A 115,343-nucleotide genomic window follows, 5' to 3' on the forward strand; every position below is an offset into this window, starting at 1 on the left:
ACCGGAGGGGTAGCGAAGTGGCTAAACGCGGCGGACTGTAAATCCGCTCCCTGTGGGTTCGGCGGTTCGAATCCGTCCCCCTCCACCATTTTATAGGGGCATAGTTTAACGGTAGAATAGAGGTCTCCAAAACCTTTGGTGTGGGTTCGATTCCTACTGCCCCTGCCAAATAATACAATAATGGCGGTCGTGGCGAAGTGGTTAACGCATCGGATTGTGGTTCCGACACTCGTGGGTTCGATTCCCATCGGTCGCCCCATTTAAATTGTTGTAACGATTACTCAAGTAAGTATTATAATTTATAGTAAATTGAATATAGTATATAAAGTTCTTAATTAATGGGCTATAGCCAAGCGGTAAGGCAACGGATTTTGATTCCGTCATGCCCTGGTTCGAATCCAGGTAGCCCAGCCATTTATGCGGAAGTAGTTCAGTGGTAGAATACAACCTTGCCAAGGTTGGGGTCGCGGGTTCGAACCCCGTCTTCCGCTCCAAATATGGCGGTATAGCCAAGTGGTAAGGCAGAGGTCTGCAAAACCTTTATCATCGGTTCAAATCCGGTTACCGCCTTTTAATTTACTTCTGCCGGGGTGGTGGAATGGCAGACACACAGGACTTAAAATCCTGCGGGGGTTGACCCCGTGCCGGTTCGAGTCCGGCCCTCGGTATCATTAAACCTCTTACTTTTGTAAGAGGTTTTTAATTACAGATTTGATGGACAATTTGTCTTTCATATATTATAATTATTTTATAACTTTTTGGCGGTGTGGTGGAATGGCAGACACGCCTGACTCAAAATCAGGTATCTTCACGGATGTGCAGGTTCAAGTCCTGTCACCGCTATATTGTAATCAGAGAAGAGGATTTTGCAGAGATGCAGAATCCTTTTTTTGTAGGTTAATTCTTCTTCATTAGGCATTATCTAATTGTCTTCTTATTGTTTTAAGGAACATCATAAAGAAAGGCAGCGACTATAACAATGGTCGCTGCCTTCTTTATGTGACTATGATTCATTTAGAAGTGCGTATTTTACATTTTTACATACTTACGTTTTTGCTTAGACGCAAGCCAATCAAATTGTTTAGGTTTTCTTTTATTTGCTAAAGTAACTACTAAACCAGTTGTTGCTATTAGTAGGCTTGCAGCAGCTACTTTAATCGTAAATTGTTTTGCATCTTTTAATTTCTCATTATTGTATCGATCAAGTTCCTTAATTGTATCCTGTGTGAAATCAATCCTGTCGTTTGTTTCTTCAATCAAACTACATACACCTTCGAAACTTTCGACCAAAGGATTTTTATCTTCATTTACTAAAGGATCTGACATAGTTACTCTCCTCCTATATTTAAACACCTATAAAGAAGAATTCTATGGGAAAATACATTATACCTTCATTCAAATTTCTACAAATCTTTCATATTCTCTGCTAATAGATAATGAATAAAAGTACTGTTGAATATTGATCTTTTACTTACTCACGTCATCCGCTATTTTTTACCTCTATAAAGATTTTCTACTCTCGACGGTTTTATAAATCAAGCTTGAACTCTTTCGACAAAAAATGATTTTATTCTTGAATTTGTGACATATATATGATAAATTTAATAACAAGTTCATTAAAACCTACTAAATACATATTACATTTGTATTAGTAGTTTAGCACTTATAACTTGATAACAACGCAGTGTATTGATTCATTCGAAGAACGATACATTGCGTTTTTTTATATTAAAAAGTCTATTATTAAAGACTTTTGTGACATAATTAGATAAAGAAATAATTTTCTGACTAGAATAGTAATTATAATTTGTAAATTAACAGGCAGTTAGGTGATTCCTTGTGAATATAAAAGAATTTCAAAAAAAATTGATTTCATATAGTAAAGAAATTGGAATAGATAAGATAGGATTTACGACGGTTGATCCATTTTTAACATTAAAAAATCGGTTATATAGGCAGCAGGAATTAAATTATCAATCGGGTTTTGAAACAAAGGATATTGAACGAAGAGTAGATGCAAGAAAAATTATGACAGAAGCTAATTCAATTATTGCAATTGCTTTAGCGTATCCATCTAAATTAAAAAATCCTCCTAAAAGTAAAAAAGGATCTACAAGAGGAATTTTTTGTAGGGCTTCGTGGGGGGAAGATTACCATGTAGTTGTAAAAAAGAAATTACTTCAGCTTGAGTCATTTATATTATTACATTATCCAAATGCAAATGTTCAGTCGATGGTTGATACTGGTGAGCTAGTAGATCGAGCTGTGGCTGAGCGAGCTGGTATAGGTTGGAGTGCTAAAAATTGTTCAATTATTACACCAGAATTCGGTTCATATGTGTATTTAGGGGAAATGATTACATCACTGCCTTTTGAACCAGATTCGCCTATTGAGGAACAGTGTGGAGAGTGTACAAAATGCATTGATGTTTGTCCAACAAGTGCGATTGTTTCTCCAGGTCAATTAAATGCTAAAAATTGTATTGCTTTTTTAACACAATCAAAAGAGATGATTCCTGTTGAATTTCGAAAAGAGCTGGGAAATCGTATATATGGATGCGATACATGTCAGACAGTTTGTCCTAAAAATAAAGGTATTAATTTTACTCATCATACTGAGATGGAACCTGATCCGGAAACTGTAAAACCATTATTACGCTCTGTATTAAAGGTAAGTAACCGAGAGTTTAAAAGTCAGTTTGGCCAAATGTCTGGGTCTTGGAGAGGAAAGAATCCTATTCAGCGAAATGCCATCATTGCTTTAGCACATTTTAAAGATGAATCGGCATTAGATGATTTAAAGGAATTAGCGAAAAAAGATGCAAGGCCAGTAATTAGAGGTACAGCTATTTGGGCTATTTTTGAGATTGAGGGAAAGAATAGTACACCATTTATTGAAAGTTGTTTGCAAAAAGAGCAAGACGAGATTGTATTAAAGGAAATTAATGCTGTTCTGTCAAGGTAATCAATATTGAGTGGTATAATCTCTTATTTTTCAACATCGTATAGAATAAGAATATATGTTGAAAAGGGGGATTATCTTGTTTAATCGTGAACTTTTAGAGTGTTATTTAAAAGAACGATTACAACTTTATTTTGGTGAAGGACATCGAAGTCATCCTATTCAAGAAAAAGAATATCAGGCAATCCGGCGTAAAGTTGAATTATATAATAAGCGTAATATTTCTTTAGTGAAAGTATATGGAAATCTTGATGTAAACAATATTTGGACTGATCAGGACGTAACGTATATAAATTATACATTCCATACGCGATATTTTTTAAAGCAAACTGATTTATATTTTGAAGAGGATCAACATGAAAGACAGATCGCGATTGAAAATAATGAAATCTTATATGACATACCATTCCCAATTGATAATCAAGTTGAAAATTTTGAACTCGAAGAAGACGATTTAAGTGAAAATGAATCATTAGATCGAAATAACAGATATAACCGATTTAATGCTGTTAAATATGCTGAAACCTGGTGGGATGGCCATAATAAAGAATATCCATTGTATGCAAATGATTGTACTAATTTTATATCCCAATGTTTAAGGGCTGGAGGCATTCGAATGGTTGGAATGCCAAAACCAGGGACAGGGTGGTGGTATAAAAATCATTCTAATAGTAGTTATAGCTGGAGAGTTGCTCACGCATTAAGAAGATTTTTACCTTCACCTAAAACTGGAATTAAAGCAGAAGAGGTGCCTTCTCCAAAAGATCTTACATTGGGGGATATTATCGTATATGATTTCGAAGGTGATGGTGTATGGAATCATTGTACAATCGTTGTTGCTAAGGATGAAAATGGTGAACCGTTAGTGAATGCACATACAGTAAATAGCCGTAAAAGATATTGGTCATACTATGATTCTTCTGCTTTTACGGAGAATATTAAGTATAAGTTTTTTCACTTCGTTGATGATTTTTCTAACCCTCCAATGGAATAATACCTTATTAATTACGAATTTGGTATAATATAAAGCATTGAAACAATATAGAGGTGAAAAAGATGGGAATACACGTTGTATTATATCAACCACAAATTCCAGCAAATACAGGAAATATTGCACGTACTTGTGCAGGAACAGATACAAGTTTGCATTTAATCCGTCCGTTAGGTTTTTCAACTGATGATAAAATGTTAAAAAGAGCTGGTCTTGATTATTGGGAGCATGTAGATATCCATTATCATGATTCTTTGGACGATTTATTTGATAAATATAAAGACGGAAAATTTTACTTTATAACTAAATTTGGGGAAAAAACATATTCAAACTTTGATTATACAAATTTAGATGAAGAGATTTTCTTTGTATTTGGTAGAGAAACAACAGGACTTCCGAAAGAGTTAATTGAAAAAAACATGGAAACTTGTTTACGCATACCAATGACAGATCATATTAGATCTCTAAATTTATCAAATACAGCTGCAATTTTAATTTACGAAGCTTTGCGTCAGCAAGATTTCCGTGAATTGTTAAAGGTAAAGGATTATTCTAAGTAATAAAAGTCACCATTTAGGTGATTTTTTTTATTAAATTAAGATCCGATCAAAGAGTACACAAATAAAAAAGATGCTTCCGTTAAAACGGTCTAAATAAAATTAAGATCCGCGTTTAGAAGCATCCTTTAAAAAATATTATCTGTTTTTCAGTCCAGGTTTGTCATTATAGCCGCCTGTGAAAATTGCTGCTAAGAATGATGCTGTTACTAATAAAATTAATACTAGTCTCATCAGTATGTATCCTCCCAATTGAAAAATTCCCAACACCCTAAACCTTATTATACAGAAAAAACATAGAAATATGAAAGTAAATTTATGAGAATTGGATTTCGATAAAATATATTTTCCTACTCAAAGATATAGCATGAGTACGGACATCCTTGCATATCCTTTAATAATCTCTCTTACAGATGAGAAGAAGGAGGTACTTGTCCATGGATATTTTAAAGAAACTTGAGCAGCACCGGGACATGGAACAAAGATTGAAATGGGAAGGCACTTTTGCTGAGTATCTTGAAATGCTAAAAGAGGAGCCCTTGGTTGCACAAACTGCACATTCTAGAATTTATAATATGATTAAAGACGCAGGTATTGAAGAAGTGAATGGTAAAAAAACCTACAGTTTCTTTAATAACAACCTATATGGATTAGAAGAAGCGCTAGAGAGACTCGTGGAAGAATATTTCCATCCTGCTGCCAAGAGATTAGATGTTAAAAAACGTATTTTATTGTTAATGGGCCCTGTAAGTGGTGGTAAATCTACACTAGTAACGATGTTAAAAAGAGGCTTAGAAAATTATTCAAGGTCTGATCAAGGAGCAATCTACGCTATTAAAGGTTGCCCAATGCATGAAGATCCATTGCATTTAATTCCTAACCATTTAAGAGATGATTTTTTCCAAGAATATGGAGTTCGAATTGAAGGAAATCTTTCACCTTTAAATTTAATGAGACTTGAACAAGAGTTTGGTGGAAGAATAGAAGATGTTATGGTAGAAAGAGTATTTTTATCAGAGGATCGTCGAGTTGGTATTGGGACTTTTAGCCCGTCTGATCCAAAATCACAAGATATTGCAGATTTAACAGGAAGTATTGATTTTTCAACAATTGCTCAATTTGGATCAGAGTCAGATCCACGTGCCTACCGGTTTGATGGTGAGTTGAATAAAGCAAACCGTGGAATGATGGAATTCCAAGAGATGTTAAAATGTGATGAAAAGTTTTTATGGCACTTATTATCCCTGACGCAGGAAGGAAACTTTAAGGCAGGGCGTTTTGCATTGATTTCTGCGGATGAGTTAATCATTGCTCATACGAATGAAACAGAGTACAGATCCTTTATTAATAATAAGAAGAATGAAGCACTTCATTCTCGAATAATCGTAATGCCAATTCCTTATAACTTAAGAGTTAGCGAAGAAGAGAGAATTTATCAAAAAATGATCTCTGAAAGTGATGTTTCAAATGTCCATATTGCTCCACATACTTTACGTGTCGCAGCAATGTTTACAATTCTTACTCGTTTAAAAGAACCAAAACGAGGAGATATTGATTTAGTTAAGAAGATGCGTCTATATGATGGTGAAATGGTAGAAGGCTATAACACTGTTGATTTAGAAGAGCTGAAGAAAGAATATTTAGATGAAGGTATGCATGGTATCGATCCACGATATGTCATTAACCGTATTTCATCTACAATTATTCGAAAAGAGATTCCTTCAATTAATGCTCTGGATGTATTACGCTCATTAAAAGATGGTTTAGATCAACATCCATCTATTTCTAATGAAGATCGTGAGCGTTATATGAATTTTATCTCAATCGCAAGAAAAGAATACGATGATATTGCAAAACAAGAAGTTCAAAAAGCTTTTGTATATTCATATGAAGAGTCTGCAAAAACACTTATGGATAATTATCTTGATAATGTAGAAGCATATTGCAATAAGAATAAGCTTCGTGATCCTTTAACAGGTGAAGAGATGAATCCAGATGAGAAGTTGATGCGTTCAATTGAAGAACAAATTGGTATCTCTGAGAATGCAAAGAAAGCATTCCGTGAAGAAATACTAATTAGAATCTCTGCATATGCAAGAAAAGGTAAACGTTTTGATTACAATTCACACGAAAGATTAAAAGAAGCAATCCAAAAGAAACTTTTTTCGGATCTGAAGGATGTTGTGAAGATTACGACGTCCACAAAAACTCCTGACGAGCGTCAATTAAAGAAAATTAATGACGTTGTCAGCAGATTAGTTGATGAATATGGTTATAACTCAACATCAGCAAACGAATTATTACGCTACGTAGGTTCATTACTTAACCGTTAAATTGTTTAAGCGGCTATCGATTAGATAGCCGTTTTCTTTTGCAATTAATAACGTTTATCCTATAATGAGGATAATGATTAAAAAGAAAGGTGAGATAGTGTAAATGAAAAGAATTCAAATAGCTGAAAATCTTGAGTTTTCTCAAATTATTCACGGTTTATGGCGCTTATCTGAATGGAAAATGACATCAGAACAATTAGTCACTTTTATAGAAGAATGTATTGATTTAGGAATTACAACATTTGATCATGCCGATATTTACGGTGGGTATACTTGTGAAGAAATTTTTGGAAAGGCTCTAGCATTAAAACCGGAGCTTCGTGAAAAAATTCAAATCGTTACAAAATGTGGTATAAAGTTAAAGTCATCAAAGTTCCCTGAACTTAAAATGAATCATTATGATACTAGTAAAGAGCATATCCTTATGAGTGTTAATAATTCTCTGGAAAATCTACAAACAGATTATATCGATTTACTTTTAATACATAGACCAAATCCGTTTATGAATCCAAAGGAAATTGCAGAGGCGTTTAATCAACTTCATTCGGAAGGAAAAGTACGCTACTTTGGAGTATCAAACTTTTTACCATCTCAATTTAATGCATTACAAGCATATCTAAACATGCCTTTAGTAACAAATCAAATCGAAGTTTCGCCAATGCAATTAGAGCATTTTGAAAAGGGAACGATTGATTTATTACTTGAAAAAGATATTGCTCCAATGATCTGGTCCCCATTAGCAGGTGGACAAATTTTTACTAGTCAGTCTGAATCAGCTGTACGAGTTCGAGCAATGCTTGAAGAGATTTCTAGTGAAATTGGCGCAAATTCAATCGACGAAGTAATGTATGCATGGTTATTAGCTCATCCTGCTAAAATGATGCCAATCGTAGGGTCTGGTAAAATTGAACGTGTTAAAACAGCAGTTGAGTCTACAAAGTTAAGAATGTCAGCGGAACAATGGTTACGAATTTACGTAGCTGGAATGGGTCATAATTTACCTTAAATAAAAATAAGTGGAGAACTTTTACTAGTTTTCCACTTATTTTTTTGTTCTTTTTTAAGTAATTTTACATATAGTTAAAGGCAAAAGTTTATTGGAATTTTTATATAAATATATCTATTTTTAAGGACTCGTCCAATTTTCTGAAAAAATGGGTGTAAAATTTAGAAGAAACATTGTCAATTATTGTGTCCTTCTGCATATGATAGAGTAATCCATAAAAAAGGGTAGAAAATCACCTACCGATTTAGTTTATGCAATTTAGCATTACTGTGTGACGATTTTTTTATTTTTAAAATAAATCATAACAAGTAAGGGAGGGAAAGAAAATGAGTAATGAAAATAATGAACATGAACAAAAGCATAATTTTACCATTTCACAGGAAGACTGGACCCTCCATCGTAAAGGACACGACGACCAACAGCGCCACCAAGAGAAGGTACAAGAGGCGATTAAAAAAAATTTAGCAGATTTGATCACAGAAGAAAGCATCATCATGTCAAACGGGCGCGATGTAGTAAAAATTCCAATTCGGTCACTAGATGAGTATAAGATTAGATACAACTACGATAAAAATAAACACGTTGGTCAGGGTACTGGAGACAGTAAAGTTGGCGATGTAGTGGCAAGAGATGGTTCACAAGGTGGCCAGCCGCAAAAAGGTGCTGGCAAAGGGCAAGGAGCAGGTAAGGAATCAGGCGAAGATTATTATGAGGCAGAGGTTTCACTAATGGAATTAGAGGAAGCTCTTTTTAGTCAGTTAGAATTACCGGATCTAAAACGCAAAGAACAAGACTTAAATACAGTAGAAAATATTGAATTTAATGACATTAGAAAAACTGGATTAATGGGTAACATTGATAAAAAACGTACAATGATGTCTGCGTTTAAACGTAACGCAATGAGTGGCACGCCATCATTCTATCCTATATCTCCAGAAGACTTAAAGTTCCGTACATGGAATGAAATTAGAAAACCAGAATCGAAAGCCGTCGTACTCGCAATGATGGATACGAGCGGAAGTATGGGCTTATGGGAAAAGTATATGGCACGAAGCTTCTTCTTTTGGATGACAAGATTTTTACGAACAAAATATGAATCAGTTGATATCGAATTTATTGCACACCATACAGAAGCAAAAGTAGTTACAGAAGAAGAGTTCTTCACAAAAGGAGAAAGCGGAGGAACAATCTGTTCATCTGCTTATCGAAAAGCTTTAGAAGTGATTGAATACAAATATTCTCCTGAAAGATATAATATCTATCCATTCCACTTCTCTGATGGAGATAATTTAACATCTGATAATGCTCGCTGCGTAAAATTAGTTCAAGAATTAATGAAAGTGAGCAATATGTTCGGATACGGAGAAGTAAACCAATACAATCGACACAGTACGCTAATGTCCGCGTATAAAAACATAAATGACGAGAAATTTCGCTATTATATTTTAAAGCAAAAGTCAGATGTGTTCCATTCTATGAAGAGCTTTTTCAAGCAGGAGTATGAGAAGGCAGCGAAATAATCGCTGGATAATTGATCTAAGATGAAGTTGGTTTACATTAGCAAGTGAAACCAGAAGAGCCCCGGTAGAGGGTTTTTCTGGTTTTTTTGTTGTGAAGCGAATTTGGATTCTTATTCAACATAATGGCAGTTTAATTGAACAATATTAGACAAGTTATTTATGTTAATTGTGTTATTCTATTTATAAAAACAAATTGTAATTATTTTCCAGTAAAATATATTAGGAGGTTTATTTATGAAAAGAAAATTAGTATTATCCATTGGTTTAGCATTATCAATCGGATTTACAAAAGACTTCCAACATACAAAGGTATATGCACAGACTAATGGAGACCAATACAAACATGTGACAAGAGAGGAACAAGATTATAGAGAAGGTAATGCAGCTGAAGGAAAAGATATTACCACAACTATAACAGTAGAAGAACAAAATATGGTGGAAAAAAGTTCATCCAAACAAGGGTTTGTATCGCAAGAAAATGGGACAGGTTTCTTTTTTGAAAAGAAATAAAGATAAAAACGCTATTCAGCTAACGCATGCGGTAGTTGAAGATGACGAGGGGCTATTAAGTAGCCCTTTTAGTATGCAGAATAGTTCGGAAACAATTGGTTATTTATGGTAAAATATTTAAAATGGAACATTAGATAAAATGAGTAATGGGAGCTGAGGAATGAAAATTAATAAAAAAGTATCAGAAATTATAGATTCTGTAGAAAACATTGAAAATGAATTCAAAGATCTTTTTGGAATTATCGATTAGATGTAAGTTTTCCAACTGTACTCACGATAAAAATTATAAACGAAAATATTTGATAGAAATTGTGTAAACAACGAAATTTTATATAAAATTGAACCTGAAAATTAATAAGCCAACAGTCGAGTCTTTTTATACTATTTGTTCAATAAGAGGGTTGCCACTATTTTTAATAGTCACATACAAAATGTGTAATGTAGAAAATATCAAAAAAAATAAAAATTACTGGATTTCAAAAAGTGGAGAAATTTACATGTAAAATATTGTATTCTAGTACTCCTTAGATACTTTTATCTTGGGAGTATTTTAGTGTATTAATATAGTTTTTATGAAAAACCAGAATAAAAGTTGAGGATGGGATTATGATCAATCGAATCTTAATTGTAGAAGATGATCACTACATTAGTGAGATGATAAAGGATACTTTGGTGAAACATGGATATGCAGTTTCCACCGTCTTTGATGGTGAAGAGGCATTACAGATAGTAGAAGTACAAAATTTTGACTTAATTTTACTTGATATTATGATTCCCAAAATTGATGGGATGGAATGCTTAAAGATTATTAGAACCAAAAGTATGATCCCAATTTTAATTATGTCTGCAAAAGGAGAAGACGTTGATAAAGCGTTAGGTCTAGGGTTCGGTGCAGATGATTACATTGCAAAGCCTTTTTCAATGATTGAACTTGTCGCTAGAGTAAAAGCCATTCTTAGAAGAGAAAAACATTATATGGACTTAACCAATCAAGTGGTTAAGCCGACTTACCAAGAAGAAACTATTCAACTAGGTGATTTGATCATTGATATGAAAAATTATTCTGTAAAAAAATGTGGTCATGACGTAAAGCTCACGTTAAAAGAGTTTAATATCTTAAAACTCTTTATTACAAGACCAAATCAAGTATTTACAAAAGCACAAGTTTACAGCCTTGTTTGGCAAGAAGAATACTATGGTGATGAAAATGTTATTAATGTGCATATTCGACGTCTCAGAGAAAAAATAGAAGATAATCCTTCAAACCCTAAATATTTAAAGACTTTATGGAGGATTGGCTATAAATTGGGGGAATTTTAACATGATTTATCTTCTTGTATTATTTCTAGCAGCTTCCTTAATTTTTAATATTTATTTAGTTCAACATCAAAGAGTTTCGAATCAAGAAATTTCCTATGTCAAAAAGAAGCTTCAATCCATCATTGAACAAAAAACTGATGAAAATGTTCTACTTTACACTAGCAACTCTCAAATGAAATCATTATTAATTCAAATCAATCGCCTCTTAGAACACAACCAGAAAACAGTGGCCAATTTTCATTCTGTTGAACGCTCAATGAGAAAAATGCTCTCGAATATCTCGCATGATTTAAAAACGCCACTTACTGTCATTCTAGGTTATATTGAAATCATTTTACACGATGAAATTATTAATCAAGAAAAAGAAAAATCCTTATTACAAACTGTTCATTTAAAAGCAGAAGAAGTTTTAGATTTAATCAATCGCTTTTTTGATCTTGTTAAACTTGAATCCAATGATGTTCATCTTGAAATGTCCAAAATCGAATTAGGAGAGATTTGCAAAAAAACAATTCTGGATTATTATGAGATACTAACAAAAAAAGAATTTGACGTATCTATTAATATTCCGAATGAACAGAAATTTATTTGGGGAAATAAAGGAGCGGTTGAGCGGATTTTAAATAATTTAATTTCTAATGCTCTTCAATATGGTTCAGATGGAAAGGTAATTGGGTTACACCTAAGAAGTACAGAGGATAAGGTTTATATAGACGTCTTCGATCGGGGAAAGGGCATTCTGGAAGATGGTAAAGATCGAGTCTTTGAACGATTATACACAATGGAAGATTCAAGAAATAAACTTTATCAAGGTAGCGGATTAGGTTTAACTATAACGAAAAGATTAGTCGAACAACTGGGCGGAAAGATTTCATTAGAAAGCATCCCAAATCACAAGACCACTTTCACTATTGAATTGAAGCGTATGACGTATTAATCGAAATTGTAATAACTTAAGAATTTTGTAAGAAATGGTTAAGAGAAAAGAAAACATTCATCGATAGAATGAGATTAATAGATGAAGGAGGGAAAAACATGACCTATATAATTCAAACAAATCATCTTACTAAAAATTATAAAGGTACCACGGTCGTTTCCAATGTGAATATGCATGTCAAAAAAGGCGAAATATATGGCTTCTTAGGTCCGAACGGTGCAGGAAAAACAACCGTTATGAAAATGATTATGAACTTAATCAAACCAACGAGTGGAGAAATTATTATTTCTGGCGAAACAGTAACCCCAAAATCTTATGAAATATTGAAGCGCATGGGGAGCATAATTGAATATCCCGTTTTTTATGACAAGTTAACAGCACGGGAAAACTTAGAGCTACACTCCGATTATATGGGTTACTACAACAAAAGTGCGATCGACACGGCTCTTGACATGGTACAACTAAAAAATTTTGAAGGAAAGGCTGTCAAAGATTTCTCTTTAGGGATGAAGCAGAGGCTTGGCTTAGCTAGAGCAATTATTACAAAGCCTGAAATCCTTATTTTAGATGAGCCAACAAATGGTTTAGACCCTGTAGGAATTAAGGAATTTCGAAATCTATTTCAAATGTTAAGTAAGGATTATGGAATGACACTATTAATCTCTAGTCATATTCTTGGAGAAATCGAACAAATTGCCGATACCATCGGAGTAATCAAGGACGGAAAGTTAGTAGAGGAAGTATTAATGGAGACAATTCGTCTTCAAAATACAGAGTATATAGAGTTAAAAACGGATGATGTGAAAAAAGCGTCATACATCATAAAAGAATCAATGTACATAACGAATTTTAAAATACTCGATGATGTTACCATTCGTATCTATGACATGAACACGGCTCAAGGGAAGATATCTAAAGCCCTTGTGTTAAATGGTGTATTAGTGGAGTCAATCAATAAAAAAGATAATACATTAGAAGATTATTTCTTAAAGAAGATCAATGGGGGCGTGATCCATGCTTAAACTTATTAATCTTGAAATAAAAAAATTTAAATTATGGCACTACTGGAAAGCTGTTTCTATATGCAATATCGCATTTATTGCACTTCTTAGTATGATGTTTTTTACAGAGATAGATGGTAAGAAAATACCTATTGAAAGTTTTGATATGGCGGCCAGCATAATAGGTGCAATGGTACGGACAACGTTTACAATTTTTGCATCAGTATTTATTGTGAAATTAATAATAGACGAATTTAGAAATAAATCAATAGATGTATTATTCACTTATCCCATTAAACGTAAAAAAATTATTTCCGCAAAGTTAACAATCGTTTTTATTTTTACTTTTGTCAACGTTTTGTTTTCGACATTATTTCTAGAAGGCCTCGTTAATTTAGCGGAAGTGAATTTTAATATTCTTCCAGGATCGATCGAATTAGAAGATATATCAAGACATTTATTGACTGCTTTTATGAATGCTATTGCGACAGCAGGTATCAGTCTTATTCCTCTGTTCTTTGGCATGCATCGTAAATCGTCGCCTGCAACCATTGTATCTTCAATTCTTATCGCTACAATTTTGAATTCAACAAGTGAGGATTTTACCTTATTTTCAATTATAGGAGTTCCTTTATCACTAGGATTGTTCGGTTTGTATATCGGGTACTATTCAATTCGAAACATAGAAAAGAAAGATTTAGTCTAATTCATTGATGAAACATTTCAAATAATAGCATGGGAGTTACAACTAGTTGGAAACAATTCTTTATTACAATAGTAATTGTTGTGATAATAATATATATTATTTTTCAGACCATGTTACTAACATATGGGATTTTGTTATTCAACTAACGCAATGCGTTAGTTGAATAAGAATTTCTTCTCAACCTCGCTAAAGTCTTCCAACAAAAGATCAAAATGCGTTATCGTTTAAATATGGTTTGTCTAGAGTAGAAACATGAGGAAGATGTGCAGAAGTGTGAACAAAAGAATATTTTTGGTTTTATTTACTGCGATTTTACTATATGTATTTGTTTATCCGGAAATTAGGGACTATGAAAAAATCCCTAGTTTTACTAAGGATTAAAATAATTTTAATTATGATAAACGCTTGATTTAGAATATACAAGTTCATAGTATGCAGACATTTCTGCTTCTGTTATATCGTATTTTCTTTGAATTTCATTGTGTTCTTCCAATAAATTTTTTGACCATTCCATTGATTGTCTATCTGTTATCTTACCAATCTTTAGTAACATTTTATTTTTTGCAAATTCTGACCTGAATTTAAGTTCGAATTCTGCAATTTCTACGATTTCTTCAGGAGAATGTTTGTCTTCGTTATTGCTAGAAGTGCTATTCATTTTAAGTATTATACCAATTATTACTATTACAATTACAATAAACCATACCACAATATCACCACCTTTCATTTTCATAATATCATGTATAAATAACTAATAGTTAAACTATTACAAAATTTATAAGGCTAAAATTTTTGTGTTTTCCCCAATCTGTGGATTGTGGAAAAATCACTGAACAGACTTCGTCAAAAAAAGTGCAGACCCCTACCAGCACGGCTTCTAAGATTGTTCAAACCAAGAAGAGTTCATCTTATGGTGACACAGAAAAACCGGCGAGCAATGAACCAAACAAAAGTGTTTCTGCATCTAGCACTTCAAAGGTAACAGGTCCTGTAAACAAAACAGAAAATTGTAATAAAGATGTTAGGAAAGTGGATACCAATCATAAGGGAAGCGTTACGATAGCTGGAGAATTGAATAAAATGGAGTACGAATAGATAGGAAGTGAAAAACAGAAAAGCCCCTTAAGGGTTTTTCTGTTTTTTTGTTGTAAATAAAAGGTTTCTTCAAAATAATAAAAACCTCTGCTGATCATGTAATATTAACTGGTAGAGCATCTTTAATATTGTGGGGTGTTTTAAAATTTTCAGATTTTTTGTTTTTGTAAAATAATTTATTTTTTGTGATATAATTTTAGAGTGAGATTGTAATATATGCATCTTAGAATTTCTAAAAGGAGCAAAATTTTTAAAATGAAATGGTTAATTGTATTTGGACCTGTAATAGAATTAGCATTATATGCAATAGTTTCTAAGTTTTGGGTAAGTGATTTTAAAGAAATAAAACCAATAATTATTTTACAAATAGTACTTTACACTTTTCTTATTACACCATTATTACTTTGGGGATATATGTTAAAGCACTAATAAATATAATTTTATAATGAAGTAAGCATACCAACGAAAATTCGGGAAGTATGCTTTTTTTTGCTTATTTTTCTTGGCCTTCATCTTTTTTACAATTTACAAAAAACAGATGTTTTCCATTCAATGAAGTTACATTTGGCATTATATTTGTTCAGTTGTGAATGTTGATTTTGTTACTTTTTCTGGCATAGTTAAAAAAATAACTGCTATGACGATACATATACCACCTAGTAATTGGTATACTCCGAAAGATTCCTTTAGCCAAGTAATAGAAACAATAGTTGCTACAAGCGGTTCGATACTAGATAAAATACTAGTCTCTGTTGCTGATAAATATTTTAGGCTACCGATGTAGAGAAGAAAAGAAAGAGTACCTATTATAATAATTAAAATTAGCAAAGAGAATGTTGACAATGTAAAGGTTTGTGAAAATTGCTTCCATTCAAAAGAATGATTGTAAATAAATAATGCAATACCTCCAATTAGCATACCCCAGCCAATAATAAGAGTCGTCCCCCATTGTTGAATAAGGGAAGTAGGGTGTAGTGTATAGAAGGTAAAACCAATAGCTGTTAACAGTCCGAATAAAATAGTTTCCTTTGACATGACAATATTATGGGCTGATCCATTTGTAATAATAAAGTATGTGCCGATCAGTGCGGAGAAAATTGCTAATACCTGCAAGGTAGAAGGCAGTTTTTTATTCTGTATTGCAACATAAATAGTAATCAGCACTGGCCCTAAAAATTGGAAAAGAGTAGCAGTCACAGCGTTACTAATATGCACAGTTTCGATAAAAGCATATTGTGCGCCAAGCATCCCGAGAATAGAGAAAATGATAAGATGTAATAGATGAACTGGTTGTTGCCAAATACGAAATATATTTTGTTTTTTTGTAAGTAAGAAACATAAAATAAAGACCCCAGCAAGTAAGAGGCGAATGACTAAATAGTCGATAGATGATATTGTCGTACGTTGAAAAAACCACTGAATTAATGGACCTGATAATCCCCATAGAGTAGCTCCTGTAAGAATCATAAATAGTCCAAGACGTCTGCTGTTTTGCATGATCATGATGCTCCTTTCAAAAATTGCTTTTATTCAATTTACATGATAAAAAGTATTATATATAACCTCTGGTACTATACAAAGTATCAATAATACATTTTATGAAGGGGTCAGATTACATGTTAGAGTTAACACCAAATTTAAATATTGAGTCAAAAATGCCGTTGTATGTACAGTTATATGGGTATATAAAAGAAGAAATAAGACGTGGAAAAATACCTCCTATGACGAAGCTACCAGCAAAAAGAAAGTTAGCAATGTATTTAGAAGTAAGTAAAAATACAGTTGAATCGGCATATGAACAACTTCTGGCAGAAGGATATATTGAATCCGTTTCACGTAAGGGCTATTTTGTATGTGAAATTGAGCAAATAATGCTTACTGATAAAAATAGAGAATTTGTTAAAGAAGTATCATACGGAGAACAGATTTATAAATACGATTTTATACAAACGGGTGTAGATCCTAAGTCATTTCCATTCGCTGTCTATCGGAAAATCTCAAATGAGGTATGGCAGCAAGAAAATAAGGATCTTCTATTTCTTGGTCATCCTCAAGGTGAATCGAACTTGCGTGAAGAGATTGCGAAATATTTATATGAATCAAGAGGTGTTAGATGTTCATCGAGTCAAATTGTAATAGGAGCTGGAACCCAATTTTTAATAAGAATATTGTTTCAATTACTAAAGGGAAAGCATTTTGCAGTTGAAAATCCAGGGTATCATCGAAAATTGGTTGTTTTTGAGAAGGGAGAAGAAAATGTTCAAATGATTCCACTTGATGAGGATGGGATCTCTATTGCAGCTTTAGAAGCTAGCAATGCGGAAGTTATTTTCGTTACACCGTCTCACCAATTTCCTTGTGGAATGATTATGCCAATTAAAAGAAGAGGACAACTATTACAATGGGCACAAGAGGAGTATGGACGTTATATTATTGAAGATGATTATGACAGTGAATTTCGTTATTCTGGAAAGCCGATTCCAGCATTACAGGGGCTTGACATAGAGGGAAACGTAATTTACATGGGAACATTTTCAAAAGCTTTACTCCCATCATTACGAATGAGTTATATGGTGTTGCCAAAACAGCTAATTAAATTGTATCAATCACAATATTTATTTTATACACAAAGTGTTTCGAGAATTGATCAAGAAATCATTAGAAGATTTTTAAACGAAGGACATTGGGAAAAACATATTCATAAAATGCGAGTTGTATACAGAAAAAAGAGAGATGTTCTTGTTTCGGCGATAGAAAGGTACTTTTCTAATAAAGTGGAAGTGATAGGAGAAGATTCTGGCTTACATATTTTATTAAAGGTTCATAATGGAATGTTAGAAGAAGAGTTAATTACAAGGGCGGCTGAAAATAGTATTAAAGTATATCCAGTTTCAATGTATTATAGCGAAGGGAATCATCCAAAAAATACAGTTTTACTTGGATTTGCTATTTTATCAGAGGCAGAGATTGAAAAGGCTATTCGATTGCTATATCATTCATGGTTCAAAATATAACATGATCGAAAAAAATAGTTCTCAAGAGCATGAGAGTCAGTGAAATAATCGCTGAACATGAGAATAAAATGAAGTACCAATAGAACAAGCAAAACAAAAAAAGCCCGTTAATGGGCTTTCCTGATTATGCCATGTAAATAAAATGATTGCTAAACTTTACTTGTTTTAACCGATCATAAAATAATCCCACTTGTATACATAATTACCTTTGTACTGATCTCAAAGGGAACTTTTGAATAATCTTTTTCCCAATTTAATTTATTCCATGTATTTGTATGGTAGGCCATTAAATATCTGCCAATCCCTAATGCATCACAATTAGCGTCTTGAAGAATGCTAACTACTTCTTTTAACTCCTTTTCGATATTTTCAGCAATTTTGTTTTCTATTTCCTTTTTTTTAATATTACTAGCTAAATCTTCGCCAGTAAATTCGGTTAAATCAATCTTTATTTTTAAGTCGATCTTTACTTTAGGTTGCTTTTCATTTTTGATTTGTAGGTTTCTTTTTATACTTTTTACTTTAAAAGAGATAACTTCATTGTTACTACCCAATTGTTCAGACAAACTCATTGTATGATTTTTTTTGTCTTGCATTAGTAACAATAATTTTGATTGTTTATTATTTAATATTTTTCCAGTAAATTGATTGTTTTCTAAAAGTGCTACACCTTTAATTTTTATTGTTTCATCATCAGTTTTTTCTAAAAAAGGGAGGACTATATCAGTGCCTGGATCATCCATTTTTTTATAAATGGTCTCTTGTGTCTCTTTTGGAATAACAGATATATTTTCACCAGCTTCTAGCATTTCTGAAAGGGACTCACTAATAAAGATATCTTTGTAAGTTTTCATTTCAATAATACTAGAAGCTTGTCCTTTTACGATTGCTACTCGTGAAGTTAGAGGACTTCTAATAAATCGGAAAAAGTTATCAAAATAAGGATACAAATTATTTTTTGCAATATTTTCCCCTAAAAGCATCACTAGTAATTTGTTGGCAGAAAAACTACCAGGAATTTGGTAATCAATATTGTTTCGTACATCTCTTACAGAAGCACCTTGATCATTAATAATATAATTAGTGGCTTCGGTTTGGTCACCCTTTGAAATATTTGTTCTTACGCTTGCAGTTGCCTTAATACTGTCGTTAGTAAGTTGGTCAAATGCAATACTTAGTACAAGTGCAGAGTCTTTCAAGGAGTGCTGATCCCAACAACCCGTTAAAAAGAAGATTAATAAAAAAGTAATGTAATGATTTTTTTTCATGACACGTTAACTTCCTTACTTTTAAGCTTAAAGAGAAGGGAAATACATAAAATCAACAATGGAATCAAAACGATAAAAATAAAGCTAGAAATAGATAAAATTTTTAATAATATATCTATAAATCCTTTTGAAGTTGGTACGAAATTACCTACTAAAAAGATAAGAAAGCAAATTGTAAGAGTAGAATAGATTCTATTTTTTCTAATTAAATTCGAGATTCCGATATTAGCCAAACTTAAATAAGATACATAGGAAGAGGCAATTATGACAAACCAAACTGAAAGAAATAGTAAATCTAGTCGCTCTAGTTCTTTAAAAAATGTTAAGGTTTTAAATAAATAAATTGTCGGTTCTGGAATTAAACGCATTTCCTTTTTACTAAAGAATATGAAGCATAAAACGACAGTAAATAGATTGATCATTGTAATAAATAATGTAGAAAAAACAGTACTTTTTATTGTTTTCCTATGAGCGCTATTTACAAATGGGTAGAGAACTAAAAGGCCCTCAAAACCATGTAAGAAAACATAAGACTTATAGCTTCCTTTTACTATTTGAGAAAAATTAGCTTGAGTAACCGGGAGTAAAAATTTCCATTCTACTTGTTGAAATGCTTCAACACTAAAAATAAAAATGATTAAAATTGTCCAAAAAGATAACTGGAAAAATCGAGTCGTAGTTCGAATATTTTCTTTCCCTAGATAGATTCCAATTATAAATAAAAGAAGTAAAATACTCCAAGATGGTGAGTTTGGAAAAACCCATTTACTAAATATAAATAGATAAAATTGGTTAATTAAATAAGCTATAAAAATAAAATATAAAATATAACTAATTTTCAATATTCCACCAAGCCATTTTCCAAAAAAATACGAACAAATTTCAAAAATTGTTAAATTCGGAAACCGCTTAAGTAAAAATGAATATAGAAATACAGTACAAATCGAATATAGGCAAGAAAGCAATAAGGAAATCCATCCATCATAAGCACTTTCTCGATATAAATGCATTGGTAACGTTAGAATTGCAACGTTTAATTGGGAGATTACCAAATAAAAAAATAATTGAAAGGATGAAATAGTCTCATTTTGCTTAATTATCATTTTTTCCACCCTTTCGTATCTTTTGATTGAATAGTATCAATAGGCTGTGCGTTTGTCGGTCGAGTTTTCATTTTCCAATTAGGTACCCTTATTAAAGCATCCTTTAAATCTTTTAAACGAATCGGTGCAAGAGGTGAAAAATAGGGAGTGCCAAAGGACTCGAGTTTAATTATATGTATAAAAATAAGAGTTAAACCGAATATAATACCTACAAATCCATAAATTGATGCCAAAATAATCATTGGAAAACTTAATAACCGAAGTGAAAAACTCATTTCATGAACAGGAACAATAAATGACGCAACTGCTGTAATGGCGAGGACGACTATCATTGTATTCGATACTAAATTTGCCTCTACGATAGCTGTTCCAATCACAAGTCCTCCGACAATTCCGATTGTTTGAGCAATTGGACTTGGAAGTCGAATAGATGCTTCTCTTAATAATTCCAATATTAATTGCATAATGATGGCTTCGACAAACGGAGAAAATGGTACAAATTCGATACTGTTTTGAATAGTAGTAACTAATTCATATGGGAGAATTTCATAGCTAAATGAAACAATAGATATGTATACTGCAGGTAAAGTTATACATAGAAAAAAACTAAATAGCCTAATAATCCTTAAAAAAGTCCCTATTAAAACTCTTCCATTATAGTCATCAGGAGTTTGGAAAAAAGTAAAAAAAGAAGCTGGCATAATTGAAACCGTTGGACTTCCTTCAACTATTACGCAAATTTTCCCGTCAAATAAATTAGAAATAACTCGGTCAGGACGCTCCGTTTCTAGAATTTGTGGAAATGGTGAAAGTGAACTATCCTCAATAAATTCTTCTAACTTACCAGTTGTTAAGTTATTTTCAAGTTGAATCAAGTTAATACGGAATTTAACAATTTCTAGAATATCTTTATTTACGATATTATCTAAATATAAAATTCCAACATTTGTACTAGGACTACCAATTGGTAAAACTTCTATTTTAAAATCTGAGCTTCTAATTCTACTTCTTAGAAAATTTATATTTTTGTTAAGGCTCTCAACAAAACCGTCATGAGAACCTGAAACAACTTTTTCATTTGTAGGCTCACTTGTCGATCTTACTTCGAATAAAACAGTATCTATGATAAAAGCTTCATTTGAACTATCCACTAACAATACTGTATTTCCATTCGTAAGAGCCTCTTGTATTTCGTTCAAACAATTAGTTGTCGAAATAGTTGAAACAGGTAGATCGGTCATGATATTGCCTTGCTTAATATTTAAAAGTACTTTAATAATTTTTTCGTTAATAATATCTTTGTTCGAGATTGTATCAATAAAAGCAATACATAGTGGTTTATTATTGAATGTGATTTTTCTAGTTTTGAAATCAAAAACATTTGAAAACTCATCTTTTAATTTTTCTAAATTACTAGTAATGTCCTTAGAAATTGTAATTGTTGGTTGGGTTTTCAATAATATTCCACCTCCTGTTGGATATTATTTGTAAAATTGATAAACATATTCACTGATCAATTTATGTAACTATGAACAATTAATAAATGAACGATAATAACAAAAAGAAAACCATGAACAACAGTTCATGGTTTTTCCGACTATTAGTTTACACCTACAGAAGTATATGCATCCATAACCGCTTGGGTTTCTGCTGAAGGCAAGCCATTTTTATCTGGATATAAGTCGCGAGCAGACTGAATTGCAGCTTCTCTCATTTCTTTAAATCCAGAAGAAGGAGTTAGGTAAAGAGTTATTGCACGGTAGTAAATTTTTTCTGCTTTCGTTCTACCCATCCCTTTAATTGTAATACCATTATTTGTGCCACCTTGAGTTAATAAGTAAGCTGCTTTATTATTGATACCACTGTTTATGTGTACTCCTCCATTATCCTCAGTACCTAAATAGCGATCCTGGTATGTATCAGGATAGTGACCTGAAGCCATATATCTTGTAGCTTTTGAAGCTGGATCGCTCATTGAACGAAGCCCACCGTCACCAGGAATGTTCGGTGTTGTGATATCTTCTCCAAGTTCCCATTCAGTAACTCCTGTAGTATACATTTGAGCAAAGTTACCCATGACATCTGCTAGGGATTCATTAATAGCTCCAGATTCGTTCTTATAAATTAAGTCGGCTGAGTGTTCAATTACGCCGTGAGTCATTTCATGGCCAGCTACATCTAAACCACCAGCCAGTGAACTAAATTTTATACCATCTCCATCACCATATACCATTTGTCTCCCATTCCATGCAGCGTTATTCCATTTTACTCCAACATGGACTGTGTTAATTAATGTCATTCCGTTATTATCTAAACTATTACGTTTATGAATATATTGATAGTATTTGTTCACTTTATCTGAATTGTATACAGCAGATACTGCAGCAGGATTAGTGAATGTATTAGTTGGACTATTCGTCGATATTTCATAACCTGTAAATCCAAAAATGCCACCAAGTTGGAAAACGACTTCATCCATACGACGAGCGTCGAAAGTAGTAATTGGTACAATTTTAGAATTGTAAACTGAAGCACCATATAAATAGCTTGTACCGGTTGAAGGATCTTTAACGGCAGTAAAAGATTGCATGTTTCCATGTAGGTCTAACCCTCTGCCAGTTACTGGAGTAAGAGTTGTTGCATCAATTTCATCTAGTGCATCGTACTGATCAATTACTTCTCCACTAATCGCATCTATAAAGTAGTGGAAGTAACCTGGTGCAGGTACTGAAGTAGATGCTTTTACTAAATAAGTTAAATAATATTTCCCTTTATAAGGGTAAATCATTAATTGAGAGTCAATTCCATCATAATTTTTAACTTCACCAATTTGTGATTGAATGTCTTCTTTAGCGGTTGAAATTGCATCCTCTTCAGAAATAGATGCCTCAGTAGGAATAAGAGTTCGAGATAGATTCTGAGTTACTTTACCGATCGAGGCGTACACATTATTATCTGCATCTAAAGCAACTGTTTGACCAGAACCATAAATTGGAATTCCTTTGTATTGCTCGACCGTACGTACATGATAAGTGCCAGTTGAAGGATCAGTTTGTTCACTTACAATTTTAAATTGCTCTCCAATATTAGCTAACTTTGTGAGCTGATTTTCTACTTTTGAATTAAGGTAGTTTTTTACAATTTCATCCTTATTCACTACTTCAGAAACAGTTGCTGCGCTAGCGGCGCTACCCCCAAATGTTGTTACAGTTGGTAATACTCCTCCTAACACAACTGACAATGATAACACCGCAGGAATAGCAATCTTTTTATTCCTAAACTTCAAATCTTTCTTTTTCAATTAACCCACCTCTTTGATAGAATTTTGTAACAATTACAATTATTGTGAAAAAACGAGGCGAAATCAATGCATTTTTCACAATTTCATTTCTGGATAATTTTTATGTGGTTTATTAATGTTTCTTCCGAAATCGACAAATTCTAACAAAATTCTTGGTGGTTTTTCGTCGAAATTATCCTAATTTTAATTTTCTGATAATTATGTATAATGAAAATCAATTACTGAAATTAACAAAGGGGAAAGTGCATGAGGAGTACAAGTCAAAAAAGCATTTTATTTTCGAGTCTAATTTGTATTTCTTTTTATACGGGAATTCAATTTGTAGGTGAAACTGATGCATCATTTTCTAGCCAAGCTTCATCAGCTCCAGTCAATCTATCAACAGCAATTGTTTTTCCCTCAAATGTAAAGAAATTAGAAGATGAGGCACAGAATATTGCAGATACGATAAATAAAGAATATAAAACAATTTTCCTTTCGCCTTCAAATGTTACATTACTGGAGTTACGTGAAAGACTTGGCAAAATTAATGAAATTGAACGGGAGATAAATGTTCAATTAGGTGATTTAGAAAGTATAAAAAAGGAACTATCTACTACTAAATTAAAAATAAAAAATCAAAAAGGAGTAGACAAACAGACTTTTGCTTTTGTGGGGGAAGGGGATCAAAAGGTATCTAGTATTCTGAAAGAAGTGCATTCTATGATTGATTTTCAACAAATTGAAGCTGTTCGATCTTCAATTTCTAATCAGATAAACAACATAGAAGAAAAAGCTAAGCTAAATTATGTAGAAAATCATTCTAAGACAAACTCTGATGATAATAATGACTAGATATTTAGCATCTATGAATAATGAAATTTTAGTGAAGGGGAAAAAAATATGAAAAAATTAGTAATTATTTCGATTAATTTAATTAAACTAATTGGTTTAGTTATTTTATGTATTATGGCGTTTATCGTTCTTTCATCTAAAATAACCGGACAAGAGCCTACAATTAAGGGATATCAATTAAAAACAGTATTATCGGGTTCAATGGAACCTATTTTTCAAACAGGTTCGATCATACAAATAAAACTAGAGCCTAACAATTATGCCTATCAAAAGGGTGATATTATTACGTTTCATACAAAAGATAGATTAGTAACCCATAGAATTCTTGAAGTTAAAAACAAGAATGGGGAAATTACATATAAAACGAAGGGTGATAATAATAACGGCCCGGATTTATGGATAATTTCACAACGAGATGTCATTGGAAAATACACTGGTATTACGATTCCATACTTAGGCTATGTTATGAACTATGCCAATTCAAAAATCGGATCAGCGCTGTTATTAATAATTCCAGGTATATTACTTATTATTTCAGCTTTATACTCCATTATTGGTGCAAAAAAAGAGTTAGAAATTTTACAAGGTTAATCGTATTGGTTAGATCTCCTATGTATTAAATAGGACATACATAGGAGTTTAATATATTTTATTTTTATCCAAGGGGGAATTAAGAATGAGTTTTACGAAGAAGGTAAGTCAAGGAGTAATGAGTGCTGCGTTAGGTTTATCATTAGTTGGAGGAGGAACATTTGCTTATTTTAGTGATTCGGTAGAAACACAGAATACATTTGCTGCAGGTACATTAGATTTAGGGATGAATCCTAGTACGGTTGTTAATATTAGTAACATTAAACCAGGTGATGAGGTTTATCGCGAATTTACACTCGAGAACAATGGTACATTAGACATTAGTAAGGTACTACTAGAAACAAAATATACAGTGGAAGATGTTAATTCAAATAATCATGGTGATGATCTAGCAAAACACATTAAAGTCACAATAATGTACAATACAAGTAGTGCAACTAATCCAATTGTTGAAACAACCTTATATGATTTACAAACTCAACAACCCGATGTTACTCAAATTGATACACTATCAGGTCCTAAACCAGATGGTATTATTGCGGGGGACAAAGAAAAAATCTTTGTATTATTTGAATTTGTAGATAATGGACAAGACCAAAATCATTTTCAAGGGGATAGCCTAAAAGTAAATTGGACTTTTAATGCACAACAAGGTAATTCAACGTATTATGATGATACAGATGAAAATAATAATTAATCTATATCTGATTATAAGTGACAATTAAATAGATATTAAAACACCTCTAAATAATTGCTGAAAAAGTGTAGTGAATTATTAGATGTGTTTTTTTATTTTATCTGAAAAAGCCTAATAGATTAGTTAAATATTTTCTTTTGATATCCAATTTTTCTATTTGCAAATTAAAAAAGTTAATTTAAAATAATTGTTATTAATTATTGAAAATTCAATTAAATTAAAAAATGAATAGGAAAATTAAAGGGAGAAATAAAATGATAGAGGGTCAAATCATAAGATATTATCGACAAAAACTTGGGTTAACACTTGAACAACTAGGCAAGGGAATATGTACTCTCGCATATCTCAGTAAAATTGAACTCGGTCAAACAATCTATTCCTCGGAAATCGTTGAATTACTGTCAAATCGTTTAAATATTGATATTAATAATGAAGTGAATCTCTTTAAGAATACAAAAGATTCACTAAATCGATGGCAAAAGGCCATTTTTATGCAAAATATGAAAGAGGTTGAAGAGTTAAAAGAGGAATTGGAAAAAAAACCGTATTTACACTCCACTGAGTTTGCACCATTTTATCAGTTATTAAGGGCAAAGTATTACATTTTAAAGAAAGAATATGAAAAGTCTTATACAATTTTGAGAAGTGTTGAAAAGGAATTTCCAGTTCTTCCTCAATATGAAAAGAATTTACAATTGCACGTATGGGGGATATACTATACCTCGATTTATGATACGTCAAATTCAAATAATAAAAATTTAGCTTTAAATATTTTGAAGAAAATTAATATGGATGAGTATAAAACTCCAGAATATTATTATAATTTGGCTGAAGCATATCATTTAGTTCAAAATAAAATGATGGCATATGTATATGCTGAAAAAGCTTTAGTACATTTCAAAGAAATGAATAATCTTGTCATGATGCTTGAAGCAGAGGCTCTAATGCTTGCACAAATTCAGAATGATCAACATGCCGATTTTGAAAAGATTGTAGAATCTTATAAAAGTCTGATTCACTTATGCGATTTACTACATGAACCTGATAAAAAGGTTAGTCTTCTAGGCAACTTATCAAATTTGTTCTATAGTAGAAAAGATTATATTCGCGCTCAGGAAATAGTACAAGATGCATTGGAAATCGTTGATAAGAAGTCTATACGATACGTTAGGCAACTTCGTAATTATTTAGTAATCTGTTTGGAAGGTAATCTAATGAAGAAAACAGAAATGTTAAAAATAGCCCAACATGGGTTATTAACAGCAAAAAAGTTGGACAATCTTCTACTTCAAAAAGCATTTAAAATGCTTATCTATCGAATTGAAGAAAATATTGAACAATACTACAAATACATAGAACTGGATGCTCTACCATACTTTCAGTCGATGAAGTATTCAATGTGGATTAACAAGTATGCTAAAGAATTATATAGTCATTACATAGATACTGAACAATATGAGAAAGTGGCTAAAATGTCAAATATTTTAGTAGAAGTTAATTAGATAGATCGTTGTAGTTAATTTAAATACTGAGTAATATTGATTAATATGTCATAAATAAGGAATAGCATAAATTTCGTAAAATTACGGGTTTATGCTTTTTGTTAATCAATGATTAAAATTTTCCAGATTGATAAAATGATATTTATGACTCAATATCAACAGGGGAATTAATCTGATCCTTATACAAATCAAAATACAGTTGACCATTTGTTCCACGAACACAATATGAAACATCAGATAAATTCAAACCTCGCTGATCAATTTCAGTAATGATCCATTCTTTTGTTAGGTGATTTTGAGTGATGTTTTTATTAATAAATTGACCATCCATAATGATTTCAATAGGGAAGTCTGATTGGGACGGATTAGAAATTCCCATATCTTTTCTAGTTACAAAACGATGTATGGGCTTCTTTAATATAGATAAATGCCCGTCAGGTTCAAAAACAGCGAATTCCACCTCATCTATATCAAATATATCTCTCCTTCTTAGTGCTTGATTGAATGAATCCATTGTAACTTTTAATTTTTCGATGTTTTTTTCCAGTATTTTTCCATCTTGTATGACAACAGTAGGTTCTCCGTTAAATATTGCTCTAGCTTTTTTATTTTTTAATGAAACTAAAGTAGCAAGGAATAAAAATGTACTGAAGATTATCAGGGCAGTAATATAGTTTCTGAAGTTTATAGCAGTATTAAACGTCAAGTTGCCTGCAATAGAACCTAATGTAATTGAAGTAATATAATCATGATATGTCATTTTTGATATAGTTTGTTTTCCAAGTAAATGGGTAATACAAATAAGTAAAACAAATGCTGTAAGAGTTCGAATTATGACTTCAACGGTTCCAATCATTACTTTCACCTTTAAGTTTTTAACTATATTTTTACATAAAAGCTATAGATAATACGTAAAAGATTTTTCAATAAAATATTAAACAAGTTTTATTAATGATTTTGTAGGTCCTGAATTCATGAGATTTTGAGCTTTTTAATTAAATAGATATTCTATTTCTTCAACATAATCAACATAATCTATATAATGCCCAACTGGGGGTTTTTCAACATCTCCTTTAAGGGGTGCAGTCTAGTTAGTCTGATTTTTGTTTAGTTCTCCGTATTAGCAGTTAAATTGAAGAAGGTATTTTTTTACTTTTAACGAACTCCCAATTATAAACAGTATAAAGATTGGGTGATATATATATTAAAGCAAAATGATACTTATTGTAGTGATCAAATTAAGAATAGTATAATCAAGCAACTCCGGAAAGCTGGTTGCGTTTTTGCTGAAGAAGAGGCTCAGCTTCTCATTTCTGGAGCTGGTACTTTGGAAGAGCTTTTAACAATGGTAAATCATCGAGTAACTGGCTCACCGTTAGAATACATCCTTGGATGGGCGGAGTTTTATGGCAATAGGATTGCAGTAGTCCCAGGTGTGTTCGTTCCTCGCCGTCGGACAGAATTTCTTGCTCAAAAGGCGATTGACTTATCTGTGCCCGGTATCAAAGTGGTTGATCTTTGTTGTGGTTCTGGTGCAGTAAGTGTAGCGATTTCCAAGGCAGTGGATTTGATTTCGTTATATGCGGTCGATATTGATCCTATTGCAGTCCAGTGTGCCAAATGCAATGTTTCTAAACTTGGTGGTCTTGTATATGAAGGCGATCTTTATAATCCATTGCCACCTCAATTAATCGGCAATGTTGATATTATTGTGGCGAATGCACCATATGTTCCAACTGAGGCAATAAAGTCTCTCCCTCAGGAGGCACGGCTTTATGAGCCAAAAGTGGCACTTGATGGTGGTAAGGATGGAAATGATATTCATCGAAAAGTGGCAGAAAATGCGTCTTTCTGGTTAGCTTCAGGCGGGCATTTATTAATAGAGACGAGTAAAATTCAGGCTCCTAAAACAGTTGAAATTTTTAATCAATATGGATTAATAGCCAGGTTAATCTACAATAATGAATTGGACGCCACAGTCGTAATTGGTACAAAACCGCTATGATAGAATTAATAAAAAAACAACCAGTGTAGTCCTTTATGGGTTACTCTGGTTGTTTTTAGTAGCAAAACTTATTTTTTATTAGACTTTTTTGCTAAATTCTGTAGTTCACTTTGAGGCTCAGTTGAAAATTCAACGTCTTTTCCGTATCCTTGTGGATTAACACTTGGAGCTTTTTGTCCTCTTCCAGATGATTTTTTACTCATGTGCTTCACCTCCAAGGATAGTGTATCCGAAGAAAGTAGATTTATGAGTAAAAGTAATCAGTACATTTTATATAGAAAGATTTTTCTCTTTTTCAAAGCTGGAAGATGTACTAGAGTCAGATAAGACGTGGTTTAAAAATTTTTCTGTAATTGGCATAAAATAATTAAGTATTAACCCACCAAAACAAACAGTTAGTATTGTTCCAATGCCGATTGGTCCATTTGAAATTAATGCTGCTATTAAGAAAATAAGATAAATGACTGTTTTCGAAAAAAAGATATTTGTTCTAGTTAATTCCTGTAGGATTAATGTTAATCGATCCACTGGAATTGGTGCAAAGTTTGTGTGTAAATAGGTTGCTGTTCCGAGTCCTGAAATAACTAATCCGAGACTATAACAAGCTATTTTACTGTACCAAAATTCAGGTGTTATGAAATTGTGTAATAAAAAAAGCCACAGATCAATACCAATACCAGTTATAAAGGCAGTTACTAATCCTAAAAATTCTGGTCTTTGTCTTTTTAATAAAGAATTTAAACATAGTAATAATAAAGCAATGATTATTTCCCAACTTCCGACAGTTAGTCCCATATTTTGGGATAACCCCACTAGAAGCGCATCAAAAGGTGAAGTTCCAAGGTTAGATTGTATATTGATTGATATTCCCAAGGTTAATATTAAAATTCCTAATACGTAAAAGACATATTTCCCTTTAATTAATCGCTTTATCATTTAGTTATTTCTTTTAGCATTAGTATATGAGGGATACCGTCTTCTATAAAGACTTCAGAGGAAGTTCGATAACCAAGTTTTTTGTAAAAACCTTCTGCATGTGTTTGGCCATGTAATTTTACTTGCGAAGCCCCTTGTTCTTCCGCAATTTCTTCTAAAGCTTTAATTATGTTTTTGCCAAGTCCATATTTTCGGAAAGACTCCAGGATACAGATTCTTTCTAATTTCCCTACTCCATCAACAAACCTAATTCTTCCTGTCCCGACTGGTTGTTCGTTGTAATGAACTAATATGTGTTGGCAATCTCCATTTATTTTGTCGTATTGGTCAAATTCATCTTCTAGAGGTACACCTTGTTCCTTCACAAATATATCTTTCCTAATTGCAAATGCTACTTTTAGCTCTTCTTCATTCTTTATTTTTTTTGTATTCATCCTGTTTATCAGTCCCCTTTATTTAATTTTTTGTTTTATTGCAAATGCAACAAAAATAAGTTAAATTCAATATATATCATTTTTATTGCATTTACAACAAAATTAATACTAAGGAGTTAATTATGAAGGAAATTCTTCGTGAAATTGGAATGATCGCAAGGGCTCTAGATTCGATTAGTAATATTGAATTTAAAGAGCATGATCTTACAAAAGGGCAGTATTTATATCTAGTACGAATAGCTGAAAATCCAGGAATCATACAAGAAAAATTGGCAGAGATGATAAAAGTAGATCGAACTACAGCAGCGCGTGCTATAAAAAAACTTGAAATGAATGGATTTATTGAAAAGAAAGAGGATAAAGAGAACAAAAAAATAAAAAAACTTTTTGCAACAAAAAAAGGGGAAAGTGTTTATCCATTTATAAAACGAGAAAACGATTATTCTAATATCGTTGCACTAGAAGGATTGTCTGAAATAGAAGTTGAAACCATTTTTAATCTTCTTCAAAAGGTAAGAAAAAATGTAGAAAAAGACTGGGAATTTGTAAAAAAAGGAAACAAGAGAAATTATTGATTAGATAAGAGGAGAGGCGTATTAATATGACGATCAATATAACAAGGTGTAGTTTAAAGGATTCACATATTCTTCAACAAATCGGTTATGAAACGTTTAATGAGACATTTAAGCATCAAAATACACTAGAAAATATGAATGCTTATTTAGAAAGAGCGTTTAATTTAAATCAAATAGAAGAAGAATTGTTAAATCAGTCTTCGCAATTTTTTTTCATTCATTTTAATCAAACCGTCGCTGGCTATTTAAAGGTCAATATAGAAGATGCCCAATCAGAAGAAATGGGTGATGAATCACTTGAAATCGAGAGGATTTATATTAAGAAGGAATTTCAAAAACACGGACTTGGTAAAATTCTGTTTAAGAAAGCCATAGAAATTGCGGGGGAACTTAATAAAAAGAAAATCTGGCTAGGCGTATGGGAAAGAAACGAAAATGCGATCGCATTTTATAAAAAAATGGGATTTGTTCACAATGGGGCACACTCATTTTATATGGGTGACGAAGAACAAATAGACTTTATCATGACTAAAGCACTTGGGTAATATGTTTATTTGATATTGTCCACATTAAAATAATCTCTCAACTAGATTAATGGTAAAGACAAGAAGGAGATACGGTTATCCAAAAAAGCTTGATTAGTCACCAAGCTTTTTTGGTATTTATTTGGTGTGTTTTATAGGGAGAATGAAAAGAACGGTCAATTTGGATAGTTAATATAAATTTGTAAAGAATAAAATTATCATAATTCAATAATAAAATGGAGTAAGTAAACCACTTGAAAACTTTAATATTTTGTTCAATTATTTTTTTTCCTATTATTATGAATGGATTGGCTAGATTTAATCGAATATTTAGGACTATTTTTAATTTGATCGCAATCATTTCTTATGTAGTTTTTGGAGGAATATCAGCAATAGCAATTTATGAGATTATAAAACATGATGTTGTTTTTATGACCAATATTCATGCTGTATTTCTTAATATTTATTTTTTAATTTCTGGCGCTTACTTAGGAATATACGGCCTATATCAATTGATTAATCTGATGATGAAACAGCTTAATCAAGCTACTAAGTAATGTACAAAGATTGTTCTAATAAAAAACATCACAACGCATCATTTCATGCATTGTGATGTTTTTTATCGTTATTTTTCTATTTGCATTTCTAGTTTTGAATCATAATCTTTTTTCGAAAGTTCACCTGGCCAATATGCAAATCTACCTAATACCGTAGTTATTGCTGGAACTAAAAGTGGTCGAACGATGAATGTATCAATTAATACTCCAACACAAGTAACAATACCAAATTGAACTAATACTTGAATAGGTAGTGTCGCTAACACTAGGAATGTACCTGCCAAGATTAATCCAGCAGATGAAATAACAGCCCCGGTTTTTGCGACTCCATTTGAAACTGCTTCTCGATGAGTTTGTTTCTTTTTATTTTTCCAAATTTCGGAAACCATGAATATATTGTAATCTTCACCTAATGCTACTAAAAATACAAAGGAATATAAAGGAATCGAACCTTGTATCGCGCTAGCCCCAAATCCGTAGTGAAGAATAAGCCAACCAGCACCTAATGCTGAAAGATAAGATAATATAACGGTTAGAATTAAGTAAATCATCGCTGTAAAAGAACGTAAGTATGCTAACAGTAATAGTGCAATTAATCCAATCATTACCGGAATAATCACGGATTCATCACGCTCAGTTATATTTTTTGTATCTAAATTTGTTACTGTTTCTCCACCGATCCAGTAATGCTGATCTACTTTTTGTATATCATATTCGTTCAATAGTTTCTTAATTTTCTTTTCTAGTTGAGGTATTCGCTCTAATCCTTTAATAGAATATGGATTATCGACTAAAGAAATTTCATATAATTGTAGTTTTTTATTATCTTTACCTGTAATAGGATCAGACACATCTTTTACGAATGAAAGTGATTCTAATTCTTTTTTCACAGGGAGATTTTTATTTTCTGTATCGATGATCACTTTGACGGGTGCTAATAAACCTGATGAATAATGGTCAGATATTAAATTAAACCCTTCTCTTGAAGGCATATCTTTAGGAAATGATTGAAGTAAATCGTAAGTGTATTGTACTCTGGGTACAAATAGAGCTAGCCCTCCTAAAAGAATGGTAGAGACTAGAATAATTGTCCAAGGTTTATGAGTAACTAATTTTCCTATTTTTTGATTAAATGTTACTTTGATTTTTGATTTTTTAATTGATTTTCCTTTTTTCTCAGCTCTTAATGCTTCCATTTCCTCTGTTCTTGGGATGAAAGGAAAAAATGAAACTCTACCAAAAATAGAAAGTAGGGCAGGTAGGATTGTAATTGCAGCAATACCCATTATTAGGACTGCCAAACTAAATGGCACCGCAAATCGATGGAAAGCACCATATTGAGCTAATAAGAGTGTACCTAATCCAATAACGACCGTTAAAGCACTCATCGAGATGGCTCCACTAGATTCTCTGATTGCGAGCAGAAGTGCTTTATATTTGTTTTCTTCCAAAAGTAAATATTCACGATATCTAGAGATTAAAAATAAACAATAATCAGTACCTGCACCAAATAATAAAACTGTCATAATTGAAACGGCTTGAGAATCCACCGTTATAATGCCTTTATCACCTAAAACACCTAATAATGGATTTACGATTCCATATGCGAACCCAACGACTATTAACGGGACAATTGCCATAATTGGTGAACGATATAGAAGGATTAAGAAAACTAATACAAGTGATACAGTTGATAATAAAAGTTTAACATCGGCTTGTGAAAATAAACTGACAGCGTCTGTTTGTATACCTACTGGGCCAGAAAAACGGACTTTTAGACCAGTTTCTGTTAATTTTCGTTTGACTGGGTCATCACCAGTATTATTTTTAATTTGTTTTTCTAATAAGTTGATATTTTTTTGTAATACTTTATCATCTGCTTTTTTGTCAAATAGAACAGCAGTAATGATTGTTGAACCATCTTCTGAAGAACTTCGTTTAATCGCCTGGATCGGCATTAAATCATATGACGGCGATGTTAATTGATTTTTTAATGGATTATTTCGAAGTTCTTTATAAACAGTTTGAATAACTTTGTAATCGTCCTCATTTAGTCCGTCTTTACGGTTCCAAACGATTAATAAAGGATTTCCAGAATCAGTTGGAAATTCTTTTTTTATTAGCTGATCTGCTTTTTGTGACATTGATTGCTTAGGTAAATTATCTGCTGTATTGTTTTCTACTTCGTTTACAGATGGAAAAGTAAATGATAATACAACCGTTAATAAAACCCACACCAACAATGTTATCCATCTTGTACGTTTACTACTTACAAAGTTGACCCAAGAATGAAAGGGGTGCTGTTTCATATGGAATTCACCTCACGTAAATTTATTAACTTAATTATATATACTAGTCAGTTAATTATTCAAGAACTTTTATTATGCTATAATGAAGGGTAATTAAAAGGTTAGGAGAGAAGCAAATTGGAACAAATTAAACGGCCTCTTGGAAGACCACCGCAGGATTCGAAAAAAAAGCCTACAAAAACAACAATCATTGAAAATGCAATCCAATTGTTCCTTCAAAACGGATATCAATTAGTTTCAATGGATGACGTAGCTAAGAAGTGTGGTGTGACCAAAGCAACGGTTTATTATTATTATCCAACAAAAGCAGATCTCTTTACGGATGCAATGGTTCAAATGATGCTTCGAATAAGTGATCGAATTGCTGAGATTTTATCTACAGATAAATCGTTAAAAGAAAATCTCAACGTTATGGTTAAAGTCCATTTAAGAGCAACTTTTGAAATTGATTTAAAAGCTTTTACGAAAGAAGCGAAAGTCTCCTTATCAGATGAGCAATTACAACAGATGAATAGCGCAGAAGAAATGATGTATAATGTGATCGAAAAAGCTATGACAACGGCAATAGAGAATGGAGAAATACCTAACAGGAATCCAAAATTCTATACCCAATTGTTCTTAGCAATTTTATCGGTTGGAAATTATAGGGATACAGATCAAAATTCAATTTTCTCTACAATAGATGAAATGGCTGAACATATTATAGACTTCTTTTGGAATGGAATAATGGGCAATAAATAAAAGAAGATTTACTTTTTGAGTAGATCTTCTTTTTTGCGTTAAAACATAATCAAAATTGAGATTTTAGATAGTAGGTTCGGTTTATTTTTACAGTAATCTTTTAATGTCCTCAAAGAGAAGCAGGAATTTAACTGAACAAGTTGAATTAAGTACTACAACTGGTAAATAATACAAAAAAAAGTCACATTATTTATGCATTCAGCTTTATTATTAAAAATAATTTTCTACTAGGCTTTCACTTTGATTCCTCAAAAAAAGTTTAAAAGCAAGGCTTAGGATGAAACAATTTAAATACCTAAATCTGCTGTCCAAAAATTTAAACCGTGAGGTGTCTACATTGAAAGATATTTTACTTATTTTATTATTGCAATTGATTTATGTACCTGTTTTAACATTGAGAACTATTTTCCTAGTAAAAGGGTTGAGTGTATCTGCTGCGCTTTTTGGATTTTTGGAAGCAATTATTTATGTATTTGGATTGTCGCTTGTTTTTTCTGGAGACCAAAGTACATTATCAATGATTGTTTATGCAGTCGGCTTTGGAATTGGCATTCTAATTGGAAGTTATGTAGAAAATCGCTTAGCAATCGGATATACGACTTTAGTAGTTAATTTAACGAATAAAAATAAATTGCTAATTAACCGACTTCGTGAGGAAGGATTCGGAGTGACAGTGTTCCAAGGAGAGGGAAGGGACAGCGAGCGTTATCATTTGGATATATTGACAAAACGTAATAGAGAACCTGAACTTATGGATCTTATAGAGCATTATGAACCAAGTGCCTTTATTATCTCATATGAAGCGAGAAGGTTTAAGGGTGGATTTTTACTAAATTCAATGAAGAAAGCAAAACATAAAAAATCGAATATATTATAGACCCTTATATAGTAAATAAAAAATCAGAGAAACTGAAATAAAGTTTCTCTGATTTTTTATTAATTTAACTTTACCTTCTTTGGCATTGACCTAACTCCAAACACATTAAAAAGTTTCGAGTTATAGACTAAAAAATGTTACGAAAGATAAGAGTATTGATGTAATGACGATTGCAATAAGCGGACGAATGGATTTAGTACGTAATTCTTTTAAGTTAATATTTAATCCTAAGCCAGTCATAGACATTGTTAAAATAAATGATGTAAAAACAGAAACGTCTGACATCGTTTTATTTGATACCGGAATTTTTTGATCAAGGATGTAGCTACCAACAAAACTCATAATAACAAAGCCAATTAAGAACCATGGGAACTCCAGTTTTGCTTCTCCGTTTAATTTTCCTTTACGTTTCATCCAAAATAAAAAGATAAAACAAACGGGAATCAATAGAAATACACGGGCAAGTTTGGCTAACAATGCGTGAGCAAGTGCATCCTGACCTGCAGGTGCAGCTGCTAAAGCTACATGTGCAATCTCATGAAGGCTTATTCCCACCCATGCTCCATATTCAGTTGGGCTGATTGGTAATAAAGGATAGATTAAAGTATAAATGATGGAGAATATTGTGCCAACTAGTGCGATGATCCCAACAGCCATAGCTGTGTCATCATCTTTTGCTTTAATAATAGGTGATATGGCTGCAATTGCAGCAGCACCACAAATGCCAGTGCCGATACTTAATAATAGAGACAGATTAAGATCTGCTTTAAGCCATTTTGCAATAACCATAAGAACGGCTATCGAAAATATGATAGTTCCCATACCTCTCAGTAATAAAGGCAAACCATCGCTAAAAATGACAACAATGTTTAGTTTTAATCCGTACAGTATGATGGCAAACCTTAAAAGTCTTTTTGAAGAAAATTGAATTCCTGCGCGGAATTTTTCGGGATAACCCAAAAATTGTCTATACACTAAAGCAAGTAAAATGGCACATGCAAGTGGTCCGACATGACCGAACCATGGTAACTTTGCCATCAAAAAACCTAAAACAGCTATGATGAATGTAAAAGCCATTCCATAGATTATTGAAACTTTAAACAGTTTAGTAGGCTTTTTTTGTTGCTCTGGTTTTATATTAACTATTGCCTTTTGTTCCATCGTGTTCATCTCCTCGGGGCGTACTATATTATTTATCGTATCGAATTCTTTTCTATAAGGAAAATAAATTATTATTATAGTTATGATAAGTAAATACGATGGTTAGAAGAAAAGGATATAAGTTGAACAGAGCTTTATTAGTCAGGACTTTGTTGTTAAGTAGCGAACAGAGATTTTTAGTACGTAGAAGCTGTTTAATAAAGTTTAAAATAAAAATGGTAAGCAAATTCAACGAAGAATTGCTTACCATTTTAGTTTATAAGTTAGATACGTTTTTGATTAGCTTAATGAAGATAATCAAAAGTATTTTTTGCTAACAAGATAAAGGTTACTGTAATAAAAAGGATTCGAACGTAGCCACTTCCTTTTTTAATAGCAAATTTTGAACCACAAATTGCTCCTGCTATTTGTGCAATTCCCATAGCTAGCCCATAGGCATAATGAATTTGTCCTAAATACATAAACATTAATAATGCAGCTATATTACTACCAAAATTTAAAAACTTTGCATTGCCCGCAGCTTTTAAGAAATCAAACCCAATCATTAAAAAAGCAAATATTAGGAATGAACCAGTTCCAGGTCCAATGAATCCATCATAGAAACCAATACCAAAAATTAAAAGCATAAACAGAATAATACGAGTAACTGACAGCTTTTTATTAGTAGTCGTATCTCCCCAATCTTTTTTAAAAATAGTATATATTGCAACTGCTCCAAGCATAACGAGCATAAGCGGTTTAAGGACTGTAGGGTCAATTAAATGAACTGTCCAAGCTCCCAAAATGGAACCAATAAATGTGAGTGGGAATAACTTATAGACAGATTTTAAATCAAGCTTTCCAGAACGATAGAACATGATTGTGCTCGTTAAAGAGCCAATTGACCCAGCTAATTTGTTCGTTGCGACGGCAGCAGCTGGAGATAGACCAGTAAATAATAATACTGGCAAAGTAATTAGCCCACCGCCTCCAACTACAGAATCAATAAATGCAGCTAAAAATCCAAATACAATTAAAGTTAATAATAACGATGGATCAATATGGAATATCATCAAATCTACCTTTCTTTTATTTACTAATTTGATAGTAGTTAAAATAGGAAACAAAGTAAATCATTAATTTAGTAATATAAGAATTATTTTTATTTTTACATAATAAAAAGCAATAACATTGTTTCCGTATAAATTAACTAAAGTAATTATTGAAATTAATTTCAACAAGTACCACATTCTAAAATTTCGCATATATTGATATGTGATAATTTAATGAAGAGGTGTGTACGTATTGAATTTCAAACAATCAAATTCTATTACAGAAATAGGACAAGCTAAAGTAAAATACTTTGAAAAAAACATCAGTGGTTTGATAAAAGAGGTCGTGACAAAAATTGAAATGAAGATGGCTCTCGAAGAGCTAAAGGTAAACCGTATTGTCCGATTAGGTGGTCTTGAAAATGATGATGTTATTAAACAAGTACAAAATGATTTAACGAAAATATTAGAGGATTCAATAAAAGAAATACAATTAAAAATGAGTGAAATGGAGATTTATCTTAATTCATTAGATGAAATAAAAGGTAATTCAATAAAAAAGGAAAACGATATTAATAAATAAAAATAGAGTGAGAAACACTAGGTTTCTTCACTCTATTTTTTTGCCTTTGTTTGAGTTAGATGCATCTCAAGAAATTGCTTATTTATTGTTAATGTGGGCTAGGTGGACTCGGAGGACTTGGTGGTTTATGTTTATGTTTCATTTAAATATCACCCACTAAAATATATTATTTAGGTCTTCTAACTATCAATATGTTTTATTGTATTTGACTATTTTTAGCTTTTTTATTTAGATGAATATATTACAAGATTTTAGTCCAAAAAATTTAAAATCTAAAATAGAAAAGGTAACTCTCAAATACAAGAGTTACCTTTAAAAAATTATAGTGAATTAACTTCCTCAGTTGAAATTACTTTCTTATTTGATTGTTTTTTATGCAACCATTGATAAATAATTGGTATTACTAAAAAGCTATTTAAAGTAGAGGTGATCATTCCACCTATAACTACAATTCCTAATGTCTGTGAAATGACAGTATCACCTTGATGTGAAAACGCTAGTGGTAATAGTGTTAAAATTGTTGTAGCTGCTGTAATTAAGATTGGTCTAATCCTTGAAAGACTACCAGAAATAACGGCTTCTTCAGTATTCATACCGTTTTTACGATTACGCTCAATCTTATCAACTAGTACAATACCATTTGTTACTACAATTCCAGTTAACATTAAGACCCCGATTAATGCTGCTAAGTTCCACTCTCCACCTACTATTACTAAAGAGATAACAACACCACTTAATGCTAGTGGGATACTTAATAATACTGAAACTGGAGCTCTCCATCCCTTAAATAATGATGAAGTAATGACCATAACTAAAAGAATAGAGAAGGCCACGGCAATTGACATATCAAAAATCATTTCTTTAACTTGTTGAGTAATACCTCCCATTGAGTAACTTACTCCTTTAGGAAGAGCTTGTTTACTAATTACGTCATCAACTTGTTTTGAAACTTTACTAATGTCATTTGAAGTTATTTGACCTGTAACAATTGAGTAAGGCTCTCCATTGCGTTCATTAATCGTTGAAGGAGCATTATCTTTCGTAATAGATGCAATTTGTTCAAGTTTGACGGTTTTATTATTACTTGTTAAGAAAGTTTCATTTTTAAGCGAATTGATCACATCTTCTGGCGATGCATTTAATTGAACTTGAGTATTTCCACTACTAATTTGATCAAGATACATATCAACTGGCAGACTAATATGGTCAACTACAAATGTAGCATCTTTAGATTGTGAAATGTAACGGTTAATTACTTTCGTTATATCTGCTAATTGAATTCCATTTTGTTCAATTGCTTGTTGGTTAAATGTAATTTTATATTTTGGAAGACCAGATGTTAAATCTACTTTTCCATCAACGCTTAGTCCATCAATTTTAACAAGTTTTGATCTCATTTGATCTGCAATCTTGTCTAGAGTAGTTTGATCAGAGCCAGTAAATATGACTTTCAATAAAGAGTCATCACCGGCAATACTTTGACTTGAAACAGTATAAGCTACATTTTTAGATAATTGTGGCAGTTGTTTTCCAAGCTCTTTAATGACTTGGTCTGAGTCTTTTTCGTTCTTTAAAGCAACAGAAATGTTAGCTACGTTAGGTTTTTGTAGGAAACCACCGCCTTGGTCGAATACATCATCACTTTGCGGCGTATTAGTAGATCCAAAATTAGCTATATAAGATTTTATTTTTGGATTATCTTTTAATTGATTTTCTACCTTTTGAACTTCCGAATCTACCTGCATTAATGTACTTCCTTGAGGTAATTCAAGTTTGATTGCCACTTGACCAGTTTTAGCACTTGGTAAAAATGAAACCGGTAAAAACGAACCAAATGCTACTGCGAAAATAAATAGTAAAGCTGAAATGAAAATTGTAAGTTTTTTCTTCTTTAATGATGATAATAAGATCGGCTTCATCATTGGTTCTAGAGAAACAGCTTTTGTTTTCTTTGTATTATTTTTCCAACCCATTAAAGCAAGTGCTGGAATTACAAGAATTGCTACAAAGAACGATATAATTAAAGAGATAACAACAGACCATGCAAATCCGCTATATGAAGCACTAATAGCTCCACCTACAAAGGCAATTGGAATATAAACAGCAATTGTTGTAAGTGTAGACGCTAAAATTGCTGGTGTCATTTCATAAACTGCTGAACTCAATGAATATAGTAATGATTTATCAGGATTTTGTTCTCTTTTACGGTACATATTATCAAGGATAACGATTGAATCGTCAACAATACGACCCATTGCAACAATTAAACCTGAAACGGTTAAAATATTCAGTGTAATACCCATTGATTTTAGGATTGCTGTTGTTGCTAATAAAGAAATTGGTAATGAAATTGCAATAACTAATGTTGATTTTACATTGCGGAAGAAGAAAAATACGCAAATCATTGAGAAAAGACATCCAAGTAAACCTTCACGAATTAAACCGTTTAATGAATCATTTAATTCTTTTTCACGATCTAATTGAGGTGTTAATTTAACAGAGCCGTCTTTTACTTGTTGTAAGCTTTGAATTCTTTCCTTCACATTTTTTGCTACGTCAGTAATGTTTGCACTTTGAGTTTTAATAACATTTAATTGAACACTTGTTTTTCCATCTGTTCTTGCAATCGTTTTTACATCATTTAGGGCGTGAGTAACAGTTGCAAATGCTGAAAGTGGAATTTGATCACCATCTGAATTTTTGATTTTTACATCATTTAATTGTTTCTCATTTAAATTCCATCCATCAAATTTAACTGGAATAGACAATTGATTTTGTAAGATCGTTCCTTCGGGTAAAGATGGAACTGATACAGCTAATGCTTTATTTAAGTCATCTAAAGTAAGTTTATTTTTTGCTAGGTCCTTCGTTCTAACGGTTAGTACGTATCCGTCTTTTGCACCACCAAATACTGATACATCGGATACACCTGGAACTGTTTTAAGGTGTTGAACAATATCCATTTGTGTTAATGATTTTAACGTATTATCATCTAATTTATCACTAGTCAAACTGTAAGTTAGGATTGGGAATGAACTAGTTGTAAGTCTAGTAACTAGAGGTTTAGATGTAATTGTCGGAGGGATGTCCGCATTTTCTAAAGCTTTATTTACATCAATTTCGGCTTGTTTCATATCTGTATTCATTGGAAAATACAGACTCATAAAAACTCCACCATCATAAGAGCTAGTTTCAATATCTTGTAATCCTTCTGTTGTTCTTACAGCACTTTCAAGATTATTGGTAATATTTTGTTTTACTTGATCAGCCTGGTACATTGGTAGACGCATGCTTACAGTAAGAGTTGAATTGTTTATACCTGGTAAGTAATCGCGTTGCATTTGGTAAGCTGAAATAGCACCCCAGGTTACGATCATAACGACGCAAACAATCATTAAAATGGCTCTTTGCATGGTCCCTTCTATAAATTTTTTCATCTTATACCTCCTAAGATTTTTATTTAAAATTGAAAATTATTTCATATATCAACTCCATGTCATTGTAAAATCCCTAACTGAAACTTTAATGAATAATCAATTAAAATTAGATTAAAATGCTAAAAATACGAATCAAAAGATCTATAATGGCATGTATAAAAGGAACTTCTAAGACTAGAATCAGTCTTAAAAATAGAATAGATTTTTCGAAACACTAAAACTATTAATAGAAATAGGTGAATTAAATGAAGAAAATCTTAATTATCGAGGATGAAGTGAATATTGCTCGAGTTTTAAAGTTAGAAATAGAATATGAGGGTTATGAAGTGTTAGTCGAACATAATGGAAAAACTGGTCTAGAGTCGTCTTTGAGCAATAATGTCGATCTAATTTTATTGGATGTTATGTTACCTGAATTGAGTGGAATCGAAGTATTAAGAAGGATAAGAAAAACAAATCAATTTGTTCCAGTAATTTTATTAACTGCTAGAGATGCGACACATGATAAGATTATCGGACTCGATTATGGTGCAAATGATTATATTACGAAACCTTTTGAAATCGAAGAAGTCTTAGCAAGAATACGTTCGTGTCTAAGATCAAGTAATCTTGTTCATGAATTTAAGAAAAGCGAAGACGAAAATCCCACTTTATCGATTGAGGATTTAGTTGTTAATTTAGAAGCTAGAGAAGTAAAGAGGAATGATAAAGTCATTTCATTAACTCCAAAAGAGTATGATTTACTAGTATATCTATTAACAAATCAAAATAAAATTGTGACAAGAGAAGGCATCATAACAACCGTTTGGGGTTATGAGTATGAAGGTGAAACAAATGTTGTTGATGTTTACATTAGACATTTAAGAAAAAAAATTGAAGAGGACTTTGACGTTCCTTTAATTCGAACTATAAGAGGTGTGGGGTACACAATGAGGAAGGGTTAAGATGAAAATAACAACTAAAATAAATTTGCTAATTACTTCATGGATCTTAATCATTCTTATTTTAATTAACGGATTAGTTTTTTATTTGTTTATGAAAACGACTGTAAATATGGAAGAACATGTTGTGAGTCAAAAGGCGCATGAAATCTTAAAAAAACAGGATATTCCTATCACATTGAGGATGAATGAAGAGGCATTGTATCCGTTTATGTCTAATCATTCTTATATTCGAATCATAGATCCAAACTCAAAAATTGTGACAGAAATTAGTAATGATAAACTACTGAATCGCATTAAACCTAAGTTCACTAGAAAAGAAGAAACGAGACTAATTCCTTTTAGTGAGCATCAAAATATAGTCGTACGAGTACCGATTTTACAAAACCAAAAAGTAATTGGAACGTTAGAAATTGGAGAATTGCTAGTCGGACTTGAAGGGCGAAAAGATATGCTATTAACTATAATGGCAATCGTTACCTTAGTTTCTGCTATTTTATCAATGATGGCTGGTAGATGGTTAACTCGTATCATAATGAACCCAATTACTTCTATGATTACTACGATGGAAGATATTGAAAAAAGTGGAGTTCCAAAAAAGATTTTAATAAAAAATGAAACAAAAGATGAATTGCACAAAATGGCAAGCACGTTTAATCGAATGATTAGTAGGCTACAAGAAAACATCGAAAAACAGAAACAGTTTGTTTCAGATGCATCTCATGAATTAAAGACTCCTATTACGGTTATTAGTAGCTTTGCTAACTTATTAAGAAGACGTGGTTTTAAAAATGAGGAAATGGCAACAGAAGCAATTGAGACGATTTATTCTGAAGCCAACCGTATGCAAGATTTAACTAAAACCTTATTAACTTTGGCCGAATCGGAGAATTTAAAGAATATCGAAATGGATCCAGTCGATCTAGTTGCTTTATGTAATTCGACTTTAGTACAACTGCAAAGTGTGTATAAACGAGAAATTACTTTACATGCACAAAAACAGAAAATATTTATTAAAGGAAATGAGCTTAAAATTAAACAAGTTATTATTATCTTTTTAGATAATGCTATAAAATACAGTACTGAAAAAATAGAAGTAAATATTAGTTGTACTAGTGAAGCTGCTATTCTTCAAATAAAAGATTATGGGATAGGCATTCGAGAGGAAGAATTAGATAATATTTTCGAACGATTTTATCGAGTTGATAAAGCACGTAGCCGTGGAGTTAGTGGTGGCACTGGACTTGGTCTTTCAATCGCTAAGAACATAATTAACTTGCATAATGGCAAAATTAATATTAAAAGTGTTGAAAATGAAGGAACGGAAGTAGAGGTAGTATTTCCACTAGATGAGATTAAGTGAAAATAATCAGTACATGAGTATTGAAGATTGAGGTTGTAATATGAACGAAATCATCCATTTATTAAATGAATATGGTTATATAATCCTATTTTTATCATTAATGTTGGAATTGATTATAGTTCCTATTCCGAATGAAGCATTGATGAGTTATGTAGGTGTTTTATGTTTTCATGGGAAAATGAATATTATTTTGTCCATTATTTCTGCTGGCCTTGGAGGAATTGTTGGGGTAACAATCTCCTATTGGTTAGGATATAAACTTGGCACACCGTTTTTTCGCAAATTTGGACACTATATCCATATGGGCCCAGAAAAGATCGAAAAGATGTCAAAATGGTATGAAAAATATGGGAAGGTATTATTGCTAGTATCTTTCTTTATTCCAGGGATTAGACATTTCGCAAGCATTATTTCTGGAATTATTAAATTACCGTATCGTTCCTTTGCTATTTTTTCCTATATAGGTGTATTTCTTTGGATAGGAACCTTTATTTGGTTAGGACAGGCAATGGGACCTAAATGGGATATCTATCAAGTAGAAATTAAAAAGTGGTTAGTACTAGGTAGTATATTATTAGGTTTTATAGTGCTCGCTTTTTTTGTTGTTAAAACAAATAAGGAAATAATTAAAGAGTCATTACTATTAATTTTTGAATCAAGTTTCAAGAGATTTAAAAGCTTCATGAAAATAAAATTGATCATCTTAATCTGTTTAATTTTTTTCGTTTCGTTTTTTATCTTAATGGTCGGGCTAATTCAAGATACAATTAGCAATGAATTTGATAAATTCAATTCTATATTCAAGACTATTGTTTTTAATTTATTTAATCAAAATTGGCATGGAAGTATGAATTTTATTTATTCATTATCGACTTGGAAGGTTTTAGTGACGATTTCACTTGCTACAATCTTAGTGATACTGATCAATAACAAAAATAAGTGGCTAGAAATGCTCTTTTTTATCGCTAGTTTAGCTGGAATTCTTATCCTATCCGAAGGGATTCCTTGGATATTCAACTTTATGTTGGGTGATAATGTAAGTAAAAATTTTCCAAATGAAAAGTCTATGTTGATTTTAACAGTATTAGGTTATTTCATTATTATGTTAATTCGGCACAACAAAGCTTATATGCTTAATTTGATAATGTTCTTTTGTTTTATTTTTGTAGTTGTATTATTTACGATAAGCAGTGTCTATTTGCACCACTTATTGCCTAGTGACATTGCTGCTGGGTTTGTATTCAGTTCGGTTTGGTTAAGTGGAATCATATTTTCATTGGAGTTGTTTCGATTTGTATCGCTGTTAAAAGAGAATATGCGTGAGGAAAAATTGTTAAAAGCGCAAACTAAATAAACGTTCATAATTTTATAACTTAATCAAGAATCCGTATTAGTAAACTACTACGGGTTCTTGATCATATTAAACCATGAACACAGTAGATTTGTTCATGGTTTAATTTTTTAAATAAAGTTCCTTTTCTGACCTAGTTCAAATTACTTTTTTATCCGTCTGTAACTTCAGAAATAGCGCGATAAAGAATGTCTAACATTTCGTCAAGCTCCGATTCCTTTGAAGCTAATGGAGGCATAAAGACAATAACATTTCCAAGAGGACGGGTGAGTAGTCCAAGCTCTTTTGCTTTTTTTGTTACCTTCACACCTATTCGTTCGTTCCAATGGAAAGCTTCTTTAGTATTTTTTGATTTTACTAGTTCAATTCCAATCATCAAGCCACTTTGACGTATATCACCAACATGTTTCAACTCGTTAAATTGCATCAGTTTCTCTTGGACATAAGATGAGATTTTTTCGACATGTTGTAATAATTTCGTTTTATTAAATAAATCTAGATTCGCTAATGCAACAGCACATCCAAGGGGATTACCTGTATAGCTATGTCCATGAAAGAAAGTTTTTTGTTCTTCATATGTACCTAAAAATGCTTCATATATTCTGTTTGTCGTTAAAGTTGCTGCTACTGGTAAATAGCCACCAGTTAACCCTTTTCCGCAAGTTAAAATATCTGGCGTAACTCCTTCTAGTTCACAAGCAAACATTTTTCCGGTTCGACCAAATCCTGTTGCAACTTCATCTGCAATTAACAATACATCATACTTTATGCATAATTCTTGTATTGCTTTTAAATACCCTTTTGGCATGACAATAATACCACTAGCTCCTTGAACAATTGGCTCAATAATTAATGCCGCAATTGAATTAGCCTTTTCGATGAATAAATTTTCAACCTCGTTTAAATAGGAATTTATTATTTCTTCTTTGGTACCCACATATTTTGAACGATATAGATGTGGATAGGAAACCTTTATGCTTGGAAATAGTAACTCGTTATATGCTTGATGATATAAGTCAATTGCTCCTACAGACACTGCCCCGATTGTATCACCATGATAGGCTTCCTTCATCGTAACAAAAGTGTTTTTATCGGGTTTTCCTATGTTTCTCCAATATTGATATGCCATTTTAATAGCGATTTCTACAGAAGTAGCACCTGAGTCTGAATAAAAAACCTTTTCTAGGCCGTTAGGAGAAATTTCAACTAGCTTCTCTGCTAAAAGAATCGCAGGTATATTAGCCATGCCTAAAAGTGTTGAATGAGCAACTTTTTCTAATTGTTCATTAATCGCTTCATTTAATTCTTTAATATTATGACCGTGAACATTTAACCAAATAGAGGAAACTCCATCGTAATATTCATTTCCTAATACATCAAATAATTTTCTATCTTTACCATGTGAAATAATTAGCGGATCTTCGTTTAGATAATCTTTCATTTGAGTAAAAGGGTGCCAAAGATACTGCTTATTTTTTGAAGATAATTCTTGATAGAGTTCATGATTCATATATGTTACCTCCCTAATTTTATATGTTAACCTAAATTAAAGGTTAGGTTGACATATATTTCAATTGCATGTTAATTTAATTTTGTAAGTTTGTCAAATTTTGCTAGTTTGTCAAACTCATAAATTAAGAGGGGGGGTACTATGCAAAACAAAACTTTATCATTAACGGTCATTTCATTATTTGCCTCATTAACATCCGTTGGAGCCTTTATAAAGATTCCATTACCAGTGATTCCTTTTACCCTTCAAATACTTTTTGTATTTTTAGCAGGCTGCCTTTTAGGAAGTAAAAGAGGGATGATGAGTCAACTACTGTATGTTGGAATTGGATTAATCGGAATACCAGTATTTGCTTCTGGTGGTGGACCTGAATATGTTTTAAAGCCAACATTTGGCTATTTAATCGGTTTCATTATTGCTGCGTTTGTAATTGGCTCGATCGTTGAAAAAACAAGGAACCCAAAACTTAAGAATTTTATTTTTGCTAATGTAATAGGATTAATGATTGTTTATATTTTAGGCATTACATATGTATATATTTCTTTAAATACTTGGTTAGATAGTCCCGTATCCTTAGAAAAGGTGCTAATGATGGGACTCGTATATAGTATTGCGCAAGATTTGTTACTAGCTGTTTTTGGAGGAGTATTGGCGATGCGCCTACATTCTCATTTTGCAAAAGCTAGAGAAAATGAAAAAAAGGTGGCTGCTTAAGATGGGAAAAGGATATTTTGTTACTGGTATCGATACGAATATTGGAAAAACCTATGTTACTGCCCAAATGGTGGATTGCTTGCAGAACAAAGGAATCGATGCAATACCTTATAAACCAATACAAAGTGGAGTTGTTAATTTAAACAATAGACTCATAGGAGAAGATACGGCCTTTTATAAAGAGAAACTAGAACTAGCAGAGGAGCATGATTACTACGGAACATATACAATGAAAACACCAGTCTCACCACATTTAGCTAGTAAACTAGAAGATATTTATATTGATGAACAAGTTATTTTAGAAAAATATAAGCAATTAGAAAATAAGCATGATGTTGTTTTTGTTGAAGGAGCGGGTGGAGTTGCGGTTCCACTAAAAGAAAATTTTGGAACCATTGATTTAATAAAACTATTAAACTTACCAGTAATCCTTGTTACATCATTAAAGCTAGGAACAATTAATCATACTGTATTAACAACTGAATATTTAAAGTCACACAAAATTAATCTAATGGGATTATTAATTAATAAAGTACCTTCAGTTATGGGTGAAATGGAAAAAGATAATTTAGTTATGCTAGAAAAATTAACAGGTCATAACATTCTTGGAGTTATACCGGAGCAGATGGATTCATTTACAGAAACATCTATTTTAGAATTCCAGCAATTATTAACGAAAAATCAATGAAATGGTGAGTGATCATATGAATTGGACTAAATTAGCGCAAGAGGTTATTTTAGGTAAAGAAATTTCAGATGAGGAAGCTTTAAGCATATTGTCATGTGAAGATGATGAATTGCTTTCACTTTTACACGGTGCATTTATGATTAGGAAACATTATTATGGAAAAAAAGTTAAACTTAATATGATTATTAACGCTAAAAGTGGTTATTGTCCTGAGGATTGCGGTTATTGTTCACAGTCTTCAATTTCTAGTGCACCGATTGAGAAATATCCTTTTCTATCTAAAGAAGAAATTCTTGATGGGGCAAAGCGTGCCTTTGAATTAAAAGCAGGGACATATTGCATTGTTGCAAGTGGTCGCGGACCAACGAATCGAGATGTAAATGTAGTAACTGATGCGGTTAAGGAAATTAAAGAATTATATGGTTTAAAAGTATGTGCATGCCTGGGGCTTATTAAAGATAACCAAGCAAATGAGCTTAAAGAAGCAGGTGTTGATCGATATAATCATAATTTAAATACATCAGCTGAGCACCATAATTATATTACGACAACTCATACATATCAGGATCGAATCGATACGGTTGAGAAAGTTAAACAGTCAGGCATATCTCCGTGTTCGGGAGCCATTATTGGGATGAAGGAAACAAAACATGATGTTATTTCGATTGCGAGATCATTACATAAATTGGATGCAGATTCCATTCCGATAAACTTTTTACATGCTATTGATGGAACGAAACTAGAAGGGGTAAACGAATTAAATCCACGTTACTGTTTAAAAGTATTAGCACTATTCCGCTTTATAAATCCAACGAAAGAAATTCGAATTTCTGGAGGACGCGAAGTAAATCTACGTAGTTTACAACCACTAGGACTGTATGCTGCAAATAGTATTTTTATAGGTGATTATTTGACAACGGAAGGTCAGGAGACAAATAGTGACCATGCAATGTTAGAAGATTTAGGATTTGAGATTGAGTTGGTTGGAAAACAAGAAGAGATATTTTCATAATAAAATAAAAAAACGAAAATCTTAAAAGCTTAGATTTTCGTTTTTTTAATAGAGATAATCTGAATAGGAATATTATTCTGGAATATAAAAAGGTGATTTAAACTGATAAATACTGATCAATAATTCGGTCAAAATCTAATTCTTCAGTTGATGATAAGACTAGATTGGCGTGGCCTAAAATAGTTGCATCTCCAATCGCAACCGAGAACATATTAGCCTCGTTAATCGCATCTACACCTGCAGCAGCGTCTTCAACACCAATACAGTTTTCTGGTTTAGCAGATACAGCTTCGGCAGCTTTTAAAAATACCTCAGGATTCGGCTTTGAATTTATAACAGTTGAGGCATCAACGATATGATCGAAATAATCAATAACTCCTAAAGCCTTAACTACCATTAATGCATTTTTTGAAGCAGATGCCATTGAAATTTTAATACCAGCTTGTTTAATTTGCTTTAAGAATAATTCAATTCCTGGTAATAGGTCTTTTTCAGAAATATTACGGATTAATTCAACATAATGAGCATTCTTTTTCGTTGCTAACTCATCTTTTTCAGCTTCGGTGAAATCATTTTGACGGTTTCCTAATTTTAGGATTCTTTCTAATGAATCTGTTCTACTTACACCTTTTAGCGTTTCGTTAAATTCACGATCAAAAGGGATTCCTAAGTCTTCACCTAGCTTTTTCCATGCTAAATAATGAAATTCAGCAGTATCAGTAATTACACCATCTAAATCAAAAATAAATGCTTCAATTTGCTTTTTCAAAATGAAATCCTCCATAACTTCAATCAATTTAATTTTGCTACTGATTTTCGTTCGACTAGTTTTGTAGGAACAATAATATGCTCCGTATTTTCAGTTTTATTTTTTATATGTTTAAATAATAAGTCTGTAGCTATATCTCCTAGCTTCATAACGGGAATCTCGATTCCTGTTAAAGGAGGAGAAAAAAGTGGTGAAAAAATTCCATTATTATAACCGATGATTGATATATCTTTCGGAATAGATATGCCTAACTTTGAAGTTGTATTATAAAGTCCAATAACCTTTAGATCATCTATTGCAAAAATTGCAGTAGGTAAATCTTTTGATTTTAGAAGTGTTTCTGATGTTTCATAAGCTTTTTCCATTGTATATCCACTATCAATAATTCGGTCTGAACGAAGTGGTATTCCATTATCAGTTAGACATTTTTTATATCCTTCCAAACGGTCTATTGATACATGATAATCTAGAGAAGAATGAAGGCATGCAATGTCGGTATGCCCTTGATCGATTAAATGCTGGATTAATTGGTAACTATCATGAAAGTTATCAGTATCAACGGAATAGACATGTTCATAGTTTCCTTCCACTCTCCCAATCACGACTACTGGGATCTCATATTTATCTATTTCTTTAAAAAAGTCCTCATTTGCAGGTGAACTTAACATTAGAATTCCTTTGATCATTCTCCCACGAATTTTTTCTATGCACTTTTCTAACTCATCTTTACTATTTTTTGATGTTTGTATAATCACGTCAAAATTTTCTACTTCTGATCTCGTTGAAATAGAGTGAATAATCTCAGAGAAAAAGGTATTTCCCGCAGTTGTTTTCGTGGAGCGGGACATTACCAAAATGGCATCAAATCCAGATGATGTAAGAGCTCGAGCTAATTTATTAGGTTGGTAATTTAATTCTTCAATAGCTTTCATAACTCGGTTACGACTTTCCTCTGAAATATTATCTTTATTATTTAGTACGCGAGATACAGTGGACTTTGAAACGTTGGCTACACGAGCAATATCATAAATTGTAGGGCCCATTTGTATTCTCCTCTTCTAAGTTAAAGCGATTTATAAAATTAAATCGTTTACATTTTATAGTTTATTTATTTTTAAAAAAATATGAGGTGGAATTAATTAAAGTGTATATCGAAATGTTATTTCCACATAATAATTTAGGAGCGGTTAATCGCTAAAAATTGTTCTTAATATAAATGATAGTATCGATTTTTTAAAAAAATTTGTCAAGACTGTGAACAAAGAATATGAAAAATAACTTGTTTGATCTTGCAATAATACTAGGGCAATTATATGGAGAATAGTAGAAAGTATCAATAACTAAAAATTAGTAAAAAGACTAAATAAATACATACTATTTTGAAATAAATAAACTTTTTACAAAAAATTTTATTTTTTAAGTAAATTTTTTAAATTGACAGTAAGCGCTTTCTATAATATATTGAATTTGGGAGCGGTACCAAAGCATTTTTTAACTCGTGGGAGCGATACCACAAGGAGGAATCTTATGAGTAAAATTAAAGAAAGATTATCTTATATTTATGAAAACAAAGACATTGATCAACTTTATAGTGCAATCGTAAAACGCATTGAAGAAGCTAAAATAAACATTACAAAAAAAAGAAAACAAAATTGGGATGAATCAGATATAGTTTTAATTACTTACGGTGATCAGTTCCAAGAAGAGGGAATTCCAACATTAGAAACTTTTAAAAAGATGTTTGATGAGCATTTAGCAGATAAATTTGAACTTGTTCATATTTTACCTTTTTATCCTTACACTTCTGATGATGGTTTTTCAGTAGTTGACTATAAGAAAGTAAATCCTGAGTTAGGGGATTGGTCACATGTTGAAAGTTTATCGAAATCAGCAAGAATCATGTTTGATTATGTATGTAACCACATCTCAAGTAAGAGCGAATGGTTCCAAGGATACTTAAACGGTGATCCTAAATATCAAGATTATTTCATTGATATGGATCCTTCAGTTGATCTAAGCGCTGTAACTAGACCAAGAGCACTTCCATTGCTATCAAAATTTAAATTAGCAAATGGTGAAGAGAAGTATATTTGGACAACCTTTAGTGACGATCAAATTGATTTAAACTTTAGCAATCCACAAGTTTTATTAGATATGATTGATGTTTTACTTTTCTACCTTGAACAAGGTGCGGAATATGTGAGACTGGATGCAGTAGGCTATATGTGGAAAGAAGTTGGTACTTCTTGTATCCATCTTGAAAAAACACATGAAATCGTGAAATTATTCCGAGATTTATTAGATGAGGCAGCAAAAGGTACAGTAATGATAACTGAAACAAATGTACCTCATTTAGATAATATTTCTTACTTCGGAAATGGTCATGATGAGGCACAGATGGTTTATCAATTTCCACTTCCGCCATTAGTTTTATATTCACTTCATAAAGGAAATGGAAGTGTATTAACAAATTGGGCAAAAAATCTAGAAGGTTCTGGAGAAGATACATCATTCTTCAACTTCTTAGCATCACATGATGGAATTGGGTTAAATCCGATTCGTGGAATCATATCAGAAGATGAAATTTTATCATTAGTAGATGAGTTAAAGGAAGAAGGAGCATTAGTAAATTATAAGAAGAATTCAGATGGTACTGAAAGTCCATATGAAATAAATGTAACTTATTTAGATGCTTTAAATAAACAATCTACCAGTGATGATTTAAGAGTAAAAAGATTCTTGTTAGCGCATTCAATCTTATTAACATTCCAAGGTGTACCGGCTATTTACATCCAAAGTATGTTAGGTTCTAGAAATGATTATGCGGGTGTTGAAAAAACGGGAATGAATCGCTCAATTAATCGTCAAAAGTATGCACTTGATACGATTGAAAAGGAATTAATGGAAGAAGGTTCATTAAGAAATAAAGTTTTCACAGAACTTACAAAAATTATCCAAGTACGTAAAGAAGAAAAACTATTTAATCCTGACGTAAAAATGGAAGTACTTGAAGTAAATGAAAATGTATTTGCGATCAAACGTGTTAATGAAGAGGATAGTGTGGTAATTCTTCATAACCTATCAAATGAGCTAGTGAACTGCGATTTAAACGGAAAATTTATGAATATTATTACGGGAATTGTAGAAGAATTTAATGGCAACATTACTTTAAATCCATATGAATTCCTTTGGTTAAAACCTTTAAAATAGGAGGCAGAACAATGAAAAAAGTATTAAGTATGTTCTTAGTTTTAATGTTAGCTGTTGGATTAACAGCGTGTGGTGGGAAAAAAGAGAATGGTAAAGTAACAATTGAATTTATGCATTCTTCTGTTGAACAAGAAAGATTAGCAGTCATTACAGATTTAATTTCAAAATTTGAAAAAGAAAATCCAAATATTAAAGTAAAGCAAGTTCCAGTTGAGGAAGATGCTTATAATACGAAGGTTGTAACATTAGCAAGCTCTGGTAAACTTCCAGCAGTAATTGAAGTTGGACAAGACTATGCAAAAGTGATGGACAAGGACGAATTAATTGATAAAGATGCAGTTAAATCAATCATCTCTAAAGTTGGAGAAGATAAGTATTATGAAGGTGCGTTAAAGCTTTTAAAAACTGAGGACGGCAAAAATTATACAGGTGTTCCTATTAGTGGTTGGGTACAAGGTATTTGGTATAACAAGCAAATGCTTGCGGACAAAGGTTTCGCAGAACCTAAAAACTGGGATGATGTTTTAAAGATTGCTAAGGCGTTTACAAATAGTGGAAGCAAAAAATACGGTATTGCAATTCCTACTGTTGAAGGTGGTTTTTCTGAGCAAGCCTTCTCACAATTCGCTTTATCAAACAATGCAAATATGTTCAATAGCAAAGGTGATCTAACATTAAATACACCTGAAATGAAAGAAGCTTTAAACTACTATAAAGAATTATCAAAATATACAATGCCAGGTTCAAATGATGTTACTGAAGTAAAAGATGCTTTCATGAATGGATCTGCTCCTATGGCAGTTTATTCAACTTATATTCTTCCAGCAGTGTATGAAGAAGGTAAAACGAACAATATTGGATTTGTTATTCCAACTGAAAAAACAAAAGCAGTTTATGGAACAGTATCTGCTTACACGATTTCTTCTGGTTTAGATGATGATCAAAAAGCTGCAGCTAAAAAATTAGTAGAGTTTATGGCAAAACCTGAAAATAATACGAAGTTAGTATTAATGTCTCCAGGTGGATCACAACCAGTAAATAAAGATGTAACAGAAAGCAAAGAATATAAAGAAAATAAAGTTGTAAATTCATTTGGTGAGCTTTCAACTGAAATCGCAAGCGCGTTTGATAACATTCAAGTATTTGGTCTTGTTGATAACAAGAACTTCTTAAAAATGGGTGATGTTACAAGTTCAGGTGCAGTTGCTAAGTTAATTAATGATGTTACTGTAGGTGGAAAAAGCGTGGATTCTGCTATTAAAGAAGCAGAAGAAAAATTAAAAGGTGTATTAAAATAATTAATTTTAATTCAAAATACCTAGTAATCGTAATTTGATTTCTAAATTAGTGAAAGTTGTTTATGAAGTACGAACGCTTGAAAAGCAAGCTAAGTTGCTTTTTAAACAACTTTTCTTTTATCACCAATCTAACCAGATAGGGAATAGATTGTTTTTTAGGAGGTAGACATGAAACCGATTGCCAAAAAAAGATCTGATATAAAACTAGCGATGATACTTCTTTTACCAAGTATGTTGTTACTACTATTATTAGTTGCATATCCGATGTTATCAAATATTAAAATAAGCTTTTTCGATCAACCGATTAATCCTAGATTAGCAGCTAAGTTTGTTGGTTTATCTCATTATATTGATGTTATAAAAGATATTGAGTTTTATAAATCTTTAGGTATTACCATTTTATATACCGTTTTAACAGTAGTGGGTAGTACAGCACTTGGGCTTGCTGTAGCGCTGTTCTTTAATCGCCCATTTAAGTTTCGTAAAACTGCTCGTTCATTAATTATCTTATCTTATGTAACACCATCAATCTCATTAGTTTTTGCTTGGAAATATATGTTTAATAATTCTTACGGGATTATCAATTACTTAGGTAAGGATGTTTTCCATCTAGTTAAAAGTGCACCATTATGGTTTGATAATCCAGTTAGTAGTTTTATAGTAGTAGTTGTTTTTGCAATTTGGAAGTATTTCCCTTACGCCTTTATCTCGTTTTTAGCAATTTTGCAAACGATTGATAAATCATTATACGAAGCTGCTGATATCGATGGCGCTTCACTTTGGCAAAAGTTTAAAGTTGTAACTTTACCAGCGATTATGCCGGTATTATTAACGGTTGTAACTTTACGATTTATTTGGATGTTCTACATGTTTACAGATGTTTACTTATTAACAAACAAAGTAAATATTTTAGGTATTTATTTATATGAAACTGCGTTTGCTTTCAATAACTTAGGAAAAGCTTCGTCAATTTCAGTAATCTTATTCATCATATTATTCATTGTAATTATCGTATCAAGAAAGAGGGTGAACTTAAATGGCAGCAAGTAGTAAAAGAAGCAAGATCATTAAGAAAACAAGTTTTTACGTTGTTTTAATCCTTTTATTAGGAATCATGTTATTCCCATTCTTTGTAATGCTAATGACGTCATTAAAAAGTTCAAAAGAAGCAATTGCAACAAATCCGACATTATTACCACACGAATGGACTTTCCAGCATTATATTGATATTTTTAATCCGACAATTTTCCCCTATTTAAACTACTTTAAAAATAGTTTAATTGTCTCTATAATCGCAGCTTCATTATCAGTCGTTCTTGGTATTTTAGGAGCGTACGCTTTATCGAAACTAAAGTTTAAAGGAAGAGTGACGATAAACGCTAGTTTTTACACTGTTTATATGTTTTCAGGGATCTTACTAGTTGTTCCATTATTTAAAATCATTTCTGGTTTCGGTTTATATGATACAAAAATAGCGTTGATCATTACGATGATTGTGCAAACTCTACCAACAGCGATTTTTATGTTAAGAAGTTATTTTGATACTATTCCTGAAGATTTAGAAGAAGCGGCTATGATTGATGGTCTTAGTCGATTAAAAATAATCTTCTATATTATTATTCCTTTGTCAATATCGGGAATCATTTCTGTATTTGTATATGCATTTATGATTGCATGGAATGATTACTTATTTGCATCAATTTTCTTATCGAGTTCGGAAAACTTCACTTTACCGATTGGCTTAAATACATTATTTAGTACTCCGGATTATGTATGGGGTCGTATGATGGCAGCATCTTTAGTCACGGCTTTACCAGTAGTTGTAATGTACGCACTATCTGAACACTTTATCAAAGGAAACCTAACAGAGGGTGGAGTTAAAGGTTAATTCGAAAACAATTTTTTACTGAGAGGATGAAATAAAAATGAAAAAATTAGTAGCAGTTGAACCAAGAGTTGCAGCATTAGTCGAGTATGAAGATCGTACAGTACAACCTAATGAAGTAAAAATTAAAGTCGAATTTGCATCACCAAAACACGGTACGGAAGTAGTGGATTTTAGAGGTCTTAGTCCATTTATTGATGAAGAGTTCAATGAAGAATGGAAAATGTTTATGCCACGTGAAGAAGGAGCTGCTCGTGGAATCGTATTTGGTGAATTTCAATTAGGAAATATGGTTGTAGGTAGCATTTGTGAAATCGGTGATGAAGTGACTGAGTACAAATTAGGAGATCAAGTTTGTACTTATGGTCCAATCATGGAAACTGTAATCGTAAATGCTGTAGATAATTATAAATTACGTAAAATGCCAGAAGGTTCATCATGGAAGAATGCAGTTTATTATGATCCAGCACAATTTGCAATGAGCGGAGTTAGGGATGCAAATGTTAGAGCGGGTGATTATGTAGTAGTTGTAGGATTAGGTGCAATTGGACAAATTGCTATCCAGTTAGCAAAGAAAGCTGGAGCTAGTATTGTAATTGGTGTAGATCCATTACAACATAGATGCGATATCGCGTTAAAAAATGGAGCGGATTATTGCTTCGATCCAATTAATTGCGATTTAGGATATGAAATTAAAAAAATTACTAATAAATTAGGGGCAGATTCAATTATTGAAACAAGTGGTGTATCAAGTTCACTTCAAGCAGCACTAAGAGGAATTGCATACGGTGGAACAATTTCTTATGTAGCTTTTGCTAAACCTTTCCCAGAAGGATTTAATCTTGGTCGTGAAGCACATTTTAACAATGCGAAAATTGTATTTTCAAGAGGAAGTAGTGAACCAAACCCGGATTATCCACGTTGGTCACGTAAACGAATCGAAAATACTTGTTGGGATTTATTAATGAATGGTTATTTAAATTGTGAAGATTTAATTGAACCAGTTGTTTCATTTGAAGAAGTAGCTGAATCGTATATGGAATTTGTTGATCAAAAGCCCGAGCTAAGCATTAAGATGGGTGTTCAATTTAAAAAATAATAAGAATATCAATCATTAAAATCATGGGAGTGTATAACACTCCCTTCTGTTTAGGAGTGGATTTCGTTGAAAATTGGAACACAAAATCAAGCATTTTTTCCAGAAAATATTAAAGAAAAATTTAAATACTTAAAAGAAATTGGTTTTGAAGGATTTGAAATCGATGGCAAGTTTTTAGTTGATCATTTAGAAGAGATTAAAGAAGCAATTGCTGAGACTGGCTTACCGGTAACGACAGCTTGTGGTGGTTATTATGGCTGGATTGGTGATTTTATTGAAGAGCGTCGTTTAAAAGGTTTAGCAGATATTGAAGAAATTCTAAAAGCGTTAAAAGAGGTTGGAGGAAAAGGGATCGTTGTACCTGCAGCATGGGGAATGTTTACATTCAGATTACCACCTATGTCTTCTCCAAGAAGCCTAGAAGGAGATCGTAAAGCAGTTACTGATTCATTAGTATTTCTAGATAAAGTCGCTGGTGAAACTGGAACGACTATTTACTTAGAACCTTTAAATCGCTATCAAGATCATATGATTAATACTTTAGCTGATGCACGTAAATATATTGAAGATAATCAGTTTAAAAATGTCAAAATCATTGCAGATTTTTATCACATGAATATTGAGGAAGATGGTATTTCTGAGGCACTTCACGCTAATCATGATCTAGTTGAACATATTCACATCGCAGACAACCACCGTTTCCAACCAGGAAGTGGATCTCTTGATTTTAAAAAGCATTTTAACCAACTTAAGGAAGATGGGTACGAAGGCTTTTTAACATTTGAATGTCGTGTAAGAGGAAATAACTTAGAAGATGAATATATTAAAGCATTTCATCATATAAAAGAAGCTTTAAAGGGTGAAGCATTGTGATTAAAAAGAGAGTAGCTATTATTGGCGGGGGCCAAATGGCTGAAAAAGTTCACGTTGCTTACTATAAAACTAGAGAAGATTTAGAAATAGTTGCCGTAGTCGGTGTAAATGAGGAAGCATTAAAGAGCTTTGCAGAGCGTAATGAGATTCCTACCTATTACACGGATGCTGCTGAAATGTATGCGAATGAAAAACCGGAAATTGTAAGTGTTTGCACTCCGAATAAATTTCATTTTGAAAATGTAAGGCAAGCATTAGAAAATAATTGTCATGTTTTTTGTGAAAAACCTCCTGCAATTTTGGCAGAGGATGCAAGAAAAATGCATGAAACAGCTTTAGAAAAAGGGCTTATCCTTGCTTATGATTTTCATCATCGATTTGCTGATGACGTAACGATTATAAAAGAAAAAATAGATCAAGGTTTATTAGGTCAAATTTATTTTGTAAAAGTAAAAGCTTTAAGACGAAATGGTATTCCAGGATGGGGTAGCTTTACTAATAAAGAAATTCAAGGTGGGGGACCTCTAATCGATTTAGGAATTCATATGCTTGATACTGCACTTTTTGTTATGAATTATCCAAAAGTAAAAAAAGTTACAGCAAAAATGTTTCAGAAGATTGGTACTAAGAAAAATGAGGGTGCATTTGGTAAATGGGACCCATCAAAATTTGAAGTAGAAGATTCTTTATTTTCTTATATAGAGTTAGAGAATGGCTGTTTAATTCAGCTTGAAACATCCTTTGCATTAAATATAAAAGAAAAATCAGAAATGAATGTAGAATTATGCGGAGAAGAAGCTGGTGCAACAATGTTCCCAGCTGAAATCTATACGGATGAAAAAGGAGAGCTTGTATCCCTATTAAAGAGAGAAGAGGCTGACCCTGACCGTCATACTAAAAGTATGGCAGCCTTTGTGAATCGTTGCTTAGGACAAAACGTTATGGTAGCAGATGGAGAACAAGGTTATGCTATTCAACGACTTGTTGAAGCGATCTATCAATCAGCTGAAAAAGGTGAGAGTGTATCTTTATGAATGAAGTAAATGTAATGAATGAAAAACAATTTGATTTACAATATATAAATAAATATGCAACAATCATGGCTCTTGGAAATGGGTACTTAGGTTTTCGTGCTAGTCATGAGGAATATTATTCTGAACAAACTCGTGGAATGTATGTGGCAGGTATTTATAATAAATTTACACCAAATGATATTACAGAGCTTGTCAATTTACCAGATTTAGTTGGCATAAAAATCGAAATAAATAATGAAATATTTTCTGTTTTAACAGGCGAAGTACTATCTTATGACCGTACTTTAAATTTGCAAAATGGAGAACTAACGAAAGAAGTTATCTGGAAAAACAAAGAAGGTAATCGCTTTTGTTTAAAATTCCAACGCTTCGTTTCAAAAGATAATTTACATTTACTTGCATCTAGAGTTAGTATCGTTAGTTTAGATTGTAGTGCATCAATTAAAATTACGACTGGTATCGATGCGCAAATGTCTAACTTTGGAAAACAGCATCTTTTAGAAGAAAACATAAGAGTTATTGATAAAAAAATAATGCATGCTGTCTATAGAACAACCGAAAGCGATCACTCAATTGCAATGGCAACTTCATGTAAAGTTTCAAGTGAAAGTGATGTTTCTTTTGTGGCTAAAAACAGACAGCTTTTGACGATTATTAAGCATGATTTAGTCGTTGATCAGCCGTTTGAATTAGAAAAAATAAGTGCTGTTTATACTTCAAATGACTTGTCTGTAGAAGATCCGGCACTATCAAGTATTCAAACTGTTCAAGAAAATCTTGATAATGGTTACGATCGTCTATTAGTAAGCTCATCTATAAAATGGAATGAGTTTTGGAAAAAGAAACGCGTAATCATTTCTTCTAAAGAAGCTATAGATCAAGTAGCATTAGATTTTTCACTTTACCATATTGAAATAATGACACCTGCACATGATGATCGCTTTAGCGTTGGGGCAAAAGGATTAACAGGTGAAGGATACAAAGGTCATGTATTCTGGGATACGGAAATCTTTATTGCACCGTTTCATTTGTTCACTGATCCAGATGTAACAAGAAACTTATTAAGATATCGCTATCTTCATATTAAAGAAGCAAAAGAGAAGGCTACTAAAAATGGCTATTCTGGAGCTTTATTCCCATGGGAAAGTGCATTTTCTGGTATGGAAGAAACGCCAGAATATGCAGCTATTAATATACTAACGGGTAAACGTCAAAAAGTAGCTTCAGCTCTTGCTGAACATCATATTGTTGCTGACATTGCATATTCAGTTATTCAATACTATGAAAATACACTTGATGAGTCTTTTATGGCAAATGAAGGGCTTGAATTACTAAAAGAAACAGCACGTTTTTGGATAAGTCGTACGACAGAAGAAAATCAAGCACTTTCTATTAATGATGTAATCGGACCTGATGAATATACTGAACATATTAATAATAATGCTTACACGAACTATATGGCTTATTATAATGTTCAACAAGCTTTGAGTTTTATGGAAAAATATAATAACATCGATGCTGAAATTATTGAGGGGGGTAAGGATTTTCTAAACCGACTTTACTTGCCAAGACCAAATGCAGAAAATATTATTCCACAAGATGATACATTTTTATCAAAACCAGAAATTGATTTATCAAAATATAAACAAAAACAAGGTAGTCAAGCAATTCTTTTTGACTATTCACGTCAAGAAGTAAATGAGATGCAAATTTTAAAGCAAGCTGACGTAGTTATGCTACTATACCTTTTCCCTAACTTATTTGAAGAGGATGTTGTTAAACAGAATTTGCACTATTATGAGGAGCATACAATTCATGATTCTTCACTTAGTAAAGCCATCCATGCAATTGTTGCTGCAAGATGTGGAGAAAATGAAAATGCTTATCGATTCTTCCAAGAAGCTTGCTTAATCGATCTAGGTCCAAATCCAAAATCATCAGATGAAGGAATACATGCAGCATCTCTAGGTGCGAATTGGTTAGCAACCATATTTGGTTTTGCAAATGTTACGATGGATTCAAATAAGCTAAAAATTAATCCGAACTTACCTAAAAACTGGGACAAACTTTCATTCCCATTTCATTGGCAAGGTACAAATCTTGAGATTTCAATTACACACGAATCTGTAACAGTAACAAAACAAACTGATACAGAAGTTACCATCGAAATTAAGGGAGAATTATTTAACTTAACAGATCAAATTATCGCATCACTTTAAGGAGGAGGACAAATGAAAGTAGTAATCTTACCTGATTCCTTTAAAGAAAGCTTGGATGCAATGAATGTAGCAAAAGCCATTCATAAAGGATTTCATTCAGTTTTTCCAACAGCAGAATATCATTTATTACCACTTGCTGATGGAGGGGAAGGTACAGTTCAAGCACTAATTGCTTCAAATGGTGGCGAGATTGAAAGTGTTGAAGTAACTGGCCCTCTGAATGAAACAGTGCAAGCTAAAATAGCATTTTCTAAAGATCATAAAACGGCATTTATCGAAATGGCCGAAGCATGTGGTTTGCATCTCGTACCGCTTGATAAGCGTAACCCATTACAAACTACATCATATGGTGTTGGTGAGTTGATGATTTATGCGATTGAACGTGGAGCTTCAGAACTAATAATTGGTGTTGGAGGTAGCTCTACGAATGACGGTGGAATTGGAATGGCTACCGCACTTGGCTATCAATTCTTTGATGAAAACGGAAAAGAAATCCAAAGCAATGGTGAGGCATTACTAAAAGTAGCTTCAATGACTGATAAAAATAAATCACCGCTTTTAGAAAAAGTAAAAATTACGATAGCGGCAGACGTTGTTAACCCGTTGAATGGTAGAAATGGTGCAACATATATATTTGGTCCCCAAAAAGGTCTAACTGCTAATCAATTACCGACAATGGATGAAGCGATGATGAATTTCTATTCAATTGCAGAGCAATATATGAACAAATCCGTTTCAGAAGTACCAGGTAGCGGTGCAGGTGGAGGCATGGGCGCAGGTCTTATCTTATTCGCAAATGCTTCAATAAAAAAAGGCATTGAACTTGTTCTTGAACAATTAAATGTTGTGGAAGTATGTAAGGATGCAGACATTGTAATTGTAGGAGAAGGAAGAATGGATGGGCAAACTATTTATGGAAAAGCGCCAGTTGGAGCAGCTGCATGTGCACCATCAAATGCAAAAGTTATTGCGATATGTGGTAGTATCGGTGATGGAATTGAAGAGTTATATAAACACGGAATCGATGCTATTTTTCCAACTATTCCAGCCATCTTACCAATTGAAGATGTAATGAAAAATGCATTTGACAATATAGAAAGAACTGCAAGAAATATTGCTGTTCTTTTAAACTAAGTAAAATAAAATCTTTAGATAAAGATTTATCATTTATGGAGCCAGTCATTTCGGCTCCTTTTTATTTGATCTGAATAAATGCTTGTATAATGATGAATTGAAAGATATTTGATGAAGGTATATTTGAATTGGAATAGAAAGTAAAAAGGAGGAAATTTTTTACAAGGGAGATTGATAGAGTGAAGAAAAAATTAATGGCACTCGGAGCAGTTTCTGTTCTAACATTTACTAGTCCTTCAGTAAGTTTTTCGAAAGAAAGAGTTTATTCAGAGGTAACTTCAGCAACCGTAATCCCAGGAGCTCATGATGTAAAAGTTACTGTATTTGATGGTGTAAATGGAAACTGGCTTACTACCAAAAATCCGATCCAATACAGTGCTGCTACTGAGTTTGGAAATCTTGGTCTAGCTCCATATAACTGGGGAAATAAGGATTCCGGGACTGGCTGGTATAAAATGTATAAGCCTGCAGAAATTAAAGGAACTCAAATTAATGGAATGTTCGAAGATTCAAAGTTTGTCATTCGTGTTCCTGAAAACTGGAATGGAAAATTAGTAGTAGCGGGAATTCCAGCGACAAGAAGTGAAACAGCAACCGACTTATTATTTAGTGATTATGTACTCGCAAAAGGATATGCATTCGCAGCTTCAGACAAAGGAACGCAAGGAGAGGTAGATCCATCCGATTCGTTTGCAAAATCTAAAAATGCATTTGCGGATGAAGAAGACAGTGTTGCAGAATGGAATAAACGTTTTCGAGAATTGACGAAGGCAGCTCAAAAATATTTAATAGAGAATCATGCAGAGCAATTAATACATAAAAATGAAAAAGATAATCCAGCAAGTAAGTTAGTGAGTAAGGATCACAAAATTCCAACTTATGCAATGGGCATATCTAATGGAGGATATGTTGTTCGTTACGCACTTGAAAATGATGGGAAAAAGAAAACTGGAGAACCGGCTTTATATGATGGGGGACTTGATTGGGAAGGGGTTTTATGGAGAGCGAATAATCCAAACCTAATCAGTTCACTTACACCGGTAGTAAATAACGCTGAAAAAGCATTATATGGATCAGGAAATGAAAAAGAGAAGGCAATTCAAGAAATGTATAAAGCAGGATTACCTAAGGCATCTGAACAATTATGGGGCTACCATGACCAAGTTTATTGGTTTATTACATTAAATATTTATCGTGATGAGTTTGATCCGAACGCACCTAACCATATCCTATGGCAAAACTACTTGAATTTTATTAATGGCATTAGGGATCGTCAATATGATTCAATTTTTAAAGACTACGATTATAACAAACGTCCGTTATCGGTTAAGAAAAACATAAAAAAAATTCAGAACACTGGTGATATCGATGTACCATTAATCAGTTTAACGGGGTCACTAGATTCACTTATTTTCCCTTCCGTTCACGCCGAACCATATGATCAATTAGTTAAGGAAGCAGGGAAAGGAAAATATCATCGTCTTTATACTATAGATAAAGCGAATCATGTAGACAGTCTAGTTTGGAATATAGCAACTGATCAAAAGAAAGAATTACAACCACTACTCCCATATGTATATCAATCATTTGAATTACTAGAAAAATGGGTAGAAAAGAAAGAACAACCACCTAAAAACAAAACGATTCCAATACCAAAAAATCCAACAAAAGTTATTGATTTGAAAACGGCAGAAGAAGTGGAACCATTAACTACAGAGAAAAAGTAAGAGATATAATTGGATCATTAAGAAACAGACTGGCCCTTCTGATATACGGAAAGGCCAGTCTTTATTATTTTATTAATTTAATTATAAAGAAAGGTCAAGGAACAATTTACCTGTAATTCAACTTATTATTTTAAATTTAGAATCTAGATACAAATTCTCCGCTAATGGCTCCTATAAGTACAATAATCCAAGGTGGTAATTTCATAAATACTAACATACTAAATAAGACCGCTATTATTAGAAAGTCAAAAATCGAAAATACAGAGCTAATCCATATTGGATTACAAAAGGCTGAAATTAAAATCCCAACTACTGCTGAGTTTACACCTAATAAAGCTCTCCTTAATTTCGAACTACGACGCATACTAGACCAAAATGGGAGAGTTCCTAAAATAAGAAGGAAAGCAGGTAAAAAGATGGCAATCGTTGCAATTAAACCTCCTCGCCAGCCCACCATTACAGTTCCTAAATAGGATGCAAACGTAAATAATGGTCCAGGTACAGCCTGCGTGACACCATATCCAGCCAAAAATGTTTCTTTATTTAGCCATCCAGTAGGAACAAACTCACGTTCAAGTAGAGGGAGAACAACATGGCCTCCTCCATATACCATAGATCCTGCTCTGTAAAAACTGTCAAATATAGAAATCCATTTTGAAGATGTAAATGAACTAATTAAGGGTAATAAAACTAATAATATAAAAAATATAGCCAAACAAATGATTGAAACTTTTTTTGATATATTCGTAACTAATATAGTTTTATCACTATTTTCATTATCCCGATATAGAAAATATCCACAAATTGAAGATAGTAAAATAACAGCAATTTGAGTGAATGTCGTTTGCCATATTAGTGTTGCAGTCATTGCAAACAAAGCAAGAGCTTTTCTTTTTAAATCAGGCGTCAAGTTCTTTACCATACCTAAAATGGCTTGTGCAACAATTGGTACCGCAACCAGTTTTAATCCATGAATCCAACCGGAATTTTTTATATCCAAATCTTGTAGTAATAATGCAAATAATATAAGTGCAATGACTGATGGTAATGTAAATCCAATAAACGAGACAATGCCACCTAAGACCCCTGCACGAATTACCCCAATACCAATGCCAACCTGGCTACTTGCTGGTCCAGGTAAAAATTGTGACAAAGCTACTAAATCAGCATAGTTTTGATCGTCAATCCACTTTTTCCTTTTTACATATTCTTCACGAAAATAACCTAAATGAGCGATTGGTCCACCAAAAGAAGTTAAACCCAGTTTAGTAGAAACAATAAGTATTTCTAACAAAAGAGAAATCTTATTATTTTTATGATTAAGATTCATATTTCCCTCCAACAACTGATACATAGAAATAGTATAGTTTGAATCAAAATTCAAACCAATCTCTTTTGATGGGAATTTACAAAAGATTAACAATCAAAGCTATTCTAGTGATAATATCTGATAAACTACATATAAACTGTTTAAGTATAGGAGGAATATAGATGGATAGAATTGATATACAGGCATATATAGAAAAGTATCCAATGCTAAAAAAACTGATGATCTTTGAGGAATACCTTTGGTTGAACCCAAATGTTGAGACGTTTCAAAAAGCAATGAAAATGTCACCACTTACCCAAGATGATGTAAACGACGCAGATGAACGATTAAAAAGGTTTGCACCATATATATCAAAGGTTTTTCCAGAAACAAAAGATACAAATGGCATTATTGAGTCTCCTTTAGTAAAAATTCCTTCTATGAAACAATCTTTAGAGAAAAATTTCCAACAAACTATATTAGGAGAATTATTTTTAAAATGTGATAGTCATTTACCAATATCAGGGTCAATTAAAGCAAGAGGTGGCATTTATGAAATATTAAAGCACGCCGAAAGCCTAGCTATAAAGCATCAGCTATTAACGATTGAAGATGATTACTCAAAAATAGATAGTGGTATTTTTAGAGATTTTTTCTCCAACTACTCAATTGCTGTAGGGTCCACTGGAAATTTAGGTATGAGCATTGGAATTATTAGTGCAAAGTTAGGTTTTAAAGTAACCGTACATATGTCAGCGGATGCAAAGCAATGGAAAAAAGATTTACTTAGAAGTAAAAATGTAAATGTTATTGAATACGAGGCGGATTATAGTAAGGCAGTAGAAGAAGGACGTATTCAAGCTGAAGCAGATCCTAGTTGTTATTTTGTAGATGATGAAAATTCAAATGATTTATTTTTAGGATATGCAGTAGCAGCTTCACGTTTAAAAAAGCAATTTGAAGAATTAGACATTACAATAGATGAAAATCATCCATTATTTGTTTATTTACCTTGCGGAGTTGGAGGAGGACCAGGTGGTGTCGCATTTGGTCTGAAACTATTATTTAAAGATAATGTTCATTTCTTTTTTGCTGAGCCAACTCATTCTCCTTGTATGTTGATTGGATTAATGACAGGACTTCACGATCAAGTTTCTGTACAAGATTTTGGCATTGATAATAAAACGGATGCAGATGGCTTAGCTGTAGGGAGACCATCTGGCTTTGTAGGAAAAATCATCGAGCCTTTTTTAAGCGGTAGCTACACAATAAGTGATGAAAAACTGTACACCATGTTAAAAGAGTTAGTTGATACTGAGGATCTTTATTTAGAACCGTCGGCACTAGCTGGTATGATTGGTCCAATTAAATTATTTAAAGAAGGCAAAGATTATTTACTAAAAAATAATTTAATGAAAAAAATGGAAAATAGTACCCATGTCATTTGGGCTACAGGTGGTAGTATGGTCCCAGAAAAAATGATGAAAGAGTACTATCAAAAAGGGTCTCTTTTTAAATAAAATAGATAGTGTAAAATTTTACTAATATTTTAAAAGTGAAAAAATTCTTTTAATACAGAATAATATGACATATATTTGTATATGTAAATAAGTTTTCTATTTAGATTTTGACGCAAGATATTTTCTTTTTAATTGGTTCTGTTTAAAAACTGATAAATTACTTTAAAAAAGCCATTCCGTCATGAGCGGACTGGCTTCAGTGCATTTTATATAATACCCTATTGGGTATTGGAATACTCGGTTTTATCTTAATTATCTAAACAGAGCTTCCGATTAAAAAGCACACAACATTTTCTCATTAGGAGCGATAAAATTGAATTTAGAAAAGTATTTTTCACAATTTAGAAAAGAGATTATTGGAAATGAAAAAACATTCTTATCGCCATTTGGTGAAAAGAAAATTATTTATTTGGACTGGGCTGCAAGTGGTAGGTTATATGGACCAGTTGAAGAAAAATTACTTTCAGCTTTTGGGCCGTATGTTGCAAATACGCATACGGAATCAAATATAACTGGAAGCACGATGACGAATTGTTATCATGAAGCATTACAGATCATAAAAGAGCATGTTAATGCAAGCGTTTCCGATACAATCATAACGGATGGATCAGGTATGACTGGCGTTATGAATAAATTTCAACGCATTTTAGGGCTTAAAATACATGAAAATTTCCACTTCCGTTTAAGTATACCTGAGGAAGAAAGACCAGTTGTTTTTATAACAAGTATGGAGCATCATAGCAATCATACTTCGTGGTTGGAAACGATTTGTGATGTAGAAGTTGTACCAAATTGTACTAATAATGTAATCGATTTAAACTATTTAAGAAATCGACTTGAGTTTTATAAAAATAAACGAAAATTAATTGGATCTTTCAGTGCTTGTTCTAATGTATCTGGATTAATTACACCATATCATAAGCTAGCTAGACTAATGCATGAATATAATGGCGTTTGTTTTGTGGATTTCTCGGCTTCTGCGCCATATGTTGACATTGATATGCATCCTAGCGATCCGATGGAAAAACTTGATGCCATTCTGTTTTCTCCACACAAGTTTTTAGGAGGACCTGGAAGTAGCGGAGTATTGATATTTGACTCTTCAATGTATCAAAATAAAATCCCTGATCATCCAGGCGGAGGAACTGTTGAATGGACAAATCCATGGGGTGAGAAAAAATACATTAACAATATTCGTGAAAGAGAAGATGGCGGTACTCCAGGATTTCTGCAAACAATTAGAACAGCTCTTGCAATTAAAGTAAAAAATGCAATGGGTACAGCGAATATATTAAATCGTGAAGAAGAATTGGCACACATCGTATTAGATGAGCTTCGTACAATTGAAAATGTAGTCTTACTTGAAGATTCAAGTAATCCACGATTAGGTTTTTATTCTTTTTATTTAAAAGATATTCATCATAATTTAGTAGTTAGATTGTTAAATGACCGTTACGGTATTCAAGTACGAGGTGGTTGTTCATGTGCGGGTACTTATGGACATATGCTACTGAATATTACAAGAGAAATGTCTAAAGCAATTACAGATGAAATCGATAATGGCAATATTAGCGTAAAGCCTGGTTGGATTCGCATGAGTGTCCATCCAACGACTACGAATGAAGAAGTAGTCATATTCACTAATGCTTTAAAAGATATAATTCAAAACATTGGCGAATGGTCTAATGATTATCTTTATTTAAAAGAGAAAAATGACTTTATTCATAAAGACGAAGCAGTTATGGAAGTAGGTACTTATTTTGAGATGGGGATGACTGTAAAATCTTAAAATTTCAAGGTAACGCTTGAAAAACAATCTTGTCAATTAATTATCAAGTTTTCGTAAAAGGAGTAGAATGATGTTGATTTCCATTACAGGATGCTAGCTTTCCATGGGGCGAGATTCTTNNGCCTCCTCGGCAAGCCTGCGGGGTCTTTAGCCTTCCCGAATATCCCATAGGAGTCGAGCATCCCTCCATTCCAATCAACTAATTCATCAAAAAAAGTTTATGATAAGAACATAATTTAATATCCTTTACTTAGTGCAATATAACAGATAGTTAATCAGTTTGAGGTCAATCGAGCACGAGCACCAACTTATATATAGTATCATTTGAAATTATTTTATCTAAAATTTGTTCTAATATTTTTAACTTCTGAAAAAAACAATTACTATAGTTTAACATTAAATAATAAATCACTAAATTTAACATTAATAATGTTCCACTTAATATTGATTTTCCGTTTAAACTGTTTTATATTGCAAAACTTTGAAAAAAAAGATTACATTATTGTGATCTTTTTTTACATATCTACTTTTAACTTACTAAAAGAAGACTAATTTATATAAAATTAAATGGTTGACAATATACCCTGTGGGGTATATATTCTAAGTAAGAATATCGCACATATATTCTTAAAAAAATGGTTAAGCTTAGTTTTATAAGTTAGGGGTGATTTAATGAATTATGATGATCCAGTAAAAAATAGAGTAAAGCGAATTGAGGGACAGATTCGTGGAATTTTAAAAATGATGGAAGAAGATAAAGACTGTAAAGATGTCATTACACAGTTATCAGCAGTTAAATCAGCTTTGGATCGTACGATTGGCGTAATAGTAAGCTCAAATTTAGTTGATTGTGTCCGAAATGCGAATGAAAACGGGCAAGATGCCGAAGATTTAGTGAAGGAAGCAGTAAACTTACTTGTAAAAAGTAGATAAGAAGAAATGGTTTGACACCATTTTTTATTTTTAATATCATATACCCATAGGGGTAATAGTATATATAAGATATAATATATTTTTTTGTTTTTTAATATACCCCAATGGGTATAAAGAACGAGAAGGAGAATGAATATGACAACTAAGAAAACAAATATCATTTTATTTAGTGGAGATTATGATAAAGCAATGGCCGCCTATATTATTGCGAACGGTGCAGCAGCTTTTGATCATGAAGTAACTATTTTTCATACATTTTGGGGACTAAATGCTTTACGAAAAAGTGAACATGTAGCAACAAAAAAAGGTTTTATTGAAAAGATGTTTGGAAAGATGATGCCTAGAGGCGCTGATAAAATGGGACTTTCTAAAATGAACTTTGCTGGTTTCGGTCCAAAAATGATTAAGGATATTATTAAAAAGCATAATGCAGTTCCTTTGCCACAATTAATTGAAATGGCCCAAGAACAAGATATAAATTTAGTAGCATGTACAATGACAATGGATCTGTTAGGTCTACAAACCGAAGAGTTATTAGAGAATATTCAATATGCTGGTGTTGCAGCCTACTTAGGTGAAGCAGAAGAAGGTCAAGTTAACTTATTTATTTAATTAGAAAGGATTTGAATGACATGAATGAAATTACTGCGATTGAGCTTGAAAATGAATTGAAAACTGGAAAAGAAGTAAATATTATCGATGTTCGTGAGGTAGATGAAGTTGCAGCTGGAAAAATCCATGAAGCAATTCATATTCCACTTGGGTTAATCGAATTTCGATTACATGAATTAGATAAATCAAAAGAATATATTATGGTTTGTCGTTCAGGTGCTCGAAGTGGGCGTGCAACGGAATTCCTTCAATCTCAAGGGTTTAACGTTAAAAACATGGTAGGCGGAATGCTTTCTTGGGAAGGAAACGTAGAATAATTTTTTTGATTAAATTAATACCCTAGGTGGTATCATAAGTGCGGAGGTCATAATATGGAGTTCATTAAAACTAACATGAAATTAGATGCAAAAGGATTAGCTTGTCCAATGCCGATTGTAAAGACTAGAAAAGCAATGAAGGATCTAGATAATGGACAAGTGATTGAGGTTCAAGCGACTGATAAAGGTTCAAAAGCAGACATTAAAGCTTGGGCGGAAAGCACTGGAAATCAATATTTAGGTACAATTGAAAATGGAGAAGTATTACTTCATTATTTAAGAAAATCTTCAGATGAAAATACAATTGAAAAAAGATTTGAAAACGTCATTTCGAACGATCAATTAAATCAAAAGCTACAAAACGAAAATATAATCGTTTTAGATGTAAGAGAAGAAGCAGAATATGTATTTAATCATATACCAAATGCGGTATCAATCCCTTTAGGTGAATTGGAGAACCGTATGACAGAATTAAATAAAGATAATGAAATATATATTGTTTGCAGAACTGGAAACCGTAGTGATCTTGCTGCTCAATTACTGTTTTCTAGCGGTTTTACTAATGTATTTAATGTCATTCCTGGAATGACTGAATGGTCTGGGAAAACAACGAGCATAAAAGGTTAATCTAATTTTTTTTGAATGAAAATATACTATAGGGGGTATAAGGTATGGCAGTCACAGCAATGTCTGCAAAAGAGATTACAAAAAAAATATTTGATAAAGAAGAACTATTTATTCTAGATGTACGAAATACTGATGATTATAACGATTGGAAAATAGAAGGTTCAAATTTTGAACATTTAAATATACCTTATTTTGATTTACTTGATGGGGTTGAAGATATTTTAGATAAGATACCTACAAGTAAAGATGTTTTAGTTGTGTGTGCTAAAGAAGGGTCTTCCATCATGATCGCAGAGATGCTTTCAGACGAGGGACTAGACGTAGCTTACCTTAAAGGCGGAATGAAAGAGTGGAGTGAACATCTAGAACCAGTAAAAATTGCAGATTTGAAAAATGGTGGAGAGCTGTATCAATTTGTCAGAATCGGCAAGGGATGTTTATCCTATATGGTGATCTCAAATAATGAGGCAGCTATATTTGATTCTACTCGAATGACGGATATCTACATTGATTTTGCAAATACAAAGAACGCAAAAATCACAAATGTATTTGATACTCACCTTCATGCAGATCATATTTCTGGTGGTAGAAAAATTGCTGAGATTACGGGAGCAACATACTGGTTACCGCCAAAGGATGCTAAAGAAGTTACTTTTGAATATAGTCCATTAGAAGATGGTAATAAGGTATTGATTGGTGAAACGTCAATCAATATCGAGGCTCTTTATTCACCAGGTCATACAATCGGATCAACGTCATTTGTTATTGATGAAAAGTTCTTACTTTCTGGTGATATTTTATTTATCGATTCAATTGGTAGACCTGATCTTGCTGGTATGGCAGAGGATTGGGTAGGGGACTTACGCGAAACCCTTTATAAAAAATACCGAAATTTATCGCTTGAATTAATTGTGCTTCCATCACATTTTATGGTGATTAGTGAATTGAACGAAGATGGTAGTGTTTATAAGAAACTAGGATATTTATTTGATCAGAATCATGGATTGAACATTGAGAGTGAAAGTGAGTTTAGAAAATTAGTAACTGAGAACTTACCACCACAACCAAACTCATATCAAGAAATCCGTGAAGTTAATATGGGCAAAATTAATTTAAATGAAGAAAAACAGAGAGAAATGGAAATAGGTCCAAATCGCTGTGCAGTACGATAATGAGACTTGGAGGAGAATAGAATGAAAACTACAAAATTATTAGATGCAAAAGGTTTAGCATGTCCAATTCCAATTGTAAAAACAAGAAAAGCAATTGCAGAGATTGAAGCAGGCGAAGTACTTGAAATTCATGTAACTGATAAAGGTGCTAAAAACGACCTTGCAGCTTGGGCTAAATCAGGTGGACACGAATTATTAAATTATACAGAAGAAGACAATGTTTTAAAATTTTGGATTAAAAAGGGATAAGTTAAAAGATTAATATGAAAAGGAGAGTTAAGAGTCACATCTCCTTTTCTATTATAGGGGGACTTAAAATGGAATGGACCTTAATTTTAGTACTTTTCTTAGTTGGTTTTTTTGGGTCCTTTATTTCAGGGATGGTAGGAATTGGTGGAGCGATTATAAATTATCCAATGCTCTTATTTATCCCTCCATTATTAGGATTTGCTGCTTTTACACCACATCAAGTCTCAGGTATAAGTGCTGTCCAAGTAGTATTTGCAACTTTAGGTGGGGTATTAAGTTATCGTAAAAGCGGTTATTTAAATAAAAAAGTTATATTAAGTATGGGAATAAGTGTACTAATAGGAAGTTTTCTTGGTGGATTTGGTTCAAATCTACTTTCAGAACATGGTATTAACCTTGTTTATGGTATTTTAGCAATGATTGCGGTCGTTTTAATGTTTATTCCTAGAAAAAACGTCGAGATGTCAGCAGATGGTCAAATTTCAATTAATGTTTGGCTTGCTTCAGGTTTGGCATTTATCGTTGGAATTAGTGCGGGTATTGTTGGTGCAGGAGGAGCATTTCTGTTAGTACCAATCATGTTAACAATCTTAAAAATACCAACTCGTGTGACAATTGCTTCGTCATTAGCCATTACATTTATCTCTTCAATAGGCGTAACGATTGGGAAAATCTCTACTGGTCAGGTTGAAATTTTGCCTACAATTATTGTTGTTATTGCAAGTTTAATTGCCTCACCATTAGGAGCAAAAATAGGCAAAAAAACAAAAACGCAGGTTTTACGAGGAATTCTGGCAGTATTAATTGGTTTTACCGCTTTGAAGATTTGGATTACGATTATTAAATCATGGATTAGCTGAATGAGTATTAACTGTAAAAAACAGAAAAACTATCTTGGGAGTTTTTCTGTTTTTTTATTGGTCCCTATTATGGTGGTACTTATTGCAATATTCTTAAATAAAATTTGCTAATCATGTACTAATTTAATTAAAATGGAACTAGTCGTTTTTTTTAATAGACTTAACTATAAAATTAAAATGAAATGGAGAATGGATTAAATGTCAAATCAAAATGAAACGAACGCTTTACCACCAAAAACATGTACGATTGAACGCCTTGTTACTCTTCAAGAGGATGTCAAAAAGGTATTAGCAGGACAAAAAACTGCTACTCGCCGAAACGGAAGATATGCAGATGTTGGGGAAGTGATGACCCTTCAAAATCACCAGTATGTTGTTGAAAAAGTTTATTCTCAATCCCTTGGTGAATTAACAGATGAGGATGCTAAGCAAGAAGGCTATGCGACAGTGGAAGAGTATAAGCAATCGATCTTATCAATCCATCCTGGAATGCCTTGGCTGCCAAAAATGAGGGTATGGGTTCATGAGTTTCGTCTCATCCAAGATTAATTTTTATGCTGTATAGACTGCTTCTTTACATACATATTGCTAGTGTAATTTTATCGATTGGTCCTTTTTTTGTATTGATTCCTATACTTAAAAAGCTGCATACCACACAGTCCGCGATACAACAGAGCTATTTGGATGTATTCCGGTTTGCTGTCAGATTGGCAAAGCATGCTGGGCATGTACTGGTTGGATCAGGGATCTTGTTGGTACTAGCGGGCCATTGGTCGTGGAAAACATCTTGGATTGTGATGACTATTCTTCTTTTGGTGAGTTCATTATTTTTCCTAGCTAGAGCCTTTTCACCGACCATTCGGAAATTCAGTGAACCAACCCATGACGGGAGAATGTTGATTCAGAAGCTTCGTCGATCTATCTGGATTTACATCGTTCTTTTGATGATCATGCTATGGTTCATGGTGGTAAAGCCTACATTATGGTAGGCACAATTCAAAAAAGCAGACAAGTTCTATTCTTGTCTGCTTTTTTTCCTTCTTTTAAATGAATTACTAATAAAAACTAAAAAATGTGTATCTAGACCTATTCCAAACGGTTAATGAAATAAGTTTCTTGATTTGAATATGAAGGACCTAAGACTTATGCCAAACAGTGTGTTTAATAAAATTACTATTATCAAAACTCAATTTTGACTAAAAAATTTAAAAATAGTTCTTGACGGATTATAAAAAGAGAGATAACATGAACACAATAATTTAAAAACTTAATAAATTCTATTACTTATCCAGAGAGGTGGAGGGACTGGCCCTGCGATACCTCGGCAACGGGTTTGTTGTTTCGTAACAAATACCGTGCTAATTCCTGCAAATCGTTCATGCGATTTGAAAGATAAGAAGTAAAGTGGCTTATATATTATAACCCCTCTTCTTATCTGTTTTCTTGGATAAGAAGAGGGGTTTTTTGATGAGGTGCTAAAGGAGAAAAAGGGGGAAATATTGTTATAAAACCTAGTTTTCAAATCTGTTTACTTAGTTATGATGAATTGAAATAACTTGCATTGGAGGAAGTAATTTGATTGAAATTAAAAATGTCTCCAAGGTTTATCCTGGAAGGCCACCAATTAAAGCTTTAAATAATATTAATATGAAAATTGAGAAAGGGGAGATCTTTGGGATCATTGGTTTTTCCGGAGCAGGAAAAAGTACATTGATTCGTTGTTTAAATAGACTTGAAGAACCATCAAAAGGATCAGTTCTCATTGATGGATTGGATCTAATGACATTAAAAGATGAAGAATTACGTAAGACACGTAGAAAAATTGGAGTCGTATTCCAACATTTTAATCTACTTTCTGCCAAAACGGTATTTGATAATATAGCAATGCCGCTATATCTAGAAGGAAAAAAGAAACGAGATGTCCAGGAAAAGGTAATGGAGTTAATTGAATTTGTAGGACTTACAGGGAAGCAAGATGTATTTCCGGGCCACTTATCGGGAGGACAAAAGCAAAGAGTGGGGATTGCAAGGGCACTCGTAACAGATCCAGATCTTTTGCTATGTGATGAAGCTACATCTGCATTAGACCCTGAAACAACAAAGAATGTATTAGAGCTTTTAAGGAAGGTAAATAAATCCTATAATCTTACAATTTTCCTTATTACCCATGAAATGAGTGTAATTCGTGATCTATGCGATAAAGTGGCCGTCATTGATAATGGTGAAATTGTAGAAGAAGGTAATGTTTACGACGTATTTACGAATCCACAAAAAAGTATTACAAAGAATTTTGTTAACACAGTATTACAAAATGAGGTGCCATCTAAGTTATCGAAATCATTATCAAAGGGAAAATATTATCAATTAGTCTTCCTAGGTGACAAGGCAGGTAACCCATTATTATCAGAGGTTCTTAAAAAATTCGATATCCATTTAAATATTCTTTATGGATCCATTACAGAGCTACAAGAAAGACCTTATGGGAATTTGCTTGTGGCACTAGAAGGAACAAAAGAGGAAAGCGCAAAAGCTATAAAATTTATTTCGGAAAAGGGGATAGACGTAAGGGAGGTTGAGTTAAATGGAGCTTAATTGGGAATTCTTTTGGCCGCAGTTTTTGCAGGCAACTCAAGATACATTTCTAACTGTGCTAGGGTCATTTATTTTTGGCACAATCATAGGATTGCCGTTGGGTATAATCCTAGTTGTAACAAGGCCAGGTCATATAATGGAAAACAAACCTTTATTTACGTTGTTAAATACCATTATAAATATTGTTCGATCTGTACCATTTATTATTTTACTAGTTGCCATTATACCGTTTACTAGATTATTGACGGGAACGTCCATTGGTGTAATTGCAGCAATTGTTCCGCTTTCAATCTTTGTAGGACCTTATTTGGCAAGATTGATTGAGAATTCCATGCTAGAAGTTGATAAAGGGGTGCTAGAAACAGCCTATTCAATGGGAGCAACAAAGTTTCAAATCATCGTGAAGTTTATTTTACCTGAAGCGATTCCATCGTTGATTCTATCATTTACAACTGCAACGATTGGATTGATTGGATCGACTGCGGCAGCTGGTGCCGTTGGTGCTGGGGGATTAGGTGACTTAGCTATTACATATGGTTATCAGCGCTTTGAAACATTGGTTATTGTCATTACAGTTGTATTACTAGTAGTTATTGTTCAACTCATACAAAGTTTAGGAAATACGTGGTCAAGATATGTAAGGAGGAAAAGAGGATGAAAAAGTTTTTTACTATTTTTGCAGCATTATTATTAACGGTTTCGGTATTATCAGCATGTGGTTCTAAAGCATCATCAGGTAACGGAAAGGAGAGAACGGTTAAGATTGGTATTAACGGTGATGACTATGAACTTTGGAATATTGTACAAAAACAAGTAAAAAGTGAAGGCATTAAATTGAAAATTATTTCATTTTCAGATTATGTTCAACCTAACACAGCACTTAATGACGGTAGTCTTGATTTAAATGCTTTTCAAACGATTACGTATATGAACCAATTTAAAGGTGATCATAATTTAGATATTTCTGCGATTGGCTCGACGGTGATTGCGCCAATGGGAATTTACTCACATAAGTTTAAAAAGTTAAGTGATATTCCAGATGGAGCAACTATTACGATACCAAATGATGTTACGAATGCAGGCCGTGCACTTAAACTATTACAATCTTCAAAGTTAATTAGTTTAGTAGATAATTTTGACCCTAAAGGAAGTATTGAACAAATTAAAGATAATCCTAAGCATCTAAAAATCAAACCGATTGCTGCAGGGCAAACAGCTAGATCATTGGATGATGTGGCAGCAGCTATCATCAATAATGGATTTGCCGTTCAAGCCGGCTTAGACCCCGCAAACGATCCACTTTATAAAGAAGATCCAAATGATAAAGCAGCTATGCCGTATATCAATGTTATTGCATCTCGTACGAAGAATAAAAATGACAAGGATTTTTCAAAGATTGTAAAGGCTTATCAATCAAAAGAAGTTCATGATTACATTATTAAACGTGACAAAGGCGCTACGGTTCCAGTAGTCATTTCGGTTGATAAAATTAAAAATCTATAAAGCTAGTTCATGCTTATTTAAAAGAATGGAAGGGAGATCAGTTTAAATGACAGTTAAAATTGAAACACAAAGAGAACAAATTGTGAAAAGTATTGAGGAATCGAAGGAAGTTTATCTTGAAATTAGCCACAAGATTCATGAGAAACCTGAAATTGGCAATCAAGAATTTTTTGCATCAGAAACACATACTAAAATTCTAGTAGAAGCTGGTTTCGATGTAACACGTAATATAGCGGGGCATGAAACAGGCTTTGTAGCAAGGAAAAAGTCATCTAAGCAAGGACCGACCATCGCTTTTTTAGCAGAATACGATGCACTACCTGGTCTTGGTCATGCATGCGGACATAATATTATTGGAACAACAAGTGTGGCAGCAGGAATCGCTCTTGCTGAAGTTATTTCTGAGACCGGAGGAGAGGTTGTCATATTTGGAACACCTGCAGAAGAGGGGGGACCAAATGGAAGCGCTAAGGGGAGTTTCGTAAAACACGGATTACTAGAAGGTGTTGATGCAGCACTTATGCTCCACCCAAGTGGTAAAACAGGTTTATCGAGTCCAACTTTGGCAGTAGATCCATTAGACTTCCATTTTTATGGAAGAGCTGCCCATGCTGCTGGATCACCAGAACATGGAATTAATGCTTTAGATGCAGTAATCCAATTATTCAATGGAATTAATGCCCTTCGTCAGCAACTTTCTAGTGATGTACGCATACACGGAATTATTACTCATGGAGGCGATGCACCAAATATTATTCCAGAATATGCTTCAGCAAGATTTTTCATCCGTGCCAGTACTTGGAAGCGTACAGAGGAAGTATCAACTAAAATTCGAAATATTGCCGAAGGAGCAGCACTTGCAACTGGTAGTACAGTGAAAATTGAAAGATTCCAAAATGAAGTCCATGATTTTATTATCAATCAATCTCTTGATGAGATTGTAGGTGAAGAACTAAGCTTATTGGGTGAAGAAGTAAATGGCAAAAGTGGTGGTCTTGGATCCACTGATGCAGGAAACGTAAGCCATGTTGTTCCTACTTCTCACGCATATATTAAAATTGGACCTGATGATTTAATAGCTCATACGAATGAATTCCGTGAAGCTGCAAGGTCGCCACTTGGTGATCATGCTCTAGTAACGGGGGCAAAAGCATTGGCTCTTACGGGCTATCGTTTAATTACCGAAAAAAACCTTTTGGAAAAGGTTCAAAACGAATTTCAACAAACAGAAAAATAGTTAGATTGAACGGTCAGAAAGATGGACTGAATTACCATCTTTTTGATCGTTTTATTTTTGATAGCTAATACTAATGCTGTTATTTGTTCTATTTATATAGAAGTCTTCTGTTAACTCCTTCGTAAATAATATAGATTTACTTTACCCCATTTCAATTTTATCAAAACGTAATCTAAGTTTTACTAAATCTTAAATTTTAAAGATTAAACTAAAACTAAGATATGTTTTCGTTAAGTTTATCACTCTATAAATCTTTGATTGGGGTAATTTAATATGGTCTCTTTAAGTAAAGTAAATGATTTATCAGATGAAAGTGTTAAATATGCACAACAGCATCTAGCTAATGAAAGGACATATTTAGCATGGTTGCGAACTGCAATCTCAATTACTGGTGTAGGGTTTTTAACAACTTCACTACACTTTACAATTAAAATTAGTGATAACCAATTCATTAATACATTAGCAATTTTTCTTGGCATATATGCATGTGTTGTTGGTTTTATTACGGGTGTATTAGCTACTATTCAGTACAGTAAAAAGCGGAAAGAAATTCAAAATGGAAAATTTTTACCTACTCATAATTCAATTATTCTTGTATCAATTCTATTTTCTTTTTTAATATTCATGATTGTGTTGTATTTGTCATTATTATTATTTAAATAGACCCGAATCTTTTCAGTATTTTCTCTCTAGTTTTTATAGGGATATTTTTATAAAAATCGAATATTACATAAAGTGGACACTAAAATGAATGGAGTGATTAATATTTTCTATCCTGAGTCTCGGTTTGAATCGATTAATGGAATGGAGCTTCATTTTGCAGAATGGGGAGAAAGAAAAAATCCAACAGTTGTTTGCTGGCATGGTTTAACTAGAAATGGTAGGGATTTTGATATTTTAGCTCGTCATTTAGCTAAGGATTATCATGTAATTTGCCCAGATACGATAGGACGAGGATTAAGTCAGTGGAGCACCTCTCCTGAGCAAGATTACTGTTTTGAAAACTATGTAAATATAGCGATTGGTTTATTAGACCGTTTAGAAATTGAACAAGTTCGTTGGGTAGGGACTTCGATGGGTGGAGCAATTGGAATGCGACTTGCTGGTACGCCGAAACATCTAAATCGTATTTCCCATTTAGCATTAAATGATATTGGGGCAGGAGCTTCAGAAAACCAACCACAAGATATTGAAGGAATTAAGAGAATTATTAGCTATGTTGGAACACCACCTCAATTTAAAACATTTACTGAATTGAAGAATTACTATAAATTAATTTATCATTCATTCGGTGTTTCGAGCGAAGAAGAATGGAATGATTTTACGCAAAACTCTTGCCGTAGAAGAGATGAGGGTGGAATTGGCCCTGATTATGATCCAAAGATTGCTTTACAATTTCAGCATACAGAAGATTTAACTTTGTGGAATTACTGGGAGGCTATTCAATCAAAAATTTTACTTATTCGAGGAGAAGTTTCGGATGTCTTGCCACTTGATGTAGCATTAAAAATGAAGGAAACCCAGAAGTTTCAAATGGAAACAATACCTAAAGTTGGTCATGCACCTGCATTAAATACGAATGAGCAAATTTCAATCATTGATGAATTTTTAAAAAAAGCTTAGGCAATATACGATATTTAGTCTGAAAATGGGGCTGTCCTAGAAAGTCGGTTTAACTGACACAGGGGCGTCCCCTTTATTTGTAAAAAGAACGCATCAATTTTAATGTACTTACGTTTCGTGTTCCTGGTAGTAGTGGGAGGTATCTCAGATGCGTTTTCATTTGTAGTTGAGATTTAAAGAAAATGTAGGTGGTTTTTATCAATTTTTTTATTCGATTTTGTATGAATTAAAGGGTTTTCCAATCGAAAGTATCAACAATCTTACAATTTTAAGGTCATATTACCTTTACTGGTATGGGTAATTTCTATTCATATTTGCGATTCTCTCGGATTTAATTGCAGTTTTACAAATTTTAATTGCGATTCTCTATTTTTAATTGCAGTTTTGCCAATTTTAATTGCGATTTTCAGATTTTATTTGCAGTCCGCTGTTTATTTGCAACTTTTCATCCTTTATTTGCGCAGATGCATCCCTTATTTGCAGTTCAAACTTTAAACACCATAGAATTAGACTTTGTTAGACAAGCTAGTATGTTTTATCATCAAAAATTAAATTTTAATAAACATAAAAAAACAGAAAANNNTTTTCTGTTTTTTTATGTTTCAAGAACCCCTGTACTTGATATATAAATATTAAATTTTGGATGGATTTGAATTGTAGGATATTTTTTGTCCCAGTCCAATGATTTCCATAGGTTAGGATTATGCTCCTTAATGTATCGTCCAACACCTATAACATCGCTATTTGCTTGTTGAGTTTGCTTAATTACGTCTTTTGCTCTTTTATTTAAATCTTTTTCAATCATTGACTTTATTTCTTTTTTAGATAAATGTTGTCTATTTGTAGATTCAGCAATTCTTAATTTTACTTTTATTGGAATATCAACATCAATTTTAGTATTTGACGCATGGACAATCAATTTTCTCGAAGGCCTGCGTATTTCGTAGGATAGAATATTGTATGGTGATACATTTGAATTTTCTTTTTCTATCCTAGTAGAGAGTAAACTAGTAGTGTTAAACTGATCCATCATCATCAACATTAACGGAGCATCAGATTTTTCAATATATTTACCAGTGTAAGATCCTTTATGAAATAGTCCAGCTCCTAACACACCAACATGTTTATCCTTTGTTTCATCAATTACAGGTAATACTAAGTCAATCCCAACATCTGTAATCAGTGTAAATACTTTCTGAAGATCCATATTTGGAATAATTGATAATCTTTTTGCTCGATCCACTGTTTCATTAATAATAAATGAAATTGGTTTATTCACGTTTTCTAATGTTAGAATATCTTTTGCTTGTTGTTTGTTCGTTACAACAACATTCACATTTACATTTGTAAATGGAGTACGGTTAAACTGGTCTAAGATAAATTGGAATTTTTCTTTCGAGAAATCTTCTCCTAATAAGAAAAGTCTTGTTTTAGCAGTTTCAATTCCACCAGGTAAAACCGTTTGAACTTTCACTGCGGCATCAGTTATTGAATCTGCTTCTGTAGTAATTAATTCATTTTCTAAATCAAATGCCCCAGTTCCTTTACCAATAATATTTAAAATTGAAGCATTTAATTCAATTTTATGATCTTGTTTAATGTCAAAACCTAGTCCATTAATTAACATTCGATCTTTTATTGGTCTCTGATCCCAGCAACCAGTACATATTACAGTAACGAAAAGTAGGGAGAGCAAACTGGTTAATTTTTTTATCAAGTTATCAACCTTCTTACTTTATTTACGATAAATAATAGGCACGGAATGACGATGATGAAAATAGTGTCAAAGTATATACTGATTCGTAGAAATTGTATTTTGTCTATAATTGGTATTGAAAATATAGGATATGTACAAATCAAAATGAAAGAGATGACGATAACAATTAAAGTGCGATTTTGAAATTTAGTTTTGAACTGTTTTAGAATGCCATCGCTAAGAATATAGAAATAAATAATAATTGATAAAGCGATTATGATTGTCCAAAAACTTAGTAAAATAATATGAAGATTTTCGACCATTTGTAGCTGATAGCCTTTGATAATATAGAGTATTGGGTACGTTATCTTTGTACTTTGGTAGTGACTTAGTGATACATAGCATGTCAATACAACAAATGTAAATAAGATTGTTGAAACTAGGTTGGCCATTGAAATAGTAAATAGCTTCTTTTTTGTCTTTTCAAAATGAGTGGATAGGAAGAGAAACACTTCAAATCCTAACATGTTTACAAATGATGAGCTCATTCCCGAGCTGATCTTTCTAATCCCACTACCGCCAACTGGAAGTAATCTACCAAAATGAGCATCTTTATAAGCAAACATTAAAAAGAGAATGACAAAAATAAAGATAAACGAAAAGGATAAAAAAGTTCGTCCAATCGTTTGAATATCTTCTTTGGCAATAAAAATTGCTGTAAGTATGAATAGACAGAAAATAATCCAAGGAGGAGTATTTGGAAACATCCAATTATTAATAACGTCAACAAACTCGATTGATAATTTGATACAAATATAAAAAAAGTATAAAAAATAACAAGCATTAATGAAGTTGCCAATATAAGTAGTCATTAACGTTTTTGTATACTCAGTAAAGGCTTTATCTGGAAATGACTTATACAAGCTGTAATAGATGAACAAAAGAACTTGGATGAAGACACCTGTCAGCAAAACTGAAATCCATCCATCAGGTCCGGCTTTTTTATAAACAGTATAAGGTAGTTGAGAAATCGTAACACCAAATTGTGTAGTCAGAATGATAAAGAATAAGTGTTTATTTTTAATCATGTTTTTTTACCTTTTTACTATTAAGAAGTGTAAATTCTTTAAAGCCTGGATTTTCAACATAACGCTCGCCGAACAACTTGATTTTAGAAAGATGGCAGACAATCATTAACATTCCAAAGGAGATCCCTAAAAATCCAAATATTGAAGCTAGTATTGTAAGTGGAAGGCCAATTAATCTTGCAGCCGTTGACATTTCTTTCACTGGAATTGTAAAAGATGCAACAGCGGTTAAGGCTATTACTACAATCATTGAATTTGATATTAAATTTGTTTGGACAATAGATGTTCCAATCACAATCGCACCAACCGTACCAATTGTTGAACCTACTGCTTGTGGTAAACGTAAGGATGCTTCTCTTAAAAGCTCTAAGAAAATTTGCATCGTAAGGGCTTCTAAAAGCGGAGGTAAAGGTACATTTTCTACCGATAATTTAAGAGTATAAAATATTCCAATTGGTAAAATATTTGAATGAAATGCAGTAACTGCTATATAGAATGCTGGTAATAAGACGGACATCCAAAAAGCAATAATCCTAATTGCATAAAAAAATGCGCCAAGCAACCACCGTAAATTAAAATCCTCGGGACTTTGAAAAAAACTATATAAATTAGAAGGAAATAATAATGCATTTGGGTCGTTATCTAGTATTATTGCTGGCTTACCTTTTAATAAATGCTGAAATGTACGATCAGGTCTCTCTGTACGCATTACTTGAGGGAATGGCGAAAAAGGAGATTCCTCTAGTAAAGTATGTACTTGGATAGATTCTACATAAGGTTTAGATTCAAGGGTTTTTAAGTTTTTCTCTAACTTTTCTATCATGTTTTTTGGAATTAGCGTATTAATATAAAACAATGAAAGAGTAGTAGGAAACTGTGACCCTAATGTCATATTTTTAATGACAAGTTCTTTAGAGCGAATTCTTTTTCGGATTAATGTAGTATTTGTTTTTAAACTTTCAACGAAGCTATCGTGCGTTCCAGCAATAACACGTTCTGAACTAGATTCTTCAATCGAACGATCAATTTTTTGAGATATCGAAAAGGCAATTCCTTTTTCTCCATAAATAATAGCTACATTGCCATCAATTATTGCTTGAATGCAATCTTCTTTCGAATGTAATTCCATCGTTTGTAAAACACTGGATTCTACTTTATCTTCTTTTGGATTATAGATGATTTTTTGTAGTAAATGGGTTTGAACATCATCAGAGTCTATCATCGTATCTAAATAGCAAAGATGAAGAACTTTACCATCACATATAAATTTTCGGTATTGAAAATCAGCACTTGAATGAAATTCATCTTTTAAGTCCTGAATAAAAGGGATTGTTTCATTTTCCTTCAAAGTGCATCAACTCTTCACTATATTAATAGTATGAGTCAGCAAATAAATGGTTATGTATGGAAATTTACCTAACTGTGAATAAAAAAAGATTGAACCAATGTCATATAAACATCTGTTCAATCTTTTTTTTATTTAAAGAATGTTGCCCAAAGTAAATATACATTTAATACTGCAATAACTGAAGCAATCGTCCAAGCTACTGACTTGAGCCAAGTTTTATTAACAAATTTACCCATTTTCTTAGCATCACTAGTGAACATAACTAGTGGTATAACCGCGAAAGATAACTGTAAAGATAAGATTACCTGACTTAGTATTAATAAATCAGCAGTTCCTTTTGACCCGTAAAAATAAGTGACTATAAGAGCTGGTGTAACAGCAATTAAACGAGTAATTAATCTTCTTATCCAAGGTTTAAGCTTAATATTTAAAAAGCCTTCCATTACAATTTGCCCAGCTAGAGTACCAGTTAAAGTAGAATTTTGACCTGAAGCTAATAATGCCAATCCAAAAAATGTACTTGCTAAAGTCGTTCCGAGTAATGGAGTAAGAAGCTGGAATGCATCCTCAATTGATGCAACACTTGTATGACCCGATTTGTAGAAAGTTGAAGCAGCTAATATTAAGATCGCTGCGTTTACAAACAATGCAATCATCAATGCAACTGTTGAGTCAATTGTTGCAAATTTAATCGCTTCTTTCTTACCAGCATCTGATACATCAAACTTTCTAGTTTGAACGATTGAAGAGTGAAGATATAAGTTATGAGGCATAACAGTTGCCCCTAAAATTCCTAAAGAAATATAAAGCATTTTTGGATCTGTAATAACTTGAGAACTTGGAATAAATCCACCAAATACAGCTTTTACATCAGGTTGAGACATAATCAATTCAAAAACAAAACTACCAGTAATTAATATGATTAATGAAATAACAAAAGCCTCGATATACCTAAATCCTTTATTTTGTAAAAGTAAAACAATGAATATATCTAAAGTTGTCAAACAAATTCCATAAAACAACGGAATACCAAATAATAGATTTAAAGCGATGGCTGACCCTATTAATTCAGCTAAGTCACATGCAGCAATTGCAGCTTCACAAAGCACCCAAAGCATAAATGATACAGGTTTACTGAAGTGGTCTCGACATGCCTGAGCTAAATCTCTACCGGTAACGATACCTAATTTAGCAGCTAATGATTGTAGAATGATGGCCATAAGATTAGAAATTAAAATAACAGATAATAAATTGTAATTAAAAGCAGATCCACCTGCTATTGAAGTTGCCCAGTTTCCAGGGTCCATATATCCAACTGCAACTAAATATCCTGGGCCAGCAAATGCTAGAAACTTACGAAAATTACTAGCTTTCTTTGGAACCGATAATGAACGATGAACCTCTTGCAAACTAGGTTGTGTATGTTCCTGTCTCCATCCAGCTTCTTTATATATGACTTTTTCTTGTGATTCTTGTGACATGTTTCCCACCACCTGTTTTATTGTACACATCAAATAGTTTTTCCCTAGGGAAAGTTTTTTAAATTATATGCTGATTTTAACACAATAGTTCCCAAATGTAATAAAAAATTTTTGATAACTTCGTAAATTTTTAGTAAACAGATAATATACGTAGAATATTTTCGTTTTCTTTTGTTTCTGCTTTTTTAATATTTCTTATGCAATTCTTCAGATAGTTCTTTTTTTTAATATACTGAAGTTTATTAACGAGTTAATTATTTTCAAGTGTGATATACTAGTCAAAAAATTCAGTTATATCCGGGAGAGAGTTCTATGAAGTTTGTATTAGTATTTGGGCCTCAAGCAGTCGGAAAAATGACTGTAGGGCATGAACTAGAAAAAATAACAGATTTAAAATTGTTTCATAATCACATGACAATCGATTTAGTTAGTAAGTTTTTTGATTATGGAACAAAGGAAGGAAGTAGATTAGTTAATTTATTTCGAAATGAAATATTTGAAGAGGTGTCTAAAAGTAACTTATACGGCATGATTTTTACTTATGTTTGGGCTTCCGATCTAAAATCTGATTGGGAATATGTCGAGAAAGTTTGTACCATATTTGAGTCAAAAGAGGCGACAACTTATTTTGTTGAACTTGAAGCAGAACTCGATGAGAGACTTGCACGAAATAAAACTCCGCACAGATTAGAACATAAGCCAACAAAAAGAGACATTGAATGGTCTGAAGATAATTTATTGAAGACAATGGAAAAATTTAGGTTAAATTCAATAGAAGGGGAAATTCAGAAGGAAAATTATCTAAAAATAAATAACACAAATATGAGTGCAGAGGAAGTTGCTAAATTAATAAAAGAAAGATTTGATTTGTAAGTAATAATTAATAGATTCACTTCTAACTTTCATTTTAATAATGTTTTCCCATTATTGTAGAAAATTGCTTTTGTGAATAAAAAAGTTTTTTCTAACGATAACGAATAGATTTATCCGTTTAATTTTACTTCATCACAACTTTGCAACTGTTAACTTACACCTACTTAATTGACAAGCTTCGTAAGCAAAGTGGTCAGCTTCTTAAGGGAAAGTTAAACCACCTAATTAGTATATTAGGTGGTTATTTGTTATGTATTAGTTGTTGTTAGGATCAGTGTCGTCGTAGTATGTACCGCCACCAGTTTGAGCATTAAATGTCCAATCAACTTTTAATTTATCGCCTTGGAATTCATTTTGATCTTGTCCATTATCAATAAATTCAAATAATACGAATATCTTTTCCTTTTGACCTGCTGGAATTCCATCTGGAACCTTCGTACTTCCAACAAATCCTTGGATTTCTGTTAAATCTGGCGTTTGATTTTGTAAGTCATATAATGATGTTTCAACGATCTCATTTGTAGCACTGCTAGTGTTGTACATAATTGTAACTTTAATATTCTTAGCTAAATCTTCAGTGTTATCATTTTTTACGTCTTGGATTTGATATTTAGTGTTTAATAGAACTTTATTAATATCTAAAGTACCATTGTTTTCTAAAGTAAACTCACGATATACTTCATCACCTGGTTTTAAATTACTAATGTTTACAACAGCATTAGGGTTCATACTTAAGTCTAGTGTACCAGATGCAAATGTGTTATCAGTTTTAATTGTATCGCTAAAATACGCAAATGTACCTCCACTAATTAACGATAATCCAACTGCTCCACTCATTACTACTTGACCAATTCTCTTAGTAAAACTCATTCCATGTTCCCCCTTAAGGTTAAGTTATTAAACTCTTAAGCTTTTATAGTGCTTAAGAGATCTAACAGATTTTTTAACTCAGAGTAAGAACTGTTCTGTGATGTTTTCATTATCGAGAACTCCTTCGCAAAAAGCCCTGTTGGAATCCATTATTACTTAATTTTCAGAAAATTAAAACCGGGTTATTTTGATTAGAAATTCATGAAATTTTTATCGAATTTAAACGTAAAAAGACAAAATGCAAGGTAAATACTTGCAAAAAAGAACCCGCCCTTGACATATTGATTTAAAACATTATTTTCTGAATAATTAGAAATGTGGTTGCAACACAATTCAAATAAGGGGTGAATGTTTTGAAAATGAAAAATGAAAAAAGAATGAGAAAGAAGACTATTCCAGCTGTTATGGCTTTAACTGTTGCTTTTTCAGGTGGATTAACAACTTTACCTTCATTTGTAAATGTAAAAGCAAGTGCAGCAACAGTTAATGAAGCATTGAGTAAAGAAGAAGTAGTAAAAGCATACCTTAATTCAAAACTTGATAGTGGATTTACTAAATCTGTAACACCTTATGATCAATTCAAAATTATAAGCGAACAAACGGATAGTACGACCAATACATACCATGTAAGAACTGTCGAACAGTATAAAGGAATACCAATCTATGCCTCTGGACAGACTGTAGCGTTAGATGAGAATAATAACGTAATTGCCTCATTTGGTAATGTAACGAAAAATTTAAGTCGTTCTATAATTCCAAGTGAAGCAGCAATTTCTGAGGAAGAAGCGGTTAGTATTGCAAAATCAAAGGTAGAAGATCAAATTGGTGAAGTTAAACGATACGATGGAATTGATACAGAATTAACGCTTTATCCGTTTAAAGGTAAGTACTATTTAACTTATTTAGTAAAGGCATCAACTTCAGTTCCAGCACCTGGATATTTTCACTATTTTGTAGATGCGACAAATGGACAAATCGTTGATAGCTTTAATGCAATTGATTATGCTTTACCAGAGGTGACTCCAGTAGCGGGTAGAGGACTGGATGTAAATGGAAAAATGCAATCATTTGCTGCTGTGAAAGATCTTAAGACAGGTACAAGTTATTTACATGGTGCCTCTGTATATGGATCATCTCCTAGCACACTTAATACTGTTCTTTTGAATACATATGATGCTCATCGTATGCCAGAAACAGCATTTATCCTTCTTTCAGGTTTATTAGGGTTTACTGGATTTGAAGTACAAACAAATAGTTCATCTAACTTTTTCTATGACCCAGCTGCGGTATCTGCTCATATGAATGCTGATAAAATTAATAAGTACTATCAACTATCGGTGAAGCGTAATAGTTTAGATGGGAAAGGTATGTCATTAACAAGTACAGTACATGTTGGTTCGAAGTGGAATAATGCTGCTTGGAATGGAAAGCAAATGTTATATGGTGATGGCGATGGTATTGTCCTTGGTTCGTTAGCTGGAGGATTAGATGTAACAGGACATGAAATGACTCACGGTGTTATTTCAAATTCAGCGAATTTAACATATAAAGGGGAGTCAGGGGCTCTTAATGAATCAATTGCCGATATTTTTGGACAATTAGCGCAGGATTATTTAGAGTATCAAACAATCGCTACAACAGACCCTAAATGGGAAATGGGAGAAACGATCTATACTCCAACCAAGCCTGGTGATGGGGGACTTCGTTCTCTAAGTGATCCAGGTTCTAAACGTGTTAGTACAACCTATATGCCTTCTGGTTACTATCCGGATACGTATGATGAGCGATACTTAGGTGATTTAGATAATGGTGGAGTTCATATTAATAGTGGAATTAACAACAAGGCTGCTTATTTAATTGCAAAGGGCGGTACGAATAATGGATATACTATTAAAGGATTGGGTAATGCAACCTTACAACAAATATTGTATCGTGCTTTAACCCTTCATTTAACTCCTGCCTCTAACTTTAAAGATATGCGTGAGGCTCTAATTCAGTCTTCTAGAGAGATGTATCCTGACAAAAATGGAGTGCCTTCTGCACAAACAAAGGCAGTAATGGATGCATATTCTTCTGTAGGTATAAATTAATAAGAATCAACTTCTTAGACCAAACCGCGCAAGCGATTTGGTCTTTTAAATAAGTACTTTTTTCAAAACTTATAGAAATAGAATAGGAAGAATGAACTTCTTTAAGAGGAGTATAAAATGAAGAAACTATTTATTTTCTTTTCAATATTTTGGTTAACTGCATGTGAAAACAACTCTTTATCAATTGTTGTAAAAGAGTATGATGTGGGTAAGTTGAATATAAAATTTAGTGAGAACAAAGCATATAATATAGGAGCTAATTACAAAGGTATGCCAGTCTTTAAGGATACTAAAAAGGCATTAAAACAAGCTAAATTAGACTATAAAGAAGCCTTTAAGGCAATAGCTCTTGAATACAAATTAAAGCCGATCAGTCATCATAATTATAAAGAGTACGAAGTGTACAGCTGGCAAACTACGGTTATGAATGAAAGAATTCAAAAGCAATGCGTGGACATTTCAAAATTTTTGGATATATACGAGAATAGCTTTCCATAGCAAAGGAGATTAAAAGGTTAAAAAAATAAAACCACCTAACTAATCTATTAGGTGGTTTTATTTTTAGTTGTTGTTAGGATCAGTGTCGTCGTAGTATGTACTTCCGCCAGTTTGAGCGTTAAATGTCCAATCAACTTTTAACTTATCGCCTTGGAATTGATTTTGGTCTTGTCCATTATCAATAAACTCGAATAATACGAAAATCTTTTCCTTTTGACCTGCTGGAATTCCATCTGGAACCTTCGTACTACCAACAAATCCTTGAATTTCTGTTAGATCTGGTGTTTGATTTTGTAAGTCATATAAAGTCGTGTCAACTATCTCATTTGTAGCACTGCTAGTGTTGTACATGATTGTTACTTTAATATTCTTTGCTAAATCTTCATTGTTATCATTTTTTACATCTTCAACTTGATATTTAGTGTTTAATAAAACTTTATTAATATCTAAAGTACCATTATTTTCAAGCGTAAATTCACGGTAGATTTCATCACCAGGTTTTAAATTACTAATGTTAACTACAGCATTAGGATTCATACCTAAGTCTAATGTACCTGCTGCAAACGTATTATCAGTTTTAATTGTATCGCTGAAATACGCAAATGTACCTCCACTAATTAACGATAATCCAACTGCTCCACTCATTACTACTTGACCTATTCTCTTAGTAAAACTCATTTCATTTCCCCCTTAAGGTTTATTTATTAAACTCTTAAGCTTTTATTTTGTACTTAAGAGATCTAACCAACTTTATCCTGCAGTTTTTTGCTCAAACTCTTTCTTTAATTGAAACAAATTGCGTATTGCTGAAAGAGTTAGAAGAAGCCCTGGAACAATTAACAATAGTGCAGATCCAGCTTTTGAGCTTACAAAATTTAATGCATAACCAACATATGGAATCGTGAAATTCGAATATTTTCCTACGATATTCTGAGGGGACACGGTCCATAAGTCTTGGGCGTTATTGTTATCACCTTTTGTTTTATAGGAAATTTCACCATTTTTTTTATGGACAGCTGCTATTCTGTGAGTGATCAGCTTATTGTCCATGTGAAAGGTAACAATATCACCTTTCTGATAAGTTGAAGGATTTGCTCCTAGCTTAATGGCAATTATTGAGCCCGTATGAAAGGTAGGTTCCATTGATCCGGATAAAACAGCTTTTAATTGATAGCCTAAAATGGTGGAATCACCACCTGTAAACCTAGAAGAAATCACAATAAAAGCTAAGAAGCACAAGATGACAATAGAAATACTTTTAAAAATATTACCTACAATTGATAAAACTTTCTTCAACATGAGATATCACCTATTCGTTTTGAGTTGTATTTGCAGAATTATTAGAATTTTAATTTTGGTTTGAAACTGTATCGGAATTATTTGAATCGTGCTTTAGAGTTGGATCTTTATCAGAATCGAGCTTTAGAGTTGAAACTGTATCAGAATCATTTGAATCGTGCTTTAGAGTTGAATCTGTATCAGAATTATTTGAATCATGCTTTAGAGTTGAATCTTTTTCAGAATTATGACTTTTATTTGATTCTGTATCATTTTTAGGTTCAATAATATCGTTATTAATCTTCTCCTTACTTTCATTTAGCTCGGTTTGAATTGTGGATTTAATACTTTCTATTTTTTGTAGATTAATTGTTTCATTTACTTGAAGAATTAGTTTGTTAAGAGCTTGGTAGCCTTTTCTCTCAAATTCATAACTACTTTGTTCAGTTTCTGGAAGTTCATGGATTTGATTATGATAGGTGTCCATTTGGTCTTGAATGGTATGTAAACTTTGTAATTCACCATATAATTCATGTTCCTCATTAAGAACATTTGTAAGTAACTTGGACAATTCAGGTTCGCTACCAGATAGTGTTGCTTCCATAATCGATTCATATAATTGATTAGCTCTTGTTGAATGATCTTTTGCAGCTGTTGCTAGTTGTTGAATTGTTTTAGGAAACACAATTGCGGCAGAAACGACTTGTTCTGATGAAGCCTGACTAGAAAATGTTGCCTCGGTTTGACCAACTGTTTGCATTGCTAAGTAAAATTGAATCGAACATAAACTTACTATTATGTAGACTTTTTTCATTGGTTGTTTCAAATTTTCACTCCTTTGCAAAAGCCCTGTTGAAATTCATTATTGCTCAGTTATCAGAAAATTGAAACCGGGTTATTTTCGGACTAATTATAGGTAGTATTTTGTCGTAAATAGTCGTTAGAAGGATAAAAAGCTTAAAAGACAGCTCAAAAAGAACCCGGGTTTGACATATTGATTTAATTTAGAATTTTCTCAATAATGAAAATTGCAATCGCAACACAAATTAATAAGGGGTGAAAGTTTTGAGAATGAAAAAAGAGAAAAGAATGAGCAGAAAAGCAATTCCAGCAGTAATGGCATTAACTGTAGCATTTGGGGGCGGACTAACTTTACCTTCATTTGTAAATGTAAAAGCAAGTGCAGCAACTGTTAATCAAGCTTTAAGTAAGGAAGATGTTGTAAAAGCCTTTCTTAATTCAAAAGTAGATGGTCTAGCAAGATCAGGTTCTGCATGGGAACAATTTAAAATTGTTAGTGAACAAGCTGACAGCACAACTAATACATACCATGTGAGAACAGTTGAACAATACAAAGGAATTCCAATCTTCGGATCAGGACAAACTGTAGCACTAGATGCAAATAACAATGTATATGCATCATTCGGTAATGTAACACAAAGATTATCACGTGCAATCATTCCAACTGAAGCATCGATTTCTGAGGACGAAGCAGTTAATATTACAAAATCAAAAGTTGAAGAACAACTTGGTGAAGTTAAACGATATGATGGAATTAATACTGAATTAACCATTTATCCTCATGATGGTAAGTACTATTTAGCATACTTAGTTAAGGCTTCAACATCTGTTCCAGCACCGGGATACTTCCATTATTTTGTAGATGCTACTAGCGGAGAAATAATTGATAGCTTTGATGCAATTGATAACTTAGTAGATCCTGCAAATCTTACAGTTGCGATTGGAAGAGGTTTGGACGTGTTTGGTAAAATGCAATCTTTCCCAGTAGGAAAAGATGCGGCAACTGGTACTAGTTATATGTATGGTGGATCAATTGCGGGTGGTACAACAACGGCACCAAATATTGTTCCATTAGCAACTTTTGATGCTCATCGTATGCCTGAAACTGCATTTATTTTATTATCAGGACTTTTAGGTTTTACAGGATTTGAAATTTCTACTACTAGTTCAACTAATTTCTTCTATGATCCTGCAGGAGTATCAGCGCATATGAACTCTGATAAAGTAAACAAATATTATCAAACTGTTCAGAAGCGTAACAGCCTGGATGATAAAGGCATGACTTTAATTAGTACGGTGCACATTGGATCAAAATGGAATAATGCTGCATGGAACGGTAAACAAATGTTATACGGAGATGGCGACGGAATCGTACTAGGTTCACTTGCTGGAGGATTAGACGTTACTGGACATGAAATGACTCACGGTGTTATTGAAAAGTCCGGTGTTAATTTAACATATAAAAACGAATCTGGGGCTATTAATGAGTCACTAGCAGACATTTTTGGAACATTCGTTGAAATTTATTCGACTAAGGAAAACGAGTGGGAGATGGGTGAAGATGTATACACTCCAACTAAACCAGGTGACGGAGGTCTTCGTTCATTAAAAGATCCAGGTTCAGTACGTGTCAGCACAAAATATATGCCATCTGGCTACTACCCAGATACTTATGCTGAAAGATATTTAGGTACTGAAGATAATGGTGGAGTTCACATTAATAGTGGAATTAACAACAAAGCTGCATATTTAATTTCACAAGGTGGTACGAATGAAGGATACACGATTAAAGGTGTAGGTGTAACAACTGCAGAAAAAATTTACTATCGAGCTTTAACGAAATACTTAACTGCTTCTTCTGGATTTAAAGAAATGCGTGAAGCAGCTGTACAAGCAGCTCGTGATCTATACCCAGATAATAAAACTACTGGTGCGCCTTCTGCTCAAACGAAAGCAGTAATGGATGCATATTCTTCTGTAGGTGTAAATTAATAATAAACCTCAAACCATGAGCTAGCTTGCCTGTTCATGGTTTTCTTATTTTATATTAAATTTTTCCTAATTATTCCAATGTGATAGTAATAAAATACTATATTTTATTATTAATTCTTCATTAGATTATCCTAATAAATTGTGTGAATAGCATGATGGAAACTTAGTTGAACTATTGTATATTTAGTATAAGTTTTAGGATAGGAGGAGCAATCAATGATCGAAGGAGAAGTTATAAAATTTTATCGTACTAAAGCCGGTCTAACACAAGAAGAACTAGGAAAAGGAATCTGCTCTTCCAAGCACGTAGGAAAAATTGAAAGAGGGAATACATCCTACTCTTCTGAAATTATTACCTTGTTTTCTGAACGATTACAAATTGATATTCGAAAAGAAATTGCGAACTTTGAAAATCTTGAAAATAAACTACATAACTGGCATACAGCAATTATTAAACTAAGAATGAAGGAAGTTGAATCATTAAAGAAAGAGTTGGAAGAAAGTCCTTTTATTAATTCACCAAAATACGATGTAATGTATCAATTATTACTAGCAAGATATTATCTTTTAAAGAATGATTATAAGAACACTGATACGATTATTCAATTTATCCAAAGAAACTATAAGGATCTACCTCCTTTTGAAAGAAACCTCTTTTTGCACGTGATAGGGGTTTATTATTTAAATAATTATAATAATTCAAGTACAGAGAATCATCATAAAGCAATACAAACATTAAAGAAAATTGATATAAATGAGTACGGCAATCCAGAATACTATTATCATTTAGCAGTTGCTTACGGTTGGGCAGATTCTAAGGTGATGGCATATGTATACGCAGAAAAGGCACTTAAATATTTCAAAGATACAAGTAATTATTTACGTGCCATAAATGCTGAATCAATTATGCTTTATCAATCAAGTCATGATTCTCACTTGGATTTCAAAAAATTGAAACAATCATATAAAAATTTGATCCATGATAGTGAAACACTTAATGCACCAGATAAAACAGGGATGTTATTAAATAATTTTGCTTTGGAATATTTTAAAAGAAAAGATTATGAAAAAGCGCAAAAATATTATAAAGCTGCGTTGCAATTAGAGAAAAAGCCATCAGTAATCTATCTTCAGCGACTTAATAATTATCTTAAGAGCTGTTTCGAAGGTAAATTAATGCGCAAATCTGCCTTATTAAGTAGCGCTCAAAAAGGGCTAACAATCGCAGAAGATCTAAACAATGAACATTATCAAGTACTCTTTACTTTGCTAATCTATTCGATTGAAAATAAAACGAAAGAATATATTAAATACATAGAAAAGAAAGCGTTCCCTTATTTTAAGTCACGGAATCATACAGTTCTAATAAAACGATATGGTAAGCAGTTGTATGATCATTATGTAAAAGAAAAAGAGTTTGAGAAGGCAGTAGAAATGTCTAATTTCTTAATTGATCCTGTTGTTAAAACGTATAACTAAAGGATTGTTTTAGAACAGTTCTTTTATTGAATCTCTTTTATCTGACCAAAATTTTATCATTAATGCATGATAAAAAGTGGTCCTATAAAAGACAATGATTAAAAAAGATAAGATTCAAAAAAAGTTCCCTTAAGGAACTTTTTTTTTGATCAGTTATTATGTTGAAACAGTAATATCGGAAGTAGGTGCAGTACTTACTATTTCTAACACAATTGGAGTGTCAGCTATATTCCGTCTCCTCCAGCAGGTACAGTGATCGCTAATTAACTAACACCCGTAGCTCCAGGAGTATAAGCTGAAATACCACTCATTTTGTAGGTAGACTCTTTTCGAAATAATTGTTGTAAACAAGCTTTTTAAAGCTGATTGTTAAAACAAGGTGTGGGGTTTCTGTAGGAGTATCAGAAAAAGTGAAATAGTTTAGATGCTAACGGACTACTCTATGTTCAGACTAAAATCAACTAGTCATCTTCTTAATGAGCAACAAGAATTACGAAAACAGCTTTAATGTACTACAATAATAATTTTATGTTTAAAATACAAAAATGTATGGGGGACAAACTATATTACAGAAATTTTTTTTATAAAGTTATATTTCATCAGCATTTCTGCCCATGAAAAATAGAAAAAGGATATTAAAATTAAAATATGATATGATTTTTTAAATAATTGCACTAAATTCTAAGAATGGGGATAAAGTATGATTCGAATTTTAATTGTGGATGATGATTCTCATATAAGAGAGTTACTGAAAATGTATTTACAAACTGAAGGCTATACGACATTTGAAGCAGCTAACGGAGACGAAGCTTCTAGGTTGCTTGAGCAACAACAAATTAATTTAGCGATTGTAGATATAATGATGCCAGGTAAAGATGGGTACCAGCTTTGTGAAGAAATAAGAGAGTATTATGATTTTCCAGTCATATTGTTAACTGCAAAAAGTGAGCTTTCTGATAAAGAAAAAGGGTTTGCAGTAGGCACAGATGACTATTTGACTAAACCATTTGAACCAAAAGAAATACTATTCCGGATTAAGGCACTGTTAAGAAGATACAATATGATTAGTGCTCAAAAAATAAAACTGAACGAAACCGTTATCGATCGAAAAAGCTATGAAGTTTACTGTAATGGAAAATTACTTATGCTTCCAATGAAGGAATTTGAATTATTGTCCCAATTGGCAAGTTATCCGGATCGAATTTTTACACGTGATGAGCTGATCCAATTGATTTGGGGTGCTGATTTTGAAGGTGATGATCGAACAATAAATGTTCATATTAAACGTTTACGTGAAAGGTTTTCTAGTTTAACGAATGACTTTAGTATAAAAACCGTTCGCGGTGTTGGTTATAAATTGGAGGTCACTAAAAAGTGAAAACTTTATACATAAGAATTGTTCTTACAATCCTCGGTGTAATGATTTGTAGCAGTTTATTGGCTTTCTTTCTTTCAAATGTGTATTACCACTATAATTTAAAGCCTTATAATGATAAAAAATTAACTAAAATGGCTTTAGACGTTGGTACTTTTTATGAAGAAAATAATGATATTGAATTAAGCAATTACTTAAAAAGTATTAGTAAATTAGGATATCAAATTTTATTAGTAGATCAACAAGGAAATCAATCTTTTTATGGTGGTTCTTTTAGAGAAAAAAAACTAGATCGTAAAGTGATTGATTCAGTTTTAAACGGAAAGGTCTATCATGGTATTGCCGAATTTCCAACATCATTATTTGTGACTGGATTTTTTGATAATACATTGAGTAATACAGTTGGTGTTCCTATAAAGTCGACTACTAATCATTTGGCGCTATTTATGCGTCCGAATGTACAACTTCAATTTGGTGAATTGCGTATACTCTTTTCTATTCTCCTATTACTGACAATTGTATTAAGTATTGTATTCGTTCTAGTTAGTACAAGATATATAGTAAAACCGATTATTAAATTAACTGAAGCAACTAAAAAAATTGCAGAAGGAAAATATAATGTTCAATTGCAAATTAAACGCCAAGACGAAATAGGAAAACTTGCTAATCACTTTTCGCATATGTCACAAAGATTAGGACAAATTGAAGCGATGCGTCAGGAGTTTGTTTCGAATGTATCTCATGAAATTCAATCACCACTTGCATCGATACAAGGTTTTTCGCAATCTCTACAAACTGAAACATTAACCGAAGAGCAAAAGAAACATTACTTATCGATTATAGAGGAAGAAAGTAAAAGAATGTCTTTGTTAAGTAAACAATTATTAACGTTAGCTGCATTGGATAAAGAAGAAAGTATTCTTCAAAAAACAACTTTTGATGTTGCCGAACAAATTAAACAAGTAGTTTTTACAACTGAATGGAGTTGGAGAAACAAAGAGTTGGCCATTGATTTGGAATTACCACAAACTTATGTGTTTGGTGACAAGAATCTACTGCATCAAGTTTGGACAAATTTAATGACGAATTCCATTAAATTTAACCATGAAGGTGGGTCAATCTCAATCAAACTTAGTAGTAATGAAGAGTATGTTCATATTGAATTTCAAGATACTGGGATTGGCATTTCCGAAAAGGATCTGGAACAAATATTTAATCGTTTTTTTATTGTTGATAAAGCAAGGAATCGAAAGGAATCCAGTAGTGGCTTAGGTTTAGCAATTGTTAAACAAATCATTGAATTACATAATGGCCATATAGAAGTTAGCAGTAAAGTAGGAGAAGGAACAAAATTTCATCTAACCATACCTAATATTAAAGAGTTCTGATTTAAAATTGTAATCGACTGTTCACCTGTTGTTCATCTAACATTCCTATACTCTGAATTACAAAGAGTGCTTCTGCTTTTTACACTCTTTAAAATTTAGTAATTTAAAGGAGATGAATGACAGGTGTTTCTTGCATTAAGGGAATTTAAACACGCAAAATTACGTTTTTTATTAATTAGTCTAATCATGATCCTTATATCATTCCTAGTATTATTCGTTTCAGGATTAGCGAAAGGATTATCTTTTGATAATGCTTCTTCTATTGATAGCATGGCTTCAAACTATTTTGTTTTACAAAAGGAATCAGGTAAACAAATTAATCATTCAATGTTAACTGAAAGTCAAATAAATGAAGTTCAGAAATTTGTTGATGAAAAGAATTCTGCAACTTTAGGAGTTCAAATGACTACTTTTTTAAAGGAAGGAACTTCTAAAAAAATTGATGCTACCTTATTTGGAATTGATGTGAATGGTTTAGCGGCTCCAAAGGTAATTGAAGGCGAAATGATTAATAATTCAACAAAGAATGAAGTTGTCGGTGATATTTCTTTGAAAGAAAAAGGGATCAAGCTTGGTGACAGCATTTCTGATCAAATCTCGGGTAAAGAATTTAAAATTGTTGGATTTACTGAAAAACAATCATATAGCCACGCTCCAGTAATTCATATGAATTACAATGAGTGGTCGATGGTGAATAGCAAGAATTCATTTAATGCAATTGCGTTAAAAACAAACGAAAGTACGGCAAAAAAGGTAAGTGAAAAAGTCACAGGAGTAGAAGTAATTAATAAAAATCAAGCATTAAAGGGCATACCTGGTTATAAAGAAGAACAAGGTTCTTTATTAATGATGATTGTCTTTTTATTCTTTATCGGTGCTTTTGTGTTAGCAGTCTTTTTCTATATCATTACGATTCAAAAAATTAATCAATTTGGCGTGCTAAAAGCAATTGGTTCAAAAACTAGTTATTTAGCTAAAAATATTATTTTTCAAGTTTTAACACTTACACTATTAAGTCTAATGATTAGTATTTCAATTACATTTGGATTATCTAAAGTATTACCAGCAAGCTTACCTTTTGTATTTGATACTCAGTTAATCATTGGAAGCTCATTATTATTCCTATTTGTAGCAATAGTCGGCTCGTTAATATCTTTATTAAAAGTAATAAAAATTGATGCGATTGAAGCAATAGGGAGGGCTTTTTAATGAATAATAAACTAGTGCTAGATAATATTAGCAAAACATACAATGACGGAGATTCTTTAGCAACAACAGTATTAGACCAAGTTTCCATTCAAGTAAAAGCTGGCGAACTAGTAGCAGTTGTAGGTCCATCAGGCTCAGGTAAAAGTACCTTCCTTTCAATAGCAGGTGCATTATTATCTCCTACTAGTGGGAGAATTTTAATAGATGATATTGAAATAAGTAATCTCCCAGCAAATAAATTGAATGAATTTAGATTATCTAAAATCGGATTCATTTTTCAAATGTCTAATTTAATTCCGTATTTAACAGTTAAGGATCAGCTTCTATTAATTGCCGAATTAGCTGGAATAAAAAACAAAATTGCCGAGAAGAAAGCTAACGAATTACTTGAACAATTAGGATTATCAAAGAGAATGAAAAACTATCCAGAAAATTTATCAGGAGGAGAGAGACAACGAGTAGCCATTGCAAGAGCACTAATGAATGATCCAGAAGTAATCTTTGCGGATGAACCTACAGCTAGTCTCGATTCTGAAAGAGGAAGATCAGTAGTTGAAATGCTATCTAGAGAAGTAAAGCAAAGACAAAAAGCTGCGATAATGGTTACTCATGATAAAAGGATGCTAGACTTGTGTGACCGTGTTGTTTATATTGAAAATGGAAAACTAACTGAACAAATTTAAAGAAATGCCCGTTTTAAATGAACGGGTTCTTTTCAGATTGTTTATGTGTAAGTACTCTTAAAGATTGAGCTATTATAGTGAGTCATGAAGGTGTTATGAGTAAGTAAATTTAAAAATAGAGCTATTATAGTGACTCATGAAGGTGTTATGAGTAAGTAAATTTAAAAATAGAGCTATTATAGTGAGTCATGAAGGTGTTATGAGTAAGTAAATTTGATAATAGAGCTATTATAGTGACTCATGAAGCAGTTATGAGTAATAAATTTTTGATTTGCCAATTTTATAATAAGCAAAAGAACCCGTTCAATTCGAACGGGTTCATTTTTATAGATGGAATCGATCTAAAAGATTCGTTTTAGCAAGATCAATTACATCACTTGCATGGCCATTTAATACAGCTTTTAATGTCCAAAGTGTAAATCCATGTGCTTGCTCAATACTTACTTTAGGAGGCATTGCTAGTTCTTGACGGTTTACTAAAACATCGATTAATGCCGGTCCATTGTGTTCAAACGCACGTTGTACAGCAGATTCTAAATCTGCGGGATCTTCTACACGAATTCCTTCAATCCCCATCGCTTGAGCTAATGATGCAAAATTAGGGTTTTCTAAAGTAGTACCAGTTTCTAGGTAACCAGCAGCTTTCATTTCTAATTCTACGAAACTTAGCGCGCTATTGTTAAATACAACTATTTTTACAGGTAATTTATGTTGATGGATTGTTAATAAGTCACCCAATAACATTGATAATCCACCATCTCCGCATAATGCAACTACTTGACGTCCAGGTTGGGAAACTTGAGCACCAATTGCTTGAGGCATGGCATTAGCCATAGTTCCATGATTAAATGACCCAAGTAATCTTCTTTTTCCATTCATTTGTAAATAGCGTGCAGACCATAATGTTGGCGTACCGACATCACATGTAAATATAGCATCTTCACTTGCAAGATCACTTACAATCTTTGTTAAATACTGAGGGTGGATCGGTGTTCGGCCTGGTTTTCCGACAGCAAATTTATCTAAATCTTCACGTACATTTTTGTATGCTGAAACATACTTTTCTAGATGGCTTGAATCTTTTACATCTGTTAAGAGAGGTAGTAATTGACTAATTGTCTCTTTTACATCACCACAAAGTCCATAAGACAGTGCAGCTCGTCGACCTAGATGCTCAGCTCGAACATCTACTTGCAAAATAACTGCATCGTCCGGATAAAATTGTCGATAAGGAAAATCTGTTCCTAGCATCAATAAGACATCGCAATCCATGATCGCGTGATAACCTGATGAGTAGCCAATTAATCCGGTTAACCCTGCATTGTATGGGTTATCGTATTCTAAGAATTCTTTTCCCCTAAGTGCAATAACCATTGGAGATTTTAACTTTTCGCAAAGAAGCATTAAATGAGAATGAGCACCTTCACAGCCTGCTCCACAAAGTAATGTAACTTTCTTACCATCGTTAAGAAATCCGGCTAGTTTTTCTAATTCAGGTTTGGATGGACTAATCAGTGGATTAGTTACGTGAATAACTTGTTCTGGAACAGTTTGTTGATCTTCTAAAGCAGCAATGTCACCAGGTAAAACAAGTACAGATACACCTTTTCTTGCGATTGCATGTTGCATAGCAATTGTTGCTAGACGAGGCATTTGTTCTGCTCTATACACCGTTTCACAGAAGTGACTGCATTCTTTAAATAATTGCTCGGGACGAGTTTGTTGAAAATACTCACTTCCAATTTCGATGCTTGGAATTTGAGCCGCAATCGCAAGTACAGGAATACGGCTTCGATGACAATCGTATAATCCATTAATTAGGTGAAGGTTACCTGGACCACTGCTTCCTGCACAAACTGCGATACTTCCACTCATTAGAGCATCTGAACCTGCAGCAAAAGCTGCAACTTCCTCATGTCGAACGCCGATCCATTCAATTCTTTTTGAGCTTTTAATTGAATCCAAAACAGCATTTAAAGAATCACCAACAATACCATAAATTCTAGTAACCCCTGCTTGAATCAATGAATCGATCAGTAAATCTGCAATTGTTTTCCTCATTGTAATCTCCTTCTAGTTCACCATGATGGAACTAATTCAATTTATTAAACCTTAGGCTACAGATAAAGTTATGTTTTGCAGAACTTTAAAACGTTATACCAAAAAAAGGCAGGAAAAGTAGGAGGTATTGAGAATAAATACTTTAAAAAGTCTCTTATCCTCGAATTTTTTGTCGAAGGAATCTATCTTGAAACTTACGTTTACGTAAGATTTATAATGAATCTATAGCTAAAAGGAGGAGGGAATTTTTGAAGTTTTATTCAATTCGAGAGATGACGAATGAATTTAATACGACTCATAGAACCCTTAGATATTATGAAGAAATCGGATTATTAATGCCTACCTATACTGAAAGTGGTAGAAGAAGGTACTCCCAAAAAGATTGTACACGTCTTTATTTAATTCAAAGAGGTAAAAATTTAGGCTTTCAATTACAGGAAATAAAAGAAATGATTGATTTATTTATGATTGATCGAACAGGTGAAAAACAATTACAAAAAACAATTGAATATGGGAACCAAAAGATTAGAGAGTTAGATAAAAAAATAAATGATTTAATCCAATTAAAAGAAGAAATTATGAGGATGAAGAGTAATCTTGAGCAAAATTTATTAGAAATCGAATGAAATACTTCCGAAAAAGGATGTGGAAGGCTAAATGAATTTTTATAAAGAAGATCTTAATCTACAGATGATTTTAAGAAAATATTTTAATGAAGATTTTTTTACATGGGCTAATAGAGAACTAGAAGAATACGGAGAAATTTGTGCGAATGAAATCGATCAACGTGCAATCCACACTGACAGAGAAGGCCAACCCCGTTTAATCAAATATGATGCAGATGGTAATGATATTTCACATGTTTGGGTAAATGAAGGTTACAAACAAACTGTAAAAGATACTTATAATAGAGGGATTGTTAGCTATATCCATAAGCTAATACCAGAGCTTGGTACTAAGGGGAATTATATTTATTCCTATGCCCAAGGTTATTTATTATCGCAGACTGAAGCTGGTTTTTATTGTCCTGTAACATTATCTATGGCTGCTACATTTTTAGTTGAGAGATATGCAGATGAAGCATTAAAAGCAAAATATCTGCCTCATTTATTATCGACTGGGGAAACAGAATTATATGAAGGAGCGACATTTTTAACCGAAAGACAGGGTGGCTCAGATGTTGGAGCCAATGTAGTGAAAGCAGTTAAGGAAGGAGATTACTATCGTATTTACGGAGAAAAATATTTTGCTAGCAATGCAGGTCAGTGTGGTATTACAACGATTTTAGCAAGAATTGAGGGAGCTCCTTCTGGAAGTAAGGGGTTAAGTTTATTTTTAATTCCTTGGAAGAATGATGATGGTACAAATAACGGATTCACAATTAGGCGATTAAAAGATAAGCTAGGTGTAAGAGCTGTTCCATCAGGAGAAGTTGAGTTTAATGGATCGAAAGCATTTCTAATCGGAGATCCTTCTAGAGGAATTAACTATATGATGGAAGCTTTGAATTTATCTAGAATATGTAATGCTGTAGCTTCTGTTGGAATTATGAGAAGAGCTTATGTAGAAGCGAAGAAATATGCAGAAAATAGAATGGCATTTGGACATTTACTAACAAATTATCCAATGGTCCAAGAGACAGTAGCAAAACTTGCATCGATTCAAGAAGTACAAACTAATGCAGTATTTAATTTAGTTGCTTTATATGATCGAGTAATCGGGAAAGAAAATGGAACAACTGAAGAACAAACATTAGTACGACTTTTAATTGCTATTTTAAAAATGCGTACAGCAGAAGAAGCAATTCATTTTTCTCACGAGGCGATTGAAATGCATGGCGGAAATGGATATATAGAAGATTTTGTTACACCTCGACTTTTAAGAGATGCTCAAGTACTTACAGTATGGGAAGGAACAGCTAATATTTTAGGTTTAGAGATTTTGAGACTGTTTAACAAAATGAATGGTTACAAAGCCTTTAAATTATTCATTGAAGAAAAATTATTAGATATACCTCAACCACTAGTAAATGAAGGTGAAATAATAAAGAAAAAGCTGGATGAATTACATGAAAATGTTCAGTATCTATTTACTTTAGATACTAATAAACAAACATATTATGCAAAGAAAATAGCAAATAAAATGGCAGATTTAGTAGAAGCGGTTACTGCTCTTGAAGATACAAAAGAGCATGTTCGAAAAGAGTATATTGCAAAAGTATTGATTTATGAACGATATTTTAATGATGAAATTAATAAGGAACGAATTCATTTAAAGTATTTTGATGAAATTGTTAATTATAAAGTTTCGGTTAATAAATAATCTTAATATAAAGAAAAGGAACCCCTTACTCTGCGAATAAGGGGTTCCTTTTAATTCAATTTTAGTAATAAAGTATAAATGCCACGATTTTGACTTCGCCTAAAAGGCCGTCAGTCGACAAGGTTTCTTTTTAATACACTATTTTGGTAGTTAGGTGAAAACTTATTTTAATATAACGATTTAGAAATAATTTCACTAGTTTTCAACAATAACGGTATATGTTGTTCCATTGATTTTTTATTCCAGCGAAAAAGAGGGCCTGAAATGGCTATGGCACCAATAACTTTACCTTTCGCACCGAATACAGGAGCAGATAATGCAGCTACATTCTCTGTAAGTTCTTCTTCATTAGTTGAGTAACCAGTTTTTATGATTGTTTCTAATTTCGCTTGAAGTATGTTTCTTTCTTCCTCGGATAGGAAACTTAATATTTGAGCTTTTATATCTTCACTTAGAAATGCTAAAATTACTCGTCCACTTGAACCTAGTTGAAGTGGTATTTTATTCCCAATTCCCGCTCTTCTGCTTATTTCCTGTTTACTTTCGTGTTCTACAACACATATCCGATCCATTCCCGTTAACATATATAAGCCTACAGTTTCCCCAGTTTCGTCCCGTAACTTCATTAAATGTGGATCAATTAAAGAAATAATAGGCACATCAGAAATTACTTTATTTGCATAATCAATAAATACCGTACCGAGTGAATATTTTTTAGAATTGATATCCTGATAAACCATTCCCTCCAACTTTAAAGTTGTAAGTAGTCTATGAGTGATTGGAGGTGAAATATTAAGGTTTTCGCTGATATCTTTTATTCCTTGTGGCCCGTATGTTTCATTTAAATAGTTAATAATTTTTATTGCGCGTTGAACTGTTGACGAAATCTTTGAATTCATAAATATGTTCCCCCAAGCCAATTCCATTCCGATTTAGTTAATAAATACATTATATCATACTAATATAATTGGCCATACAGAGGTAAGGCGATAGTAGAATTGATCGATTTTAATTACCAAAAATAAGAAGCAATTTCCAGTAAAAATCAATTGACCCTTAAGAAAATTATCTTTATATTCATAATAAAGGAATCTTAATTCCGATATTATGAATTAATTAGTAAAGTTAGTATAGTAGGAAATGAAATAACAGATATTGCTTAATATTGGAATAGGTTTCCTAGATACGGGAAAACTTCCTTTACAATATGGAAATCAACGTCCGACTTTAATACATTATCAGAATTTTAAAACGAGTTATCGAGTTATTTTTTTAGTGAAAAATTAATTCCATTCCCATGTGAAAGAAATCGAAAATAGAAGGTGTAAGAATAGGTAAAGAAGTGGTGTTAATGATGGAGAAGAATACATCTAAGCGAACATGGACTGTAGTCTTTGTTACTTGTTTTTTAAGTCTCTTGGTTGATGGTATGGACTTACAAATGCTTTCAATAACGATGCCAAGTTTGATGAAAGAGTTCAATGTTGGAGCAGTGGATGCGGGACTAATTGCTACATGGTCTTTAGTAGGTATGGCAATTGGTGGAATTACTGGGGGATGGCTATCTGATCGTTTAGGCCGAGTACGAATGGTAGCTTGGATGATGGTTCTATTCTCTGTCGGAACAGCGTTACTAGGGTTTGCTCAAACCTACGAACAATTTATTATTATTCGATTTATTTCTGCCATCGGAATAGGAGCAGAATATACAATATGTACGATGTTGATGGCAGAATACGTACCTACAAAAAAGAGAACGACAATTCTAGGATCCTTACAAGCGGCTTATTCAGTTGGATATTTAGTGTCAGCATTATTAGCAGGCTCAATTTTACCTCAATACGGATGGAGACCACTTTACTTTATTGCGATTATACCTGTCGTATTGGCCGTTTACATTGGATTTAGGATTCCAGAGCCTAAAGGATGGACAGATAAAATACAAAAATTTCAAGAATCAAAGAAAAATGAATTGCTGGCAATCTTTAAAGATTCAAAAACAAGATCAATTTTTATATTATGGGTTATTACTGCAACCTTCTTGCAATTTGCCTATTACGGAGTAGGTACTTGGCTTCCTACATATATAGTAACTGATTTAGGTTTTGATTTTAAAAAGATGACAGGATACATTGTTGGAACTTATTTAGCAGCAATTTTAGGAAAAATCATTACAGGTTGGCTGGCAGACCGTTTTGGACGCCGCACAATGTTTATCATTGGAGGAGTGTCTACAGCAATTGTTTTACCAGTCGTTTATCTTTATCATTCACCGACTAATATTATTGTTTTACTTACAATATTAGGGTTTTTCTATGGAATGCCTTATGCAGTTAATGCAACATATATGAGCGAAAGTTTCCCTACTTCTATTCGCGGTACAGCGGTTGGAGGTTCCTATAATATTGGTAGAGTTGGGTCAGCAATCGCACCTTATGTTATTGGCATCATTGCAGAATCTCAGTCAATCGGATTCGGCTTAGCTACATTAGGAATTGCTTATATCATATCTGCACTTATTCCAGCATTGTTCATCCGAGAAAAAATGTATGATCCATTTGAAAATTAAAAAAACATAAATCAAAAAGAGAGCGCAAACAGTGTGCGTATTATATAAAATTCAAAAGCTGAAAAGCATTTATTGAAATTGAAAACCTCATTCTATTGATCAATAAGAGTACCTTGTAAGACGGTATATAAAAAGTAAAAAACAATTTGTAAAGAAGGAATTTGAAATGATGAATTTTTCACTAACGGAAGAGCAAGAATCAGTAAGAAAAATGGTACGTAAATTTGTTGATCGCGAAATTATTCCTTCTATTCAAGAATGGGATGAAAAAGGGCATTTTGAAAGAGGAATCTTGAAACGATTATCTAATTTAGAGTTAATGGGAGTTGGTATTCCGGAGAAATATGGCGGTGTCGGAATGGATTACAATACACTAGCGATTGTTTGTGACGAGTTAGAACGAGGTGATACTGCATTCAGGACAGCCTTATCAGTTCATACTGGCTTGAACAGTATGACTATATTACAGTGGGGCAATGAATCTCAAAAAGAAAAGTATCTAGTACCACAAGCGCGTGGTCAAAAGATCGGTGCATTTGGTTTAACAGAACCAAATACTGGATCGGATGTTGCTGCATTACAAACAACAGCGAGACGAGAAGGAAATAAATATGTTTTAAATGGCTATAAGACATGGATTTCGCTTTGTGATGTAGCCGATCATTTCTTAATTTTTGCAAAAACGGATAATGATAAGAACCATCATGGCATTAGCTGTTTCATAGTTGAACGAACGTTCCCGGGATTAACGACAAAAGCAATCAAAGGAAATTTAGGTATTCGAGCAGGGAATACTGGAGAAGTGTTTCTAGAAGAAGTTCATGTACCGGCTGAAAATTTATTAGGCGAAGAGGGTGAAGGCTTAAAAATTGCAATGTCTGCTTTAGATCATGGCAGTTTTACTGTAGCAGCTGGTGCTTGTGGATTAATTAATGCTTGCTTAGAAGAAAGTATTAAATATTGTCATGAACTTAAAACATTTGGGAAAGAAATAGGAAAACCTCAATTAGTACAGCAAATGATTGCCAAGATGTCTGCAAATCTAGAAATCTCTCGTCAAATAGTCTATCGAGCAGGTTCGTTAAAAAATGAAGGGGAACAAAATACCCATGAAACATCGATTGCAAAATGGTTTGCATGTGATGCTGCGATTGAAGCAGCGAATGATGCGATTCAAATACACAGAGCATACGAATATTCGAATGAGTATTCGGTAGAAAGATTTCTAAGAAATGCAAAAGCACCTGATATATACGAGGCCACAAGAGAAATTCACACAATTACGGAAGCTGAATATACTTTAGGTTATCGTGAAGATAAACCAATTAGTAAAAAGCTTCCATCATGGCCATTTGTCGAGAGTTTAGAAACTAGTAAATAAATAATATTTTTTGTATCTTAAGATGTGAAAAAAGAACAGACTTGAAAAAGAAATCTTCATGTCTGTTCTTTTTTTTGCTTTCCTCTATGTTAATTATTTTCTACTTAATAATAGCACTAAAGTTGAATAAATCAGCTTTTTAAAAATTTATGTGGATTTTGATCATAGTTTGAAAAAACAGTAGTTTCAAAATGAGTGAAAGAATAAAAAACAGTTACGATGAGCAGCAGGCTAGAAATAATAATTACTGGAAAGAATGATGATAGTAGTTTTGGGAATCGCTGACTTAAAAACATAGTAGAACAAAATATGGCCGAACAAGTTAATAATAATAAACAAATTAATAATAAAGCATGTGCTTCTGATATTGAAATCATAACGACGATCATGCTCCCCATCATACCGGCCATCATGCCAGTAAAGATCCCCTCAAGTAATGCAAGGAAATGTAATCGAAAGCCGATACATAATCCGATGAATGCAGATAAGCCCATCGAAATGAGTAAAGAATTGAAAAATTGTTGGTGATTTGAAAGTGTAATGAGCACACCTATTGTTAAACCAGTAGTCATACTGATCATCATCATATACATCATTTGATGCATCTGGTCATTTTTTGTTGGTTTGAGGTGGATCGAAATGATTGTGATAAAGAGCATAATGCTAATACATACCCAACTGGTGAACATATATGATACCCCCTAACTTTTCGCTTTATATCATCATATGGACAACTAAAAATAAATAGAATAAAAAATTGACACCTATACCCCCTATGAGTATATAATAATGGAGAGGTGATAAAAAATGGAAAATTGCCATGATGACCAAATGGTTCCAAGAAGTGAAGACGAAATTAATGATTTAATGAAGCGTCTTCGTAGAATAGAGGGCCAAGTAAGAGGAATTCAAAAAATGGTCGAAGAGGACCGATATTGTATAGATATTTTGACCCAAATTATGGCAGTTGAAGCTGCTATGAAAAAGGTAAGTTTTTCATTAATTGAAAGACATGCGAATCATTGCATGGTTAAGGCAGTTAAAGAAAATAATGGCGAAGAATCCGTAAACGAATTAATGGAGGTTATTAAGCGTTACGTAAAGTAAAGGGGGTTGATTAGAATGAATAATGCAAAGCAGTTAACCCTTGGTATAGAGGGTATGACCTGCGCCGCATGTGCAACCCGAATCGAAAAAAGCTTAAATCGAATGGATGGCTTGAATGCGAATGTGAATCTGGCATTAGAAAAAGCTACTATTGTCTATGATAACGGACAATATCAAACTTCTGATTTAATAGAAAAAATCCATTCGATTGGCTACGAGGTTGCAGTTGAAAAAATTACGTTAAATATTGAAGGAATGACATGTGCTGCTTGTTCAGCTCGAATTGAAAAAGTAATAGGGAAAATGGATGGAGTTGTTCAAATCAATGTTAATCTAGCTATGAATATAGCAACGATTTCATATTTACCTGAAGTACGTTCACTTCAATCGATAATCGATAAAATTAGTCATATCGGTTATGCAGCAGCTATAAAAGAAGAAAATGCAGTGAAAGAAAAAGATACAACAAAAAACAAACAGATTCAATTGATGATTTCAATCTTACTTTCACTTCCACTATTGTATTCGATGGTATCTCATCTTCCATTTAGTTCAAATATTTGGATGCCTCATTTATTAATGAATCCATGGTTTCAATTATTGTTTGCAACTCCTGTTCAGTTTATTATAGGTTGGCATTTTTATGTAGGAGCTTTTAAAGCAATACGAAATTATAGTGCAAATATGGATGTGCTCGTCGTACTCGGAACTTCGGCAGCTTATTTTTATAGCTTAGCTGAGTCGATTAAGACAATAAATAATAGCTCGTATATGCCACATCTTTATTTTGAGACAAGTGCAGTATTAATAACATTAGTCTTACTTGGAAAATATTTTGAGCATATCGCGAAAGGGAAAACGACTGAAGCAATTTCAAAACTAATGGAATTACAAGCTAAGGAAGCAATTGTTTTAGAAAATGGAAATGAAGTTTATGTACCATTGGAAGCTGTAAAAGTTGGAGATCTACTACTTGTTAAACCAGGTGAGAAAATTCCAGTGGATGGTGTTATTGTTTCGGGAGTATCTACAGTTGATGAATCAATGATTACAGGTGAGTCTTTACCAGTTGATAAAAAGACTGATGATAAAGTTGTTGGAGCAACAGTTAATGGAAATGGTATTTTAACAATACGAGCTGAAAAGGTTGGTAAGGATACCGCATTAGCAAATATTGTGAAAATAGTTGAAGAGGCACAAGGTTCAAAAGCTCCAATTCAAAGATTAGCTGATCGAATTTCGAATATATTTGTTCCAATTGTAATTGGCATAGCCATATTGACCTTTATCATTTGGTTTTTTGTAGTCGATCCACAAAATTTACCTAAGTCAATTGAAGTAGCAATAGCTGTTTTAGTCATAGCATGTCCTTGTGCTTTAGGGCTTGCTACACCAACTTCGATTATGGTTGGAAGTGGAAAAGGTGCGGAAAATGGGATTTTATATAAAGGCGGAGAATTTTTAGAAACTACACAAAAAATTAATACAATCATTCTTGATAAAACAGGAACTGTTACAAAAGGAAAGCCTGAAGTAACAGATATCATTAATTTAAATCATCGGGATGATTTATTGAAGCTTGTTGCAAGTGTAGAGAAAATGTCAGAGCATCCTTTAGCACAAGCAATTGTTCAATACGCTCTTCAACAGGAATTGCAACTAACGGATCTTACAGAGTTTATTGCTATACCTGGACATGGTGTAGAAGCCTTGATTGAAAATAAAAAGGTATATATCGGTACTCGAAGGTTAATGAATGAAAAGAATATCGATTTTTCTCCAATTGAAGAACAATTAATCGTATTTGAATCTGCCGGGAAAACAGGAATGTTAGTAGCAATTGACGACAAGCTAGAAGGAATTATTGCTGTAGCCGATACAATTAAAGAATCTTCAAGAAATGCGATTAAAGCATTAAAGGATCTAAAAATACAAGTTTTTATGGTAACCGGTGATAATAAACACACAGCAAAAGCGATTGCAGATCAAGTTGGGATTGAAAATGTATTTGCTGAAGTTCTACCAGAGAAAAAAGCAGATATAGTAGCTGAACTACAAAAACAAGGGAAAATTGTTGCGATGGTTGGAGATGGGATTAATGATGCACCAGCTCTTGCGAAAGCTGATATTGGGATGGCAATTGGTACTGGTGCAGATGTAGCGATTGAAACAGCGGATGTTACGCTAGTAGGTGGCGACTTATCACATATTCCGAAAGCTATTAGCTTAAGTAAGAAAACAATGAATAATATTCGCCAAAATTTATTTTGGGCGCTATTTTATAACAGTTTAGGTATACCGATTGCAGCTTTAGGGCTGTTGCAGCCTTGGATTGCAGGTGCTGCCATGGCATTTAGCTCTGTATCGGTTGTCATAAATGCATTACGATTAAAACGCATAAAAATTTAGGAGGATTTAGAAAATGGAAACAATTTTAAAAGTAGAAGGTATGACATGTGGACACTGCAAAGCTGCAGTTATGAAAGCTGTAGAAGGAGTGTCTGGTACAAATAATATAATCGTAAGTTTGGAAAATAAAGAAGTAACTTTCAATACTTCAAACGCTGAAACAGTTGAGAAAGTGAAAGAGGCTATTGAAGATCAAGGTTACGATATCGTTTAAAAGTGATATCGAACAAATAAAAGGCGAACTATAGGTTCGCTTTTTATTTGGGAAAAATACTATATCGGGGAGAGAATTAGATGAAATACTTATTGTTGATACTTAGTTTTTTTACTGTTATAGGTTTAAGTGGTTGTGAAAGTAAGACACACGTAGGATCAACCCATCAAAATATGAATCATGAAACAAAAGAAAAAAAAGATACTACTCAAGTGAGCTTTTCATTTAATGGTACTCCAGAGAGTAATAATAAAGTAGATTTAAACATACAGGTTAATAGTTTAAAAGGTAAACCAGTTGATCAGTTTGAACTTGAACATGAAAAATTAATGCACCTGATCATTGTAAGTAAGGATTTATCTTTTTTTGACCATTTGCATCCACAATATAAAGGTAAAGGATTATTTACAGTAATACCGAACTTTCCAAATGGGGGTGAGTATAAGTTATTTACTGATTTTATCCCTAAGGGCTCAGATAAAAATGTAAAATCCAAATTAGTAAAGGTAACGGGGCAACCAGCAGGACCAGTATCACTAATACCAGATAAAGTATTAACAAAAGTAATCGATGGAAAAGAAATTACATTAAAATTTGATAAATTAGCGACAGATCAAGAAGTTAAAATGACATATACGATCAAAGATGCTAAAACAAAAAAAGAGATTAATGATTTACAGCCTTATTTAGGTGCAGTTGGTCATGTAGTTGCGATTAGTGGCGACACTAATACATATTTACATGTGCACCCTATGAATGAAAAATCAAGCGGACCTGTTGCGGAATTCATGACGAGTTTTCCAAAAAAGGGATTATATAAAATATGGGGACAGTTTAAGCAAAATGGAAATGTGTTTATCGTACCATTTATAGTAGACGTACCATAAATTAAACAGAAAAAAGCAGGAAACTTTTAAAGTCTTCCTGCTTTTTTATTTAATCGCTTTATAAAATATTCGGCTTAATATCTGCTGGTCGACTATTGGTTTTATTTAAACCATCAGTCTTGCTAGCATCGTTAAGTGATAAGTATTTAGTTTGAGTCTAATTAATTTATAGAGATTTTATATAATTAGCCCTTTCAAAAACTAGTAAATTAGTAGTCTTTGAAAGGGTTTCTTTTTCAACCTAAAACTTTCCGATAGAGTTCCTTAGCAACAGATGGTTCCTTTGTACCGTGAATAATCGCTCGACCGTCTTTAAATAAAACAATGCGATGTTCTTCATAAGTACATGACAATAAATAAGGATTTACAATCAAATCATTTACTATCCCTTGTAATCTATCAGAAAGGTTAGTTAGTGTTGGGATTTTAGGAGATGATACTCTTAATTGAACTGCATCTCTTCCACATAAGACATATGACTTCATATGGTCATCATCTTTTAAAAATGGATAACTTCTTATAGGACCACATGTTTGACAGTTTTTATTTTTTAATTTTTCGATGTTTATATCAGACTTTTCATGCTTCCAAACATCAATCGATTGTAAGATTGGTAAGACTTCATAGTTAGTAAGATATTGCATGGCATAGGTTACT

Annotated in this window: 106 protein-coding genes, 8 tRNA genes and 1 riboswitch (1 of these 115 running past the window's edge); of the genes, 83 read left to right on the top strand and 31 right to left on the bottom strand. The window is 32.7% G+C overall.

What is annotated here, in order from left to right:
* Window positions 1–3: 3 nt before the first annotated feature.
* The 8 genes from COE53_RS07685 (at window position 4) to COE53_RS07720 (ending at window position 843) form a co-directional block, all read left to right on the top strand.
* Window positions 4–88, top strand: a tRNA-Tyr gene (locus tag COE53_RS07685).
* Window positions 89–94: 6 nt separating this feature from the next.
* Window positions 95–168, top strand: a tRNA-Trp gene (locus COE53_RS07690).
* A 15-nt stretch (window positions 169–183) separates the two neighbouring features.
* A tRNA-His gene (locus COE53_RS07695) sits at window positions 184–259 on the top strand.
* An 80-nt stretch (window positions 260–339) separates the two neighbouring features.
* A tRNA-Gln gene (locus tag COE53_RS07700) sits at window positions 340–414 on the top strand.
* A 5-nt stretch (window positions 415–419) separates the two neighbouring features.
* Window positions 420–494 (top strand) — tRNA-Gly (locus COE53_RS07705).
* 5 nt (window positions 495–499) lie between these two features.
* Window positions 500–570: transfer RNA gene (locus tag COE53_RS07710), tRNA-Cys, on the top strand.
* 14 nt (window positions 571–584) lie between these two features.
* A tRNA-Leu gene (locus tag COE53_RS07715) sits at window positions 585–668 on the top strand.
* A 92-nt stretch (window positions 669–760) separates the two neighbouring features.
* A tRNA-Leu gene (locus tag COE53_RS07720) sits at window positions 761–843 on the top strand.
* 186 nt (window positions 844–1,029) lie between these two features.
* Here COE53_RS07720 and COE53_RS07725 read toward each other — a convergent pair.
* Window positions 1,030–1,326: a hypothetical protein gene (locus tag COE53_RS07725; protein WP_069033137.1), complete on the bottom strand. Its 297-nt coding sequence runs from the start codon at window positions 1,324–1,326 to the stop codon at window positions 1,030–1,032.
* Between the two features lie 513 nt (window positions 1,327–1,839).
* On the opposite strand from COE53_RS07725, the gene queG reads away from it, so the two are divergent.
* The 12 genes from queG to COE53_RS07780 all read left to right on the top strand — a co-directional run bounded on the left by queG (window position 1,840) and on the right by COE53_RS07780 (window position 13,842).
* Window positions 1,840–2,964: a tRNA epoxyqueuosine(34) reductase QueG gene (gene queG / locus COE53_RS07730; RefSeq protein WP_069033138.1), complete on the top strand. Its 1,125-nt coding sequence runs from the start codon at window positions 1,840–1,842 to the stop codon at window positions 2,962–2,964.
* Window positions 2,965–3,040: 76 nt separating this feature from the next.
* A complete protein-coding gene (locus COE53_RS07735) occupies window positions 3,041–3,955 on the top strand; it encodes an amidase domain-containing protein (RefSeq protein ID WP_175403469.1) in 915 nt (304 codons plus the stop codon).
* A gap of 62 nt (window positions 3,956–4,017) precedes the next feature.
* Window positions 4,018–4,512: a tRNA (uridine(34)/cytosine(34)/5-carboxymethylaminomethyluridine(34)-2'-O)-methyltransferase TrmL gene (trmL, locus tag COE53_RS07740; protein ID WP_056467857.1), complete on the top strand. Its 495-nt coding sequence runs from the start codon at window positions 4,018–4,020 to the stop codon at window positions 4,510–4,512.
* Between the two features lie 434 nt (window positions 4,513–4,946).
* Window positions 4,947–6,842 carry a PrkA family serine protein kinase gene (locus COE53_RS07745; protein ID WP_069033140.1) on the top strand — a complete coding sequence of 632 codons (1,896 nt, stop codon included), beginning with the start codon at window positions 4,947–4,949 and terminating at the stop codon, window positions 6,840–6,842.
* A 103-nt stretch (window positions 6,843–6,945) separates the two neighbouring features.
* Entirely contained in the window at window positions 6,946–7,848 is a 903-nt protein-coding gene (locus COE53_RS07750) for an aldo/keto reductase (RefSeq protein WP_098947665.1), read from the top strand.
* 326 nt (window positions 7,849–8,174) lie between these two features.
* Window positions 8,175–9,368: a sporulation protein YhbH gene (gene yhbH, locus COE53_RS07755; RefSeq protein ID WP_025671718.1), complete on the top strand. Its 1,194-nt coding sequence runs from the start codon at window positions 8,175–8,177 to the stop codon at window positions 9,366–9,368.
* A gap of 234 nt (window positions 9,369–9,602) precedes the next feature.
* Window positions 9,603–9,878 carry a hypothetical protein gene (locus COE53_RS07760; protein WP_098947667.1) on the top strand — a complete coding sequence of 92 codons (276 nt, stop codon included), beginning with the start codon at window positions 9,603–9,605 and terminating at the stop codon, window positions 9,876–9,878.
* Complete coding sequence (locus COE53_RS24285; protein ID WP_286162545.1) at window positions 9,865–9,990, top strand: hypothetical protein; 126 nt, start codon at window positions 9,865–9,867, stop codon at window positions 9,988–9,990. The genes COE53_RS07760 and COE53_RS24285 overlap by 14 nt, the downstream gene beginning before the upstream one ends.
* 494 nt (window positions 9,991–10,484) lie before the next feature.
* On the top strand, window positions 10,485–11,198 hold the full coding sequence (locus tag COE53_RS07765; RefSeq protein ID WP_098947669.1) for a response regulator transcription factor: 714 nt from the start codon (window positions 10,485–10,487) through the stop codon (window positions 11,196–11,198).
* Between the two features lies 1 nt (window position 11,199).
* The gene (locus COE53_RS07770; protein ID WP_069033144.1) at window positions 11,200–12,135 is read left to right on the top strand and encodes a sensor histidine kinase; all 936 of its coding nucleotides are present in this window, start codon (window positions 11,200–11,202) and stop codon (window positions 12,133–12,135) included.
* 98 nt (window positions 12,136–12,233) lie between these two features.
* Entirely contained in the window at window positions 12,234–13,157 is a 924-nt protein-coding gene (locus tag COE53_RS07775) for an ABC transporter ATP-binding protein (protein WP_069033145.1), read from the top strand.
* Entirely contained in the window at window positions 13,150–13,842 is a 693-nt protein-coding gene (locus COE53_RS07780) for an ABC transporter permease (RefSeq protein WP_069033146.1), read from the top strand. The genes COE53_RS07775 and COE53_RS07780 overlap by 8 nt, the downstream gene beginning before the upstream one ends.
* A gap of 388 nt (window positions 13,843–14,230) precedes the next feature.
* On the opposite strand, the gene COE53_RS07785 is transcribed toward COE53_RS07780, so the two are convergent.
* On the bottom strand, window positions 14,231–14,551 hold the full coding sequence (locus COE53_RS07785) for a hypothetical protein (RefSeq protein WP_069033147.1): 321 nt from the start codon (window positions 14,549–14,551) through the stop codon (window positions 14,231–14,233).
* Between the two features lie 641 nt (window positions 14,552–15,192).
* Here COE53_RS07785 and COE53_RS23895 point away from each other — a divergent pair.
* A complete protein-coding gene (locus tag COE53_RS23895; protein WP_158095150.1) occupies window positions 15,193–15,366 on the top strand; it encodes a hypothetical protein in 174 nt (57 codons plus the stop codon).
* A 141-nt stretch (window positions 15,367–15,507) separates the two neighbouring features.
* On the opposite strand, the gene COE53_RS07795 is transcribed toward COE53_RS23895, so the two are convergent.
* Window positions 15,508–16,434, bottom strand: a complete 927-nt coding sequence (locus COE53_RS07795) for a DMT family transporter (protein WP_069033149.1) — start codon at window positions 16,432–16,434, stop codon at window positions 15,508–15,510.
* 119 nt (window positions 16,435–16,553) lie between these two features.
* Here COE53_RS07795 and pdxR point away from each other — a divergent pair, with 119 nt between their 5' ends.
* Window positions 16,554–17,951: a MocR-like pyridoxine biosynthesis transcription factor PdxR gene (pdxR, locus tag COE53_RS07800; RefSeq protein ID WP_098947671.1), complete on the top strand. Its 1,398-nt coding sequence runs from the start codon at window positions 16,554–16,556 to the stop codon at window positions 17,949–17,951.
* Window positions 17,952–18,124: 173 nt separating this feature from the next.
* On the opposite strand, the gene COE53_RS07805 is transcribed toward pdxR, so the two are convergent.
* The 4 genes from COE53_RS07805 to COE53_RS07820 form a co-directional block, all read right to left on the bottom strand.
* Window positions 18,125–19,219, bottom strand: coding sequence for a Ger(x)C family spore germination protein (locus COE53_RS07805; RefSeq protein ID WP_098947673.1), 1,095 nt, complete (start codon window positions 19,217–19,219; stop codon window positions 18,125–18,127).
* A complete protein-coding gene (locus tag COE53_RS07810; RefSeq protein ID WP_091023973.1) occupies window positions 19,216–20,322 on the bottom strand; it encodes a GerAB/ArcD/ProY family transporter in 1,107 nt (368 codons plus the stop codon). The genes COE53_RS07805 and COE53_RS07810 overlap by 4 nt, the downstream gene beginning before the upstream one ends.
* Window positions 20,319–21,779, bottom strand: coding sequence for a spore germination protein (locus tag COE53_RS07815; protein ID WP_180242400.1), 1,461 nt, complete (start codon window positions 21,777–21,779; stop codon window positions 20,319–20,321). Before COE53_RS07815 ends, COE53_RS07810 begins: the two co-directional genes overlap by 4 nt.
* 143 nt (window positions 21,780–21,922) lie before the next feature.
* Window positions 21,923–23,623 (bottom strand): M4 family metallopeptidase, encoded by a 1,701-nt coding sequence (locus COE53_RS07820; protein ID WP_069033154.1) that lies wholly within the window; start codon window positions 23,621–23,623, stop codon window positions 21,923–21,925.
* 246 nt (window positions 23,624–23,869) lie between these two features.
* Between COE53_RS07820 and COE53_RS07825 the strand changes: the two genes are divergently transcribed.
* The 4 genes from COE53_RS07825 to COE53_RS07840 all read left to right on the top strand — a co-directional run bounded on the left by COE53_RS07825 (window position 23,870) and on the right by COE53_RS07840 (window position 27,247).
* On the top strand, window positions 23,870–24,457 hold the full coding sequence (locus COE53_RS07825) for a DUF4047 domain-containing protein (RefSeq protein ID WP_098947677.1): 588 nt from the start codon (window positions 23,870–23,872) through the stop codon (window positions 24,455–24,457).
* A 48-nt stretch (window positions 24,458–24,505) separates the two neighbouring features.
* The gene (gene sipW / locus COE53_RS07830; protein ID WP_069033156.1) at window positions 24,506–25,048 is read left to right on the top strand and encodes a signal peptidase I SipW; all 543 of its coding nucleotides are present in this window, start codon (window positions 24,506–24,508) and stop codon (window positions 25,046–25,048) included.
* An 85-nt stretch (window positions 25,049–25,133) separates the two neighbouring features.
* A complete protein-coding gene (locus COE53_RS07835; protein ID WP_091023968.1) occupies window positions 25,134–25,745 on the top strand; it encodes a TasA family protein in 612 nt (203 codons plus the stop codon).
* Between the two features lie 254 nt (window positions 25,746–25,999).
* Window positions 26,000–27,247, top strand: a complete 1,248-nt coding sequence (locus COE53_RS07840; protein WP_091023966.1) for a helix-turn-helix domain-containing protein — start codon at window positions 26,000–26,002, stop codon at window positions 27,245–27,247.
* A gap of 142 nt (window positions 27,248–27,389) precedes the next feature.
* Here COE53_RS07840 and COE53_RS07845 read toward each other — a convergent pair whose 3' ends face one another.
* Entirely contained in the window at window positions 27,390–28,103 is a 714-nt protein-coding gene (locus COE53_RS07845; protein WP_091023964.1) for a DUF421 domain-containing protein, read from the bottom strand.
* A 345-nt stretch (window positions 28,104–28,448) separates the two neighbouring features.
* Between COE53_RS07845 and COE53_RS07850 the strand changes: the two genes are divergently transcribed.
* Window positions 28,449–29,252 (top strand): putative protein N(5)-glutamine methyltransferase, encoded by an 804-nt coding sequence (locus COE53_RS07850; protein ID WP_217648353.1) that lies wholly within the window; start codon window positions 28,449–28,451, stop codon window positions 29,250–29,252.
* A 68-nt stretch (window positions 29,253–29,320) separates the two neighbouring features.
* On the opposite strand, the gene COE53_RS07855 is transcribed toward COE53_RS07850, so the two are convergent.
* From COE53_RS07855 to COE53_RS07865, 3 genes are all read right to left on the bottom strand, one after another.
* Window positions 29,321–29,455 carry a hypothetical protein gene (locus tag COE53_RS07855; protein ID WP_056467807.1) on the bottom strand — a complete coding sequence of 45 codons (135 nt, stop codon included), beginning with the start codon at window positions 29,453–29,455 and terminating at the stop codon, window positions 29,321–29,323.
* A gap of 67 nt (window positions 29,456–29,522) precedes the next feature.
* Window positions 29,523–30,188, bottom strand: coding sequence for a YczE/YyaS/YitT family protein (locus tag COE53_RS07860; RefSeq protein ID WP_091023962.1), 666 nt, complete (start codon window positions 30,186–30,188; stop codon window positions 29,523–29,525).
* A complete protein-coding gene (locus COE53_RS07865) occupies window positions 30,185–30,622 on the bottom strand; it encodes a GNAT family N-acetyltransferase (RefSeq protein ID WP_091023961.1) in 438 nt (145 codons plus the stop codon). Before COE53_RS07865 ends, COE53_RS07860 begins: the two co-directional genes overlap by 4 nt.
* 122 nt (window positions 30,623–30,744) lie before the next feature.
* Between COE53_RS07865 and COE53_RS07870 the strand changes: the two genes are divergently transcribed.
* The 3 genes from COE53_RS07870 to COE53_RS23900 all read left to right on the top strand — a co-directional run bounded on the left by COE53_RS07870 (window position 30,745) and on the right by COE53_RS23900 (window position 32,278).
* Complete coding sequence (locus tag COE53_RS07870) at window positions 30,745–31,197, top strand: MarR family winged helix-turn-helix transcriptional regulator (protein WP_091023959.1); 453 nt, start codon at window positions 30,745–30,747, stop codon at window positions 31,195–31,197.
* Between the two features lie 26 nt (window positions 31,198–31,223).
* Window positions 31,224–31,742 (top strand): spermidine/spermine N(1)-acetyltransferase, encoded by a 519-nt coding sequence (paiA, locus tag COE53_RS07875; RefSeq protein WP_098947679.1) that lies wholly within the window; start codon window positions 31,224–31,226, stop codon window positions 31,740–31,742.
* 233 nt (window positions 31,743–31,975) lie between these two features.
* Window positions 31,976–32,278, top strand: coding sequence for a transposase (locus COE53_RS23900; protein ID WP_098947681.1), 303 nt, complete (start codon window positions 31,976–31,978; stop codon window positions 32,276–32,278).
* 68 nt (window positions 32,279–32,346) lie between these two features.
* On the opposite strand, the gene COE53_RS07885 is transcribed toward COE53_RS23900, so the two are convergent.
* Window positions 32,347–34,587 (bottom strand): MMPL family transporter, encoded by a 2,241-nt coding sequence (locus tag COE53_RS07885; protein WP_098947683.1) that lies wholly within the window; start codon window positions 34,585–34,587, stop codon window positions 32,347–32,349.
* 117 nt (window positions 34,588–34,704) lie between these two features.
* On the opposite strand from COE53_RS07885, the gene COE53_RS07890 reads away from it, so the two are divergent.
* Together COE53_RS07890 and COE53_RS07895 are read left to right on the top strand one after the other, a co-directional pair.
* Window positions 34,705–35,328, top strand: a complete 624-nt coding sequence (locus COE53_RS07890) for a TetR/AcrR family transcriptional regulator (protein WP_098947685.1) — start codon at window positions 34,705–34,707, stop codon at window positions 35,326–35,328.
* A gap of 337 nt (window positions 35,329–35,665) precedes the next feature.
* A complete protein-coding gene (locus tag COE53_RS07895) occupies window positions 35,666–36,205 on the top strand; it encodes a DUF2179 domain-containing protein (protein ID WP_069033167.1) in 540 nt (179 codons plus the stop codon).
* A 120-nt stretch (window positions 36,206–36,325) separates the two neighbouring features.
* Here COE53_RS07895 and COE53_RS07900 read toward each other — a convergent pair whose 3' ends face one another.
* Window positions 36,326–37,366 (bottom strand): YeiH family protein, encoded by a 1,041-nt coding sequence (locus COE53_RS07900; protein WP_098947686.1) that lies wholly within the window; start codon window positions 37,364–37,366, stop codon window positions 36,326–36,328.
* Window positions 37,367–37,650: 284 nt separating this feature from the next.
* Complete coding sequence (locus tag COE53_RS07905; RefSeq protein WP_098947687.1) at window positions 37,651–38,418, bottom strand: TSUP family transporter; 768 nt, start codon at window positions 38,416–38,418, stop codon at window positions 37,651–37,653.
* 232 nt (window positions 38,419–38,650) lie between these two features.
* Here COE53_RS07905 and COE53_RS07910 point away from each other — a divergent pair, with 232 nt between their 5' ends.
* Window positions 38,651–38,980, top strand: coding sequence for a hypothetical protein (locus COE53_RS07910; protein WP_098947688.1), 330 nt, complete (start codon window positions 38,651–38,653; stop codon window positions 38,978–38,980).
* A gap of 320 nt (window positions 38,981–39,300) precedes the next feature.
* Here the strand turns inward: COE53_RS07910 and COE53_RS07915 are convergent, their stop codons facing one another.
* Window positions 39,301–42,417, bottom strand: coding sequence for an efflux RND transporter permease subunit (locus COE53_RS07915; RefSeq protein WP_098947689.1), 3,117 nt, complete (start codon window positions 42,415–42,417; stop codon window positions 39,301–39,303).
* A gap of 245 nt (window positions 42,418–42,662) precedes the next feature.
* Between COE53_RS07915 and COE53_RS07920 the strand changes: the two genes are divergently transcribed.
* From COE53_RS07920 to COE53_RS07930, 3 genes are read left to right on the top strand one after another with little or no spacing between them, the layout of a single operon-like run.
* Window positions 42,663–43,361: a response regulator transcription factor gene (locus tag COE53_RS07920; RefSeq protein ID WP_098947690.1), complete on the top strand. Its 699-nt coding sequence runs from the start codon at window positions 42,663–42,665 to the stop codon at window positions 43,359–43,361.
* Between the two features lies 1 nt (window position 43,362).
* Window positions 43,363–44,721: a sensor histidine kinase gene (locus COE53_RS07925; protein ID WP_098947691.1), complete on the top strand. Its 1,359-nt coding sequence runs from the start codon at window positions 43,363–43,365 to the stop codon at window positions 44,719–44,721.
* Between the two features lie 40 nt (window positions 44,722–44,761).
* Complete coding sequence (locus COE53_RS07930; protein WP_098947692.1) at window positions 44,762–46,075, top strand: VTT domain-containing protein; 1,314 nt, start codon at window positions 44,762–44,764, stop codon at window positions 46,073–46,075.
* A 148-nt stretch (window positions 46,076–46,223) separates the two neighbouring features.
* Here COE53_RS07930 and bioA read toward each other — a convergent pair whose 3' ends face one another.
* A complete protein-coding gene (bioA, locus tag COE53_RS07935) occupies window positions 46,224–47,582 on the bottom strand; it encodes an adenosylmethionine--8-amino-7-oxononanoate transaminase (RefSeq protein ID WP_098947693.1) in 1,359 nt (452 codons plus the stop codon).
* A gap of 141 nt (window positions 47,583–47,723) precedes the next feature.
* Here bioA and COE53_RS07940 point away from each other — a divergent pair, with 141 nt between their 5' ends.
* The 3 genes from COE53_RS07940 to bioB are packed head-to-tail and all read left to right on the top strand — an operon-like array spanning window position 47,724 to window position 49,996.
* On the top strand, window positions 47,724–48,296 hold the full coding sequence (locus COE53_RS07940; RefSeq protein ID WP_098947694.1) for a biotin transporter BioY: 573 nt from the start codon (window positions 47,724–47,726) through the stop codon (window positions 48,294–48,296).
* Window position 48,297: 1 nt separating this feature from the next.
* Window positions 48,298–48,984, top strand: a complete 687-nt coding sequence (gene bioD, locus COE53_RS07945; protein WP_180242401.1) for a dethiobiotin synthase — start codon at window positions 48,298–48,300, stop codon at window positions 48,982–48,984.
* 16 nt (window positions 48,985–49,000) lie between these two features.
* Window positions 49,001–49,996, top strand: coding sequence for a biotin synthase BioB (bioB, locus tag COE53_RS07950; RefSeq protein WP_098947696.1), 996 nt, complete (start codon window positions 49,001–49,003; stop codon window positions 49,994–49,996).
* A 97-nt stretch (window positions 49,997–50,093) separates the two neighbouring features.
* On the opposite strand, the gene pgmB is transcribed toward bioB, so the two are convergent.
* Together pgmB and COE53_RS07960 are read right to left on the bottom strand one after the other, a co-directional pair.
* Window positions 50,094–50,765: a beta-phosphoglucomutase gene (pgmB, locus tag COE53_RS07955; RefSeq protein ID WP_098947697.1), complete on the bottom strand. Its 672-nt coding sequence runs from the start codon at window positions 50,763–50,765 to the stop codon at window positions 50,094–50,096.
* A 23-nt stretch (window positions 50,766–50,788) separates the two neighbouring features.
* Window positions 50,789–51,808, bottom strand: a complete 1,020-nt coding sequence (locus tag COE53_RS07960) for a LacI family DNA-binding transcriptional regulator (RefSeq protein WP_098947698.1) — start codon at window positions 51,806–51,808, stop codon at window positions 50,789–50,791.
* 484 nt (window positions 51,809–52,292) lie between these two features.
* Between COE53_RS07960 and COE53_RS07965 the strand changes: the two genes are divergently transcribed.
* From COE53_RS07965 to COE53_RS08010, 10 genes are all read left to right on the top strand, one after another.
* On the top strand, window positions 52,293–53,975 hold the full coding sequence (locus COE53_RS07965; RefSeq protein ID WP_098947699.1) for an alpha-amylase family glycosyl hydrolase: 1,683 nt from the start codon (window positions 52,293–52,295) through the stop codon (window positions 53,973–53,975).
* 11 nt (window positions 53,976–53,986) lie between these two features.
* The gene (locus tag COE53_RS07970; RefSeq protein ID WP_098947700.1) at window positions 53,987–55,273 is read left to right on the top strand and encodes an ABC transporter substrate-binding protein; all 1,287 of its coding nucleotides are present in this window, start codon (window positions 53,987–53,989) and stop codon (window positions 55,271–55,273) included.
* 168 nt (window positions 55,274–55,441) lie between these two features.
* On the top strand, window positions 55,442–56,323 hold the full coding sequence (locus COE53_RS07975) for a carbohydrate ABC transporter permease (RefSeq protein ID WP_098947701.1): 882 nt from the start codon (window positions 55,442–55,444) through the stop codon (window positions 56,321–56,323).
* The gene (locus COE53_RS07980) at window positions 56,310–57,161 is read left to right on the top strand and encodes a carbohydrate ABC transporter permease (protein ID WP_098231786.1); all 852 of its coding nucleotides are present in this window, start codon (window positions 56,310–56,312) and stop codon (window positions 57,159–57,161) included. Before COE53_RS07975 ends, COE53_RS07980 begins: the two co-directional genes overlap by 14 nt.
* A 37-nt stretch (window positions 57,162–57,198) precedes the next feature.
* Window positions 57,199–58,257, top strand: coding sequence for a zinc-dependent alcohol dehydrogenase (locus tag COE53_RS07985; RefSeq protein ID WP_088014298.1), 1,059 nt, complete (start codon window positions 57,199–57,201; stop codon window positions 58,255–58,257).
* Window positions 58,258–58,323: 66 nt separating this feature from the next.
* Window positions 58,324–59,130: a sugar phosphate isomerase/epimerase family protein gene (locus tag COE53_RS07990; RefSeq protein ID WP_098947702.1), complete on the top strand. Its 807-nt coding sequence runs from the start codon at window positions 58,324–58,326 to the stop codon at window positions 59,128–59,130.
* Window positions 59,130–60,164, top strand: coding sequence for a Gfo/Idh/MocA family protein (locus COE53_RS07995; protein WP_098947794.1), 1,035 nt, complete (start codon window positions 59,130–59,132; stop codon window positions 60,162–60,164). Before COE53_RS07990 ends, COE53_RS07995 begins: the two co-directional genes overlap by 1 nt.
* The gene (locus COE53_RS08000) at window positions 60,161–62,383 is read left to right on the top strand and encodes a glycoside hydrolase family 65 protein (protein ID WP_098947703.1); all 2,223 of its coding nucleotides are present in this window, start codon (window positions 60,161–60,163) and stop codon (window positions 62,381–62,383) included. The genes COE53_RS07995 and COE53_RS08000 overlap by 4 nt, the downstream gene beginning before the upstream one ends.
* Window positions 62,384–62,395: 12 nt before the next feature.
* Window positions 62,396–63,517: a glycerate kinase gene (locus COE53_RS08005; protein ID WP_098947704.1), complete on the top strand. Its 1,122-nt coding sequence runs from the start codon at window positions 62,396–62,398 to the stop codon at window positions 63,515–63,517.
* Between the two features lie 179 nt (window positions 63,518–63,696).
* Complete coding sequence (locus tag COE53_RS08010) at window positions 63,697–65,244, top strand: alpha/beta hydrolase domain-containing protein (RefSeq protein ID WP_098947705.1); 1,548 nt, start codon at window positions 63,697–63,699, stop codon at window positions 65,242–65,244.
* Window positions 65,245–65,380: 136 nt separating this feature from the next.
* On the opposite strand, the gene COE53_RS08015 is transcribed toward COE53_RS08010, so the two are convergent.
* Window positions 65,381–66,574 (bottom strand): chromate transporter, encoded by a 1,194-nt coding sequence (locus COE53_RS08015; protein WP_098947707.1) that lies wholly within the window; start codon window positions 66,572–66,574, stop codon window positions 65,381–65,383.
* Window positions 66,575–66,735: 161 nt separating this feature from the next.
* Here COE53_RS08015 and COE53_RS08020 point away from each other — a divergent pair, with 161 nt between their 5' ends.
* The 17 genes from COE53_RS08020 to COE53_RS08100 all read left to right on the top strand — a co-directional run bounded on the left by COE53_RS08020 (window position 66,736) and on the right by COE53_RS08100 (window position 81,587).
* Window positions 66,736–68,073 carry a D-serine ammonia-lyase gene (locus COE53_RS08020; RefSeq protein WP_098947709.1) on the top strand — a complete coding sequence of 446 codons (1,338 nt, stop codon included), beginning with the start codon at window positions 66,736–66,738 and terminating at the stop codon, window positions 68,071–68,073.
* Between the two features lie 313 nt (window positions 68,074–68,386).
* Window positions 68,387–69,862 carry an aminotransferase class V-fold PLP-dependent enzyme gene (locus COE53_RS08025; protein ID WP_098947711.1) on the top strand — a complete coding sequence of 492 codons (1,476 nt, stop codon included), beginning with the start codon at window positions 68,387–68,389 and terminating at the stop codon, window positions 69,860–69,862.
* 672 nt (window positions 69,863–70,534) lie between these two features.
* Window positions 70,535–70,795 carry a metal-sensitive transcriptional regulator gene (locus tag COE53_RS08030; RefSeq protein ID WP_069033194.1) on the top strand — a complete coding sequence of 87 codons (261 nt, stop codon included), beginning with the start codon at window positions 70,535–70,537 and terminating at the stop codon, window positions 70,793–70,795.
* A 129-nt stretch (window positions 70,796–70,924) separates the two neighbouring features.
* Window positions 70,925–71,407, top strand: coding sequence for a DsrE/DsrF/DrsH-like family protein (locus COE53_RS08035; RefSeq protein WP_098947713.1), 483 nt, complete (start codon window positions 70,925–70,927; stop codon window positions 71,405–71,407).
* A 20-nt stretch (window positions 71,408–71,427) separates the two neighbouring features.
* Window positions 71,428–71,724 (top strand): rhodanese-like domain-containing protein, encoded by a 297-nt coding sequence (locus COE53_RS08040; protein ID WP_069033196.1) that lies wholly within the window; start codon window positions 71,428–71,430, stop codon window positions 71,722–71,724.
* Between the two features lie 54 nt (window positions 71,725–71,778).
* Window positions 71,779–72,351 carry a sulfurtransferase TusA family protein gene (locus COE53_RS08045; RefSeq protein WP_069033197.1) on the top strand — a complete coding sequence of 191 codons (573 nt, stop codon included), beginning with the start codon at window positions 71,779–71,781 and terminating at the stop codon, window positions 72,349–72,351.
* Between the two features lie 44 nt (window positions 72,352–72,395).
* Entirely contained in the window at window positions 72,396–73,523 is a 1,128-nt protein-coding gene (locus COE53_RS08050; protein ID WP_098947715.1) for an MBL fold metallo-hydrolase, read from the top strand.
* A 21-nt stretch (window positions 73,524–73,544) separates the two neighbouring features.
* On the top strand, window positions 73,545–73,772 hold the full coding sequence (locus COE53_RS08055; protein ID WP_069033199.1) for a sulfurtransferase TusA family protein: 228 nt from the start codon (window positions 73,545–73,547) through the stop codon (window positions 73,770–73,772).
* 68 nt (window positions 73,773–73,840) lie between these two features.
* Window positions 73,841–74,632, top strand: coding sequence for a sulfite exporter TauE/SafE family protein (locus tag COE53_RS08060; protein WP_069033200.1), 792 nt, complete (start codon window positions 73,841–73,843; stop codon window positions 74,630–74,632).
* 198 nt (window positions 74,633–74,830) lie between these two features.
* Window positions 74,831–75,181 carry an ASCH domain-containing protein gene (locus COE53_RS08065; protein ID WP_091023911.1) on the top strand — a complete coding sequence of 117 codons (351 nt, stop codon included), beginning with the start codon at window positions 74,831–74,833 and terminating at the stop codon, window positions 75,179–75,181.
* 5 nt (window positions 75,182–75,186) lie between these two features.
* Window positions 75,187–75,621, top strand: coding sequence for a hypothetical protein (locus COE53_RS24290; RefSeq protein WP_091023909.1), 435 nt, complete (start codon window positions 75,187–75,189; stop codon window positions 75,619–75,621).
* A 292-nt stretch (window positions 75,622–75,913) separates the two neighbouring features.
* Window positions 75,914–76,031, top strand: a riboswitch (SAM riboswitch).
* Between the two features lie 176 nt (window positions 76,032–76,207).
* Complete coding sequence (locus COE53_RS08075) at window positions 76,208–77,224, top strand: methionine ABC transporter ATP-binding protein (RefSeq protein ID WP_098947716.1); 1,017 nt, start codon at window positions 76,208–76,210, stop codon at window positions 77,222–77,224.
* Entirely contained in the window at window positions 77,214–77,882 is a 669-nt protein-coding gene (locus COE53_RS08080; protein WP_069033204.1) for a methionine ABC transporter permease, read from the top strand. The genes COE53_RS08075 and COE53_RS08080 overlap by 11 nt, the downstream gene beginning before the upstream one ends.
* The gene (locus COE53_RS08085) at window positions 77,879–78,727 is read left to right on the top strand and encodes a MetQ/NlpA family ABC transporter substrate-binding protein (RefSeq protein ID WP_098947718.1); all 849 of its coding nucleotides are present in this window, start codon (window positions 77,879–77,881) and stop codon (window positions 78,725–78,727) included. Before COE53_RS08080 ends, COE53_RS08085 begins: the two co-directional genes overlap by 4 nt.
* Before the next feature lie 46 nt (window positions 78,728–78,773).
* Complete coding sequence (locus tag COE53_RS08090) at window positions 78,774–79,964, top strand: M20 family metallopeptidase (RefSeq protein ID WP_091023902.1); 1,191 nt, start codon at window positions 78,774–78,776, stop codon at window positions 79,962–79,964.
* A 273-nt stretch (window positions 79,965–80,237) separates the two neighbouring features.
* Window positions 80,238–80,627 (top strand): YidH family protein, encoded by a 390-nt coding sequence (locus tag COE53_RS08095; RefSeq protein ID WP_069033207.1) that lies wholly within the window; start codon window positions 80,238–80,240, stop codon window positions 80,625–80,627.
* Between the two features lie 84 nt (window positions 80,628–80,711).
* The gene (locus COE53_RS08100) at window positions 80,712–81,587 is read left to right on the top strand and encodes an alpha/beta fold hydrolase (protein WP_091023900.1); all 876 of its coding nucleotides are present in this window, start codon (window positions 80,712–80,714) and stop codon (window positions 81,585–81,587) included.
* Window positions 81,588–82,182: 595 nt separating this feature from the next.
* On the opposite strand, the gene COE53_RS08105 is transcribed toward COE53_RS08100, so the two are convergent.
* From COE53_RS08105 to COE53_RS08120, 4 genes are all read right to left on the bottom strand, one after another.
* Complete coding sequence (locus COE53_RS08105; protein WP_098947720.1) at window positions 82,183–83,304, bottom strand: Ger(x)C family spore germination protein; 1,122 nt, start codon at window positions 83,302–83,304, stop codon at window positions 82,183–82,185.
* The gene (locus COE53_RS08110; RefSeq protein ID WP_091023896.1) at window positions 83,301–84,371 is read right to left on the bottom strand and encodes a GerAB/ArcD/ProY family transporter; all 1,071 of its coding nucleotides are present in this window, start codon (window positions 84,369–84,371) and stop codon (window positions 83,301–83,303) included. The genes COE53_RS08105 and COE53_RS08110 overlap by 4 nt, the downstream gene beginning before the upstream one ends.
* Window positions 84,364–85,719, bottom strand: a complete 1,356-nt coding sequence (locus tag COE53_RS08115) for a spore germination protein (protein ID WP_098947722.1) — start codon at window positions 85,717–85,719, stop codon at window positions 84,364–84,366. Before COE53_RS08115 ends, COE53_RS08110 begins: the two co-directional genes overlap by 8 nt.
* Before the next feature lie 128 nt (window positions 85,720–85,847).
* The gene (locus COE53_RS08120) at window positions 85,848–87,200 is read right to left on the bottom strand and encodes an Nramp family divalent metal transporter (RefSeq protein ID WP_069033213.1); all 1,353 of its coding nucleotides are present in this window, start codon (window positions 87,198–87,200) and stop codon (window positions 85,848–85,850) included.
* Window positions 87,201–87,512: 312 nt separating this feature from the next.
* Here COE53_RS08120 and COE53_RS08125 point away from each other — a divergent pair, with 312 nt between their 5' ends.
* A complete protein-coding gene (locus COE53_RS08125) occupies window positions 87,513–88,073 on the top strand; it encodes a DEAD/DEAH box helicase family protein (RefSeq protein WP_098947725.1) in 561 nt (186 codons plus the stop codon).
* Window positions 88,074–88,328: 255 nt separating this feature from the next.
* On the opposite strand, the gene COE53_RS08130 is transcribed toward COE53_RS08125, so the two are convergent.
* Complete coding sequence (locus COE53_RS08130) at window positions 88,329–88,943, bottom strand: TasA family protein (protein ID WP_098947727.1); 615 nt, start codon at window positions 88,941–88,943, stop codon at window positions 88,329–88,331.
* 359 nt (window positions 88,944–89,302) lie between these two features.
* Here COE53_RS08130 and COE53_RS08135 point away from each other — a divergent pair, with 359 nt between their 5' ends.
* Together COE53_RS08135 and COE53_RS08140 are read left to right on the top strand one after the other, a co-directional pair.
* Window positions 89,303–91,033 (top strand): M4 family metallopeptidase, encoded by a 1,731-nt coding sequence (locus tag COE53_RS08135; protein ID WP_069033247.1) that lies wholly within the window; start codon window positions 89,303–89,305, stop codon window positions 91,031–91,033.
* A gap of 117 nt (window positions 91,034–91,150) precedes the next feature.
* Complete coding sequence (locus tag COE53_RS08140; protein ID WP_069033216.1) at window positions 91,151–91,531, top strand: hypothetical protein; 381 nt, start codon at window positions 91,151–91,153, stop codon at window positions 91,529–91,531.
* Between the two features lie 63 nt (window positions 91,532–91,594).
* Here COE53_RS08140 and COE53_RS08145 read toward each other — a convergent pair whose 3' ends face one another.
* The 3 genes from COE53_RS08145 to COE53_RS08155 form a co-directional block, all read right to left on the bottom strand.
* On the bottom strand, window positions 91,595–92,209 hold the full coding sequence (locus COE53_RS08145; protein WP_069033217.1) for a TasA family protein: 615 nt from the start codon (window positions 92,207–92,209) through the stop codon (window positions 91,595–91,597).
* Window positions 92,210–92,281: 72 nt separating this feature from the next.
* Window positions 92,282–92,827: a signal peptidase I SipW gene (gene sipW, locus COE53_RS08150; protein WP_439097773.1), complete on the bottom strand. Its 546-nt coding sequence runs from the start codon at window positions 92,825–92,827 to the stop codon at window positions 92,282–92,284.
* A gap of 52 nt (window positions 92,828–92,879) precedes the next feature.
* Window positions 92,880–93,635 carry a DUF4047 domain-containing protein gene (locus tag COE53_RS08155; protein WP_098947729.1) on the bottom strand — a complete coding sequence of 252 codons (756 nt, stop codon included), beginning with the start codon at window positions 93,633–93,635 and terminating at the stop codon, window positions 92,880–92,882.
* 263 nt (window positions 93,636–93,898) lie between these two features.
* Here COE53_RS08155 and COE53_RS08160 point away from each other — a divergent pair, with 263 nt between their 5' ends.
* From COE53_RS08160 to COE53_RS08185, 6 genes are all read left to right on the top strand, one after another.
* Window positions 93,899–95,602, top strand: coding sequence for a M4 family metallopeptidase (locus tag COE53_RS08160; RefSeq protein WP_069033248.1), 1,704 nt, complete (start codon window positions 93,899–93,901; stop codon window positions 95,600–95,602).
* 216 nt (window positions 95,603–95,818) lie between these two features.
* Window positions 95,819–97,081 (top strand): helix-turn-helix domain-containing protein, encoded by a 1,263-nt coding sequence (locus tag COE53_RS08165; RefSeq protein ID WP_069033220.1) that lies wholly within the window; start codon window positions 95,819–95,821, stop codon window positions 97,079–97,081.
* 700 nt (window positions 97,082–97,781) lie between these two features.
* Entirely contained in the window at window positions 97,782–98,459 is a 678-nt protein-coding gene (locus COE53_RS08170) for a response regulator transcription factor (RefSeq protein ID WP_069033221.1), read from the top strand.
* Window positions 98,456–99,844, top strand: a complete 1,389-nt coding sequence (locus COE53_RS08175) for a sensor histidine kinase (RefSeq protein WP_069033222.1) — start codon at window positions 98,456–98,458, stop codon at window positions 99,842–99,844. The genes COE53_RS08170 and COE53_RS08175 overlap by 4 nt, the downstream gene beginning before the upstream one ends.
* A gap of 123 nt (window positions 99,845–99,967) precedes the next feature.
* Window positions 99,968–101,053, top strand: coding sequence for an ABC transporter permease (locus COE53_RS08180; protein ID WP_098947730.1), 1,086 nt, complete (start codon window positions 99,968–99,970; stop codon window positions 101,051–101,053).
* Window positions 101,053–101,736, top strand: a complete 684-nt coding sequence (locus COE53_RS08185; RefSeq protein ID WP_098947732.1) for an ABC transporter ATP-binding protein — start codon at window positions 101,053–101,055, stop codon at window positions 101,734–101,736. Before COE53_RS08180 ends, COE53_RS08185 begins: the two co-directional genes overlap by 1 nt.
* 324 nt (window positions 101,737–102,060) lie before the next feature.
* Here the strand turns inward: COE53_RS08185 and poxB are convergent, their stop codons facing one another.
* Window positions 102,061–103,797 carry a ubiquinone-dependent pyruvate dehydrogenase gene (gene poxB / locus COE53_RS08190; protein ID WP_098947734.1) on the bottom strand — a complete coding sequence of 579 codons (1,737 nt, stop codon included), beginning with the start codon at window positions 103,795–103,797 and terminating at the stop codon, window positions 102,061–102,063.
* 248 nt (window positions 103,798–104,045) lie between these two features.
* Between poxB and COE53_RS08195 the strand changes: the two genes are divergently transcribed.
* Together COE53_RS08195 and COE53_RS08200 are read left to right on the top strand one after the other, a co-directional pair.
* Window positions 104,046–104,423, top strand: a complete 378-nt coding sequence (locus COE53_RS08195) for a MerR family transcriptional regulator (protein WP_098947736.1) — start codon at window positions 104,046–104,048, stop codon at window positions 104,421–104,423.
* A 31-nt stretch (window positions 104,424–104,454) separates the two neighbouring features.
* Window positions 104,455–106,119: an acyl-CoA dehydrogenase family protein gene (locus COE53_RS08200; RefSeq protein ID WP_098947738.1), complete on the top strand. Its 1,665-nt coding sequence runs from the start codon at window positions 104,455–104,457 to the stop codon at window positions 106,117–106,119.
* Between the two features lie 167 nt (window positions 106,120–106,286).
* Here the strand turns inward: COE53_RS08200 and COE53_RS08205 are convergent, their stop codons facing one another.
* Window positions 106,287–107,018, bottom strand: coding sequence for an IclR family transcriptional regulator (locus COE53_RS08205; protein ID WP_286162548.1), 732 nt, complete (start codon window positions 107,016–107,018; stop codon window positions 106,287–106,289).
* Window positions 107,019–107,473: 455 nt separating this feature from the next.
* Here COE53_RS08205 and COE53_RS08210 point away from each other — a divergent pair, with 455 nt between their 5' ends.
* Together COE53_RS08210 and COE53_RS08215 are read left to right on the top strand one after the other, a co-directional pair.
* Window positions 107,474–108,688: an MFS transporter gene (locus COE53_RS08210; RefSeq protein ID WP_098947742.1), complete on the top strand. Its 1,215-nt coding sequence runs from the start codon at window positions 107,474–107,476 to the stop codon at window positions 108,686–108,688.
* A 169-nt stretch (window positions 108,689–108,857) separates the two neighbouring features.
* Complete coding sequence (locus tag COE53_RS08215; RefSeq protein ID WP_069033249.1) at window positions 108,858–110,069, top strand: acyl-CoA dehydrogenase family protein; 1,212 nt, start codon at window positions 108,858–108,860, stop codon at window positions 110,067–110,069.
* Between the two features lie 131 nt (window positions 110,070–110,200).
* Here the strand turns inward: COE53_RS08215 and COE53_RS08220 are convergent, their stop codons facing one another.
* Window positions 110,201–110,758 (bottom strand): hypothetical protein, encoded by a 558-nt coding sequence (locus COE53_RS08220; protein ID WP_069033230.1) that lies wholly within the window; start codon window positions 110,756–110,758, stop codon window positions 110,201–110,203.
* Window positions 110,759–110,876: 118 nt separating this feature from the next.
* On the opposite strand from COE53_RS08220, the gene COE53_RS08225 reads away from it, so the two are divergent.
* From COE53_RS08225 to COE53_RS08240, 4 genes are all read left to right on the top strand, one after another.
* Entirely contained in the window at window positions 110,877–111,176 is a 300-nt protein-coding gene (locus COE53_RS08225) for a metal-sensing transcriptional repressor (RefSeq protein WP_025671826.1), read from the top strand.
* 15 nt (window positions 111,177–111,191) lie between these two features.
* Window positions 111,192–113,585 carry a heavy metal translocating P-type ATPase gene (locus COE53_RS08230; protein ID WP_069033231.1) on the top strand — a complete coding sequence of 798 codons (2,394 nt, stop codon included), beginning with the start codon at window positions 111,192–111,194 and terminating at the stop codon, window positions 113,583–113,585.
* Between the two features lie 13 nt (window positions 113,586–113,598).
* On the top strand, window positions 113,599–113,799 hold the full coding sequence (locus COE53_RS08235; RefSeq protein ID WP_069033232.1) for a cation transporter: 201 nt from the start codon (window positions 113,599–113,601) through the stop codon (window positions 113,797–113,799).
* Window positions 113,800–113,879: 80 nt separating this feature from the next.
* Complete coding sequence (locus tag COE53_RS08240) at window positions 113,880–114,686, top strand: hypothetical protein (protein ID WP_069033233.1); 807 nt, start codon at window positions 113,880–113,882, stop codon at window positions 114,684–114,686.
* A gap of 236 nt (window positions 114,687–114,922) precedes the next feature.
* On the opposite strand, the gene COE53_RS08245 is transcribed toward COE53_RS08240, so the two are convergent.
* On the bottom strand, window positions 114,923–115,343 hold the 3' portion of the coding sequence (locus tag COE53_RS08245; RefSeq protein ID WP_069033234.1) for a ThiF family adenylyltransferase. Its footprint extends 587 nt past the window's final position; the window shows 421 of its 1,008 coding nt (coding positions 588–1,008); its start codon lies off the right edge, out of view — the gene reads right to left on this strand; it ends in the stop codon at window positions 114,923–114,925.

The organism is Bacillus sp. AFS029533, from assembly GCF_002585125.1.
GTDB classification, from domain to species: Bacteria; Bacillota; Bacilli; order Bacillales; family Bacillaceae_G; genus Gottfriedia; species Gottfriedia luciferensis_B.

What these genes read in the sequence shown, in the direction of transcription:
- COE53_RS08060 (WP_069033200.1), top strand. Translation starts at nt 73,841, where the DNA reads ATGGAATGGACCTTAATTTTAGTACTTTTCTTAGTTGGTTTTTTTGGG.
- COE53_RS08125 (WP_098947725.1), top strand. Translation starts at nt 87,513, where the DNA reads ATGAAGTTTGTATTAGTATTTGGGCCTCAAGCAGTCGGAAAAATGACT.
- sipW (WP_069033156.1), top strand. Translation starts at nt 24,506, where the DNA reads ATGAAAAAATTAGTAATTATTTCGATTAATTTAATTAAACTAATTGGT.
- COE53_RS07775 (WP_069033145.1), top strand. Translation starts at nt 12,234, where the DNA reads ATGACCTATATAATTCAAACAAATCATCTTACTAAAAATTATAAAGGT.
- pdxR (WP_098947671.1), top strand. Translation starts at nt 16,554, where the DNA reads ATGTTAGAGTTAACACCAAATTTAAATATTGAGTCAAAAATGCCGTTG.
- COE53_RS07870 (WP_091023959.1), top strand. Translation starts at nt 30,745, where the DNA reads ATGAAGGAAATTCTTCGTGAAATTGGAATGATCGCAAGGGCTCTAGAT.
- COE53_RS08120 (WP_069033213.1), bottom strand. Translation starts at nt 87,200, where the DNA reads ATGTCACAAGAATCACAAGAAAAAGTCATATATAAAGAAGCTGGATGG.
- COE53_RS08215 (WP_069033249.1), top strand. Translation starts at nt 108,858, where the DNA reads ATGAATTTTTCACTAACGGAAGAGCAAGAATCAGTAAGAAAAATGGTA.
- COE53_RS08095 (WP_069033207.1), top strand. Translation starts at nt 80,238, where the DNA reads ATGGTCTCTTTAAGTAAAGTAAATGATTTATCAGATGAAAGTGTTAAA.
- COE53_RS07725 (WP_069033137.1), bottom strand. Translation starts at nt 1,326, where the DNA reads ATGTCAGATCCTTTAGTAAATGAAGATAAAAATCCTTTGGTCGAAAGT.
- COE53_RS08065 (WP_091023911.1), top strand. Translation starts at nt 74,831, where the DNA reads ATGTCAAATCAAAATGAAACGAACGCTTTACCACCAAAAACATGTACG.
- COE53_RS08085 (WP_098947718.1), top strand. Translation starts at nt 77,879, where the DNA reads ATGAAAAAGTTTTTTACTATTTTTGCAGCATTATTATTAACGGTTTCG.
- COE53_RS07810 (WP_091023973.1), bottom strand. Translation starts at nt 20,322, where the DNA reads ATGATAATTAAGCAAAATGAGACTATTTCATCCTTTCAATTATTTTTT.
- COE53_RS07780 (WP_069033146.1), top strand. Translation starts at nt 13,150, where the DNA reads ATGCTTAAACTTATTAATCTTGAAATAAAAAAATTTAAATTATGGCAC.
- COE53_RS08000 (WP_098947703.1), top strand. Translation starts at nt 60,161, where the DNA reads ATGAATGAAGTAAATGTAATGAATGAAAAACAATTTGATTTACAATAT.
- COE53_RS08235 (WP_069033232.1), top strand. Translation starts at nt 113,599, where the DNA reads ATGGAAACAATTTTAAAAGTAGAAGGTATGACATGTGGACACTGCAAA.
- COE53_RS08130 (WP_098947727.1), bottom strand. Translation starts at nt 88,943, where the DNA reads ATGAGTTTTACTAAGAGAATTGGTCAAGTAGTAATGAGTGGAGCAGTT.
- COE53_RS07905 (WP_098947687.1), bottom strand. Translation starts at nt 38,418, where the DNA reads ATGATATTCCATATTGATCCATCGTTATTATTAACTTTAATTGTATTT.
- COE53_RS07920 (WP_098947690.1), top strand. Translation starts at nt 42,663, where the DNA reads ATGAAGAAAATCTTAATTATCGAGGATGAAGTGAATATTGCTCGAGTT.
- trmL (WP_056467857.1), top strand. Translation starts at nt 4,018, where the DNA reads ATGGGAATACACGTTGTATTATATCAACCACAAATTCCAGCAAATACA.
- COE53_RS08045 (WP_069033197.1), top strand. Translation starts at nt 71,779, where the DNA reads ATGGAGTTCATTAAAACTAACATGAAATTAGATGCAAAAGGATTAGCT.
- COE53_RS08200 (WP_098947738.1), top strand. Translation starts at nt 104,455, where the DNA reads ATGAATTTTTATAAAGAAGATCTTAATCTACAGATGATTTTAAGAAAA.
- COE53_RS08145 (WP_069033217.1), bottom strand. Translation starts at nt 92,209, where the DNA reads ATGAGTTTTACTAAGAGAATAGGTCAAGTAGTAATGAGTGGAGCAGTT.
- COE53_RS07845 (WP_091023964.1), bottom strand. Translation starts at nt 28,103, where the DNA reads ATGATTGGAACCGTTGAAGTCATAATTCGAACTCTTACAGCATTTGTT.
- COE53_RS07760 (WP_098947667.1), top strand. Translation starts at nt 9,603, where the DNA reads ATGAAAAGAAAATTAGTATTATCCATTGGTTTAGCATTATCAATCGGA.
- COE53_RS07925 (WP_098947691.1), top strand. Translation starts at nt 43,363, where the DNA reads ATGAAAATAACAACTAAAATAAATTTGCTAATTACTTCATGGATCTTA.
- COE53_RS07930 (WP_098947692.1), top strand. Translation starts at nt 44,762, where the DNA reads ATGAACGAAATCATCCATTTATTAAATGAATATGGTTATATAATCCTA.
- COE53_RS08165 (WP_069033220.1), top strand. Translation starts at nt 95,819, where the DNA reads ATGATCGAAGGAGAAGTTATAAAATTTTATCGTACTAAAGCCGGTCTA.
- COE53_RS07915 (WP_098947689.1), bottom strand. Translation starts at nt 42,417, where the DNA reads ATGAAAAAATTTATAGAAGGGACCATGCAAAGAGCCATTTTAATGATT.
- COE53_RS07795 (WP_069033149.1), bottom strand. Translation starts at nt 16,434, where the DNA reads ATGCAAAACAGCAGACGTCTTGGACTATTTATGATTCTTACAGGAGCT.
- COE53_RS08055 (WP_069033199.1), top strand. Translation starts at nt 73,545, where the DNA reads ATGAAAACTACAAAATTATTAGATGCAAAAGGTTTAGCATGTCCAATT.
- COE53_RS24290 (WP_091023909.1), top strand. Translation starts at nt 75,187, where the DNA reads ATGCTGTATAGACTGCTTCTTTACATACATATTGCTAGTGTAATTTTA.
- COE53_RS07965 (WP_098947699.1), top strand. Translation starts at nt 52,293, where the DNA reads ATGAGTAAAATTAAAGAAAGATTATCTTATATTTATGAAAACAAAGAC.
- COE53_RS07980 (WP_098231786.1), top strand. Translation starts at nt 56,310, where the DNA reads ATGGCAGCAAGTAGTAAAAGAAGCAAGATCATTAAGAAAACAAGTTTT.
- COE53_RS23895 (WP_158095150.1), top strand. Translation starts at nt 15,193, where the DNA reads ATGAAATGGTTAATTGTATTTGGACCTGTAATAGAATTAGCATTATAT.
- COE53_RS08110 (WP_091023896.1), bottom strand. Translation starts at nt 84,371, where the DNA reads ATGATTAAAAATAAACACTTATTCTTTATCATTCTGACTACACAATTT.
- COE53_RS07855 (WP_056467807.1), bottom strand. Translation starts at nt 29,455, where the DNA reads ATGAGTAAAAAATCATCTGGAAGAGGACAAAAAGCTCCAAGTGTTAAT.
- COE53_RS07985 (WP_088014298.1), top strand. Translation starts at nt 57,199, where the DNA reads ATGAAAAAATTAGTAGCAGTTGAACCAAGAGTTGCAGCATTAGTCGAG.
- COE53_RS08015 (WP_098947707.1), bottom strand. Translation starts at nt 66,574, where the DNA reads ATGAATCTTAATCATAAAAATAATAAGATTTCTCTTTTGTTAGAAATA.
- poxB (WP_098947734.1), bottom strand. Translation starts at nt 103,797, where the DNA reads ATGAGGAAAACAATTGCAGATTTACTGATCGATTCATTGATTCAAGCA.
- COE53_RS07765 (WP_098947669.1), top strand. Translation starts at nt 10,485, where the DNA reads ATGATCAATCGAATCTTAATTGTAGAAGATGATCACTACATTAGTGAG.
- COE53_RS07940 (WP_098947694.1), top strand. Translation starts at nt 47,724, where the DNA reads ATGCAAAACAAAACTTTATCATTAACGGTCATTTCATTATTTGCCTCA.
- COE53_RS07835 (WP_091023968.1), top strand. Translation starts at nt 25,134, where the DNA reads ATGAGTTTTACGAAGAAGGTAAGTCAAGGAGTAATGAGTGCTGCGTTA.
- COE53_RS08210 (WP_098947742.1), top strand. Translation starts at nt 107,474, where the DNA reads ATGGAGAAGAATACATCTAAGCGAACATGGACTGTAGTCTTTGTTACT.
- COE53_RS08240 (WP_069033233.1), top strand. Translation starts at nt 113,880, where the DNA reads ATGAAATACTTATTGTTGATACTTAGTTTTTTTACTGTTATAGGTTTA.
- COE53_RS07960 (WP_098947698.1), bottom strand. Translation starts at nt 51,808, where the DNA reads ATGGGCCCTACAATTTATGATATTGCTCGTGTAGCCAACGTTTCAAAG.
- COE53_RS07865 (WP_091023961.1), bottom strand. Translation starts at nt 30,622, where the DNA reads ATGAATACAAAAAAAATAAAGAATGAAGAAGAGCTAAAAGTAGCATTT.
- COE53_RS08205 (WP_286162548.1), bottom strand. Translation starts at nt 107,018, where the DNA reads ATGAATTCAAAGATTTCGTCAACAGTTCAACGCGCAATAAAAATTATT.
- COE53_RS08170 (WP_069033221.1), top strand. Translation starts at nt 97,782, where the DNA reads ATGATTCGAATTTTAATTGTGGATGATGATTCTCATATAAGAGAGTTA.
- COE53_RS08160 (WP_069033248.1), top strand. Translation starts at nt 93,899, where the DNA reads ATGAGCAGAAAAGCAATTCCAGCAGTAATGGCATTAACTGTAGCATTT.
- COE53_RS08040 (WP_069033196.1), top strand. Translation starts at nt 71,428, where the DNA reads ATGAATGAAATTACTGCGATTGAGCTTGAAAATGAATTGAAAACTGGA.
- COE53_RS07745 (WP_069033140.1), top strand. Translation starts at nt 4,947, where the DNA reads ATGGATATTTTAAAGAAACTTGAGCAGCACCGGGACATGGAACAAAGA.
- paiA (WP_098947679.1), top strand. Translation starts at nt 31,224, where the DNA reads ATGACGATCAATATAACAAGGTGTAGTTTAAAGGATTCACATATTCTT.
- COE53_RS08230 (WP_069033231.1), top strand. Translation starts at nt 111,192, where the DNA reads ATGAATAATGCAAAGCAGTTAACCCTTGGTATAGAGGGTATGACCTGC.
- COE53_RS07825 (WP_098947677.1), top strand. Translation starts at nt 23,870, where the DNA reads ATGAGGAGTACAAGTCAAAAAAGCATTTTATTTTCGAGTCTAATTTGT.
- yhbH (WP_025671718.1), top strand. Translation starts at nt 8,175, where the DNA reads ATGAGTAATGAAAATAATGAACATGAACAAAAGCATAATTTTACCATT.
- COE53_RS08030 (WP_069033194.1), top strand. Translation starts at nt 70,535, where the DNA reads ATGAATTATGATGATCCAGTAAAAAATAGAGTAAAGCGAATTGAGGGA.
- bioA (WP_098947693.1), bottom strand. Translation starts at nt 47,582, where the DNA reads ATGAATCATGAACTCTATCAAGAATTATCTTCAAAAAATAAGCAGTAT.
- COE53_RS07860 (WP_091023962.1), bottom strand. Translation starts at nt 30,188, where the DNA reads ATGATAAAGCGATTAATTAAAGGGAAATATGTCTTTTACGTATTAGGA.
- COE53_RS08090 (WP_091023902.1), top strand. Translation starts at nt 78,774, where the DNA reads ATGACAGTTAAAATTGAAACACAAAGAGAACAAATTGTGAAAAGTATT.
- bioD (WP_180242401.1), top strand. Translation starts at nt 48,298, where the DNA reads ATGGGAAAAGGATATTTTGTTACTGGTATCGATACGAATATTGGAAAA.
- COE53_RS08035 (WP_098947713.1), top strand. Translation starts at nt 70,925, where the DNA reads ATGAATATGACAACTAAGAAAACAAATATCATTTTATTTAGTGGAGAT.
- COE53_RS08050 (WP_098947715.1), top strand. Translation starts at nt 72,396, where the DNA reads ATGGCAGTCACAGCAATGTCTGCAAAAGAGATTACAAAAAAAATATTT.
- COE53_RS07770 (WP_069033144.1), top strand. Translation starts at nt 11,200, where the DNA reads ATGATTTATCTTCTTGTATTATTTCTAGCAGCTTCCTTAATTTTTAAT.
- COE53_RS08080 (WP_069033204.1), top strand. Translation starts at nt 77,214, where the DNA reads ATGGAGCTTAATTGGGAATTCTTTTGGCCGCAGTTTTTGCAGGCAACT.
- COE53_RS07885 (WP_098947683.1), bottom strand. Translation starts at nt 34,587, where the DNA reads ATGAAACAGCACCCCTTTCATTCTTGGGTCAACTTTGTAAGTAGTAAA.
- COE53_RS08185 (WP_098947732.1), top strand. Translation starts at nt 101,053, where the DNA reads ATGAATAATAAACTAGTGCTAGATAATATTAGCAAAACATACAATGAC.
- COE53_RS08100 (WP_091023900.1), top strand. Translation starts at nt 80,712, where the DNA reads ATGAATGGAGTGATTAATATTTTCTATCCTGAGTCTCGGTTTGAATCG.
- COE53_RS08005 (WP_098947704.1), top strand. Translation starts at nt 62,396, where the DNA reads ATGAAAGTAGTAATCTTACCTGATTCCTTTAAAGAAAGCTTGGATGCA.
- COE53_RS08135 (WP_069033247.1), top strand. Translation starts at nt 89,303, where the DNA reads ATGAAAAATGAAAAAAGAATGAGAAAGAAGACTATTCCAGCTGTTATG.
- COE53_RS08020 (WP_098947709.1), top strand. Translation starts at nt 66,736, where the DNA reads ATGGATAGAATTGATATACAGGCATATATAGAAAAGTATCCAATGCTA.
- COE53_RS07970 (WP_098947700.1), top strand. Translation starts at nt 53,987, where the DNA reads ATGAAAAAAGTATTAAGTATGTTCTTAGTTTTAATGTTAGCTGTTGGA.
- COE53_RS07805 (WP_098947673.1), bottom strand. Translation starts at nt 19,219, where the DNA reads ATGAAAAAAAATCATTACATTACTTTTTTATTAATCTTCTTTTTAACG.
- COE53_RS07975 (WP_098947701.1), top strand. Translation starts at nt 55,442, where the DNA reads ATGAAACCGATTGCCAAAAAAAGATCTGATATAAAACTAGCGATGATA.
- COE53_RS07900 (WP_098947686.1), bottom strand. Translation starts at nt 37,366, where the DNA reads ATGGAACAAAAGGCAATAGTTAATATAAAACCAGAGCAACAAAAAAAG.
- bioB (WP_098947696.1), top strand. Translation starts at nt 49,001, where the DNA reads ATGAATTGGACTAAATTAGCGCAAGAGGTTATTTTAGGTAAAGAAATT.
- COE53_RS07840 (WP_091023966.1), top strand. Translation starts at nt 26,000, where the DNA reads ATGATAGAGGGTCAAATCATAAGATATTATCGACAAAAACTTGGGTTA.
- COE53_RS07750 (WP_098947665.1), top strand. Translation starts at nt 6,946, where the DNA reads ATGAAAAGAATTCAAATAGCTGAAAATCTTGAGTTTTCTCAAATTATT.
- COE53_RS08140 (WP_069033216.1), top strand. Translation starts at nt 91,151, where the DNA reads ATGAAGAAACTATTTATTTTCTTTTCAATATTTTGGTTAACTGCATGT.
- COE53_RS08225 (WP_025671826.1), top strand. Translation starts at nt 110,877, where the DNA reads ATGGAAAATTGCCATGATGACCAAATGGTTCCAAGAAGTGAAGACGAA.
- COE53_RS08220 (WP_069033230.1), bottom strand. Translation starts at nt 110,758, where the DNA reads ATGTTCACCAGTTGGGTATGTATTAGCATTATGCTCTTTATCACAATC.